This is a genomic window from bacterium (genome assembly GCA_040755755.1).
Taxonomy (GTDB): domain Bacteria; phylum SZUA-182; class SZUA-182; order DTGQ01; family DTGQ01; genus DTGQ01.
Map to the genome: position 1 here is coordinate 1 of JBFLZW010000018.1, position 115,343 is coordinate 115,343.

Annotated in this window: 94 protein-coding genes and 2 pseudogenes (1 of these 96 running past the window's edge); 37 read left to right on the forward strand and 59 right to left on the reverse strand. The window is 51.2% G+C overall.

What is annotated here, in order from left to right; translation table 11 throughout:
* Positions 1-207: 207 nt before the first annotated feature.
* Positions 208-1,242 (forward strand): hypothetical protein, encoded by a 1,035-nt coding sequence (locus AB1611_06165; GenBank protein ID MEW6379175.1) that lies wholly within the window; start codon positions 208-210, stop codon positions 1,240-1,242.
* Positions 1,243-1,305: 63 nt separating this feature from the next.
* Here AB1611_06165 and AB1611_06170 read toward each other — a convergent pair whose 3' ends face one another.
* From AB1611_06170 to AB1611_06220, 11 genes and pseudogenes are all read right to left on the reverse strand, one after another.
* A complete protein-coding gene (locus AB1611_06170; GenBank protein MEW6379176.1) occupies positions 1,306-2,349 on the reverse strand; it encodes a chemotaxis response regulator protein-glutamate methylesterase in 1,044 nt (347 codons plus the stop codon).
* Positions 2,349-2,882: a chemotaxis protein CheD gene (locus tag AB1611_06175; GenBank protein ID MEW6379177.1), complete on the reverse strand. Its 534-nt coding sequence runs from the start codon at positions 2,880-2,882 to the stop codon at positions 2,349-2,351. The genes AB1611_06170 and AB1611_06175 overlap by 1 nt, the downstream gene beginning before the upstream one ends.
* On the reverse strand, positions 2,879-3,745 hold the full coding sequence (locus AB1611_06180) for a protein-glutamate O-methyltransferase (GenBank protein ID MEW6379178.1): 867 nt from the start codon (positions 3,743-3,745) through the stop codon (positions 2,879-2,881). Before AB1611_06180 ends, AB1611_06175 begins: the two co-directional genes overlap by 4 nt.
* A gap of 23 nt (positions 3,746-3,768) precedes the next feature.
* Positions 3,769-6,861 carry a PAS domain-containing protein gene (locus AB1611_06185; GenBank protein MEW6379179.1) on the reverse strand — a complete coding sequence of 1,031 codons (3,093 nt, stop codon included), beginning with the start codon at positions 6,859-6,861 and terminating at the stop codon, positions 3,769-3,771.
* Positions 6,862-6,913: 52 nt separating this feature from the next.
* A complete protein-coding gene (locus AB1611_06190) occupies positions 6,914-9,103 on the reverse strand; it encodes a chemotaxis protein CheA (protein ID MEW6379180.1) in 2,190 nt (729 codons plus the stop codon).
* A gap of 96 nt (positions 9,104-9,199) precedes the next feature.
* Complete coding sequence (locus AB1611_06195; GenBank protein MEW6379181.1) at positions 9,200-9,562, reverse strand: response regulator; 363 nt, start codon at positions 9,560-9,562, stop codon at positions 9,200-9,202.
* Positions 9,562-9,891: an STAS domain-containing protein gene (locus AB1611_06200; protein MEW6379182.1), complete on the reverse strand. Its 330-nt coding sequence runs from the start codon at positions 9,889-9,891 to the stop codon at positions 9,562-9,564. Before AB1611_06200 ends, AB1611_06195 begins: the two co-directional genes overlap by 1 nt.
* The gene (locus AB1611_06205) at positions 9,884-10,222 is read right to left on the reverse strand and encodes a hypothetical protein (GenBank protein MEW6379183.1); all 339 of its coding nucleotides are present in this window, start codon (positions 10,220-10,222) and stop codon (positions 9,884-9,886) included. The genes AB1611_06200 and AB1611_06205 overlap by 8 nt, the downstream gene beginning before the upstream one ends.
* 8 nt (positions 10,223-10,230) lie before the next feature.
* Positions 10,231-10,362, reverse strand: a pseudogene (locus AB1611_06210) (response regulator).
* Positions 10,362-10,691: an STAS domain-containing protein gene (locus tag AB1611_06215; GenBank protein ID MEW6379184.1), complete on the reverse strand. Its 330-nt coding sequence runs from the start codon at positions 10,689-10,691 to the stop codon at positions 10,362-10,364. Before AB1611_06215 ends, AB1611_06210 begins: the two are co-directional and overlap by 1 nt.
* Entirely contained in the window at positions 10,684-12,852 is a 2,169-nt protein-coding gene (locus AB1611_06220; GenBank protein ID MEW6379185.1) for a methyl-accepting chemotaxis protein, read from the reverse strand. Before AB1611_06220 ends, AB1611_06215 begins: the two co-directional genes overlap by 8 nt.
* A gap of 242 nt (positions 12,853-13,094) precedes the next feature.
* Here AB1611_06220 and AB1611_06225 point away from each other — a divergent pair, with 242 nt between their 5' ends.
* The 6 genes from AB1611_06225 (at position 13,095) to AB1611_06250 (ending at position 17,359) form a co-directional block, all read left to right on the forward strand.
* Positions 13,095-13,808 carry a PTS sugar transporter subunit IIA gene (locus AB1611_06225; protein ID MEW6379186.1) on the forward strand — a complete coding sequence of 238 codons (714 nt, stop codon included), beginning with the start codon at positions 13,095-13,097 and terminating at the stop codon, positions 13,806-13,808.
* Between the two features lie 2 nt (positions 13,809-13,810).
* Positions 13,811-14,119 carry a hypothetical protein gene (locus AB1611_06230; protein MEW6379187.1) on the forward strand — a complete coding sequence of 103 codons (309 nt, stop codon included), beginning with the start codon at positions 13,811-13,813 and terminating at the stop codon, positions 14,117-14,119.
* A gap of 1 nt (position 14,120) precedes the next feature.
* Entirely contained in the window at positions 14,121-14,540 is a 420-nt protein-coding gene (locus AB1611_06235) for a PIN domain-containing protein (protein MEW6379188.1), read from the forward strand.
* A gap of 48 nt (positions 14,541-14,588) precedes the next feature.
* On the forward strand, positions 14,589-15,683 hold the full coding sequence (locus AB1611_06240; GenBank protein MEW6379189.1) for a rhodanese-like domain-containing protein: 1,095 nt from the start codon (positions 14,589-14,591) through the stop codon (positions 15,681-15,683).
* A 232-nt stretch (positions 15,684-15,915) separates the two neighbouring features.
* Complete coding sequence (gene cobS / locus AB1611_06245) at positions 15,916-16,674, forward strand: adenosylcobinamide-GDP ribazoletransferase (protein ID MEW6379190.1); 759 nt, start codon at positions 15,916-15,918, stop codon at positions 16,672-16,674.
* A gap of 73 nt (positions 16,675-16,747) precedes the next feature.
* Positions 16,748-17,359: a histidine phosphatase family protein gene (locus AB1611_06250; GenBank protein MEW6379191.1), complete on the forward strand. Its 612-nt coding sequence runs from the start codon at positions 16,748-16,750 to the stop codon at positions 17,357-17,359.
* Between the two features lie 93 nt (positions 17,360-17,452).
* Here AB1611_06250 and rho read toward each other — a convergent pair whose 3' ends face one another.
* A complete protein-coding gene (rho, locus tag AB1611_06255) occupies positions 17,453-18,718 on the reverse strand; it encodes a transcription termination factor Rho (protein ID MEW6379192.1) in 1,266 nt (421 codons plus the stop codon).
* Between the two features lie 343 nt (positions 18,719-19,061).
* On the opposite strand from rho, the gene AB1611_06260 reads away from it, so the two are divergent.
* Complete coding sequence (locus tag AB1611_06260; GenBank protein ID MEW6379193.1) at positions 19,062-19,634, forward strand: Mut7-C RNAse domain-containing protein; 573 nt, start codon at positions 19,062-19,064, stop codon at positions 19,632-19,634.
* Here the strand turns inward: AB1611_06260 and AB1611_06265 are convergent.
* Entirely contained in the window at positions 19,625-19,810 is a 186-nt protein-coding gene (locus tag AB1611_06265; protein MEW6379194.1) for a helix-turn-helix domain-containing protein, read from the reverse strand. The genes AB1611_06260 and AB1611_06265 overlap by 10 nt on opposite strands.
* 356 nt (positions 19,811-20,166) lie before the next feature.
* Here AB1611_06265 and AB1611_06270 point away from each other — a divergent pair, with 356 nt between their 5' ends.
* Both AB1611_06270 and AB1611_06275 read left to right on the forward strand, forming a co-directional pair.
* A complete protein-coding gene (locus AB1611_06270) occupies positions 20,167-21,339 on the forward strand; it encodes an ATP-binding protein (protein ID MEW6379195.1) in 1,173 nt (390 codons plus the stop codon).
* A 135-nt stretch (positions 21,340-21,474) separates the two neighbouring features.
* On the forward strand, positions 21,475-23,529 hold the full coding sequence (locus AB1611_06275; protein ID MEW6379196.1) for a response regulator: 2,055 nt from the start codon (positions 21,475-21,477) through the stop codon (positions 23,527-23,529).
* A gap of 10 nt (positions 23,530-23,539) precedes the next feature.
* On the opposite strand, the gene ligA is transcribed toward AB1611_06275, so the two are convergent.
* Both ligA and polX read right to left on the reverse strand, forming a co-directional pair.
* On the reverse strand, positions 23,540-25,597 hold the full coding sequence (ligA, locus tag AB1611_06280) for an NAD-dependent DNA ligase LigA (protein ID MEW6379197.1): 2,058 nt from the start codon (positions 25,595-25,597) through the stop codon (positions 23,540-23,542).
* Positions 25,598-25,624: 27 nt separating this feature from the next.
* Positions 25,625-27,346: a DNA polymerase/3'-5' exonuclease PolX gene (polX, locus tag AB1611_06285; GenBank protein MEW6379198.1), complete on the reverse strand. Its 1,722-nt coding sequence runs from the start codon at positions 27,344-27,346 to the stop codon at positions 25,625-25,627.
* 1,400 nt (positions 27,347-28,746) lie between these two features.
* On the opposite strand from polX, the gene AB1611_06290 reads away from it, so the two are divergent.
* The 3 genes and pseudogenes from AB1611_06290 to AB1611_06300 all read left to right on the forward strand — a co-directional run bounded on the left by AB1611_06290 (position 28,747) and on the right by AB1611_06300 (position 31,049).
* Positions 28,747-29,418: a DUF721 domain-containing protein gene (locus AB1611_06290; protein ID MEW6379199.1), complete on the forward strand. Its 672-nt coding sequence runs from the start codon at positions 28,747-28,749 to the stop codon at positions 29,416-29,418.
* Between the two features lie 119 nt (positions 29,419-29,537).
* A pseudogene (locus AB1611_06295) lies at positions 29,538-29,903 on the forward strand (DUF1573 domain-containing protein).
* Positions 29,904-29,921: 18 nt separating this feature from the next.
* Complete coding sequence (locus AB1611_06300) at positions 29,922-31,049, forward strand: hypothetical protein (GenBank protein MEW6379200.1); 1,128 nt, start codon at positions 29,922-29,924, stop codon at positions 31,047-31,049.
* Here AB1611_06300 and AB1611_06305 read toward each other — a convergent pair.
* From AB1611_06305 to AB1611_06330, 6 genes are all read right to left on the reverse strand, one after another.
* Positions 31,012-33,210 carry an ATP-binding protein gene (locus AB1611_06305; protein ID MEW6379201.1) on the reverse strand — a complete coding sequence of 733 codons (2,199 nt, stop codon included), beginning with the start codon at positions 33,208-33,210 and terminating at the stop codon, positions 31,012-31,014. The two genes, AB1611_06300 and AB1611_06305, sit on opposite strands and share 38 nt — an antisense overlap.
* A gap of 9 nt (positions 33,211-33,219) precedes the next feature.
* On the reverse strand, positions 33,220-34,614 hold the full coding sequence (locus AB1611_06310) for a sigma-54 dependent transcriptional regulator (protein MEW6379202.1): 1,395 nt from the start codon (positions 34,612-34,614) through the stop codon (positions 33,220-33,222).
* Between the two features lie 389 nt (positions 34,615-35,003).
* Positions 35,004-35,330: a hypothetical protein gene (locus tag AB1611_06315; GenBank protein MEW6379203.1), complete on the reverse strand. Its 327-nt coding sequence runs from the start codon at positions 35,328-35,330 to the stop codon at positions 35,004-35,006.
* Positions 35,331-35,367: 37 nt separating this feature from the next.
* The gene (locus tag AB1611_06320; GenBank protein MEW6379204.1) at positions 35,368-37,524 is read right to left on the reverse strand and encodes an astroprincin family protein; all 2,157 of its coding nucleotides are present in this window, start codon (positions 37,522-37,524) and stop codon (positions 35,368-35,370) included.
* Positions 37,525-37,527: 3 nt separating this feature from the next.
* The gene (locus AB1611_06325) at positions 37,528-37,893 is read right to left on the reverse strand and encodes a hypothetical protein (GenBank protein MEW6379205.1); all 366 of its coding nucleotides are present in this window, start codon (positions 37,891-37,893) and stop codon (positions 37,528-37,530) included.
* A 48-nt stretch (positions 37,894-37,941) separates the two neighbouring features.
* Entirely contained in the window at positions 37,942-38,700 is a 759-nt protein-coding gene (locus AB1611_06330; GenBank protein MEW6379206.1) for a hypothetical protein, read from the reverse strand.
* 619 nt (positions 38,701-39,319) lie between these two features.
* Between AB1611_06330 and AB1611_06335 the strand changes: the two genes are divergently transcribed.
* On the forward strand, positions 39,320-39,949 hold the full coding sequence (locus AB1611_06335) for a hypothetical protein (GenBank protein ID MEW6379207.1): 630 nt from the start codon (positions 39,320-39,322) through the stop codon (positions 39,947-39,949).
* Between the two features lie 10 nt (positions 39,950-39,959).
* Here the strand turns inward: AB1611_06335 and AB1611_06340 are convergent, their stop codons facing one another.
* The gene (locus AB1611_06340; protein MEW6379208.1) at positions 39,960-41,000 is read right to left on the reverse strand and encodes an Rpn family recombination-promoting nuclease/putative transposase; all 1,041 of its coding nucleotides are present in this window, start codon (positions 40,998-41,000) and stop codon (positions 39,960-39,962) included.
* A 210-nt stretch (positions 41,001-41,210) separates the two neighbouring features.
* Here AB1611_06340 and AB1611_06345 point away from each other — a divergent pair, with 210 nt between their 5' ends.
* The 7 genes from AB1611_06345 (at position 41,211) to AB1611_06375 (ending at position 54,968) form a co-directional block, all read left to right on the forward strand.
* Positions 41,211-42,773 carry a methyl-accepting chemotaxis protein gene (locus tag AB1611_06345; protein MEW6379209.1) on the forward strand — a complete coding sequence of 521 codons (1,563 nt, stop codon included), beginning with the start codon at positions 41,211-41,213 and terminating at the stop codon, positions 42,771-42,773.
* A gap of 86 nt (positions 42,774-42,859) precedes the next feature.
* Entirely contained in the window at positions 42,860-49,681 is a 6,822-nt protein-coding gene (locus AB1611_06350) for a thrombospondin type 3 repeat-containing protein (protein ID MEW6379210.1), read from the forward strand.
* A 25-nt stretch (positions 49,682-49,706) separates the two neighbouring features.
* Positions 49,707-51,584 (forward strand): FecR domain-containing protein, encoded by a 1,878-nt coding sequence (locus tag AB1611_06355; GenBank protein MEW6379211.1) that lies wholly within the window; start codon positions 49,707-49,709, stop codon positions 51,582-51,584.
* A gap of 488 nt (positions 51,585-52,072) precedes the next feature.
* Positions 52,073-53,365 (forward strand): glycosyltransferase, encoded by a 1,293-nt coding sequence (locus AB1611_06360; protein ID MEW6379212.1) that lies wholly within the window; start codon positions 52,073-52,075, stop codon positions 53,363-53,365.
* 92 nt (positions 53,366-53,457) lie between these two features.
* Positions 53,458-53,877 (forward strand): PA2779 family protein, encoded by a 420-nt coding sequence (locus AB1611_06365; protein ID MEW6379213.1) that lies wholly within the window; start codon positions 53,458-53,460, stop codon positions 53,875-53,877.
* Between the two features lie 27 nt (positions 53,878-53,904).
* Positions 53,905-54,471: a C39 family peptidase gene (locus tag AB1611_06370; protein ID MEW6379214.1), complete on the forward strand. Its 567-nt coding sequence runs from the start codon at positions 53,905-53,907 to the stop codon at positions 54,469-54,471.
* A gap of 8 nt (positions 54,472-54,479) precedes the next feature.
* Positions 54,480-54,968, forward strand: coding sequence for a tetratricopeptide repeat protein (locus AB1611_06375; GenBank protein ID MEW6379215.1), 489 nt, complete (start codon positions 54,480-54,482; stop codon positions 54,966-54,968).
* Positions 54,969-54,991: 23 nt separating this feature from the next.
* On the opposite strand, the gene AB1611_06380 is transcribed toward AB1611_06375, so the two are convergent.
* On the reverse strand, positions 54,992-55,351 hold the full coding sequence (locus AB1611_06380; GenBank protein ID MEW6379216.1) for a hypothetical protein: 360 nt from the start codon (positions 55,349-55,351) through the stop codon (positions 54,992-54,994).
* A 224-nt stretch (positions 55,352-55,575) separates the two neighbouring features.
* Positions 55,576-56,586, reverse strand: coding sequence for a hypothetical protein (locus AB1611_06385; GenBank protein MEW6379217.1), 1,011 nt, complete (start codon positions 56,584-56,586; stop codon positions 55,576-55,578).
* A gap of 740 nt (positions 56,587-57,326) precedes the next feature.
* Here AB1611_06385 and AB1611_06390 point away from each other — a divergent pair.
* Positions 57,327-58,886, forward strand: a complete 1,560-nt coding sequence (locus tag AB1611_06390; GenBank protein MEW6379218.1) for a R3H domain-containing nucleic acid-binding protein — start codon at positions 57,327-57,329, stop codon at positions 58,884-58,886.
* 91 nt (positions 58,887-58,977) lie between these two features.
* On the opposite strand, the gene AB1611_06395 is transcribed toward AB1611_06390, so the two are convergent.
* From AB1611_06395 to AB1611_06405, 3 genes are all read right to left on the reverse strand, one after another.
* Positions 58,978-59,556 carry a hypothetical protein gene (locus tag AB1611_06395; GenBank protein MEW6379219.1) on the reverse strand — a complete coding sequence of 193 codons (579 nt, stop codon included), beginning with the start codon at positions 59,554-59,556 and terminating at the stop codon, positions 58,978-58,980.
* Positions 59,557-59,938: 382 nt separating this feature from the next.
* A complete protein-coding gene (locus tag AB1611_06400) occupies positions 59,939-60,175 on the reverse strand; it encodes a type II toxin-antitoxin system VapC family toxin (protein MEW6379220.1) in 237 nt (78 codons plus the stop codon).
* Positions 60,176-60,237: 62 nt separating this feature from the next.
* Positions 60,238-60,474, reverse strand: coding sequence for an antitoxin AF2212-like protein (locus tag AB1611_06405; GenBank protein ID MEW6379221.1), 237 nt, complete (start codon positions 60,472-60,474; stop codon positions 60,238-60,240).
* A 254-nt stretch (positions 60,475-60,728) separates the two neighbouring features.
* Between AB1611_06405 and AB1611_06410 the strand changes: the two genes are divergently transcribed.
* From AB1611_06410 to AB1611_06420, 3 genes are all read left to right on the forward strand, one after another.
* Positions 60,729-61,487, forward strand: coding sequence for an ATP-binding cassette domain-containing protein (locus tag AB1611_06410; protein MEW6379222.1), 759 nt, complete (start codon positions 60,729-60,731; stop codon positions 61,485-61,487).
* The gene (locus AB1611_06415) at positions 61,475-62,686 is read left to right on the forward strand and encodes a SufD family Fe-S cluster assembly protein (GenBank protein ID MEW6379223.1); all 1,212 of its coding nucleotides are present in this window, start codon (positions 61,475-61,477) and stop codon (positions 62,684-62,686) included. Before AB1611_06410 ends, AB1611_06415 begins: the two co-directional genes overlap by 13 nt.
* Positions 62,687-63,496: 810 nt before the next feature.
* Positions 63,497-64,357 (forward strand): protease inhibitor I42 family protein, encoded by an 861-nt coding sequence (locus AB1611_06420; GenBank protein ID MEW6379224.1) that lies wholly within the window; start codon positions 63,497-63,499, stop codon positions 64,355-64,357.
* Between the two features lie 335 nt (positions 64,358-64,692).
* On the opposite strand, the gene AB1611_06425 is transcribed toward AB1611_06420, so the two are convergent.
* The 5 genes from AB1611_06425 to AB1611_06445 all read right to left on the reverse strand — a co-directional run bounded on the left by AB1611_06425 (position 64,693) and on the right by AB1611_06445 (position 67,015).
* The gene (locus AB1611_06425) at positions 64,693-64,902 is read right to left on the reverse strand and encodes a TOBE domain-containing protein (protein MEW6379225.1); all 210 of its coding nucleotides are present in this window, start codon (positions 64,900-64,902) and stop codon (positions 64,693-64,695) included.
* A 5-nt stretch (positions 64,903-64,907) separates the two neighbouring features.
* Positions 64,908-65,486: an HMA2 domain-containing protein gene (locus tag AB1611_06430; protein ID MEW6379226.1), complete on the reverse strand. Its 579-nt coding sequence runs from the start codon at positions 65,484-65,486 to the stop codon at positions 64,908-64,910.
* Between the two features lie 28 nt (positions 65,487-65,514).
* Complete coding sequence (locus tag AB1611_06435; GenBank protein ID MEW6379227.1) at positions 65,515-65,898, reverse strand: DUF5132 domain-containing protein; 384 nt, start codon at positions 65,896-65,898, stop codon at positions 65,515-65,517.
* A gap of 593 nt (positions 65,899-66,491) precedes the next feature.
* On the reverse strand, positions 66,492-66,773 hold the full coding sequence (locus AB1611_06440) for a hypothetical protein (GenBank protein ID MEW6379228.1): 282 nt from the start codon (positions 66,771-66,773) through the stop codon (positions 66,492-66,494).
* Complete coding sequence (locus AB1611_06445) at positions 66,770-67,015, reverse strand: antitoxin family protein (GenBank protein MEW6379229.1); 246 nt, start codon at positions 67,013-67,015, stop codon at positions 66,770-66,772. Before AB1611_06445 ends, AB1611_06440 begins: the two co-directional genes overlap by 4 nt.
* Positions 67,016-67,146: 131 nt before the next feature.
* Here AB1611_06445 and AB1611_06450 point away from each other — a divergent pair, with 131 nt between their 5' ends.
* Positions 67,147-67,314: a hypothetical protein gene (locus tag AB1611_06450; protein ID MEW6379230.1), complete on the forward strand. Its 168-nt coding sequence runs from the start codon at positions 67,147-67,149 to the stop codon at positions 67,312-67,314.
* A 788-nt stretch (positions 67,315-68,102) separates the two neighbouring features.
* Positions 68,103-68,831, forward strand: coding sequence for a hypothetical protein (locus tag AB1611_06455; protein ID MEW6379231.1), 729 nt, complete (start codon positions 68,103-68,105; stop codon positions 68,829-68,831).
* Positions 68,832-68,924: 93 nt separating this feature from the next.
* On the opposite strand, the gene AB1611_06460 is transcribed toward AB1611_06455, so the two are convergent.
* The gene (locus tag AB1611_06460) at positions 68,925-69,860 is read right to left on the reverse strand and encodes a DUF4382 domain-containing protein (GenBank protein ID MEW6379232.1); all 936 of its coding nucleotides are present in this window, start codon (positions 69,858-69,860) and stop codon (positions 68,925-68,927) included.
* Positions 69,861-70,356: 496 nt separating this feature from the next.
* Between AB1611_06460 and AB1611_06465 the strand changes: the two genes are divergently transcribed.
* Positions 70,357-71,346: an Lrp/AsnC family transcriptional regulator gene (locus AB1611_06465; protein ID MEW6379233.1), complete on the forward strand. Its 990-nt coding sequence runs from the start codon at positions 70,357-70,359 to the stop codon at positions 71,344-71,346.
* A 266-nt stretch (positions 71,347-71,612) separates the two neighbouring features.
* Here AB1611_06465 and AB1611_06470 read toward each other — a convergent pair whose 3' ends face one another.
* Together AB1611_06470 and AB1611_06475 are read right to left on the reverse strand one after the other, a co-directional pair.
* Positions 71,613-71,912 (reverse strand): hypothetical protein, encoded by a 300-nt coding sequence (locus AB1611_06470; protein MEW6379234.1) that lies wholly within the window; start codon positions 71,910-71,912, stop codon positions 71,613-71,615.
* Positions 71,909-72,097 (reverse strand): helix-turn-helix domain-containing protein, encoded by a 189-nt coding sequence (locus AB1611_06475; protein ID MEW6379235.1) that lies wholly within the window; start codon positions 72,095-72,097, stop codon positions 71,909-71,911. The genes AB1611_06470 and AB1611_06475 overlap by 4 nt, the downstream gene beginning before the upstream one ends.
* Before the next feature lie 335 nt (positions 72,098-72,432).
* Here AB1611_06475 and AB1611_06480 point away from each other — a divergent pair, with 335 nt between their 5' ends.
* From AB1611_06480 to AB1611_06500, 5 genes are all read left to right on the forward strand, one after another.
* Positions 72,433-73,632 carry an FprA family A-type flavoprotein gene (locus AB1611_06480; GenBank protein ID MEW6379236.1) on the forward strand — a complete coding sequence of 400 codons (1,200 nt, stop codon included), beginning with the start codon at positions 72,433-72,435 and terminating at the stop codon, positions 73,630-73,632.
* A 435-nt stretch (positions 73,633-74,067) separates the two neighbouring features.
* Positions 74,068-74,526, forward strand: coding sequence for a prepilin-type N-terminal cleavage/methylation domain-containing protein (locus tag AB1611_06485; protein ID MEW6379237.1), 459 nt, complete (start codon positions 74,068-74,070; stop codon positions 74,524-74,526).
* Between the two features lie 92 nt (positions 74,527-74,618).
* Positions 74,619-76,541, forward strand: coding sequence for an O-antigen ligase family protein (locus AB1611_06490; protein ID MEW6379238.1), 1,923 nt, complete (start codon positions 74,619-74,621; stop codon positions 76,539-76,541).
* A gap of 17 nt (positions 76,542-76,558) precedes the next feature.
* Positions 76,559-77,269, forward strand: coding sequence for a hypothetical protein (locus AB1611_06495; protein MEW6379239.1), 711 nt, complete (start codon positions 76,559-76,561; stop codon positions 77,267-77,269).
* Between the two features lie 287 nt (positions 77,270-77,556).
* Positions 77,557-79,041: a cohesin domain-containing protein gene (locus AB1611_06500; protein ID MEW6379240.1), complete on the forward strand. Its 1,485-nt coding sequence runs from the start codon at positions 77,557-77,559 to the stop codon at positions 79,039-79,041.
* A 91-nt stretch (positions 79,042-79,132) separates the two neighbouring features.
* On the opposite strand, the gene AB1611_06505 is transcribed toward AB1611_06500, so the two are convergent.
* The 15 genes from AB1611_06505 to AB1611_06575 all read right to left on the reverse strand — a co-directional run bounded on the left by AB1611_06505 (position 79,133) and on the right by AB1611_06575 (position 102,551).
* The gene (locus tag AB1611_06505) at positions 79,133-80,695 is read right to left on the reverse strand and encodes a PQQ-binding-like beta-propeller repeat protein (protein MEW6379241.1); all 1,563 of its coding nucleotides are present in this window, start codon (positions 80,693-80,695) and stop codon (positions 79,133-79,135) included.
* A gap of 87 nt (positions 80,696-80,782) precedes the next feature.
* Positions 80,783-82,375, reverse strand: a complete 1,593-nt coding sequence (locus AB1611_06510; protein ID MEW6379242.1) for a peptidyl-prolyl cis-trans isomerase — start codon at positions 82,373-82,375, stop codon at positions 80,783-80,785.
* Positions 82,376-82,463: 88 nt separating this feature from the next.
* On the reverse strand, positions 82,464-84,527 hold the full coding sequence (locus AB1611_06515; GenBank protein ID MEW6379243.1) for a hypothetical protein: 2,064 nt from the start codon (positions 84,525-84,527) through the stop codon (positions 82,464-82,466).
* 18 nt (positions 84,528-84,545) lie between these two features.
* Entirely contained in the window at positions 84,546-85,283 is a 738-nt protein-coding gene (locus tag AB1611_06520) for a 4Fe-4S dicluster domain-containing protein (protein ID MEW6379244.1), read from the reverse strand.
* A gap of 14 nt (positions 85,284-85,297) precedes the next feature.
* Positions 85,298-88,072 (reverse strand): molybdopterin-dependent oxidoreductase, encoded by a 2,775-nt coding sequence (locus tag AB1611_06525; GenBank protein ID MEW6379245.1) that lies wholly within the window; start codon positions 88,070-88,072, stop codon positions 85,298-85,300.
* Positions 88,073-88,120: 48 nt separating this feature from the next.
* On the reverse strand, positions 88,121-88,723 hold the full coding sequence (locus tag AB1611_06530) for a hypothetical protein (GenBank protein ID MEW6379246.1): 603 nt from the start codon (positions 88,721-88,723) through the stop codon (positions 88,121-88,123).
* Positions 88,724-88,904: 181 nt separating this feature from the next.
* The gene (locus AB1611_06535; protein ID MEW6379247.1) at positions 88,905-89,801 is read right to left on the reverse strand and encodes a formate dehydrogenase accessory protein FdhE; all 897 of its coding nucleotides are present in this window, start codon (positions 89,799-89,801) and stop codon (positions 88,905-88,907) included.
* A gap of 303 nt (positions 89,802-90,104) precedes the next feature.
* Positions 90,105-90,251: a hypothetical protein gene (locus tag AB1611_06540; protein MEW6379248.1), complete on the reverse strand. Its 147-nt coding sequence runs from the start codon at positions 90,249-90,251 to the stop codon at positions 90,105-90,107.
* Positions 90,252-90,432: 181 nt separating this feature from the next.
* On the reverse strand, positions 90,433-91,608 hold the full coding sequence (locus tag AB1611_06545; protein MEW6379249.1) for a hypothetical protein: 1,176 nt from the start codon (positions 91,606-91,608) through the stop codon (positions 90,433-90,435).
* Between the two features lie 516 nt (positions 91,609-92,124).
* Positions 92,125-95,607, reverse strand: a complete 3,483-nt coding sequence (locus tag AB1611_06550; GenBank protein ID MEW6379250.1) for a hypothetical protein — start codon at positions 95,605-95,607, stop codon at positions 92,125-92,127.
* A 49-nt stretch (positions 95,608-95,656) separates the two neighbouring features.
* On the reverse strand, positions 95,657-96,550 hold the full coding sequence (locus AB1611_06555) for a right-handed parallel beta-helix repeat-containing protein (protein MEW6379251.1): 894 nt from the start codon (positions 96,548-96,550) through the stop codon (positions 95,657-95,659).
* Between the two features lie 676 nt (positions 96,551-97,226).
* Positions 97,227-100,703 carry a hypothetical protein gene (locus AB1611_06560; protein MEW6379252.1) on the reverse strand — a complete coding sequence of 1,159 codons (3,477 nt, stop codon included), beginning with the start codon at positions 100,701-100,703 and terminating at the stop codon, positions 97,227-97,229.
* 92 nt (positions 100,704-100,795) lie between these two features.
* On the reverse strand, positions 100,796-101,602 hold the full coding sequence (locus AB1611_06565) for a right-handed parallel beta-helix repeat-containing protein (protein ID MEW6379253.1): 807 nt from the start codon (positions 101,600-101,602) through the stop codon (positions 100,796-100,798).
* 469 nt (positions 101,603-102,071) lie between these two features.
* Positions 102,072-102,302 (reverse strand): hypothetical protein, encoded by a 231-nt coding sequence (locus AB1611_06570; GenBank protein ID MEW6379254.1) that lies wholly within the window; start codon positions 102,300-102,302, stop codon positions 102,072-102,074.
* Between the two features lie 18 nt (positions 102,303-102,320).
* Positions 102,321-102,551, reverse strand: a complete 231-nt coding sequence (locus tag AB1611_06575) for a hypothetical protein (GenBank protein MEW6379255.1) — start codon at positions 102,549-102,551, stop codon at positions 102,321-102,323.
* Positions 102,552-102,809: 258 nt separating this feature from the next.
* On the opposite strand from AB1611_06575, the gene AB1611_06580 reads away from it, so the two are divergent.
* Both AB1611_06580 and AB1611_06585 read left to right on the forward strand, forming a co-directional pair.
* On the forward strand, positions 102,810-103,814 hold the full coding sequence (locus AB1611_06580) for a transposase (protein MEW6379256.1): 1,005 nt from the start codon (positions 102,810-102,812) through the stop codon (positions 103,812-103,814).
* A 277-nt stretch (positions 103,815-104,091) separates the two neighbouring features.
* A complete protein-coding gene (locus tag AB1611_06585; GenBank protein ID MEW6379257.1) occupies positions 104,092-104,352 on the forward strand; it encodes a DUF5647 family protein in 261 nt (86 codons plus the stop codon).
* Positions 104,353-104,774: 422 nt separating this feature from the next.
* Here the strand turns inward: AB1611_06585 and AB1611_06590 are convergent, their stop codons facing one another.
* The 9 genes from AB1611_06590 to AB1611_06630 form a co-directional block, all read right to left on the reverse strand.
* Entirely contained in the window at positions 104,775-105,986 is a 1,212-nt protein-coding gene (locus AB1611_06590) for an ABC transporter permease (GenBank protein ID MEW6379258.1), read from the reverse strand.
* Positions 105,986-106,714 (reverse strand): ABC transporter ATP-binding protein, encoded by a 729-nt coding sequence (locus AB1611_06595; GenBank protein MEW6379259.1) that lies wholly within the window; start codon positions 106,712-106,714, stop codon positions 105,986-105,988. Before AB1611_06595 ends, AB1611_06590 begins: the two co-directional genes overlap by 1 nt.
* Positions 106,711-108,051, reverse strand: coding sequence for an efflux RND transporter periplasmic adaptor subunit (locus AB1611_06600; GenBank protein ID MEW6379260.1), 1,341 nt, complete (start codon positions 108,049-108,051; stop codon positions 106,711-106,713). Before AB1611_06600 ends, AB1611_06595 begins: the two co-directional genes overlap by 4 nt.
* A gap of 20 nt (positions 108,052-108,071) precedes the next feature.
* Positions 108,072-109,484: an efflux transporter outer membrane subunit gene (locus AB1611_06605; GenBank protein MEW6379261.1), complete on the reverse strand. Its 1,413-nt coding sequence runs from the start codon at positions 109,482-109,484 to the stop codon at positions 108,072-108,074.
* Positions 109,477-109,944, reverse strand: coding sequence for a periplasmic heavy metal sensor (locus AB1611_06610; GenBank protein ID MEW6379262.1), 468 nt, complete (start codon positions 109,942-109,944; stop codon positions 109,477-109,479). Before AB1611_06610 ends, AB1611_06605 begins: the two co-directional genes overlap by 8 nt.
* Entirely contained in the window at positions 109,941-110,141 is a 201-nt protein-coding gene (locus AB1611_06615; GenBank protein MEW6379263.1) for a hypothetical protein, read from the reverse strand. Before AB1611_06615 ends, AB1611_06610 begins: the two co-directional genes overlap by 4 nt.
* Before the next feature lie 8 nt (positions 110,142-110,149).
* On the reverse strand, positions 110,150-110,638 hold the full coding sequence (locus AB1611_06620; GenBank protein MEW6379264.1) for a zf-HC2 domain-containing protein: 489 nt from the start codon (positions 110,636-110,638) through the stop codon (positions 110,150-110,152).
* Complete coding sequence (locus tag AB1611_06625; protein MEW6379265.1) at positions 110,622-111,218, reverse strand: RNA polymerase sigma factor; 597 nt, start codon at positions 111,216-111,218, stop codon at positions 110,622-110,624. Before AB1611_06625 ends, AB1611_06620 begins: the two co-directional genes overlap by 17 nt.
* Positions 111,219-111,328: 110 nt before the next feature.
* Positions 111,329-112,618, reverse strand: coding sequence for an outer membrane protein transport protein (locus AB1611_06630; protein ID MEW6379266.1), 1,290 nt, complete (start codon positions 112,616-112,618; stop codon positions 111,329-111,331).
* Between the two features lie 268 nt (positions 112,619-112,886).
* Here AB1611_06630 and AB1611_06635 point away from each other — a divergent pair, with 268 nt between their 5' ends.
* The gene (locus AB1611_06635) at positions 112,887-115,121 is read left to right on the forward strand and encodes an ATP-binding protein (protein ID MEW6379267.1); all 2,235 of its coding nucleotides are present in this window, start codon (positions 112,887-112,889) and stop codon (positions 115,119-115,121) included.
* A gap of 199 nt (positions 115,122-115,320) precedes the next feature.
* Positions 115,321-115,343, forward strand: the 5' end (the start) of a protein-coding gene (locus AB1611_06640; protein ID MEW6379268.1) for a PfkB family carbohydrate kinase. Its footprint extends 892 nt past the window's final position; 23 of the gene's 915 nt are visible here — the first part of the coding sequence; it begins with the start codon at positions 115,321-115,323; the stop codon falls past the right edge of the window.

Consider the following 115,343-nt stretch of genomic DNA (forward strand, 5'->3'; position numbering starts at 1 on the left):
CTTCGGTGAAGCCCTGATGAAAGCTGGTATTACCCGGTGTGTCAATGGCTTGAAAGAATAATATCCTCTGCGTCTCTGCGTCTCTGCGGGAGAAATACTATACAGTGTTATAGCGGGTTATTGAAAATTAATGCTTCCCCTATACGGAAGCGCTCTGGAGTTCCGCAACCGCCGGTAATCTGCAACCAGATCATAAGGAGAAAGAACATGAAAAAAAAAGTGCTGACCATGTTTTGGCTGTTCCTGCTTTCCCTGCCTTTCCTGGTGACCAGCGTTCAGGCTGGTCAGTTTTCGTTTCGGCCTTTCCGGAAAAACAGCTCCGGGGAGAGCGATTCCCAGAGCAGCAGCAGCTCTCAGCGCAAAATTCTGTCGGCCTGGCGGCAGATGCGGCCCTGGCGCAACGCAGACTCCCAACAGGATTCAGGCACCCAGGAGAATTCACCGCGGTGGATAAACTTTTTTCCCCTGTCCGACAACGAGGCATCTTTGCAGTTGATCAGGGATCAGATTACCGCTGTCTTTGACAAGCTGCGCGAAGAGGGCTTTGATCTGCCTTCTGACATGAACCAGAAGCTGGATGACTTTTTTGCTACAGCCCTTGATTACCTGATGAAAGATGAGCGGCAGATTGCCCTGCCCCTCAGTGCACTGAACAACCTTCTGGCAAAGGGGCCGGATTATAATCTGAGCTGGGATTATGACCCTGGGACCAGGGTCATGAATTTTGTGGCTGACCGCATTTTAAACCATGAGCGTGCAATTACCAGCGTCAAACTGGATGGAATTGTCGATCTCAACGGCCCCTGGTACCTCGATTTTCTGGTCGAAAATGCCAAATCAGAAAAGGAGAATGGAAACGGCGAGGATAAAGGATATTTCCAAAAAGTATTCTCCCGATGGGATGTTGCATTGAATTCCTCAACTGCCGATACCTCCGGCAAAACGGCTGCAGACAGTTCCCAGGATCATCAGGCCGATCCCTTCTGGCGGATATCGCGTAACTCAAATTTTATCCTCAAAGGTGAAATGTGCCAGGATGGCCTGATCTCTCTCTATCTGCATCCCAGCCAGGTAGTAAACCTGACTCTGGAGGATACTGCCGCCTATGCCACAATAACCGGCATCGAAGTTACCCACCAGGCAGGCTCACGAACAGGGAAAATGTATATGGACATCCTGGACAAGAGTGTTTCGGGAGCTGAAGACAAATTGCTCCACCATTGGGAGTGGCCTTTGCAGTAGAGAGGCATGATCTTTCTCCCTCTCCCCTTAAAAGGGGAGAGGGAGAAAGATCATAAGAGGCCATCAGTTGCACAGCCTCAGAATCTTTGCCGGAATGGCTTGCAGAGGCAGCACTTCATCCACTCCTCCGAGAGCTATTGCCTCGTGGGGCATGCCAAAGACAATGCAGGTGGCCTCATCCTGAGCTATATTGTAGGCTCCCTGCTGTTTCATTTCGAGCATCCCTCTGGCTCCGTCGTCACCCATACCGGTCATGATTACTCCAACGGCATTGGGACCGGCGTACCGTGCTCCCGACCGGAACAGGACATCTACCGAAGGCCGGTGGCGGCAGACCAGGGGACCATCTTTCACTTCCACATAATAGAAGGCACCGCTTCGCTTCAGCAGGGTATGGTGGTTTCCCGGCGCAATCAGAGCCCGGCCCACCATAACCTTATCTCCGTCCCGGGCTTCGCGCACCTCGATCTGGCACAGCCCATCCAGCCTTTGGGCAAAAGCTGCCGTAAAGTGCTCAGGCATATGCTGCACAATGACCATCCCCGGCGCGTTCCCCGGCATGGCTTCCAGAAAGACCCGCAAAGCCTCGGTCCCTCCGGTTGAGGCTCCGACCAGGACTACCTTTTCGGTAGTTTTGGGCAGGGACTTGCCGGTTGGTTTGGGCATAATCACGTCCGCCGTATGCTTTTCCTCCACCTTCATCGGAGGAGTTATGCTCCGGGGCCGGACCCTGGCCGCAGCCTTGATAACGTCACAGATATGAATCCTGGCCTCTTCCAGAAACTGCTTTGTTCCCAGCCTGGGTTTAACGATGATATCCACAGCCCCGTACTCGAGAGCTTTCATGGCTGTCTGCGAACCCTTTTCAGTGAGACTGGAACACATGACCACCGGCACAGGATGCTGGCTCATCAGCTTTTGCAGGAAGGTCAGCCCATCCATGCGCGGCATTTCCACATCCAGGGTGATAACATCCGGCATCTCTTTGCTCAGGTAACGGGCAGCGAAAAGCGGGTCCGCGGCCATAGCTATGACTTCAATATCGGGATCCGTACTCAGGATATCCCTGAGAGTCTGCCGAACCAGGGCAGAGTCATCAACAATCATTACCTTGATTTTCCGTTTGACCACAGTATGAACTCCTTATTCGTAATGAATTCCGAAGAAATCTCTCTGACGGTAACTTGGCCCAGAGCGCTGAGGAAAAAAATTTTCCGTCCCTTGTTTCCTCCGACATCTTCTTTTTCAATGGGGATGTGAAATTCCTGAAGAACAGCTCTGGCCGCTTCGGTATTCTGCCTCCCGATCGAGAGAAATGAAATGTCACTGACCTTGAGCAGCATATCGGCACCGCCAAAAATCTGGGAAATGATTTTATTCTGATGGATATTCATTGCTCTCATTTTTTCCAGCATATGGGTAATTGCCTGATCAACATATCGGTAAGGCTCATTCCTGTCCCTCCCGGAGGAGGAGGGAAGGAGGCAATGGCACATGGCCCCCACCTTCCACGGTGGGGCATAGAGGCAGATTGAGACGCATGACCCCAAAATGGTGCTGATGAGGGATGGCTTCCTGGCAATATGTAAATCACCGGGCAAAAGGTGGATTGTCGGCAGATCGATTTTAGCCAGTTTCATTTTGGCTTCTGATAAATGGTTGCTTGAATATAGTGAAACCGATCATTGATTCCGTACAGGGTCTCAGAGTGGCCAATAAACAGGAATCCCCCGCAAACCATGCAGTCGTAAAGCTTTTGAAAGAGGCAGACCTGGGTAGGCCGGTCGAAGTAGATAATCACATTCCGGCAGAAAATAATGTCCATCGGATTTGGCAGGTCGAACCGGTTATCCATGAGGTTAAGCCTGCTGAACTGGACGCGCTTGCGAAGTTCGGGGATCACCCGCCAGTTCCCCTCCTGAGTGCCTTTCCCCTTCATAAAATATTTAACCTTCAGATCATGGGGAATCGGCCTGACATCGATGTCCGTATAGATTGCCTGCCGGGCCTTATCAAGCATTCGCTGCGAAATGTCAGTGCTCAGAATATCGTAGTCAATCTCCGGATATTTTTCCAGAAAATTGCTTAAAACCATAGCCAGAGTGTAGGGCTCCTCACCGGAAGAGCATCCGGCGCTCCACAGGTGGATTCTCTTCCGGGGTCTCCCCCCCGCAGATCGAAGGATCTCCGGGAGGGCTACCTGACAAAGGTAATCGAAATGGGATGGTTCCCGGAAAAAATCGGTCTTATTGGTGCTGACCATATCAAGGGCGTGAACCAGCTCTTCATCCCTTCCTTTGGCACTGGTCAGATAATCGTAGTATTCCTCATACGAGTGAATGCCGAGGGACCGCAGCCTTTTCAGAAGCCTTGACTGCAGCATTACCCTTTTGACCGGAGGAAGCTTGATGCCGCATTCCGAGTAGATAAAATTGCTGTATTTCTCATAGAGCCGGTCGGACATGTCCTTGGGATTGATAGCCAGCTTCTCTTCTTCGACCATATCGCAGAATATTCCTCACTAATTTATACTATCTCAAACTCTGAGTCCAGGGAGTCTCCCTGATGACCATTATGCCCGTTTCCATCCGGATGACGGGAGGAGGAGTCCAGGCGGATGCCTGATGATTTTGCCGCAGATGCCAGGACTTCCCTGGTCTTCCGGGATGACCGTTGAGCGGAGTGTGTCTGTTGAGCGGGTTTTGATACCTTATGCAAACTGGTCCTGGTTTCTCCGGCTGCCGACGAACTGCTGCCGCCAGTCCTGAAATAAGCGATCGTGCTTTGAAGCTGCTCGGCCTGTGAGGCTATCTCCTCGGTTGTCGAGGCCATTTCCTCGGAAGAGGCGGCATTTTGCTGAATCACCTGTTCGAGCTGCTGGATCGCCTGGTTAATCTGCTCGGCGCCGGTGTTTTGTTCACCACTGGCTGCACTGATTTCCTGCACCAGCTCTGCTGTTTTCTGGATATCCGGCACCAGTGTGGCCAGCATCTTGCCTGCCCGCTCAGCCACATCGACGCTGGTAGTGGACAGCTTGCTGATATCACCTGCCGCTATCTGGCTCCGCTCGGCCAGTTTGCGGACCTCGGAAGCCACCACGGCAAACCCTTTTCCGTACTCTCCGGCCCGGGCTGCCTCGATGGCAGCATTCAGGGCCAACAGGTTGGTCTGGCGGGCTATCTCCTCGATGATGGAAATCTTGCTGGCGATCTCCTTCATGGCCGCTACGGTATCGGCTACGGCACTGCCGCCCTCTTTGGCATCGCTCGCTGATTTTTGGGCGATCCTTTCGGTCTGCTGAGCATTGTCAGCGTTCTGTTTGATATTCGCCACCATCTGTTCCATAGCCGACGACACCTGTTCTGCTGAAGCAGCCTGCTCACTGGCACCCTGGGACATCTGGGCTGAGGTGGAGCTCATGGCCTGGCTTCCGGAGGCCACCTGATCCGCAGCTATCTGGATATTGCCCACTACCTCGGTGAGCTTGACCACCATGCTGGCCAGAGCCTGCATCAGTTTGTCCTGGGCAGAGCGCTCCCTGACTCTGACGGTCAGATTTCCGCCGGCGATCTCCTCCGCAATTCGGGTAATCTCGTTCATGGCCTCGATGAGCATGTTCAGGTTATCCTTCAGCTCATTAAAGTCCCCTCGCCACTTGTCCGTAATCCTCTCCGGCAGGTCACCCCTGCTGACTCTGGCCACATACTCGGCTGCCACCTTCAAAGGACCGGTAATTGCCTCCAGGGTATCGTTGATGCCCTGGATGACATTCCTGAAACCGGCAATCCTGTAATTATCCGGATTTCCCCTGGCATCGAGTTTCCCGGCAACCGCAGCTTCAACAAGTTGCCCCACTTCGGCCACGGCCTGATGCTCTTCCGCAATATCAACTACATATTCCAAAGCACCGATAACATTCCCCCCGGCATCCTTGAGTGCTGCTCCGGTGTAGCGGATCGGAAGAGCCCCGGAGGGGAGCTTGGCGATGGTATTGCCGGTGGCTATGCAGCCCTCGCGCATGGCCTTGTCCACCTGGCAGTTGGGGGTATTGCAGTGGCCGGTATTGAAGAGAGTGTGGCACTTTTGTCCAATACAGCTTTCCGGTGTCCTGCCCACGGCTGCCGCGCCTGCCGGATTCATGAAGCGGACCTTCATCTCCTTGTCCACCACCATAACCGGCGTGGGGATGCTGTTGAGGTAGTCGATCTTCTCCTGGGCATCTTCCATGGCCTTCTTTACAGCCGTAATGTCCGTCACATATTCAAGAGCGCCAACGATATTGCCGTTTCTGTCCTTGACCGGCGCTCCGGTGTACTGAATAGGGATAGTGAGACCCTTTGGATGAGCCACCGTCTCACCGGTTACGACCGCGTTCTGCTGCATGGCCTGGGCACAGCGGCACTCGGCCGTATGACAGTGGGGTGTCTGGAACAGGTCATAGCACTTTTTCCCCTCACACTGTTTGGCAGTCAGCCCCACCAGTCTGGCACCGACCGTATTCATGTAGGTTATGGTAAAATCCTTGTCGATAGTCATAATGGGTGTGGGGATATTGGTGAGATTCATGATCTGTGCACCGACCCGGTCGATCATGGTATTGAGGTTATTCTTGATTTCGTTGAAATCACCCTTGTATTCGGCCGTGATCTCCGCCGGGATTTCACCCTGGCTGATGCGATCGATGTATTCGGCAGCCACGTTCAGCGGATTGATAATGGCATCCAGGGTATTATTGATCCCCTCGATGACCCTGCCATAATCGCCGCCGAATTTTGTTGCATCCCCGCGGTTATCGAGCCTTCCTTCGACCGCTGCCCCGGCCATCAGCTCGATTTCGTGAAGCAGGCCGGTCAGTTGATTCACCATCTTCCGAAACGAGGCGGCCAGTTCCCCGGTTTCATCCTGATTATTAACCTGAATCAATACCGAGGTATCACCCTCGGCCAGTTTCTCGGCTGCCTCCCGCAGGTGTCTGATTGGCCGGATAATCCCGCGCGCTATGATAACACTGACCAGGCTGGTGATTACCAGGGCAATGCATCCGATCAGGAGAATTCCCAAATTCACCTGGTCGATCGATTCGACAATGGTGTTCATGTTGGCATGCAGTTCTGCAGTATGCTCTTCCACCAGGGGATTGAGGGAATCCCACATGTTTTTGGCAGCTTCGTCAAACTCGCCCATCAGAGGGTTTCCTTTGGCCGAACCTCCTTCGACATAAGCTTTAGCCATTTTTTGACCTGCCGCATAGTATCCGTTAAATCGATTCTCCAGATTTTCAATGACTTCCAGCCCTTTCTGGTCATGCTCCCGGGTATACATTTCCCTGAATTTATTCAGCGCGGCCAGAAATGATTGGGCATGCTCTTGTGCCTGCTTGAAGCCATCATCCAGCCCATCCAGGCCCCGGGTGGCGGAGATATCGGTCAGCCATTGCTGTACCTGGATGACATCCGCCTTCATACCCTGGGCAATTTCCTGAAATTTCACAACTTCGTCCCTGGTATGGACAGCTTTTGATTCCGAACCAAGGTTGGCTACATAAGCCCACATGCCGATAATTAACAAAGACACTAAAGGAATAGCGAACCCGATAGCGAGCTTGGTACTGATTTTCATTTTCATTTCTTATCCCTTTCTTCTAATTGCGAGCACTGCGGAGATACTGGCCTCAAGTCTCAGCCAATACCTCCCGCTCCTGCCGATATGCGCACTCGATCAATTGCCGCACATCCACAATCAGAGCGATCGTTCCATCCCCAAGGATTGTCGCTCCGGATATTCCCTCGGTATGCTCGTAAATCCTGCCCAGTGATTTGATAACTGCCTGATAATCCCCGATAATGGTGTCGGTGACCAGACCAACCCTCTTGCCCTCGACCATGGCTACAACCACATATTCGATCGGGGGCATGCTTTCCTCCCCGCGGCAGGTGCCGAAGACTTCCCTCAGCCGGATATAGGGGATGATCTCACCCCGCAGGTGAATGACATGCCGGCCATGAGCACGGTTTACCTCCTGGCTGGTCAGTTCCACGCATTCCTGGACAAAGGTCAGGGGAACCACATAGTGGCTTGAACCGACAGCCACCAGCAGGCCCTCGATAATAGCCAGGGTCAGCGGCAGGTGAATGGATGTTTTTGTTCCCCTGCCCCTCTGGCTGTTGATATCCACCGATCCACGCAGTTTGCTGATCTCCCGTCTGACAACGTCCATGCCTACTCCCCTGCCGGAAACATCGGTGATTTTACTGGCCGTGGAAAAACCCGGCAGGAAAATGAGATTGAAAACCTGCTGATCGGTCAGATTTTCCGATTCGCTGATCAGGCCCTGCTCGATCCCCTTGGCCCGGATTCTCTCCCGGTCAAGACCCGCACCGTCATCCTCGATGGTAATGATGACCTCACCTCCGGATTGTCCGGCTGACAGGCGAATGGTTCCACAGGCGGGTTTACCGGCTTTCAGCCGCTCTTCGGGCGACTCGAGGCCATGATCGAGGCTGTTTCGGATCAGGTGGATCAGGGGATCGTGAATTCTTTCGATTACGGTCTTATCCAGCTCCGTTTCTCCCCCCTCGGTTATCAACTCGGCCTCTTTGCCCAGACTGGCCGAGAGGTCATGCACCAGTCGGCGGAACTTGCTGAACGTACCCTCGATGGGAAACATCCGGATATTGAGGGCGCAGTCGCGCAGTTCATTCGTCAGCCGCTCGATATTCTCGACCGGAGTCAAAAGGTCGGTATCCTGATACCGATTTGAAGTCTGACTGAGCTGTGCCTGGGTGATGACCATCTCGCCTACCAGATTGATGAGCCGGTCCAGCTTCTTCGTGGATACCCGGATAGTGTCGGTGTTCTGCTGCTGGCTGCCCCGCAGTTGCTGGACCATCTTCTGTTCGGCCAGGGCTGATTCGATCTTGCCCGGTGTGACCAGACCGGCCTCAACCATCAACTCTCCGGCCCGCTTCTGTTTGGCCAGGATATTCCGGACATCCTCTTTGGATATATCTCCTCTTTCTACCAGAATCTCGCCAAGCTTTTTGTGCTCGCCGTTTTCATCAAGCTCATCGGTCAGCCGGGTGATACTGATCTGGCTTTCATCCTCCACGAACAGAAACACCATTTCCAGGTCCTCACGGCTGGCCGCGGTATTGATGATAGCATCCCAGTAGAAATAACATTCTTCAGGATTTATCTCATCGAGCCAGGGAACCTGATCGGTCTGAGCGGATATGGAACACTCACCCATTGAATCCAGTTCCCTGAGCAGGCACAGGGGATCAAGGCCGCTCAGCATGACCTTCGGATCCAGCTTGATCCGTAACCGATAGGTGGACAGGGACTGCTGATTCGAAGTCGCCTTGTCCTTTTGAGGGAGGCATACAGCAGGCTCCTCAGCAGGAGACACGAGGGCAGGCGCGGTAATGGAGCCTGGATGGACCGGCTCCCCGGAAGAGGACACCGGCGGTTGGAGCGGCTGACCCTGGAGCGTTTTCAAACCGGCCAGGATCGCGCTGCCCTGTTCGGCACTGCCCTCCGGCTCGCTGCCGTGTGAGTACAGCATCACCTGAATATGATCTCTTGATTGAAGGAGCAGGCTGATAAGCGCAGGGGTGACAGTCATGCTGCCAGCCCTGACCAGGTCCAGCATGGTTTCCAGATGATGAGCAAAATCAGCGACTTTTTGAAATCCGAACATGGCCCCGGAGCCCTTGATGGTGTGCATGATCCGAAAAAGGCGATTGATAAGCTCCTGGTCTCTGGGATCAGTTTCCAGCGAAAGAATCACCTCTTCCATGTCGGAGAGCAACTCCGCAGCTTCCTCACGAAAGGCATCGGCATACTTTTCTTCTCTATCCATAAATGGTTTCCTTAAAGAAGTATCAGTTTTTAGTTTTTTTTTACTGGCCACTGACCACTGGCCACTGAGACCACTCTCTCCTGTCCCCTGCCTTATTTACGGCAGTACTTTTTTAATTACCGCCAGCAATTGTTCCGGGCGAAATGGCTTTACAATCCAGCCGGTTGCACCGGCTGCCTTACCCTCCATCTTTTTCTCATTCTGAGATTCAGTGGTAAGCATGATAATGGGGATGAACCGGGATTCCGGCCTCTTGCGGATTTCCCTGATCAATTCGATCCCATTCATGATGGGCATATTGAGGTCGGTAATCACCATATCCACACGGCCACCCATTCTGGCCAGGGCTTCCTGGCCATTACCTGCTTCGATTACCTGGTAGCCTTCCTCAGTAAGGGTGAAACGAACCATTTGTCTTATACTTGAGGAATCGTCTACGGTCATAATGGTTTTTGGCATTATTTTCCCCCTCCCTCCCAGAGACATCCTTCCAGGTAACCCTCCGGAGACTGGAAGGTGAGCCCCGCCAGTTTGACTGCCTGCAAGAATGCAGGAGAGGGGTTTTCCAGTGAAAGTTTCCTGCCCTGGTGGATGGCGGTTTGATGCGCGGTAAATAAAAGCTGGAGCCCCGAAGTATCGATCTTGGTGACTCCGTGCAGGTCAATGGATAGAGTTGTTTGTGCGGCCAGATACGAAAGCAGCGTCTCCTTTAACACGACGGCATCATTGATGGTTATTTCCCCTTCTAAATTGAGGCGGTTGCCTTGCTGGGATTGGCTTTTAATCATAGATATCTTTTCCCTCCGTACCCGACATCAGTAATTTTCTCTGTGTCTCTGTGGTTTCCTTTGTTTTTAAAGGCAAGGAATGCAGCAGCCGGCGGCCAGCCAGGCTGCCGCTGCTCCCTGCCGCCTCGATCAGGCGGGCAGGCTTCCGGTCCCCGGTCAAGCCCCTGAAGCCCCGCATGGTCATGTCTCTCCCATTTCCCCCCACAATGCCCATTAATATGGCGGCCATATGAGTAAGCTCTTCGGCCTGAGCGGAGAGCTCTTCGCCTGCTGAAGCCGACTGCTCTGCATTGGCGGTGTTCTGCTGCATCACCTTCTCGATCTGGTTCATGGCAAGCGGCCACCCATTCTGGCCAGGGCTTCCTGGCCATTACCTGCTTCGATTACCTGGTAGCCTTCCTCAGTAAGGGTGAAACGAACCATTTGTCTTATACTTGAGGAATCGTCTACGGTCATAATGGTTTTTGGCATTATTTTCCCCCTCCCTCCCAGAGACATCCTTCCAGGTAACCCTCCGGAGACTGGAAGGTGAGCCCCGCCAGTTTGACTGCCTGCAAGAATGCAGGAGAGGGGTTTTCCAGTGAAAGTTTCCTGCCCTGGTGGATGGCGGTTTGATGCGCGGTAAATAAAAGCTGGAGCCCCGAAGTATCGATCTTGGTGACTCCGTGCAGGTCAATGGATAGAGTTGTTTGTGCGGCCAGATACGAAAGCAGCGTCTCCTTTAACACGACGGCATCATTGATGGTTATTTCCCCTTCTAAATTGAGGCGGTTGCCTTGCTGGGATTGGCTTTTAATCATAGATATCTTTTCCCTCCGTACCCGACATCAGTAATTTTCTCTGTGTCTCTGTGGTTTCCTTTGTTTTTAAAGGCAAGGAATGCAGCAGCCGGCGGCCAGCCAGGCTGCCGCTGCTCCCTGCCGCCTCGATCAGGCGGGCAGGCTTCCGGTCCCCGGTCAAGCCCCTGAAGCCCCGCATGGTCATGTCTCTCCCATTTCCCCCCACAATGCCCATTAATATGGCGGCCATATGAGTAAGCTCTTCGGCCTGAGCGGAGAGCTCTTCGCCTGCTGAAGCCGACTGCTCTGCATTGGCGGTGTTCTGCTGCATCACCTTCTCGATCTGGTTCATGGCAAGAGTTACCTGCTCGATGCCCTGCGCCTGAGCATCACTGGCTGTTGAAACATCGCCGACCAGTTGACTGACTTTCTGGATCGCATCACTGACCTGGTTCAGTGCTTCTCCAACCTCTCTCGAGGCTGCAACACCATTCTGCGTGTTTTCCCGTGATTCATCGATGAGGACGGCGGTATTTTGGGCAGCTTCGGCACAGCGTTGAGCGAGGCTTCGCACCTCTTCGGCTACAACCGCAAAGCCCCTGCCTGCATCACCGGCATGTGCTGCCTCGACTGCGGCATTCAGGGCCAAAAGGTTTGTCTGAAAGGCGATTTCATTGATAGTTTTAATGATCTTATCGGTTTCGTCTGAAGAATCCTTGATTTTCAGGATAGCTTCGGACATTCTGCCCATGACTTCCCTGCTTCTTTCAGCAGCTTCGCGGGCCTGGTTTGACATCGTGGTGGCCTGCCTGGCATAATCAGCGTTCTGCCTGGTCATGGAGGATACTTCTTCAAGGCTGCTTGAAATTTCTTCGAGACTGGCGGCCTGTTCATTCGCACCTTCGGCCATTACCTGGCTTGCCTGAGCAACCTGGCTGGAAGCTGAGGATGTCTGCTCGGCATTGCCGGTCAATTGCTCGATCACCTGGGTAAGCTTGCCAGCCAGCCCGCGGGCGACAAGAATCCAGATCAGGACCGTTCCCAGGAAAGCGAGAGCGACAACCAGGATCACCAGTCCCTTGCTGCGGCGGCCTATGGCCTCAACCTTTTTCCGCGACTCGAGGATTTCATCCTCGGTCGCTCCCGCACCGATGATCCAATCCCACGGCTTGAAATACATGATTCTGGCTATCTTCCAGCCAGCCGCTGAATCGCCCGGATCTTTCCATAAATAACGGTGCTCGGCAATCTGATCCGGTGAGAGGGCAAGGGCTTTGGCACAGATCTCCTGAACCATGAGGTTATTATTCTCATCCCTGACTTCCCAGATATTTTCGCCATCACGCAGGCCGTCTTGAGAAACGAGGTAATTCCCCTGAGAGTCGAGAACATAGACATAGCCTGTCCGTCCGATTTTCAGCTTTTTAATCTCCTGTTTTAATCCGGCAATGACCCGCTCCTCCGGAATACCGACATAGAGAACACCGATGACGTTGCGGGAGGAATCGAAAATCGGCTCATAGGCGGTAATATACCAGGCATTGACCACAAAAGCCCGGCCCTGAAAGGATCTTCCCTGAAGGATGGAGTCAATAACCGGATTCGGCTTTCCATCTGGATTGGTGCGCGGAATGTAGGTGCCGATGGCCCGAGTCCCATCCGCTTTCTGAACATTGGTGCAGACACGAAGCATATCTCCGGTTTCGTTCATCCGCTGAAAGATGGTGCAGGTGATATCCAGCATTCTTTTGACTTCATCAACCACGAGTGAAGGAGTATGAACATCGGTATTCTGACCAAGCCAGACATCTCCCAGCTTCATTTTCGGCAGATCCACCCTGATCGCTTCCTGAGTATATTGATTTACCGCATTCCAGGAAGCGGTTTCATCCGGTGAAAAATTGACTTGCCCGGCATTGTCAAGGATGCGGCGGGCTACATTCAGGAAGGAGTTCATCATCTGTTGAGAAGTTTGCTCCTGATTTATACACATGCCATAAACACCGCGCACCACCGGGTCAAGCCCTGAAAGTGCCAATTTCAGACATTCTTCCGATGAGGTTTTATTCATCATCCGATTCTGGCGAAGAACAACCGTCAGAATGACCAGCAGGGGGATAACCGAAAGCAGCAAACCAATGGTCAGCAGTTTTGTCTGAAGCTTCATGTGTCCGAACATCATCACCATACCTCCATTTCACCGAACAGTTCTTGCGTGCGAAGACTATATGCCGGGGAGATCGAGAAGTGAGTGTGTATATGCTGAGCATGGTGCGTGAAAGGCCACTCTATTCTTTGTTTTGTTATCGTCAGGGAACTTGAGAAAAATCGGTACGCTCAGTGCCAGGCCATAGTGGGGTGGAGTGAGCTCAAGCCGGGAGGGGCAATTAGTAATTCATTCTCTCTTGTGCCGATGCATGGTGTATGAAACTTACTTCACTATTCGGGAGATGTCTGGTAAGTACGGAATTAAAATCCCGGACAGCCGAAGAGTCGATTTCAGAAGTCGTTGATTATCTCTCCGAATCCAGAAAGATCAGGAACAAGGACGAAATCCTGAACAAGCTTCTGGAGCGGGAAAGAATGCAATCCACTGCCCTGGGAGGAGGAGTGGCCATCCCCCATGCCCGGATCGACGGTCTGAGGGAGCCGCTTGCTTTTGTCGGCATCTCCCAGCCGGGGACAGAATTTGCAGCGCATGATGGAGCAGAGCCCGTCCATCTTGTCATTTTCTTTATCACTCCCCTGGCGGAAAGTGAGACCCATTTAAAAATCCTTTCTCAAATCAGCAGCATGGTTCAAAACAGGAGCCTGGTAAATGCGATCATCAACTCCGGCACCAGGGAGGGATTATGTCATGTGTTAGGGCTCGATGAAATGGAGAGGCAGGGGTTCATCAACCTGACCAGAGAGGAGATTTTCCGGGAGCTTGAGACCACGGAACAAGGATTACATGGTGGCCATCTTCGGCCCGGAAGAGCTGCGAAAATGGGTGGCCCGGCGATTGAGCAACCGACGGAAAGCGGGATAATAACCCGCATTGGGCACTGCCGCCCGTGGGAAAAAGGGATAAATTTGTTTATTGACATAAAGGATGAATCTTGTAGAATATTTATATATCAGGGGCAGCAAGGGTAGTGATGCCTGGTTATCCTCGTTATTTTTTCTTAAAAATTGAGGCAGCGAACATGGGACACACATTGATATTAGAGCTACCGGAAGACTTATATGAACCTCTATCAAAAAAGGCACAACAGGCAGGGTTGACTCCTGAAGAACTGGCTCTCAGGTGCTTAGTTACCCTCATTCTTGATGCCGCCAACGATCCAGTTGAGAGCTTTATCGGATCATTCAGCAGCAATATTTCAGATTGGGCGGATCAACATGACAAATATATAAGTGAGACTTTAACAGAACAGATGTGCAGCAAAGAAGAAAAAGGCAACTGACATGTCAGACCTTTTTGCCGATACCTCCGGATGGGGTCATTTAATTGACCAGACTCAATGTTACCACCCACTGGCTGCAACCACATATCGAATGGCCCGTCAGCAAGGGCGGAAGGTTATAACTGCTAACTACATCATTGCTGAATTGGCGACGCTGTTGAACCGTCCACTCCATGTTCCCCGCTCCTTAATGATTGCATTTATCGAAGGACTGAAGGCCTCACCATATGTTGAAATTGTGAATGTGGACTCTTCTCTTGATGAGGAGGCATGGCAACTCCTTAAAAGTGTTCGAGATAAGGAGTGGAGTCTTGTTGATTGTGCAAGTTTTGTGATCATGAAACACCGTGGTATTTTGGAAGCCTTGACATCCGATCATCACTTTGATCAAGCTGGCTTCATTCGCTTGCTGAAATCATAAATGTTTGGTTAAGTAAAGTCAAATTATCATATAAGGGGTTATTGGAATATGGAAAAGAAGCTTTCAGGCCCGCCGTTTGTTCTCTGTATTGTCATAGTGGCTGCATTCATCATGATCCTGTACTTAAGCCTGCACGATGTCGAGGCATTTACCCTGATCACTGCCCAGGAGGCATATACCATGCTGAGCACCGGCGAGGCGGACCTGCTCGATGTCAGAACCCTGGAGGAATACACCTTCGTGGGAAGCCCTGCCCTTGAGGCCGGAGGTGAGCCCCCTGGTTATCTCATACCCTGGAAGCTGTTTGGCGGCCTCGATGACAATGGTCAGGTAATCTACAAAGACAATCCTGATTTTGATGCCCTGGTCGAGCAAACCTTCGGCAGCAACAAAGATCGTGCCCTGATTGTCATGTGCGCGGTCGGGATCCGAAGCACCGCGGCTGCCAGACGCCTTGAGCAGAGGGGGTTTACCAGAGTTTACGAAATTGACAATAAGCTCAGGGAATTGACTGCCAATCCCGGTGGCCACGGAGGATTTCAGGGGGCAAACTATTTAGGTGAATCCGGTGCATATAACGGCTACCGGGGCTATCCGGGAAGGCTTCCTGCCGGTCCCGGCCCGGCTTCAATCAAAGTGGCCATAGCGAGCGACCTGATCGAACACGAAAACGATTCCGTGTCCTGGATGGATACCGGACTTCCGGTAACCCAAAAGATCGATCCCAAAAAGATCCCGAAGCTGAAAAAGACCGAGCCCGGCCATGAAAGCTCTGCTTCAGGGTCTGGAAACGCTTCCTCTTCTATCTCCTGCCCGGCATCTGCTTACCCGAACGGACAATCCATTGCATCCTCGCTGCCGCTGTTTGGCGGTTCACCATTTCAAGCCCTCTCGTATTCATCGGCGCAATTTCCTTCATTCCAATCTCTTTCCTGGTACCAATCTCCTTCAGTGAAATCTGACTTTTCAGGAACCGGCTATCTCCCAACCACCTCTCAACCGGACCAGAGCCGGACGGATCAATCGCTTTTCCAGAACCCGTTTCAGAATTCACCATACCAAGCCTATCTGGGGCAGTCACAATACCAGCAGCCTGTCTTCCTGGACTTGTCTTCCTTTTATCCAGTACCGAAAAGGTACTGAGGGGAGGAGTGCTGGTAAAGTTGCCCGGCGGGCAACTCGTATTATACTATAAACGGCTTAGAACTGAACTTTTCCAGAGGAGCCAGGAGTCAGGAGTCAGAATTCAGAAGAAGGTATTGGCTCCTGGCTCCTGACTTCTGACTTCTGACTTGTGGCTCCTGGCTCCTGGCTTCTGACTCCTGAGCAAAAAATTCAATATTCACCCGTTCGCAGTATAAAATGGAAGGGATTCATGAAAGGCTTTCTGGTAGCAGTCCAGTTTTTGACCAGAATACGGATACAACAAGACCTTTATCCTGAGGCGAAAACTCTGGGCAGGTCCACCCAGTGGTTTCCTGTGGTCGGTTTCCTGATCGGCCTTGCTCTGTGGGGCTGTCAAAAGCTGCTGGGTATCCTCTTCCCGCCAGTGACCGGGGATGTTGTGCTCATTCTGGCCCTTGCGGTCATTTCCGGAGGGATCCATGTCGATGGCTTTTGCGATGCTGTGGAAGGGCTCTATGCGGGCAGAAGCAGGGAGGAGATTTTGCGCATCATGCGCGATCCGCAGATCGGCAGTATCGGCGCTCTGGCCCTTTTCTCTCTCCTGGCCCTGAAGATCGCTTTTCTGGCCTCCCTGCCCAACTCGATAAAAGGAAATATCCTGCTGATCATGCCCATGCTGGGCAGATGGATCATAGTCTTTCTGGCTGCCACGGGAAATTATGCCAGGACCGACGGGGGGCTTGGGGAAGCATTTTTTGCCAATACCTCGCTGAGGCAGTTCTTCCAGGCTTCGGTTCTCCCGGTGGCTGTCATTCTCCTGCTCTTCCCCCTGTGGGGGCTTTTCCTTCTCGGCCTTCTCCTGGCTCTCAACTACGGGCTGTCCCTGTGGATAAGGTCCAGAATTGGCGGGTTGACAGGGGATATCCTGGGGGCACTCAACGAGGTTACGGAACTCACGGTGCTTCTTCTGGCCGCAGTTGCCGGCAACCTTGGGCTGATATCACGCTGAAGAGGGAGAAACTGTCTTTACTGGCCACTGGCCACTATACAAGGAGGTTGCCTATCATCATGAGAGTATCGGCATGAGGACCATCTTCCTGGTCCGCCATCCAGAAATTACTGACCATGCATCTCGCCGGTTTTACGGCTGGAGTGATATCGGCCTCAGTCATCGCGGCATCTGCCAGACGAGGATGCTGATCGAGAGGCTTGCCGGAGAGGATATCCGGTCCATTTATTCCAGTGACCTTTACCGGGCTCACTACCCTGCATCCTTAGTGGCCCGGAGCCTGAATGTCAGCCATATCAGCTCAGGCTCTTTCCGTGAAATCCATTTTGGCGACTGGGAGGGACTCACTTACGAAGAAATGGAAAAAACAGCGCCTGAGCTTTGCCGCACATGGCTGACCCTGGCCGATGACTTTCGCTTTCCCGGAGGCGAATCGATCGGAGAGTTTCACCGCCGCATCCGGCAGTGCTATGATGCTGCCGCAGGTTCATCGGTCCAGGGAAATCTGGCCATCATTACTCACGGAGGGGTAATCCGTACACTTCTGTGCTGGATACTCGGCATCGATATCAGCAGAATGTGGGAAATTCACCTTGATTTTGGATCTGTCAGCAGTATCCGCTTCGATGACGGCGCAGCACCTCCTCAGGTTATGGCTGTCAATGACGTGGATTACCTGCGCTGATTTTCTCACCTTCCGGGAAACAGACCGCGCTCCGTCCCCGTAGCGGCGCAGCTACGGCCCCCCTCTTCTGCCCTGTGAACGGTCCTCTTTGCCCTACTCAGCCCGAAGGGCTTCGAGATTGATCGAATCGAGAAACTCGCGATTGGTTTTCTTGGCTCTCAATTTATCGAGCAGCAATTCCATGCATTCCACTACTCCCAGGGAGCTGAGGAGTTTTCTCAAGTGCCAGACCCTGGTCAAGTCCTCTCTGCCGATGAGCAGCTCTTCCTTCCTGGTGCCTGAGCGCTGAATATCGATAGCCGGGAAGATACGTTTGTCTACCAGCCGCCGGTCAAGATGCAGCTCCATGTTACCTGTTCCCTTGAACTCTTCGAAGATGACATCATCCATCTTGCTGCCGGTATCGATCAGGGAGGTGGCGATAATGGTGATGCTCCCTCCTTCTTCGATGTTTCTGGCCGTACCGAAGAAACGCTTCGGAGTTTGCAGGGCATTGGCATCGATACCGCCTGACAGGACTTTTCCACTGGGTGGAATGGTGGCATTATAAGCCCTGGCCAGCCTGGTGATGCTGTCCAGCAGGATGACCACATCTTTCTTGTATTCAACCAGCCGTTTAGCCCGCTCAAGGACGATTTCCGCTACCTGGATATGCCGGGAAGGAGGCTCATCGAAGGTCGAGCTGATTACCTCGCCCTTGACCGACCGCAGCATGTCCGTCACCTCTTCCGGCCGCTCGTCGATCAGAAGGACAATCAGGATAACCTCCGGATGGTTGATGGCGATGCTTTTGGCAATTGCCTGCAGCAGCATGGTCTTGCCGGTGCGCGGCGGAGAAACGATCAAACCTCTTTGCCCTTTGCCGATAGGAATTAAAAGATCCATCACCCTGGTTGACAGACCGTCCGGAGTTGTTTCCAGTTTGAGCTGCTCCTGGGGATAGAGAGGAACCAGATTGTCAAACAGAACCTTATCCTTGGCCTGCTCAGGAGCGGTATAGTTGATTGTCTCGACCTTCAGCAGGGCGAAGTAGCGTTCGCTGTCTTTCGGGGGCCGGATCTGTCCGAAGACTGTGTCTCCGGTAGCCAGGCCAAACCGCTTTATCTGGGAAGGTGAAACATAAATATCATCCGGGCCGGGCAGGTAATTATAGTCGGTGGCGCGCAAAAAACCGAAGCCATCGGGCAGGATCTCCAGCACGCCTCCACCATAGATCATTCCATCTTTCCCTGCCTGAGTCTCCAGGATCTTGAAAATCAACTCCTGCTTTCGAAGACCGCTCGTGGATGGTACTCCGACTTCTTTGGCCAAATCGTTCAGTTCAGTGACTGTCTTTGCTTTTAAATCAAGTATATTCATTATTGCATCCCTTTCCTCGAAATGATGGAAATCTGGACATCGCCTAAGCTTATCAGAACAAAGCGATGACCGTCAGGAAGGTAAGATTTTGCGCTGACAACTGCGAGCAAAAACTCTTGTGGATATTTGACAAATTTCCCCCGACGATCCGGTATGATTGGTTGATGGTGTAATTTAACTCATATTTTCCGATAAGTCAAGGAGATAACCAGCCCTTACTCATCTTTTTGCCGGGACTTCGGGAAAAAACTGGATATGCAACTATCTCAAAAACATGGTATCATACAATGACAGGGTAAAATTGAGGCAGGAGTATCTCTCATACCAAGAGGAGCAGTCAGGAATGAAGGAAAATACCGCTCAATTTCGCGTCTATGAAGAGCTTAACGATTTTTTGCCGCTCTGCAGAAGAAAGGTCTGGTTTGAACATCGTTTCAATGGATATCCCCCGATAAAGGATATCATTGTATCCCTTGGCATACCACCCGCCCAGGTGGATCTGATTCTGATCAATGGCGAATCGGCCGATTTTTCCCATCAGGTTCAGGACGGCGACCGGATTTCCGTCTTTCCTGTTTTTGAGTCTCTTGATATCTCGACCGTGAGCCGACTGCGGCCAAAGCCGTTGCGAGATCTCAAGTTTATCCTGGACGGCGGGCTCGGACACATAGCCGAGTACCTGAGAAGGTGTGGCTTTGATGTAGTGCATCAGCATGACTGTAGCGAGGAATTCATTATCAGGACCGCCGGGAGCAGCAGCCGTATTGTCCTGACCAGAAACAAAGAACTTCTTCGGAAGGGAAAAATCACCCGTGGCTATCTGATCAGAGGAGCAAAGCCGGGCGAACAGATACAAGAGATTGTGCTTCGCTTTAACCTGTTACCGGAAGGGACCGTAAGAACTCCCTACCGGTGAGGTACCTCTCCATCTCCTCGCAAAAATTTTTCCAATTCTGACCTCAAAAACCGGTAACCACGGCCAACTTTCCTGGCCTTCAATTCCCCTTCCCGTATCATTTTAAATATCGTGGTTAAGCTGGTTTGCAGGTATTGGGCTGCCTGTTTGGTTGTAAGTACTTTATCTTCATCCATATTTTAGTCTTAGTTAATTTAATGTTCCTATTAAGTATCTTTATTTAAATATATTATAATTCTAAATTATTTCTAATATTAAGTCAAGAGAAAAGTAAAACTGGCCTAACACCGGGAAAGGGAAAATGGGGAACATCTCAAAAGTCAATAAGACTATGGCTAAGTATATAAAAATATTGTATAATTATTCTAATTAGAGAATTAGAGAGTAACCTGATAACTTAACATTTAAATCATATTTTTATTCTCTATTATCAAGATTTCAATATAGCCAAGATGAGTTGGTTATTGTCAAGGTAACATTGCCGCGATAATATGGTAACATGAAGGGTAACACTTGTATTCAAGGTGAGATCATGAATAATAAACCAGATGAAAAACAGGACAAAGAGGTTAATACATATTTTGCCTCCCCGGAAAGGACTGATAGCGCCAAGTTAACCAGGGAAATTTCCCTGGTCAGCAACAACCCGGTCATTGATGGATTGATGAAGACTGTAGCCGGTCTTCTGGCCGTATTGGATGAGCATCGGCAAATCGTGGCCTTGAACGATACGCTCCTGAAAATGCTGGGGATCGATGATCCCGATAAGGTACTCGGATTGCGGCCTGGGGAAGCTCTAGGCTGTATCCATGCACATGACATGCCGGCAGGCTGCGGAACAGGCAAATATTGTTCAACCTGCGGGGCGGCTATTGCCATTGTTGCCAGTCTTGCGAACAACAGGCCCGAAGAAAGAAAATGTGTGGCCACGATTGAAAAAAATGATAAAAAACTGGATATATGCTTAAAAGTACAATCCGCTCCGCTGACCATAGGAAACCAGCGGTTTTTACTGCTGTTTCTCCAGGATATTACCTACCCCGAACGATGGGCAGCTTTAGAGCGCGCATTCTTCCATGACATCAGTAATACGATTAGCAATGTCCTCTGGACGAGTAAACTTATTGATCTCAGGAAGGTATGCGAAGGGAGTAACTTGCCGGAAAAACTGCAAAAACAAATATCTCAATTGGCCAGGGAAGTTGAAATCCAAAAAATTCTTGCTCACGAGGATACCCATGAATACAGACTTTCAATTGAGGAAATTCCGATCTCCCGGATTGTTCAGGAAATACGGCAAACGTTCGAGAATCATCCCGCATCCGCAGGAAAGTCGTTACTCTTTTCGGAAGACGTCCCGGCCCTGAATTTGTACACTGATGTCAACCTGCTTCTCAGAGTCCTGAACAACATGATCATAAACGCTCTTGAAGCGACGGATGAAGGTGATGCAGTTAAAGTATGGGTCGAACACCAGGATAATAAAGCCATTTCTTTCTGTGTCTGGAATAAAAAAACCATAGCCGAAGATATTGCCCGCAGAATCTTCCAGCGTCATTTCAGCACCAAAGAGGGCGCAGGAAGAGGAACAGGAACCCATATCATGAAATTATTGGGTGAGCAGTTCTTAGGCGGAACTGTTGATTTTACTACCTCCGAGCCGTGTGGTACCACATTCCGGTTCACCCTTTATCTCCAGCGTTAGTTCTCAATAAGCCCCTTCAAGGCTGCCAACGGCAAGATCCCCATGCTCCTACCCTTGGACAATAATAAAGAATTATTATATAATACCACTAAGGACTAGAATGAACTTACTCTTAATTAACATTGAGGGCAGACTATGAAAATCCTCCTCGTTGATGACAACCCTGAAAATCTTGAGCTGCTGGAAAGCGTGCTGCGCCATTACGGCTATGAGGTGAGAACTGCATCCGACGGATTCCAGGCATTTGACAAGGCATTGCAGGACAAATTCGATATCATTATCAGTGATATTCTGATGCCCCGGATGGATGGGTTCCGTCTTTGCCGACAGGTGAAGACCAGCGAAAAGCTGAGGGATATTCCCTTTGTTTTTTATACAGCCACCTATACCAGCCCCGAGGATGAAAAATTCGCCCTCGGCCAGGGAGCCGATGAATTCATTCTCAAGCCGAAAGACCCCGATACGTTTATTGAAATTCTGCGGAAAGTTATAAAAAATCATGAGGCAGGGATACTCAGAAAGCCGACTCTTGCGCCCGAAGAGGAAAACGGTTATTTCAAGCATTACAGCGAGCGGCTGATTAAAAAACTTGATGACAAGCTGCGGGAACTGGAGTCTGCGCATAAGGCACTGGCTGCCGAGAAAGAGAACCTTGCCGTGATCCTTCGCAGCAAGGAGCGTCTGGCCCAGACCCTGCACTTTATGGCTGACGCGGTGATTACCATAAACCATGAGGGCAGGATCACCCTGATGAATGCCATGGCCGAGACCCTGACCGGATGGTCGCAGGCAGAAGCTTCGGGCAAATCCCTGACAGAGGTCTTTCACCTCGTCGATGAAAACCTCCTGAAAAGGCTTGACAGGACCGATCAGGTCATTGATCTGGAAAAAAATACGGTTCTGATAGCCCGGGATGGGACCAGACGGCTGCTTGCCGGTAATATCGCCTCCATCAGCAACAGAGAGGGGGAAATATCCGGTGCGGTTATTGTCTTTTACGACATTACTGAAAAACAGCAAAGGGAGGAAGAGCTGCAAAAGATGAGCAACCTCGAGTCAATAGGCCTTCTGGCCGGTGGTCTTGCTCACGAGTTCAATAACATTTTGACCGTTCTTCTGGGAAATTTGAGCCTTGCTCAGATGCTGACCGATTCGGCAGATGAAAGGTTCCAGCTCCTGAAAGAGGCAAAACAAGCCTCCGTGCGGGCCAAATCCCTGACCCGGCAGTTGCTCACCTTTTCCAAGGGCGGCACCCCCGTAAAGCGCACCGTCCCTCTGTCAGGCATGCTTCAGGATACGGCCAGGTTTGCCTTGCAGGGTTCTCAGACCGGCTGCACATTCTCGCTTCCCGAAAACCTGTGGCCGGTCGAGATTGACGAAGGGCAGATTGGGCAGGCCATCAATAACATTATCCTCAATGCTGACCAGGCCATGCCTGATGGTGGAACCATTGAGGTGCGGGCTCGAAATATAACTGCTGCCACGGAGCGGATCATCCACGGCACGATAGTGCCTGCGGGTAAATATGTGGAAATTGCTATCCAGGACCAGGGGGTCGGCATACCGAAAGAGCATCTTTCCAGGGTCTTCGACCCCTATTTCACTACCAAGCAGACCGGAAGCGGCCTTGGACTGACCGCCGCATATTATATCGTCAGAAAGCATGGCGGATACCTTGGAGTCGAATCCAGGCCGGGAGAGAGCACAACTTTCTATATCTATCTGCCTGCCTCGATCGAGAAAGCTCCGGCTCCCGCTGCCGGAGAAGAAAAGGCCAAAGGGAAGCTTCAGCCTGGCCGGGGGAGAATCCTGGTCATGGATGACGAGGAAATGATCAGAAAGAGCCTCAGCTCCATGCTGAAAAGGCTGGGCTACAAGGTCGAACTGGCCAGAGATGGTGCTGAAACCCTGGCCATCTATAAAAAAGCTCTTGAATCAGGCCATCCTTTTGATTTGGTGATCGTCGATTTGATTATCCCCAGCGGCCTGGGCGGCAAGGAAACCATGAAACGGCTGGTCGAGATCGATCCCGGCGTGAAAGCGATTGTTTCCAGTGGTTATTCAAATGATCCGATCATGGCCGATTTCCAGCAATACGGCTTTATTGGCTGCATCGCCAAACCCTATGACCTCGAAACCCTGAGCAGGGTCATCTATGAACTGACTCAGAGGAATGGAAAAGCAGAATAAAAACTCAATCTTACAGATGCCCCCGATCCTCGATCAGCCTGACCAGTTCATCCTCACTTATGATGCGGATGCCGCGCATCCGTGCCGCATCAAGCTTTGATCCGGCACCCGGTCCGGCCACGACATAGTCGGTATCCGCGCTCACGCTGGAAGCCACCCGGCCTCCCAGTGACTCGATCATCAGACTGGCCTGCCCGCGGGTCCAGCGCTCCAGTTTGCCGGTCAAAACAAATTTAAGCCCGGAAAGCGGCTGCGGAGCAGCTTCTTTCTTTCGGTAGAGAGGATTCGGCAGGGCCAGGCCAGCCTGGCGCATTTCCTCAACTACCGCCCGGTTGTCGGGGTTAGCCAGGAAGGTGGTTATAGCGTGAGCTACCGCCGGGCCGATCTCCCGGATCGTTTCCAGGTCCTCCTGCGGCGTCGCTATCAGCTCATCGGGCCCGGCAAAATGCCCGGCCAGAACCCTGGCCAGGTGCTCACCGACCAGAGGGATGCCAAGAGCATAGAGAAAGCGGTCCAGGGGCCGATCCTTGCTGGCCTCGATGGCCCGAAGGAGGTTATCGGCGGATTTTTCCCCCATTCTCTCCATGCTCAGAATGTCCTCCCGCCGCAGTCGATAGATGGAAGACAGCCGCCTGACCAGGCCGCGGTCAACAAGGTGTCCGGCCATTTTCTCGCCAAGCCCTTCGATATCCATGCCTCCCTTGGAGGCAAAGTGAACGATCCGCTTGCTGATCTGGGCCGGGCAGGTCATGCCGGTGCACAGGGCCGCCTTTTTATCTTCGCTCATGACCACCTGAGAGCCGCAGACCGGGCAGTGTTCCGGAAACTGAAACACCTTCTCCGACCCATCCCGTTCCTCCTTGACCGGCTTGACCACATAGGGGATGACATCTCCGGCCCGCTCGACCAGGACGCGGTCCCCCAGCCGGATATCTTTGCGCTCGATTTCACTCTGGTTATGGAGTGAGGCGCTTTTGACCTCCACTCCGCCGATGTGCACCGGATCGAGCTCGGCCACGGGGGTGAGTACACCGGTGCGGCCAACCTGGACCCTGATCGCTCTGACCCTGCTGGTCATCTGGCGGGGGGCGAATTTATAGGCCAGGGCCCATCGCGGATCATGGGTGCGAAAGCCAAGCCTCTCGCGGCCGGAAAGGCTATTGACCTTGATGACCACACCGTCAAGGTCATATTCGAGGTCATTGCGTACCTTCTCAAGCTGCCGGTGGTACGTAAGGGCTTCCTCAAGACTCTGGCAAAGCTGCACATGAGCCGCGTCGGTCTTGAGCCCCCAGCGGGGGAGCATGTTCAATACCTCCCAGTGAGTGGTAAAATCATGGCCCTCGGATTGAATCACCTCATAGAAAAAGATGTGCAGCGGCCTTCGGGCCGTGATCCCGGAGTCGAGCTGGCGAAGGGACCCTGCGGCTGCATTCCGGGGATTGGCAAACAGGCTCTCTCCCGCTTCTTCCCGCTGACGGTTCAGTTTTCGGAATTCATCCTTTCGCATGTACACCTCACCCCGCACAACCAGACAGTGAGGCAGGATTTCCCCTTCCCGGTGCAGCAGCACCGGCGTAACCTCTCTGATGGTTTTGATGTTGGCGGTCACGTCCTCACCCGTCTGACCATCACCCCTGGTCGAGGCTATGGCCAGGCGGCCCTGCCGGTAGATAAGTTCAATTGCCAGACCGTCGTATTTGGGCTCTGCCACATACTCGACCCGTTCCCGGCCAAGCTCCTGCCGGCAGTTTTTATCGAAGTTCCTGACATCCTCTTCCCGGTAAGCGGATTTCAGGCTGAGCATCGGAACCGGATGCCTGACCGTGCCAAGCTCGGTCCGCACCTGGCCGCTGACCCTCTGGGTTGGCGAATCCGGATTTCGAAGCTCAGGAAACCGCTCCTCGAGACTCTTGAGCCTGGCCATGAGCTGGTCATACTCCGCATCCGAAATAACCGGATTGTCAAGAACATAGTAGCGATAATCGTGATAGCGGATCTCCTCAGCCAGCTTCCTGATGGCGGCCTCGGCCTCCGCCCGGTCTTTGGGTTCACTGTCTTCAGCCATGTGAGTAACTCCTTTGGCCACTATCTTTTATCTTTTCAGCATCCTTTTCAGTTCCGGCCAACTGCGGGTATTCAGGACATCGTCCGGCTCAAGCCAGCCCCGGCGGGCCTGATTGATGCCAAAGCGCATGTAGTCGAGATCGGTCAGGCTGTGGGCATCGGTCGAGATGGCCACTTTTACTCCCATCTCTTTGGCCATTTTGCAGTGGATGTCGTTCAAGTCCAGCCGGTCCGGATAAGCGTTCAGCTCCATAAAGCATCCCCTTTGCCTGGCTGCCTCGATCAGGCGCTCCATATCGACCTCATAGGGCTTTCGCTCATTGATGAGCCTGCCGGTCGGATGGGCCAGGATAGTGAAATAGGGGTTATCCATGGCCCGGATTATCCGCTCGGTCTGCTTCTCGATGGGCAGATTGAAATTATAATGCACCGAGCAGACGGTAAGATCAAGCATCTTCAGGACTTCATCCGGAAGGTCCAGGGAGCCGTCCTCCAGAATGTCGAGCTCGACTCCCCTGAGCACCAGGATCGAGCCTTCGAGCCGCTGATTCAGGAGGTCAATGGCTTCAATGTGCTGAAGCATTCTCCTGACATCGAGGCCATGAGCCACGCCGACGTGCCGGGAGTGGTCGGTTATGGCCACGTACTGATAGCCCTTGTTCCTGGCCGCCTCCACCATCTCCTCCAGGCTGAAGCGGCCATCGGTGGCTGTGGTGTGGGTATGCAGGTCTCCCCGGATATCGGCCAGGGTGATCAGCCGGGGAAGTCTGTTGTGCAGAGCGGCTTCGATCTCTCCCCCGTCCTCCCGCAGCTCCGGCTCAATGAAGGGAAGGCCGACTGACTGGAAAACATCCTTCTCCTCTCTGCCGCCGATGCGGTCCTCGCCCCGGAAGACCCCGTATTCGTTGATTTTCAGTCCTGCCTTGACGCCAAGTTTGCGAATGGCAATATTATGGGCCTGCGAGCCGGTAAAGTAGTGCAGGGCAGCCCCGCAGCTCTCTTCGGGCACTACCCGAAGGTCCACCTGAAGCCCTGAGCGGAGCAGGATCGTGGACTTGGTTTCTCCCCTGGCCACCACGCTGGCCACATCCTCATACTCGATGAACCGCTGCATGACGGGAGAATCCTTCCGGGCCACGGCCAGAATATCAAGATCAGCCACTACTTCCTTGCGCCGTCGATAGCTTCCGGCTACCACCACTTCCTGCACCCCGGCGGCCTTGCGCAGATAATTAACTATCGAGCTGGCCACCTCTTCCGCCACTGCCAGCTTGATCCGCTCCTTTTTCTCTTTCTTCTGGAGGATCTCTTCGAGAATCTTCTCCTCGGTTTTCTGGCCAAAACCGAACAGTGCGCGGATTTTGCCCTCTCTGGCTGCCGTTTCCAATTCGTCGAGGGTGCTGACGTGCAGTTCCTCATGGATGGCCTGGACCCGCTTCGGCCCCAGGGAGGGTATTTTCATGAGCTGGCTTAAGGCCGGAGGGATGCGGCTTTCGATCTCCCGCAGTTGGGAGAGGGTTCCCGTTCTGACAATCTCGGCAATTTTTCCGGCCAGGTCTTTGCCGATCCCCGGCAGTTTGGGCAGCTCTTCATGCTCGGCCAGGATATCGGCCAAACTGAAGGGAAGGCTGGCTATGGTGCGGGCTGCATTCCGGTAAGCCCGGACCCGGAACACATTGGCCCCCTCAATTTCCAATAAATCCGCCACTCTGATGAAAACTGCGGCAATGTCCGAGTTGTGAACAGGCATAGGTTTTCCTTACACGATCTCTTGGTCGAGTCCAACTGGCCGCGAATTTACCCCGCGTCATATACTCTGTTATTATCGTACAAAAAGAGTGCGAGGCGGGACATGATGTCCCGCCTTATGGTTTCGGGGCTTTAAGAGAGGCGCTCAATCCAGACAGGAGGGTTGCTCCAGATATTTTTGGAACAGGCACAGTGCATCCCTGGGAGTAATCTCACCATACCGGTTTACATCCGCACAATCAGGGCAGGGACCCTAATTCAAGGTAGCGGGGAAGTACGACAATGTCAAGAATAAAAAAGAGATAATCATAAGATAGTGAACATATTTAAGCCAAATGGCACTTACCTAAGACAAGCAGGGGGACACGGAGCACGAAGAGAGAGAAAGAGTGGGTCCCTGCCCTGGACCCTGACCCCCTTTAAAAAGCTTGATCTCTGCGTGGTCTTCGTGCCCTTGGTGCCCTTTCTGTTCTCATAAGGAGAAGCCTGGCTTGTGTAAGTGCCATGCTGGTTAAGCCTGCATAGGAAAGAGTTTTCCCAAAGTGTATGAAAATCAATTCATAGGTGGTGCAAAAAATTTCACTACTAAAATATTGAATGGACTAAAATAATTAATATTTTTTATTAATTTTATAAATTTATTTTAATACTTTACGATATGTTAAAAAACATTTTTAGGTATATTTCTTGCAATCATATCTTTACATGAGTATCTGATTTAAGCTAGTGCTAAGTACACTGCGCATTAAATACACGGCCAGTTAAAGCCGCCTCTTCACTCCCTCACCCCCCTTTGGGGGGAGAGGGCTGGCAGGGAGCCCCTGTGGCAGGTGAGGAGGGCGTCGTTGAACCAAACCGGCACGGGTAATTCCCGTGCCGTGTACTAATAAGTACAGGCAGCGGTTATTACCCAAGGAGTCAGCCCTGCTCTTTGTTTTTCCCGGGGCTGGTTTCCATATTTGGCCTCTATAGGAGACGGATGCTATCTGGCTGCTGAAGTTATCGCGCCCGGTATTGAGCACAGTATGGGATCCCCCCCAGTTGTTGCCCGGTATCGCCGCAGCTCACCTGTGAGCTTGCCATTGGTATGCTCACAAGCCCGGCGATCCGGGCACCAACGTTTACAGAATCGAATTTTTGCCTGAGTGATGTCTCCTCCTCCGGTCTAAACGCCTACAGCCTATCAGCCCGAGTAATTACTTATCCTCTTGCCTTATCCGGCCATTTTATGGTATCAACAAGATATCAGGACAGAGTCAGGTTGAGTCTCTTACGGCAATTTTATCCTATAAACGGCTGAGAACTGAACTTTTCCAGAGGAGTCGGGAGCCAGGAGCCAGAATAAGCAATCATCTTCTCCTGACTCCTGGCTTCTGACTCCTGAGAATAGGGGTATCCGTCATGAATCAAGGCAAACCAGAACAGAACGAGAATGACTTACCCGCCGGTTCCGCAGAATCCAGGGTTTTGCCCGCCGGGCATGATGAGCTGCACCCAAAATCCGAGGCCGTTTCCGTCAAGCCCCTTCCCGGCAACTCCCCTGCGGATGCCGGTGATCCTGCCGGTGACCCGGTTAATGTTGTCAGCATCTTAAATAAACTGCCATGTCTGAACGGCAAGGGGATCATGGAAGCCGTCAATACCCGGATTCAAAGGAAGTCTTTAGCCAGAAACTGGATAAAAATCGTTGGTCAAAAGCTGGCAGAGCATACTGCACCGATAACCCTGCAGAACCAGAAACTCATCGTGGTTGTCGATGATCCAAAGTGGATGACGGCCCTGAAACAGACTGAGGGAATATTCCGGAAGAAGGTAAATGAGTTTCTCAAGTCAGACCAGCCGCTCAGCATTGAACTGCGATTGGGGAAGATATCCCCCTTACTCTCTCGTCACCCCTCCTCACCGAAAGCAAAGCCGGAGCCTGCACCGGGGCTTACTGCCAAACAGGAGGAGCGAATCGAGAGCCTGCTCAGCCCCATTAAAAATAACGAAAAGCTCAAGCAGACGCTGAAAGACATTCTCACCAGACACTGTCGTCATGACCAGCGCTTCCTCGAAAAAGACTCGACATGAAGTAACCTTTCATTTTTCACTGGACAAATTCTCCCCTGTTGATTATAATTGTTATTTGATTTATCTTGTTTATGAGAATTTATTATTAACCAACGAAAATGAAAAGGTAGGTGGTAGGTATGCCAAGACGGTCCAATCTTCTCAAATTATCCCTTTTTCTCACCCTTGCTGGTCTGTGCCTATTTCCCAGCCTGACATCAGCCAAACCCAGGATCGAGTTCCTGGAAACCAGGTACGACCTTGGAGAGATGTACCAGAATCAGGAAAAGAGTCATGTCTTCAAATTTAAAAATACGGGATCGGACACTCTGACGATCGAGAATGTCAAAGGCGGGTGAGGATGCACAGCCGTTAATCTCTCGGAGAGAGATATAGCACCGGGGAAAACCGGAGAAATCAAAGCTACCTTTCACTCGAAATCCTACCGGGGAAAGCAGAATAAAACTATATATGTAAATTCAAACGACCCCAATACTCCGGTATTTAAACTCGAAATTATCGCTATGGTCAAGGTGGAGGTCGATGTCAACCCAAGTACCGTTAACTTCAGAGAGCTTTTGCCCGGAGAAAAGAAGTCCGAGACCGTAGAAATAACCAATTTAAGTAATGATCTCCTCAAAATCAGTGCCATTACCTCCCCCCATGATTTCATCAATGTCAATCTGGCTGACCTTAAACTGCCTGTTTCCCTGAAATACAACGAGAAAATGTCCTTCAAGGTAGGTGTGGATGCAAATATCATGAAAGACAAAACCTGGGGGCAGGTGATTATCAAAACCAGCAATGTTCATACTCCCGAGGTCACTCTGAATCTGACGGGGCGTGTTCGGTCCGAAGACCAAAAGCCAATGGGCGCACCGAATTCAGCCCAGGCACCTCTGCCCCAGATCAACTATAGCGAGCGGGCAAAAAAGCTCTTTCCACTCTATAACTTCGTTGCCAATAACGTCAGCCAGAATCTGGCTGGCTGTAATACCGGGCAATGTGTGCCCATGAAGGCACTGATTCAAGTGCTGACCGCTCAAAACCTGCCGGATGAGAAGATAACCGAAGCCGTACGGCAGATTTATGGCCCGGGAGCAGTAGTGGCATCATCAGGGAATGTGCAGCCGCCCCGCCCCTCTCTGAAAGAGTCAATTCAAGGCGCGCTCAAGAATGGCCGCAGGGCCAGGCTCGATCTCTTTGTCATGAGTTATTGCCCCTTCGGCGTTCGGGCGGAAAAAGCCCTTGACAGGATCATGGCTGAATATGGCTCGAAACTTGACCTGCAGCTCTACTTTATCGCCCAATCCAGAACAGACAGCACATCTGACAAGCTGGCCGATTCGTTCACCAGTCTTCACGGCCTGCCGGAGGTTGAAGAGGACTTCAGACAGGTCCTGATTCAAAAGCATTTTCCGGAAAAACTCCTGCCTTACCTGAGACTCCGGAACGAAAACATCAAAACCACTGACTGGAAGGAATGTGCCACCAAGGCAGGGATCGACCTCCAAAAATTGGAGGAGCTGATAGCAGCCAAGGGGAGCCAGCAGCTCTTCAGGGAAAACCTGGTCAAAGCCCAGACCATGAATATCCATGCCTCCCCTACCCTGTTTATTGATAATGTTCGATATCAGGGAGGGTTTCAATAAGCGGGGAGGTAGTGCTCCTTGGCTCAAAGGGAAGGTAGATGCTCATGATGGTTCCCTTACCTGGCTCGCTTTGCAGGTAAATTTCGCCCCCATGCTGCTGAATGATACTGTGAACGATGGATAATCCCAGTCCGGTTCCTTTGGACGAGGTCGAGAAAAATGGCTCGAAGATCCTCTTCTGAACTTCCGGTAAGATCCCTGTGCCGGTATCCTGGATAACGATGCAGACTGCCTGACCGGTGATTTGAGAGCCATTGCCATCGATGAAAGCATGCTGATGAAGGGAAGTCTGAATAATCAATCTTCCTCCCGCCGGCATGGCGTTCAGAGAATTTATGACGAGGTTTAAAAACACCTGCTGCATCTTCTGAGCATCATGAATAATCGGCGGGATATCGGTCTGATAGTCAGTCTGTAATTGAATGCGGTGCTCTTTCATTCTTTCTCTGAGCAGAGCCAGGGCAAGATCCAGAGACTTATGAATATCACCTCGTTCAAAAACCAATGGTGCCGGACGGGAAAATCTGGAGAGATTGTTTATCAGATGCTCCAGCCTCCGGCACTCCCGTAAAATTCTCTCCAGATCTTCGGCTGCCGGACTGCCCGGCGGCAGGGAATCGTGAACCAACTCAGCCAGCATCCCGATGCCGACCAGAGGATTCTTGATTTCGTGGGCAATGCAGGCGGCCTGCTTTCCTAACAGGCTCAGCCGTTCCCGGTGCTGCAATTCCTGCTCCAGCATTTTTTCCTTGGTAATGATGCGGGCAAAAATCACGGCGGCTGTTGTCTCTCCCTCGCCATTGACCAGGGGATAGGCATAAAGGTTCGTAGTCTCCTGAAAGATAATCTGCTCCAGCCTCTGCGCCTGATGAGTTGACTTTGTCTTGGGAATCGGGCAGTCAGGGCAGGGGCTTTCCCGTTCGCGGATAAATTGAAAGCATTTCCTGCCTTCAATCTCCTTCTCCGGCTGACCGCAGATCTTGATAAATGCCTTGTTCACGATTTGCAGGCGATAATCGATATCGATCATATACACCAGGTCGGTAATCCCGTCGAAAGCTGATTGAAATTTCTCCTTCTGTTCCTTTTCCCAATCAATCCGCTTACGATGGATTATAATAATCACTACCTGCACAAACGACAGGGCTACCAGGATAAAGGAGATGACGAACAGCAGCCACTGCCAGGCGCTCTTCAGTACCCTGCGCTCCCAGTGGTCCATCTTGATGGCCGGAGTGGTTACCGCGATCGACCAGGTGGTCCCTGGAAGCCGGACTGGCGTGAAATTCAGGTAATATTTTTCCAGCGGCCCTTTGTGAGGACCATGATCATAATAATACTCTGTTCCTGTTTCCTTCTCCAGCATTCTCTCCCGGACAATCCGGTTCAGGCTGTGGGCGTTCCCTTCCGAAGCCTTTTCCTGATGCACCTGAAAAATCTTTTTGCCGATCCACGCTTTTTTCTCATGAGATAAGACGGTTCCCTGCTCGTCAACCAGCCAAAATGAAGAGTAATCATGGAGATGGGAATAATGATTCTGGCAGAGGTTATCAATAACGGCCAGATCGAGGAACAGGACCAGCACCCCCAGAAAAGTCTTTTCCTCTCCCGGGGTTTCGCTTCCAGTCCGGTCAGTGTAAAGCGGCAGCGAAACAGGGATACCGGTAATGCCAACCCCCTGCTCATATTGACTGCTGATATACGGTGACTGCCTCAGACCATGATGAAACTGACTTACGGCATTCTGGAAAAAGTCGGTCTTTGAGAAATCTTTCAGTTGCATTTCCTGCCAGCGGGGAATTGAAGGATAAAAATATTCGTATCTCCCCTGCTCATTCATGATCCCGATATGGGAAACCTGGTCATGCATCAATTCATAATAAATTTGCAGATTGAACAGGACTTCATCAGCTTTCAACTGACGCAGAGGATATAGTCTGGCCAGGGTAGTCAGCTTTTCCTGCAATTCGTGCATGAGGTGTTCCATGTCGGAAGCGATTTCCCTGATAATCATCACCTGACTCTCGTTAACCTGACTGATGATTTCTCTTCCGGCATTGATATGGAGCCCCTGAGCAACCAGAATGACAATCCCGATAATGAGCAGATAAATAGACAGGGCTTTAAAGTTTGATTTTCTAAAAATTTTTTTGGTGAACATGGTCAACCGCTATAAGTAATCATTGAGCTGATATTCCTTGATCTTCTTGAATAAAGTTGACCGGGCGATTCCCAGGATCGCTGCGGCATGGGCTTTATTGCCTCCCGTTTCCCTCAGTATCTCCAGAATATAGTGTCTCTCCATTTCCTCGAGCTTTAACCTGGTTCCGGTCCTGCCTTCCTCTTTTCCATCTTCCGCAGCCAACTGATGGAGAGGCTGGTCATCAGACCTCGATGTTTTAAAAAAATCCAGGGAGCTTGCGGTTATGACATTTCCCTCCTCCATGATCATAGCCCGCTCAACGATGTTTTTCAACTCCCGGATATTGCCGGGGTAGTCATAATCCATGGCGATCCTGAGTGCATCAGGATGTATTCCCTGGACATTCTTATGAAAATCCTGATTGAATTTGTCAATGAAATGCTGGATCAGAAGGGGAATATCCTCTTTTCTCCTGCGCAGGGGAGGAACCCGGATTAAAAAGACATTCAGCCGGTAATATAAATCATGCCGGAACGATCCCTCTTCGACCATCCTGCCCAATTCATTGTTCGTAGCGGCAATCACACTGATGTTCACCGATATATCCTTGATTCCTCCAATCCTGCGGAAAGATCTCTGCTCCAAAAACCGCAGCAGCTTTGCCTGCATGGCCAGATCCAGAGTCCCGATCTCGTCGAGAAAGAGGGTTCCCCCATCCGCCAGTTCCACCAGGCCGGCTTTCCTGCTTTTGGCATCCGTAAATGCACCCCGCTCAAAGCCAAAAAGCTCGCTTTCCATCAGTGAATTCGGCAGCGCAGAGCAACTGATATCAATGAAGGGGTTTCCCGCCCTGCCACTCTGCCGGTGAATGGTCCTGGCCACCAGTTCCTTGCCGGTACCGCTTTCCCCAACGATCAGGACCGTACACTGATCGATCTGGGATATTTTTTTTATCAGAAAGCTGACCTCCTGAATCTGCTGGCTGCTGCCTACCAGATTTATGGCCTCATATTGGCGGTCGATTTCCGCCCGCAGGATTTTGACCTCCCGGTGCAGCCTTTTGGTTTCCAGCGCTTTCCTGGCCACCAGCCGTAACTCTTCCATATCGGAGCTCTTGGTAAGATAATCATAGGCTCCCATTTTCATGGCCTGCACAGCCATATGGACATCCCCATAAGCGGTAAGAACGATAACCAGAACATCAGGAAATTCCTTCTTGATCCGCTCCAGTAAGGGAATCCCGCTTAAACCCGGCATAAAAAGATCCAGAAAAACCAGATGAAAGTCCTCCCGGACCAATTTTTCCAGCGCTTCTTCCCCGCTTTTAACCCAGGAGGTCTGATACCCATCCTTCACCAGCCAGCGTGATATTCCCAGTCCCACGCTCTCCTCATCATCTACAACCAGAATTTTAAAAGCCATACACTTCGATCCCTCAAAATTATGCTCTCTTGCATTTCCCTGGTCAAAATACAGACAGACTCATGCCTATACCTATAAAATTATAATTCAAAACTCTCGATAAGCCAAATCTGTAATCCAATTAAATGCAAATGTAACTACTCAAGGTTGTCAAGGTTGTAGGCGGACTCTATGGCCTGGGACTTTACGGTCTTGGATATCCCCTAGGCTTCGGCCTCTTGAGAATGGACTATTATAGCGGCCTGTTGGGATGCATTTATAGCAGCCCGTTATTAGGATGCATGCAGAGCTTGCTTGGCTGAGTCTTCCTCGGTGGTCTTCGGCGGCATGATGGGAACCTGGCGAATGACACTTTCAATCGTTCAGTAATTATGTTTTTTGAACCCTTCTTATCCGTCCCGGCTCCCGTCTCCTGAGCTTTGCACAATCAGGGTTTCAATTTCCTGGAAGCTTGCTGCTGTTCTGATCGCTTCTTTAATCTTCTCCAACTGCTCGATAGAATCTATCTGATCGATCTGCCCGGAGAGCCGCAAACCCTCCTCCCCAAACTTTAACTCCAGCCCCAGGGCAACAGCCTCGAGCAGACCCTGCCTCAATCCCCGTTGTCTGCCTATTCTTTCGGCGGTAGTCACATAAGCTATCTTCTTTTCCTCCTCATACGCTTCGATCTGCTCGTGAAATTGACAAGGGGATATCTTCTCCCTCGCCCCATTCAAGAAGGGGGCGAGGGAGAAAACAGTATATTAACACGATCTACCAGCCCCAGCATTGTGACAGAGGATACCCGGATTCATCCACCATCTCTAAGCTGCAACCATCGGTCTCCTCAATAAGACGGATATTCATTTCCCTCTGCCTCCACTCCCCTGATTCATCGTAACAATAATAGCACAAATCTGAAGAAGCGTTTCCACAGCCTTCCAGGTTAACCTCGAGTGTACTATTAAATGATTCTCCGTTCCACATTCCACATTGCCAACAGGGTATACCCTGCGACGCTACGTCAAAGGAATAGTACCCATAAGGATCGGTATAAGCGATTATATCAAAACCCTGCCGGTATATTCTCACCGGGACACCTGGCCCTGCCGGGGAGCCGTCAGGGTCAAAAACAGTTCCATAAAAAGAAACGTAACGATCTCTGCAAAGCTCTACACCGGTCCAACACTCACCTTGGGTTCCGTCACTACCTGTTGCTGCAAACCTGAGCTCGGCATAAGAAGACTCCCACCAGTCAGGAGGAGTCCACCGGGCGGTAAAAATTGTACCGGAGGGTGAAGGTCCATCCGGTGTTGTAGGTAATGGAACACCATGCGGATCATACCACTGGCCGGTTATACCATGCTGATCATCCGTTACTTCAGCATATAAGGTAACAGGTTCAAAAGCGCCATTGACATACTGTACATATGGAGGCTCGGTCCAACAGGTCACACTGGGAGGTCGATCAAAGGATTGAAGCGGGAGAATGCCGTTATTTCCCTCATTGGGGCCACCACTTCCGGTGACGGGGTCATCGCTGTCTAAAAATCTGCACAGATCAACCTGATAATTGCTGAGGCAACTTGCATTATCCACCGGGACAGTAAAGATGGTGGCACTCGCGCTGTCGGTCGAAACACGGTAAGTTCCATCACCATTTCGAACCAGATAGTAGTTTATGCCAGATATCATGGTATATACCCGTATCTGTTCCGGAGGACCTGCAGGCATGCTTTTCTTGACGGTAAGGGAAGATATGCTTTCTCCTGAACAGGGCGGCTGCGGATCATTACCATCGCAATTGCATGGCCGTTGTGGAGATACACCGGAATAGGTCACACCTTCTCCATACCAGAAAAGATCGGTAATTGGATTGCCGGTGTCATTGTCCACAAAGGTAAACTTGAAACAAGCGTGGGTATCGATCGGACGATCATAATTCCACCAGGTGAAATGGGTAACTGTGCCACAGATCCAAAGGCCTGCTGCGCCCCGGTCTTCAACTATTCCTTCACCCTCCTCCTGCCAAAGGCCGGTAGCCGGATCGTAGTACCAGAGAGGAATGTGATCGCCTTCATTCACTGACAGGCCGGCAGGGACTTTCATACCGACTGTGGCAGGTCCGGGCAGGGAGGTTATGGGATTGCCGTTCTGGTCTTTGAGGTCAAATTCCATAACACCAAAACTTTCAAGCAGTACCGGCTGTCCACCATCCGCCGGAGCCGCCAGGAAGTCCGATCCGGGAAATGAAGCAACTTCAGATGACGTGGGATCGATATGGGTAATAGTACCTGTTATCTGAGTCACGCCCGAAGGCAGCGATGTCGAAGGTATGGTCAATTCTCCAACGTTCTGCCCGTTGCTGAGGATCTCAACTCCTGATATGACCTCATCCATATCGGTGATCCGGTGCGATACCGCTACCAGCTTTATCTCCACCTGATAGCTGAATTTGCCTTCTTCATAGAGCACATTAGCGTATCCGGTAGCATACCCATCTTTTGTCACCTTGATTGGAAATACCGTATCGGCAGGACGAGTTAACAACTCGGTCTGGGCAACTCCTGCGGAGAAGCTGCCATTGACATCCGTTGATGTGGTAACAGTGCCGGTGCCGATGGATACTGTCGCGCCGACTATCGGAGTCATTCCACTGCCAGTCACAACACCCCGAATGGTAAAATCACACGGCAGATCAGCTTCATTACAGTCCTGATCGATAGTATCTCCGCAGATTTCCTGAGCACCAGGATGAATCCTGGTATCATTGTCATTGCAGTCAGTGTTGTTCTCTCCATAGCCCTCCGGAGCCGAGGGAGCATGAACAGTATCGGCAGGGTTGCCAAAGCCATCCCCGTCAGCATCTCTATAGTAGGCAGGAAGAGCCCCCTCGAACCTTTCCACCTCAACAGTATACGTCAACTGCATACGCTAAGATTGAAAATTCACCCGCACAGTTTTTGAAGCGTGCGGTGATAAGGTTTCCCCATTCCCCAAAAAATAAAAATACGGGGTTCCACCTTCATATCCGTCAGGTCCCGAAGGTGTGGCTGAAACAGGAATACTTGTACTGGTGATAAGGAAACGGGCTGGCCAGGTAATAGCTGCTCCAGAATTATTTGTTATTTTGACATAAGAAAAGAAAACATGGTTTAATCGATCATAAGATTGCCGTGTTGTCGTGACCGTAACCTGACCGGAAATATCAACCCAGGCGGCTTGAGCCGTTTTACCGTATATGAATACTTCTGAAAGCATTATGGCAGCACAGAGTAAAAATGATAATTTTTTTCTCATCGTTCCCAACTCCCTTTCTCTTTTTTGTTGACCATAAAGGATAAATACTTATTCATGTGGAAAACCCGTGAGCCTTTTCCCTTTGGCAAAGGATGCCCATATAAGAACAAGAAGGAGTAAAGCCAGAATTACCATGCTCAGAGTACCTGATATCGGGACAGGAGTTGCCGGGGCAGAAACTGTACTGAAAGCAATATTGTCGAGAACAAGATATGAGGGTGTATACAACGTGACATACCCTGGCATTACAGCAAATTCCAGGGACAAGTCACCGAGAGATAGGCCCAGAGGGTTGTTATTGACCAAGCCGGTAATATCGATTTGAGCGGTTTCCCCTAAGCTGTAACCTCCATCATCAATAAGAAGACCGGGATTTCCATCAGCCCCATAGGTGTTATTGGAGGCGTCTCTAAAATAGACTTGAAAATAGTCATCATTGGTGGTTGAGCCATTCGTTAAAAAATCAATATCGTAAAATCTCCAGGTGAAATTCAAAAAAGATAAAGAACCTGGATTCCGGCTCAATCCGAGATTATCCTGAAAAAGATAGTTCATTGGATAATGGTCACTCGGGCCATCTGTTTCAATCTCTGCTGCCTGCCCTGAAGATAGAGGGCTTGCGGTTAATTGGAACTCAGGCTCAATTGTTCCTGACCGGGAAGAAGGTGAAAAGTCTGCACTCTCACCTTCCCATCCATTCCATTCATTCTCAAAGTTCCCGTTGACTATACTCGCTGCATGTGCCGCTGCAGTTACAATACAAGCTATTGCCAGGATAAAAAAGATGCCGCAATGTTTCTTTTCCATAGTCTTCCTCCACCTTAAATAGTTAATATTTAATATTGAATCTTAAAAGAATATTGAATCTTAAAAGCTCTACTTTATTGCACTGAAGTGTTGAGAAGGGAAAAGCATTGGGAACTTATAAAAGAGCATGGCATGATTCAGCTCAGGATCATGGGATGTGAAGTTAACAAGTGAGTAATCAGCAATATCTCTTCAACGACTTGATCAGATAGAGCAGTACCCGGCAAGGTACAATGATAAATTAAATGCAAAAATCATGCTGATTTTATTTTAACTTTATTATTAGTAAATATATGTAATTATTAATGTAATAATAATTTAATACCGAAATCTATTGCATAGTATGAATAAAAATGCAGCATTCGCCTCCTATTCCATAGAGAAAGTTATAAAATATAGACACTTATATGTGTGTGATAGCCATCACGCATTTGTCACTCCCGTGAAGCCTGTCCCCGCAGGCTTTAAGCGGTAAAGTGAGGAATTCAGAGATTGCAGTCTCTGGATTCCTCCTTCGGGAGAAAAAATCCTGACAGCCCCCTGCCATAATAAGGGATTAGGCGCTTACTCTTTAAAATATCATAATCTACCGCTGCCTGATCTGGGACCTGAGGGCGAAGTGATCGGTATTGTTGAAAATTTCCAGAACATCGATGAGCGAAAACGCACCGAAGAGATGCTCCAGCGCGCAAAAATGGTTATCGAGAACAGTCCGACCGTGCTTTTTCGCTGGAAGGCTGAAAAAGGATGGCCGGTCGAGTTTGTTACCGAAAAGGTGCTGGACCTGAACGCCCTGATCAGCGATATGGAAAAGATGCTGCACCGACTTATTGGCGAGGACATTACCCTGGCAGTGACCCTTGATCCGAATATCGAGCGGATAAAAGCTGACCCCGGCCAGATCGAGCAGGTCATCATGAACCTGGCTGTAAATGCCAGGGACGCCATGCCGAGGGGAGGCAGGCTGACCATTGAGGCTGTCAGAATCTTTGACCGGGAAAAGGAGGACTTCCATTTGCTTTTCAGCGACGTAGCCCTCCCGGATAAAAATGGCCTTGAGCTCGTTGATCAGCTTCTTTCCCGCAAACCCGGCCTCAAAGTCCTTCTCTGCAGCGGCTATACCAAAAGAAACCTTATACCCTCAACGATATGCTGCAAGCCGTCAGAGATGCTCTCCGGGTGGACTGACATCCTGAACTGCTTTTGCTTTTGGAGAGATGCCTGTCATTATGCCTTCTCAACAGCCTGAGTAGTTACCATCAGGACAGGCTGCGTTCCGGAATCATGCTCTCCCATTCAGCCACAGAGGCAACTGTGACCGCCTTGCGCAGCAGATCCTCCAGAGCGGCCTGATCGCTGATACTGGCCAGCCTCTCTCTGACCGAGGATGGAATGAGGCCAAAACGAGTCTCCAGAACATTCACGATCGCCTCCCTGGCATTTTTTATTTCCCCCTGCTGCATGCCCTGCTGAATCCCCTGCTGCATGCCCTGCTGCATGCCCTGCTGGATCAGTTGTTCGGCTAGGGTCATGATTAAGTCCTCCTTATCTTTGCCTAAACCTGTTTCGACTATTTCCTTGATTTCATCTACACTTACAACGTCTGAGACACTGATGATATAGCGGAAAATGGTGGTCAGAGTATCCCTCAGTTCCTGGCTGGACAGGAAGGGATCATTGAGCAGCTCAGGCAATAGTTCCCTCAGATACCTGCCCAGCTCAGGGTCATGGATATACTTGAGCAGAATGAGGAAAAGTCTCATAACGGCTCTGCCCTTGATCTGATCAGCACCAAAGGCTGACAGATCACACAGAAGATAGGAAAAATCCGGGATAAAGGCCATCAGCCCCGGTCTGGAATTCATGAAGAGATCAGCGAACTGAACACTTACCCTCCATTTTTTCTTCCCATGATACAGCACCAGGGGGATAATCACCGGCAACCCTCTGGCTGTCTCGTTTTGCTTTAGATAGAGTTCCCAAATCCTCACCTGATACCGTAACAAATGAAAAGCGATCCACTCCTCTGGCGCACTCTTGTGCTCGAAGAGCACATACACATACCCTCCCTGCCCTTCCTGATTGCCTGATAAGTTGATCTGATAGAGCAGGTCTGAAAAGTACTCACCCAACTCAGCCTCGATGAAGGAATCCTTGCAGATCTCCAGACTGTCCAGATCAAGAATATCCCTGATGGGGGCTGGCAGGTAGTGGAAGAAAAAATCCCTGGCATTCTCCTTCCTGCTCAGTATCTCCTTGGTCAGACAATCATGTGGATGATTTAAGGTCTCATTATTCATGCTGCCTTTTTCTTCCTTGCTCGTACTGCTTTCATCATAGATGATCCTGTAAGGAATTGTCAAGAATGAGTATGCCTGCCACGTCTGCCATCTCTTGCTATATCTCTGGGTATTTATCAGGAAAAAGTGCTCGGGTACGCTAAAGTGTACTATCCAACATTCCGATGAATGTAATAAGTACCATTATGAAACACGGAGGAAAACCGAGCAATGGTTGAAAGGCTGAAACTTGGAACGAAACTGTACCTGGCCTTTGGAGTCGTCCTCTCCCTGATGATGGCCGGAGGACTTTACACCATGGTCAATCTGCACTCCATAGCGGCTAGGTACCGACTGGCCATTCAGGGAAATCTGGAAGTAGCGCTGGATGCATTTGCCCTGCGGTCATGGACAGCATCCCAGATCATGGCAGCCAGCCAGGCTGTTATCCGGTATCAGAGCCAGGGCGATTTCGGCCAGGCAGTAAAGGAATTTGAAGAGGCCAAAGCCCGTGCAGGCGACTATCGGCTACTGCTCAATGAAGCTGAGGAAAAGGGGTACCTGGATGAAGAGCATAAAGAAGCACTCGACCGCTACGATCGTGAGCAAATACAGTTTCTTGATTCCTGGCAGAAGGCCAGAGGCATCCTTCTGAGGGGAGGGTCAATGGCTGATGTGGATGCCGTCATGCGCGGCCAGGGCGATAGGGCCATAGCCGCAGCGACAGAGCTTGCCGGGAGCCTGCGGGACAAAGCCCTTGGGATAGCTGGCCAGGCTGATACTGATACTTCAAACAGTACCATCATAATTCTCCTGACCCTCGGCATCTGCCTTGTATTGGGGATCGGCGCAGCCATCTCGATCACCTCAATCACCAGCCGGCAGCTCAGGGCTGTCATTGGTGACCTCGGTGACATCTGTGAGCAGATGTCTGCTTCTTCGAAGCGGATATCATCAGCCAGTCAAAAACTGGCCAAAGGGGCCACGGAGCAGGCCGCCTCCCTGGCAGAGACATCCTCATCCCTGGCAGAAATCTCCTCCATGACCAGCCATAATTCGGGCAATGCCGGTGAGGCCAACAGTATGATGTCCGAGTCAGCCAAAGCTCTTGAGCAGGTTGAAAAGACTATGCTCTCCCTGACCTCAGCCATCCAGGATATTTCTCTGGCCAGCTATCAGACAGCCAGAATCATTAAAACCATCGATGAGGTCGCCTTCCAGACCAACCTCCTGGCCTTGAATGCTGCTGTCGAGGCAGCACGGGCAGGTGAGGCCGGGGCGGGATTTGCCGTAGTTGCCCAGGAAGTCAGGAGTCTGGCCATGAATGCCGGAGACGCAGCCAGGAATACAACCACGCTGATCAAGGATACCGTTCAGAAAGTCGTTTCCGGTTCAGAGCTGGTGAGTAAGACCAATAAGGCGTTTCAGGACATGGCCGCTTCCAGCAGGAAGGTGAGGGACCTTGTGGCCAAAATCGCGGCAGCCTCTCAGGAACAGGCTCTTGGGATCGGGCAGATCACCAGGGCAGTAGCTGAGCTGAATACACTCATGCAGACCAGTTCCTCCTCTGCCGAAGAAACCGCCTCAGCCAGTGAAGTGCTGAATGCTCAGGCCGAACGCATGAGAGAGATTGCTTATCAACTGATAACTATTGTCGGCGGATCTGCATCTGACGGTATGCTGCCGATCGACCGGAGACTGACCGGACTGAGCCCCTATGCTGGAATCCAGGGAATCAGGAGCAAGCATATTCAACATGAGAGAATGAGAAATAATCCCCATATCCTGAACTAATCAGGTTTAGTAAAGACAGTGGCCAGTGATCAGTGGTCAGTGAAAAACTGAAAACTGATAACTTCTTTTCCCAAGGAGAGCCCGCTGTGAGAATAGTACGCAGAGAGACAATATCCTGGAAGTCCACTATATCCCTGTTCGTCTCCCTCATCTCTTTGTGCATCCTGGTTCTTGCCCCATTTTTTCACCTCAGGGCAGGCATCTGCCAGGAGGCATCTTCCGACTCCTTTTTTTCCCAGGATATCGATGGCGACGGAATCGAAGATATCAATGACAACTGCATGTTCTCCTTTAACCCGGATCAGTTGGATAAAGACAGCGACAGCACCGGAGATGCCTGTGATGAGTCACCCTGCGGAGTCGATCCTGGCAGCACGATTCCTTCGATCATACCGGAAGTCGAAACCTGTGACCTGCCCGGAGGAGAAGCCGTTATCGCTATCAGGGCCAGCCGGGAGGTGGATATTTCCTCCTGGACCATGATCCTGTACTATGACCGTCCGGATATCATCTCCTTTCAGGGATTATCCAAAGGAGAGCTCACCGGCGGCGAGGCGTATTCCCTTGGAGCGGACAGTTATGCCGTTGGTGATCTTGGCAAAGTGGTCATAACCGGCCAGGCACCGCTTCTGACTGTCGGCCAGGGGATTATCTGTTATGTCCGGTTCGCTGTTCTGGCTGAATCCCCGGATGGGGCGCTCATTCACCTTGCCTTTGCCGATGGCGATAATACCCTGCGCTGTGCCTCCAGCCTGGATGCTGTCGTGATTCCCAGGGAGCCGGCCCCTGATTCCGACAGGGACGGGGTTGCGGATGAAACTGACAATTGCCCGGCCATGGCGAATCCGGATCAGGCAGACCATGACGGAGACGGTGTGGGAGATCAGTGCGACAACTGCCCCAATCTGCCCAATCCAGACCAGCTCGATCAGGATGGGGACGGCATTGGAGACTCCTGCGATAACTGTATCCTGACTTTCAACCCCGATCAGGGGGATACCGATGGCGATGGTTTTGGAAATCCCTGTGATAACTGTCCGGCACTGGCGAATCCGGCTCAGGGGGATACTGATGCGGATGGAGTGGGTGATTTCTGCGACAATTGCCCGGTGGAACCCAATCGGGACCAGGCCGATGGGAACGGGAACGGCATCGGCGATGCCTGTGAGGAGTGCCCTGATGCCGATTACGACTCGGTCTGCGACCTGGGGGACAACTGCCCGGCGGTCTCCAATCCTGACCAGATGGACTGGGACAGGGATGGCAGGGGAGATGTCTGCGATACCCCCCCTGCCCTGCTCTGCCCTGACAATCTCACGGTTGAGGCCGAGCAACCGGAGGGAGTAGCAGTTAGTCAGGGCGATATAGCCCGTTTCCTTCTCTCCGTCGAGGTTTTTGGCCAGGAAGGAACCAGGCTGACTCACGATGCCCCCGACCTGTTCGGGATCGGGACCACGACCGTAACCTTTACCGCCACCGATCCCAGCGGCGGCATGGCAACCTGCCAGGCTCAGGTTATGGTGCAGGATACCGAGCCGCCCCGAATAACCTGTCCGGGCGATATTACCGTCGAGGCCCTGTCGCCTCAAGGGGCTCTGGCCACGGACCCGGATATCCAGGTTTTTTTGCATGGGGCATCTGCTGTCGATGCCACCGGCGAACCACAGGTGGAAGCTGCTTCATCGGCCCAGGTTTTTCCTCTGGGAACAACCCCGGTAACTTTTATCGCCAGGGATGATTACGGCCATGAATCATCCTGCGAGGCGCAGGTGATTGTGCAGGACACCACCCCGCCTGTCCTCAGACTGCCGGAGGATATTACCGTAAATCAGGAACAGCCCGATGGCACTCCGGCTTCCAGCGCTCCGATTGCCGCCTTTCTGTCCGGGGCCTCGGCCATTGATCTTGCTGATCCTGCGGTCTCGATCAGCGTTATATCTGCGGTACCGCAGGTTTTTCCCCTGGGAAAGACGGCAGTTACCTTCAAGGCCATTGACCGCTCCGGCAATGCTGCCGAAGGCTGGGCCATAGTCAAGGTGGTTCCGGCTGTCCTGACCCTGACCATCACTGCCGATACCACCCTGTCGGCTGACAACCGGCTCTATGATCGTCACAATCTGATTGTTGACGGCTGCTCCCTGATTATCCAGGGAGAACATGAGCTTGCCGGTCTGACTCTTCGCCGTGGAGCCAGGGTTTCCCACCAGCCCGCAGATTCTGCAGGGCTCAATCTCTGGATCAGCGAGCTGCTCGACATCGATTCGACAAGCCGGATTGCTGCCGACGGCCTGGGCCTTCCCGGAGCAAAGGCCGCAGGCAACGAGAATAACTCGTACGGTCAGGCCATTGACCCCAATACCCTGGCTGTCAAGCAAGAGGGCAATGCTCCCCGCATTGGAGGAAGCTATGGCGGACTCGGAGGCAGGGGAACTCTCCTTCAGCCATTTACGGGCGGGTACGGGAATTTTATCAATCCCACCCTGCCGGGGAGCGGCGGAGGTGGTGACGGTGAGCGGGGAGGAGGCGGCGGCGGCGGGATTATCCGCATCCTGGCCCGGCGGATTCAGCTCGACGGACGGATCTCGGCCAATGGCGAGCCAGCCCGTCCGGAGGGCGGTGCCGGGAGCGGCGGATCGATTTACCTCGAGGCGGACTCCCTGGCTGGCTCCGGGACCGTCGAGGCCAATGGCGGCAGCAACCAGGTGGATGGGATCTCCGGCTGCGGCGGAGGGGGAAGAATAGCCCTGCATGTATCGAACCTCTCCCTGCCTGATCAGGCATATCGAGCCTGCGGAGGAAAGTGCCAGGAAAATTCAGGACTGAATGGCTCTGCCGGAACCATATATCTTGAAACCGGGCAGGCAGAGCAAAACACCAATAGTGCGGCCAGAAGCCGCACCAATAAGCGATTCCTCGATGAGCGGCCAGCCTCCGGCATCCTGATCGTGGATAATCGATCGATTATCAGTCCGAATACCACGCCGGTTCTCGCTCCCACGGGGCGGACCGGGAGCATTGCTCTTTTCAGGATCATAGTTCAAAACGGCGGTTCCCTGGAAATCCCGGCAGGGATCCAGATGACAGTGGATGAGGAAATCAGCGTGCAGGAGAATTCCGGACTGTCAGTCCAGAAAGGAAGCACTCTCTCGGCCACCCGGGTCAGGGTGGAAGGTCGATCCTGCCTTCTGGTCCAGGACGGAAGCGACGTGGCAATCGACACCATGTCAGTCAGCCGGGATTCATCCTTAAGCCCGCAAAGCCTGAAAAACATCAGACTGCCTTCCCTCTTGCCTGAGTTCACCCTCCAGCCCGCCTCCGGCGAGGCTCCCCTGACGGTGCAGTTTATTGACCGCAGTCTCGGCTATATCACAAGCTGGCAGTGGGAATTCGGGGATGGAGAATCGAGCAGCCGGCAAAATCCAGTTCACACCTATACCAGCGCCGGTAGTTTTACCGTGACCCTGACGGTCAGCGGACCTGAAGAGACAAAATCCCTGGCCCGGCCTGATGCGGTTGTAACTACGGTCCATCCTTCCCCAGCCTCTACTGTCTGGTCCGGAGAGATCACCATCGATCATGATATACTCATCCCTGAAGATGAATCTCTGGTTATTCAGCCGGGGAGCGTGGTCCGCTGCCTCGGCAACTTCGGCCTGACCGTCCGCGGTCCCCTGTGCTCAATCGGCAGGCCAGACAGCCCGATCCTGTTCACCTCTTCTGAAAATACCTGGAAGGGATTGACCATCACCTCTTCGGAAACCTCCATCCAGCACTGCCGGTTCGAAAAGGTACGGGCAGATGGTCGGTCCGCTCTGACCGTGAAAAATGCCGCCCCGTTTGTGGCCGATAATCTTTTCCGGCACAACAGCATCGGCCTGGCACTCGAAAACAGCGGCGGCAGGTACGTACACAATACCCTGGTGGAAAACAGCCTGGCCGCCATCTGGCTCGATAACTCAATATCCTCCGGCCCGCTGACCATTCGCCGGAACCTGATAGCTCAGAACGGCACCGGCATTCTCATTGTGCACACTGACCAGAATATCAGCCTGACTGAAAATAACTTCCAGGCCCAGGCAGACTACCACCTGCAAAACCTCTCGGCCACGAATATATCGGTACCGGACAACTGGTGGAGTCAGCGGCCTTTGACCTCGACCCGGGCCGCTTCGGACCAGGTTGCCGGGATCGCCGGTCTGATCTATGATTACCAGGAGAATGCCCAATGCGGACAGGTAATATATCAACCCTTCCTTCAGACACCGCACCTGGCCGCACCGATACCGTATGTTTCCGGCATTCTCTTTCTGCCTGCCGAATCAGGCGCTGCCCTGAGCTGGGAACCTCTGGCAGCGTCGGATATTCAAGGCTACCGCCTCTATATCCAGGCCAGTGGGACCGGCGATGATCCGGATTTTCGTCTGCTTCAGGAAGTCAAGGGGAAGACCTCGGCTACCCTCCCCGGATTTTTCCCTGATCGCCGATATGCCGTAACTGCCTATGACCGGGAGGGAAACGAAAGCCGCTGCGCCATACTGCCCCCAATCCCGACCGGCTTTTCGGTGCTGTCCGCCGGTGAGGGCATCCGGATCCTGTTTGATCAAGATCGGGAATCCGATCTTATCGGCTACTGGCTCTCCTATGGCACCGTGAAAGACAGGATTGGATCAAACCTGAATCCTCTGACCAGCCGGAAAGTTTTCATAACGAGCGGGGAGATGTCCTCCTTCACGCTGGCCAATGATATTACCTGGTATCTTTCCCTCGCTGCCTGTGACCGGCTGGCAAACACGAGCTTTCCTACGGCAGCCCTGAGCTTTATCCATACGCCGTCGCAGGTCAGCTTTCAAAAAACCCTGGACGGCGGGACTGATCCCGGCCACTACCGGATGATTTCCATTCCGGTGCAGACTTCGAGCAACCAGATCACTCAACTGCTTGCCCCGATTCTGGGGGAATATAATCCCCATACCTGGAGGCTGTTCCGCTATGATCCTGACCGGAGGACATACCGGGAATTTCCGGACGTTTCCACCCTCTTCCCCGGTGAATCGGTCTGGATCATCAGCCGGGAAACGAAAACTATCAATTTTTCCGGCCAGACTGCCCCGACCACCGAAAATTTCCGGATTCCGTTGAAGCCAGGCTGGAACCAGATCGGGAACCCATTTCACTTTCCCGTCAGTTGGGAGGATATCTACCGGCTGAATGACAAAACCGTCCGAAACAGGCTCTACCAGTATCAGGCCCAGCCATCTTCTCCCTATGTCCTGGCCGATGTTCTGGTTGCAGGAGAAGGCTATTGGGTCAAGAATATTCTGAATCATGAAGCGGACCTGCTCATCCCTCCAATCTCACAGAAGCTGCCCGCAGCCAGGCTCAAAAGTGCGGAGGCCGTGCTTGGGTTGTCGGAGACCGATCTGCACGACCTTCCACCCCCTCCGCCGCAGGGATTCAGCCAGCATGACCGCAGGGGGACGGAACATAAGGCAGCATGCTTTCTGGAGTTCTGCAAGGCGGGATTTGGCAGCCGATTCTCTGTCTTGCTCTATTCCTGGATCATTCCTGTCCTTGGGAGCTATCTCAGCCTTGCCTTACTCCTGGCGCTGTATTGCCTCGGCCTGTTGCTCATTTTCGGCCCGCTGCTTTTCCTGGTCAGGCGGATCCATCTATTCCATCCCCCTCATCCTGCATTGAAACCTCCGGTGGAACTCCTGGCCCGGATACCGTTCCGCCCCGGTCTCATGCTTTTCCTCTGCTTTCTCCTGGCTTTCTTCGCCCTTCCCCTGTGGGCGGGCCAGGGTGATAATGCCCTGCAGCAGGGAATTCAAAAATTCCGGGACCAGCAGTACCAGGAAGCGGCTGCGCTGTTTCGGGAGGCCATTCAAGCCGACCCATCCGGACCGAAAAACCACCTTTACCTGGGGCTGACGTATTATCAGCAGGACATGCTGGACGAGGCCCAGGAAGAGATCAACAAGGCCCTGGCATTAGGCCCTGGTTCAGAATACGCCGAGTTGGCCAGAAAGTATCAGGAGATGATCAGGCAGAAGAAAAAAAAGCTCCTGCTCTCGCTTTCGGCTTCTCTCCAGTATGACGATAATGTCATTTTGACCCCCTACTCGTCCGAGGCAGAGCCGATTGACAGAGCGGACTGGAAAAACACCCTGGTTCTCACCAGCCGCATTCGCCCTTTTTTCAGCAGGCGCATCACCCCTCTCCTGGTTGGGTACGATTTTTATCAGGGCCTGAACCATGAGTTTCACGACTACAATATCCAGGGTCATATCGGTACCATCGCCTTCGGATACCGGAAAGCCCCCTGGCGGATGGAGTTCAAGTCTGCCCTCAACTACTTTTTCCTGGATAAAAGCGATTACCTGAGAGGGCAGGATACGAATTTACTCGTTGCCCTGGAGCGGAGCAGGAGCAGGCAGTACGAGATTTCAGGCAGTTATCAGGAGAAAATCTTTTTCAGCCAGGCAATCAAGGATGCTACCAGATATCAGCTCGGAATTCAGAAGGTTTGCCTGTCCAGGGATCGTAAGAAGCAATTCAGGCCGGGTTACAGCTATGGCCGGGAGACCGCAAACCCTGATTATCTCTCCTATCAGGAGCACGAGCTGTCGGCCAACTACCGCACCCCCTTCCTGTACCAGACTCAACTGAGTCTCAAGGGCAGTTATGTTATCAGAGATTATCTCCATCCCGACCCCTCCTGTGACTGGCGGGAAAGGAAGGATAACAAGAGGACGGTCAGCGGCACGGTAGTGAAAAAGCTTGGCGGGGAATATAACCTCTCCCTGCAATACAGCAGGACTGTCAACCACTCCAATCTCAACCATGAGGGACTGGATAAACGGTACCGGCGAAATCTGTATACCGTCGGTATTTCCAGGCAGTTTTGAAAATTTTCGAAGGAGATCTTCGGCTATGGCTGAATGTCAATCCCTGAACCGGAAATCAGGAGTAAGAGAAAAGAAAAGACAAGGACACCACTTTTATCAGGAGTCAGGAGCCAGGAGCCAGCAGTCAGGAGTGAGAAGTCAGAAGTCAGAAGCAAGCCTTTCACTGGCCACTGACCACTGGCCACTGACCACTGGAGACACAGAGACCCAGAGAAAAGCATGGGGAAAAGTCCCCGCTGAAAACCGGGTATCCGGATGGTTCATTTTATTTCTGGTGGCCGGTGTTTTGAGTGCAGCTTGCTGGTGCTTTGCCCCGTCGGTCCTGCATGCCGCCTCCATGCCGGTCGGAACCGTGGACCTGGTCGAGGGCGTGGCTTTTGTGCGGCATGAGCTTCAGCAGTCAGCAGCCCGGATCCAGGCAGGGGACAAGGTCTATCCCCGTGATGAGATCACCACGCGGAGCGGGGCCAAGGTCAAGATCACCTTTGTCACCCGTTCCACTATCCATCTAGGGGGAGACTCTCATCTGATTATCAAGTCGGTTCTGTACGCACCGCAAAAATCCCTGAACAGGTCATTCTTCAAACTCCCTGTCGGCAGGATCAGGGCTATAGTGGAAAAATTCAGCAGCCCTGACTCCAAATTCGAAGTGGAAACCAAAACCGCAGTCGCCGGTGTAGTAGGCACCAGAGAAATCATCGCCGCCGGACTGGATCCTGAAACCGGCCAGGATACCACTCAGACAGTGTGCGAAGAAGGGCAGGTTGCGGTCAGAAGCAGTGATCCGAAGATTCAGGGAGAGGTTGTCCTGGACCCTCTGGAACAGTCGTTTACCAGGGAAAACGAGGCACCGGAGGATAAGGTGAAAATCACCCGGGAGCAACTGGAAGAGATGATCCAGGAAACAACGATTACACCAGGAGGGAAGTCCCCGGACAAGGCTGATGATTCCCTGAAAAAGGAGGAAAAGAAAAAGGACGACAAGGCCGAGGTGAAGAACACCGGAGAAAAAAAAGATACCGGGGAGAAGAAGGACACCGGTGAAAAGAACAATACCGATGAAAAGAAGGCCGCCGGGGAGAAGAATGATACCGGGAAAAAGGAGGAAACAGCCGGAGCCGGGGAGAATAAGAAAGGCGAGCCATCTGTCAGGGGAGTGTTTATTCCTCCGGTCGGACAGGCTGTATTAACGCCAGGCGGCAGGGATGGCTCGGCAGCGGCAGGACAGGATGGACAGATGAAGAGCAGAGAGATGGGGACAGAGACCGGCACCGAACGCCAGCCACAGTCCAGACAGATTGACAATACTCCGGCAGAGCAGCATGGCCAGGGAGGAGGAGCCGGACTCGTTCAGACCACGGGAGAAGCCGCAGATGACAGCCAGGGGAAACCTTCCCCCGAAGAGAGGCAAAGTCCCGGGCCGGCGGTGAAAGATAACCAGGAACCGGATATGAGCGGCCGTTTCCTTGGGCCAGCAGCTTCGGAAGTAAAAATCCCGGAAAACAGCTCCATCCCGGACCGGGATAAGGAACTGCCGCCCGATCAGGACAAGGGACTTCCCGGCATACAAAACCCGCTGGTGGAACCGGATAACCTGAATGATACGCCCGGCAGCCGAACGCTGGATGATACCGACAATCCCCTTCCCCGTGGCCTCATGGGAGGCGATGCCGCAGGAGTGAGTGAGGACATTGGATCAGCGGAGAGTCTCGTTGGAAAAGATGATGGCTGGATACCCGATCCTCAAGTAGATCCTGGAACCAATCTGGGAATGAGCCCTGAAGAGGAAACGGAAATTCTCCCCCAGTCTTACGATAATATTATTGAAAAAATAACTGAGATTGAAGGAGATTTTCTCCAGACGATGGAAAAGCTCCCCGGTCCCCCTCCTCCGCCGGAATGAGGGCAGGAACCTATTCAGGAGAACTCACAGTATAATAATTTATCCATAGTTACCTTGATAAGGTGCAAACCTCTACTCCCTCGCCCCCCTCAAAGCCCCTCACCCCGCCCATCTCCCCTTCAGGGGCGAGGGAGAAAAGCGATTCTCTTCGATAAGACGCAAGGGTGGGGCGCTTTTTTGCCTCACCACTATCTCGTGATAACAGCCGGCCAGCTTGAAAAACTCCCTCTTACTCAATAAAATTATTCAATTTATTGAATATAGGTGTACAAATTATGCCCAAAATCAGCATTAACGTCGTTGATTCGCAGTTGGATAGCCGAAAAAAAGGATGGTTTTCCCAAATAGTTGACGCAGGGTAGGGTAATTTATTAGGTATGAGTGGGCGATCCAAGGAGAAATCCGGCATGAATGACCGGTCTTGAGCTGAAACCAGAGGTTGAACAGTATGGCCCCCAAGACCACCCTGCAAGCGGGAAAGAGGGAGTATGCGCATTTTAATTTTGACGGTTGGCTCTCAGGGCGATGTTATGCCTTATGTTGCCCTGGGACTGGGACTCCAGGCGGCTGGCCATGATGTTTCCCTGGCCACTCATGCCGCTTATCAGGCTTTGGTCAGGTATCACGGATTATCCTCTGCGGTTGTGGGAGGTGATCCCCGGGAGGTGTTTGCCGGTGAAGGGGGGCAGGCCCGGCTGGAAACCATTCGTGACCCGCTCCTGTTCATGAGGCTCTGTGTCCGGAATTTCCGGCCCTTTATCAGTGGCCTGCGGCTGCGCATAAAGCGGCTTCTGGATGATTCCTGGAAGGTATGTCAGGGAGCAGAAGCGATTATTTTCTCTCCGACCGCTAAAGCAGGCTACCATCTTGCCGAGAAACTGGGCGTGCCATGCTTTATGGCCCCGCTTCAGCCGATAAGCCGTACCCGTGCCTTTCCCAGTCTGCTGATGCCCCCAGGTCTTCGCCTGGGCGGTACCTTCAACCTGCTGACTCATATCCTGTTCGAACAATTCTTCTGGCAGCTCTTCCGGCAGCAGTTTAATCAATGGCGACAGGAAACCTTAAATCTTCCGCCGCTTACCTTGAGCAGCCCTTACAGCAGGCAAAAAAAGCAGCCGATCCCCTTTCTGTACGGCTACAGCCCCTCTGTAGTTCCCAAGCCGCCTGACTGGCCATCCTGGCTGCATGTTACCGGATACTGGTTTCTGGATTCCGCACCTGAATGGCAGCCTTCGGAAGACCTGGCCGCTTTTCTGGCCGAAGGCCCGCCGCCGGTTTATATCGGCTTTGGCAGCATGATCGACCGGAATGCCAAGTCAGTGACCCACATGGCTCTGGAAGCTCTGGTTCAATCCGGGCAGCGGGGTATCCTGCAGGCCGGGTGGACCGGCCTGGGTGAGACCGAACTGCCGGATGGAGTATTCAGGATCGAGACAAGCCCGCATGACTGGCTCTTTCCGCAAATGGCAGCCGTCGTGCATCATGGCGGTGCCGGCACGGTAGCTGCCGGCCTTCGGGCCGGGGTCCCTTCGATCATTACTCCGGCTATGGCTGACCAGCCATTCTGGGGGAAGCGGGTGGCTGAGCTTGGCGTAGGCCCAAACCCTATTCCCTACCGCAGACTGTCGGTAGAAAGACTGCTGGCTGCTATCCGCATCGCTACCGGGAACAAAGACATGCAGGAGCGGGCCGCTGCCCTGGGCAGGCGGATCCGGTCGGAAGATGGCGTAAACCGGGCGGTTTGCGCCTTCCATAGCCACCTGCCCCGGCCTCGGCGATAGAGAATTTCCCGTGATTATTCCGATCTTGACACAAGGGAGCCGCAGGCTCGGGTTTATGGTGTCACAACAGTTAGGTGAGGAGGTAGGTTATCGTGAGGAAATCGTTGGTAAAAGATATATCATGGTGCCTGGTTGCAGCCATGCTGATGATCGGCATTACACCCAAGGTCGAGGCCGGATTTTGCCCGTCGGAACTGACCGCTTCTTCAAGGTCGGTAACTTTTCAGGCCGAAAGAGATGTCCGGACCATTGACCTGCAAAAAATCCAGAAGGTTATCGAACAAAAAATGGTCAGAGAGCGGCTTGAGCAGCTCGGTTTCAGCCAGGAGGAAATTCAGGCCCGGTTAAGTCAGGCCGACGATCAGCAGATTCACCAGCTTGCCCTGAAACTGGATGAATTGGAGGTTGGCGGCAATGGCCTGGAAACCGTGCTTCTTGTCCTCATTATCGCTATCCTGGTGGTCATTCTGCTTCATCTTACCGGCCATAAGGTCATTGTTACTCAAAGGTAGGGGCATGGTCAGGTGAAGAGAAACACGATGGATGCTTTAACTTTCCGGAGTCATCAATCAGCGGCTATCCTGATATTCTCAGTCTGGCTGCTCCTTAACTCGTGTGCCGGTATTCGGGAGGCATCCCTCACAACATCCCCCCGGTCTTCCTGCCTGATCGCAGGGGTCCCCTTTTACCGGCAAAAGGCTCATCAGTGCGGTCCGGCATCCCTGGCCGGGGTTTTGAATTACTGGGGGGTGAATGTTCTGCCCAGAGACATCGCCCGGGAAATATACAGTGAATCAGCCGGGGGGACACTGGGTATCGATATGGCTCTTTACGCCAGGAGAAGGTCGCTGCAAGCCTGCCAGTACCGCAGCAGCCCCGACGACCTGAAACAGCGCCTGGGTTCCGGCTGCCCCATGATCGTTATGGTTGATAACGGCTTTTGGGCTTTTCAGCAGAACCACTTTATGGTCATCGTCGGCTACGATGAAAACCATATCATCGCCAATTCAGGGGATGACCGGCACAAATCCGTGCCTCTTCAACAATTTATGAAAGCCTGGGAGAGAACTAACTTCTGGGCTCTGCTCATAACTCCTGAACGGTAAGGAGTCGGATGGAACCACAGAGGCATACAGATGCAGGGGAAAACACTAAATCAAACCTTGTGACTGCCTGCGGCCTCTGCCTGCTGCTGTTTCTCTATGGCTGTGCCTGCTGGCCAAGAATTATTATCCTGGAAGATCCGCTCACTCCGAAGGAGCATTTGAGCCTTGGCCTGGCTTACGAGAAAAACGGCGAGTTTGACCAGGCCATCAGAGAATACCGGCTGGCAGCCCGCAAGCTCCCCATTGCCTGTCTTTATCTTGGTAATGTATATTTTCAAAAGAATGAGTTTGCTGAATCGAAAAAATACTATCTGACGGCGATCCGCAAGGATCCGGGCCTGGCTGATGCGTACAACAACCTTGCCTGGCTGTACGCCGTCAAGGGTGAAGCCCTCGACCAGGCTGAGAGACTTGCTCTCAGAGCGCTGGAACTACGGCCTGAAAGGAGTACTGTCTACCAGGACACCCTGAACAGGATCAGAGAGCTCAGGAAATAGAAATCATCATGCCCAAGATCACTCTAATTCTTCTGTTTGAGTATTTCGACGAGCAGTTGAGTCATGTTATCAAGACGGGAAGAAATTTCCTGTCTAAATTGGCCTATTTCCTGTCTTACTTGTCCGATTTGAGTATCAATCTTCTGGTTTACTTGTCCGATTTCAGTATCAATCTTTTGCCCCAAGGTATCGATTCGCTGGTTAAGGTAGCGGAAATCTTCCTCTCTTTTTTGCTTAAGCTCCCCTACATCTGTTTTTAATTCAGCTACATCTGCCTTAATTTCCGCGCTTCGTTCTTCAAGTACCTCATAGATTACTTCCAGGGATACTTTCTTGACTGCATTCTTGACCATCTCTTTTGGTATTTTGATTTTGGGTAACATTTTGATGCCGCCTTGAGTGGTTCGGTTTCGCTCTTAATAAATCCACCAAGATATTCTCTCAAAAACATAACTACGCCCTATGCTGTCTTTCGCATATGTTGGGGGAGATTCTAGCCCGTACTTCTTTAATTTACACCTATCGTTATAACCGGTCAAGCAGACAATTCACCATCCCGAATATATCTGCAGATTTGTTCAAGGCAGTGATTCAAGTCACTCCCCTTTCAGTCCTCCCGAAACCAAAACCGTCCCTCCACAGGGTCATGATCCGAGGCACGGCGGGTAGTGCTGGCATCCTCGCTCAATTCGAAGGGGAAAGCGGCATTGAAGTGCAGGATATCCACCGCCGCGAAAAGCTTCAGCAAAGCCGGGCTGACCAGGATATGGTCGAGCATCTGGGCAACCTCATTGTGGATAAAAGTAAAGGCATGCTCCTCTTCTTTCTTTAAGGTTATCAGATCGGTGAGCGGGACCTCTCCTGCTCCACCTTCGAGAATGGCCAGGGGGAATTCAGCTCCCTCGTTCCGCTTGCCGAATTGCGTGTCGTTGAAATCTCCGGCAACCATGACCAGGGCATCAGGGTCGCGGTCGAGAATGGAATTCACAAAACTGCGGACTACTCTGGCCTGAGCTTTCCGCTGGGTCTCGGTGATCCGGACTGATAAGCCATCAAAACCGCTGAGTATGTCATCCCCCAGCATGCTCTTGAAATGGTTGCCGATGATAGTCACCTGCTTCCCCCTGATCATGAAAACGCCCACAATCGGCTCTCTGCCCGGACTGGGACTGGCCAAACCAAAGGCCGCGTTCACCTGGGGGCCGGAAAGCTGGAAGGCTTCGAGCAGCTCCACGCGGGAGGAATCCCACAAAAAGCCAACCTCAAGGCCCCGCTTGTCACTGGTTTTGAATGAAGTGGCCCGGTAGACTGTCCCTGCGGCAGCATTCACCCGATCGCCGAGGTTTTGCAGGATTCTGTCACCCCCTACCTCCTGAACGATAATAATCTCAGGCCGTCTGAGCTCCAGGCGGATGGCCAGGGCCAGCTTGTTCAATTTGATTTCGAGCCGCTCCGGGGTTAAACAACCCCAGCCATCTCCTCCACCAGCCGGATTAGTGTCCGGCAGCGAAAAAAGGTTTTCAGCATTAAAGGTAGTAATTACGGTATCTCCCTCTGGTCCTGAGCGCTTGCTGGCTGGCAGGCGGAGCAGATGATCGGATTTAAACCCATTTAACATATTCGCAGTCCTCCCTCATCGGTCAAGTAATCATACGGATACTCTCATCCCCCCTGTAAGCCATGGATAATATAACTAGAATACACCAAGATAGTTAATTTCACAACCTGTTATCGTGGTCAATACAACCTTTCGGTAAATCAATCTGTATAACTAGTTGGAATGGCACTTACATAAGCTAAGCTTATAATATAGAGAGAACACAAAGCGCACAGGGGAAAACGATCTCCCGCAGAGACGCAGAGGCGCAGAGAGCAACCAATCCGGCAAGGGCCTGATGAAAGTCGGGATATCCCGATGTGTCAACGGCATGGAAGCAAGCAAAAAGTAAAAAAGCACAAGGAGGAACTTATTTTACTTTTACTTTTCAATGATATCCTCTGCGTCTCAGCGTCTCTGCGGGAAAATTACTAATTCTTATGTAAGTGCCATTCTAACTAGTTGCAAATAAACAACGTATTACCTATTTCTCTGTTGACAGCGCAGTATCTTTGATATACAAAATAAAAAGGCGTCGAGCAATCGAATACCAGTTACCACAAGAGAGAGTACATAAGCCTTCAGGATTGAAAAGCAATATTCCCCGCAGGGCTGTCCGAAAAAGGAGATATGAATGGGCTGTGTACTGTACTGTCGTATTCAGATTCCACGAGGAGGCTGCGGGTAACAGGGAAGCGGGGGAAAGAAAAAAGGGGCCGGCGCGGGTGATCTCTCCTGCTGCGCTCCGGAGGTCAAAGAGGTTGGCTGGAAGACAAATAAGCGTCACTGATGAAGTGGATCTTTTGCTCAATGTGATGCCCCCGCGCATTCGCAAGGCAATTGAATCCAAGGAGCATGGAGACCTTTTGCTTGAAATTGTAATCGACCTGGGCAGACCTCCTGAGATGAGGTTTCTGGACCATGTGGAGGAACTGCTGGTTGAGAATATTTCCCGGGAAGACATTGACTATGTCGTTTCGGGTGTCGGAAAATTCGGAGAGGACAACCGGGCAGGCATCGAGCGGACCCTGCATCGCATCTCGGCTATCCGCAACCGGGCAGGGGTGATTATCGGCCTTACCTGCCGGGTCGGGCGGGCTGTGTTCGGCACGGTGGATATTGTACAGGATGTGATCAAGAGCGGCGAGTCCCTTTTGGTCCTTGGCCGCCCCGGTGTAGGCAAGACCACGATTTTACGGGAGGCGGCCAGAGTGCTGGCCGATGATCTGGGCAAGCGGGTGGTCATTGTCGATACCTCCAACGAAATAGCCGGTGACGGCGATATTCCTCACCCCGGCATAGGCCGGGCGCGCCGCATGCAGGTCCCCTCCCCTGAGCGCCAGCATGCGCTCATGATCGAGGCGGTGGAAAACCACATGCCCGAAGTTGTGGTGATCGACGAGATCAGCACCGAAGCGGAAGCGATGGCTGCCAGGACAATTGCCGAGCGGGGCGTACAGCTCATTGCCACTGCTCATGGGAATGCTCTGGGCAATTTGCTGCAAAACCCCACCCTCTCCGACCTGGTCGGAGGAATCCAGGCGGTCACGCTCTCCGATGAGGAGGCAAGACGCCGCCACACTCAGAAAACGGTGCTTGAGCGGAAAGCTCCGCCGACCTTCGATGTTCTGATCGAGATTCAGGATAAGGACAAACTGGCCGTATACCATGACGTAGCCGCAATGGTCGATGATTTCCTGCGGGGAGTGCCCATCCAGCCGGAACTGCGGGTGCGCAGGGAGGATGGCGAAATCGAGATTATCCAGCCCGCAATTCAGCCGGAACCCCCTGCACCGATTCCCTTTCAGCAGGGCGGAATGGCCGCCCAGCAGGCAGCGGGCATGGCCGGTTATCATCTGCCGAAAAACGTGCGGATTTATCCTTATGCCGTAAGCCGGAGCAGGCTGCTGAAGGCCATTAACAAGTTCAGGCTGCCTGCCACCGTGGTCAGCAGCCTTGACGAGGCTGACCTGGTCCTGATCCTGAAGTCGCCCAAAAGAGTCCAGCCCAAGCGCCTTCGCGAAGCCCAGGCACGCGGTTTGCCCATCCACATAATTAAAAATAATACCCTGACTCAGATTGAAAATTTCCTGCGTTCGACCTTCACGGATGGTGATGGACATCCGGGAGAGGAAGGGGATGCCCTGCAGGAGGCTGAAGCAGCCATCAATGAAGTCATGGAGCACGGGCATCCGGTAGAGCTCGCGCCGCAGAGCAGCTACGTGCGCCGGTTGCAGCACCAGCTTGCCGAGCGATCCGGCCTTCCCTCGGAGAGCAAGGGAAGAGAGCCCTATCGGCGGGTGGTAATTTATCCCTTATAATGGCATAAAAAAAGGGCCAGGTCTTGACAGGTGATATGTCCTATGAGACCTGACCCCTTCTCTGTTTATAAAAACCAGCCTTCTCAGCTACTTACAACAGAAGATCGGTGGGAGTCAATAGTGAGCTTAACGTGGGAGTGGGAAGCAATGGAGTGGCTGGGTAGCTTGAATATACGGCCAGATATTCCCAGTTGGCTGCCGGGACCTCCTGTAAGAGCCACCAGACCGGTGTAGGTGCAAGAGTGGAGTATGCAGGCGGTAGAGTAATGGTTAAGGGCAGATGAGTGATGGTACTTATTAAAATATCGGGCGGCCAAAGATCGACACCCGTATAGGGATCATAATAAGCCATGCCAAGCGAAGTATTGTACAGCAGCCAGGGATATCCCAGCGAGGGATGCCAGGTCAGTCCAGGCTGGACAGGCAGAACCGTCGAAGGAGTAAGGCTGCTGACCAGGGGTGTCGGCAGACCAGTGGCAGGATCAGTCGGAGAAAGTACCGGCGACCAGAGCGGCCACAGGGTATTGTACGGTGGCATGGCAGCCCAGTTCTGGACACTGGTTGTCGTGGGAATGATCTGAGCTTCGACTGCTGAACACAGAAGCAGTCCGCTCAAGATCACGGCAGATAATAACCAGATATGATGCTGTAAGATCCTTTTGGTAGTCATTGCTGTTCCTCCTTATTGTAAAAAATCTATAAATGTTGGTCCTTACTTTTTCCTTGAGCCTTGAACATTCGTCGCCACTTCTCATGATCCTGTGAGGGTGAATACCTTCTGGATGGTCTACTCTCAATCTATGTAAGATATAGGTGTAAAAGTTGCAATGATAGACGATGGGATTACTCAGGGTCTTACGGATTTACCTTCCGAAACCGTGGCCATAGCACATGGCCATAGCACACATTTCGCACCCCAGTGCGGTCTTTATTACAGGCTGGCTTTAGCTTTATCTATAGGAGGGAGAGAATCCTTAATCCTTCCACTGCTTGGTAGTGTTTTCTGTTGTTGGTAAGAAGCGTGAGATTATACGAAAGGCAAGTCGAGGCAATCAAAAGTCAAAATCACCAATCATCCTTTTTGCCTTCCGTAATCTTCCTCTCTCTTTGCCAAAGAGCTTACAAGTTTCATTTTCAATCCCAAGGATTGAAATATCAGCCAAAAAGTCATTTAAAGCTTTTTCATCAGTGCCTGGATCTATTGAATAACAGACGCCTTCATAAAGCTCCGCCAAAGAAATTACGCTCATTGCTAATCCTTCTTTCTTCAGCGACTTAAGTTTTTCCACAATCCCTTTATGCCCATTCAAATGATGAATAACTCAGTCAGTATCAACAAGATAAGATATTTTCATAATTTTGGTTCTTCTCGAGTGGAAAGAAGACGATCAGCATAGATATTTTTTATTAATTTTTCAGCGTCAATTGTGTCCTTCCACGCTCCGGCTGCTTTTTCAAAAGCATCCTCCTGAGATTTAGAGGGAATATCTATAATAGTGATAATGATTTCCTTTCCTTCAGCAATATCGATTTTCTCCATTGGTTCAATGACTCCTTTGGAGAATTTTGCTCTCACGGTTTTTACCACTTTTAACCCTCCTCTTGATTTTGGTTGTTGGATTACAGCCTCTCATACATTGTTTTCCAGTTTAGAACGGATAGGATGTACTGTCAAGGATCATGTTCCTGTCTCCTGACTGTCTGTTTTTCATTTTTCGTCTTGAGTGCTGCCGGGGTTTCATGATATCCTGAGGCCGGTGAATCTTACAGGTTGCTGCGCTGTAATCGGCCCCACACATGCCAGGCGCACGGCAAACATAATCAGCAAGGAGAGAAAGGGAGATGCTCCGAATTGAGGATCTGCAGGTTAAGGTAGGCGATAAAAAAATCCTGGAACACATTGACCTGGAAATTCATGCAGGTGAGACCCATATCCTGTTTGGGCCGAACGGGTCAGGCAAGACATCGCTGCTGATGACCATTATGGGGTATCCGCAGTATAAGATCATTGGCGGGAAGATTTTTTTCAAGGGAGAGGATATCACCCATATGCCGGTCAATGAGCGGGCCAGGCTGGGCATTGGCATCTCCTACCAGCGTCCGCCGACTATTCACGGCCTGAAGACCAGACAGATGGTTCAGATCTGCGGCCGGGACAGGAAGGTTGATCCGGAGGAACTGGCCAGGCGGGTGAATTTTTCCGAGTTCCTTGACCGCGATGTCAATGCCGGATTCTCCGGGGGTGAAATCAAGCGCTCGGAGCTCCTTCAACTTTTGGCTCAGGATGCCGATCTTTTACTCTTTGACGAGCCGGAGTCAGGGGTTGACCTTGAGAATATCCCCTTGATCGGCCGCACAATCAGCCAACTGCTCCAGCACGATGTAAAAGCGGCCCCCGGCAAGTCGCTGAAGGAACTGCGCCAGGAGCGAAGCAAAATGGGTTTGATCATTACTCACACCGGATTTATTCTCGACTATGTCACTGCTGACAAAGGGCAGGTTCTTTTCTCGGGGGTGCTGACCTGTGCCAGCAATCCACGGGAGATTTTCAAGTGTATCAGTGAAGTCGGATATGAGGAGTGTATCAGATGCACGATTTAGATGACAAGGCCTTGCAGGCAAAAGAGAAAAAAGCTGAGTTTGGCCAGGACATTGATCTCGATTCCTTTAGGCCGGAACCTTCTTCTGCCGGCCTCCGGATGGATTCTTCCGATCTTTCCGAGGCGGATAAAGAGCGGATGGTTCTTGCCGGAATCGATGTCAGCGGAGCTGGAGCGTCAGGTACCTTCCTCCAGAAAAACAGTTCGGTGCTGGAATCTCTCTCCCGGCAGGATGGGCTGCAAGTGATGCCGATCAGGGAAGCCCTGGAGCGCCACCCCTGGGTTCACGATTACTACTGGAAGCTGATGCCGGTCGATACCGACAAATACACTGCCCGCACCCGGCTCGACCTGCATAACGGCTATGTCATCAGGGCTCTGCCCGGCAGCAAGGTTACCTTTCCGGTTCAGGCCTGCATGTATCTGGACAGGGAAGGTGCCAGCCAGCACGTCCATAACCTGGTTATCGCCGAAGAGGGATCGGAGCTTCATATTGTCGCCGGCTGCGCTACAGCCGGTCATGTGCGCCGGGCGCTTCATATCGGCATCTCCGAATTTTATGTCAAAAAAAAGGCCAGGCTGAGCTTTACCATGATCCATACCTGGGCCGAAGAGATCGTGGTCCGGCCACGATCTGTTGGCAGAGTCGAAGAAGAGGGGCTGTTTATCAGTAACTATATTTGCCTGATGCCGGTCAGGTCCATTCAGATGAACCCCACCACCTACCTGACTGGAAAAGGGGCCGTGGCCCGCTTCTACAGCCTGCTGGTGGGCAGCCCGGGGTCGGAGATAGATGTCGGCGGCAGGGTTTTCCTGCAGGAGCCCGACACCAGGGCCGAGATTATTTCCCGGGCTATCACCAACGGCGGAACCATCATTTCCCGTGGCGACCTGATCGGTGAGGTGCCCGGCGTGAAAGCACACCTGGAGTGCCGGGGGCTCATCCTGAAGGGAGGATCCATGCGTGCCATTCCAGAGCTGGAAGGAAGGGCCGATGGCGTGGAAATGTCCCACGAGGCGGCAGTAGGCAAAATTGCCCAGGAGGAAATCCTCTACCTCATGTCCCGCGGCCTGAGCGAGGATGAAGCCACTTCCACGATTGTCCGGGGGTTCCTGAATGTTGACATCCCCGATCTGCCGCCCCAGCTCAAGACGGAGATTGACCGGGCTGTAGGGCTCAGTGATAAGGAGATGATGTAACATAACTACTCAGGTTCAAAGGGGCAAAGGCACAGAGGCACAAAGTTACTTTTGCTTCTGTGCTGCTTAACTTCCCGATTACATTGCTCAGCATTCATTGTATCCTCTCTGCCCCTGTGTGCCTTTGTGCCTCAGTAGTTACATTTGCCTTAAGGTAGCTTTGCGCCTCTGTGCCTTTGCCCCTCTCTGAACCTCACATCTAACTGCCGCTCTTTACAACCGTAATCGAAAGCCAACCATAATCGTCAATTGAATTTGGGATTGTCCCAATCTTAAGGTGTTCTTTTGATAGTCGTCCAATTGCTCCTGTGGCTGATGCTGTCAATAATTTGAAATCCATAAGTATTCCGTTTTCTAACTCCTGATTCAGCAAGATACGGGTTTAAAATCCCGGCGCGGAGGGTACTATCCGTTACACAGCGCGGGAATTACGCGGCTGGTTAAATAATAGCCCCCCTCACCTCAGCCCTCTCCCCCCAAAGGGGGGCGAGGGAGTGGAGGATGGCTATCCCCCATGAGAAAGGCAGCGACTACATGTATTCGATAGTCGCTAACGGAAGAGGGTGGGGCTGCTTTTTTGCCCCACCAAATACCGCACGAGATCCCTTTGTCGAGCCTAACTGGCCGCGGATTTATCGCGACGTGTACTTATAGCAGCGATTTTCCCCTCGCCCCTTCGAGGAGGGGGTTGGGGTGAGGGAGTGCTTTTGGTCTGCTAATTCCCCCGTCGTGTACTGAGCTCGATAGCAAAGGCGTTTGAGAGCTGACGGCTTACAATCCAAACAATTTTCATTCTGGAGGGTTTTTGAAATGTTTTCAAAGAAGGTGAGCTCGATATTCCTGATTATCATGGCTGTATTGTTTTGGTTACTGTCACTCTCCTCAGTTTGTGCCCAGGGATTTTTAGGGATTCAACCCCTGGCTCTGGGGCTGGGGCTGCCTTATGCACCAGGAGCTTATGGGGCTGGCCCATATTGGGGAGCTACCGGGCTGGTAAATCCATTTCAAAGCCCTGTCGTAAGTCCGTATTGGCCCCCTTCCTACTCCCAATATCCAGGTCAATCTTCCATAGGTTATCCGATGGGTTATTCAACCTACCCAACTTATCCAGGTTATCCGACCACTGGTTATCCAACCTACCCACCTTACACGGGTTATCCGACCTACCCAACTTATCCGAGTTATCCGACCACTGGTTATCCAACCTACCCAACCTACACGGGTTATCCGACCTACCCAACTTATCCGAGTTATCCGACCACTGGTTATCCAACCTACCCAACCTACACGGGTTATCCAGGCTATCCGGGTTCCGGCGGCTATGTGCCATCGACTCCCTATTATCAGTACGCTGATATAATGATAGACCATAATGCTGATGGGAAAGTGGTGAAAATCGACAAAGGAAAAACCTTGGGCATAACGCTGCCTTCAAACTATGCAACCGGCTATCAATGGGTACTCGATACTGCTTCCTTGAATACCACGGTAGCTCAGAAAAAAAGCTCGCAGTTTTTGACACCTGCCGGCACGATGGTGGGAACTGGCGGATCCGAGCAGTGGGTCTTCAATACTGTAGGTGTGGGAATCACGACAATCAGATTAGAATATCGCCGCTACTGGGAAACTTTTGCAACAGATACCTTTGAGATTGAGGTTGATGTCCAATAACCCACGGGGAGAAGAGGAGAGGAGGCTCTCTCTACTGCAAGATGGGAAAACATTCGCTGCTCAGCCGTAAAAAGAGCTTTGCGCACGACTGATCGGCCAGTGTCTGGGCATTGTACTCAGGTTTCCGGTGGAGGAAGGAGGCTATCCAGGCTCAGCTTGCCAGGAGAGTACGTTGTCAAGGCACTGACGATAAATCAGGGCCATGCGCATGCGGCTGAGCGTCCCCGTTTTTATCAGGATAGCGATGGCTTCCTGAGTGGTCTGTAAGCGTTCTCCAGCCCAGGGGAACCTGTCGGAGAATTGCCATACTGGATAGCGTCCAGAATTTAGCCAGCTCAATCCACAGCAACCATGACACTGGTCGATTTAATAATAGCATAAACTTCCTTGCCTTCCCGAAGATCCAGATTTTCTGCAGATGCCTTGGTGATTATAGAAACAAGATTGCTTCCTCCCGGCAATTCGATCGTAATTTCCGAATTAACCACGCCGTGAGAAATATGGCTTATTTTACCTTTCAAGACGTTACGGGCACTGATCTTCATGTACCTCACTCCTTTCCTGATGATGGGTGGATAAAGCCGTTTGAAGGTTCATTAACCATGTTTTTTATCGGATTGAGCATAAAAAAGGTACCAAAAGAAAACCAGAGGAAGTCATACCAGGCCGGCACGGGGATACTCTCAGCAACCATGAGACTTCGCACGCCAAGGCCAAAAAGGGTTATTGGCAAAATGATTTTGAGGTCTGCTCCCCCGACCTTTTTCAACCGTTCATTCAGTGCCCCTGAGCATTCCGAGATTTTACTGGCCAGCGGAACATCCGAACCGGATGAAACGCCGGGCGAGGCCAGAGAGGTTTTCAGTTGTTCAAGGTTAACCTCCGGAAAAAGACTGGTGAAAGCACTCAAAAGAGGGAACAGGGAGCCGGGAAGACGAATCTCCTGGGGATCATAGAGCAGCAGGACACTGCCGGTAACCGGATTTACCTCGACCCGCTGGATTGATTTGATGGCAGAAAGCCGATCTCGTATTCTGGCTTCAAAGGCCGGATCCTGTTTTATTCGAGGCACTTTGAAGCGTACTCTGCCGGGAATAGCATGAACAGCCCTGATTTCTCCATTACCCATTATTGTAAGCTCCTTTGATAAACGGCTCCTACTTCTGTTGCTCTGATATTCCTGCCAGGTATGCCTGCCCAGCCACTCCCGACGGAGCAGCTTCTGAAGTACCTGCTTGACCGGCAATAGCTGCGGCGGCAGCACCTGCTGCAGCCGTTTGACCAGCCACAGTTGCCGGAGCTGTAGCTGAGGCTGCCTCTGCCTTGATCTCGGCTACAAGATCGCTGAACTGCTCCCTGACTTCAGCAGTTGCTTCCTTGACTTTGTCACCGAGGACAAGACCTGTTTTAATCACCGATTTGGCCAGTGGCCGAAGCGCGGTTCCCAGCACGGGCAGAATAACAGGTGCAGCCAGTGCAGCACCCACGCCGACCAAAATACCCGGAATCCATCCTTTGGAAATGTCCTTGAACACTGCCATACGAAGCACCCTCCTTGAGGCCAGATTGCCTGGTTATAATTAGGTTGCTGTTGATGAGTTGCGGGCTGAAAATTACGTGGCTCATGGTCAGTAGCTGCAACTTCCCTGAAAAAATATGATGCATCTGCCTTTCTATCAAAGATCGGCACGATAACCTCGTCAGTTAAGGAAAAATATCGGTGTTACAATAGCAGAATCAATACCAAAAGTCAAGTCAAAATTTAATGATATTTATCCATATTGCTCAATATAGTACTCACTACCGGACACATTTTCATAATCTAGCCTCATGCGGTCGTTGGGGTCTAGAACGCCCTGGTATTAGAGGGGTAACCCTGCGGGCCATAGTAAAAGGGTAGATTGACTTTCCTCCTGGAAAGAGTGGTATTTTTTCTGCTGGAAATGGGTCTGCTATGCGCGCTCCTATTCTCGGAGCTTGTCTGGTGACTGGCAATTATTTTTCAGGCACTATAGTTACATGGTTCTTAAAGTGATATTGAGAGAAGTGGGAATCAAGAGTAAAGGCAAAGTTAATATCATGGGAATCGATCATCGCAAAACTTGTACAATCGACAAAGCTAAAGGTTTTATCCTTAATACTGCTTAAATATTTCCTTTGCCCGTTCTTCAATATCCTGGGGTACCCGAAGAAGCTTAACACGAGAAAGTTCGAATTCATCCATGAACTTGACAGCACTGGCATAACTCACTCTGAAACGTATCAGAGTATATGTTTCAGAGAGGACAAAATTGGAACTATAAAAGATAGCCTCATCATTGACCAAGAATTTCAGGACATTACTCGCTTTTTGATGCCATTGGTCTTTTTTATCAGCGATGGCGCAAAAAGCTCCGGTATCAATAAAAACTTTCATATCTCTTCGGGCTGGTTGTAAAGGTAGTCATCATGATTGACAGAAAGGTCGTCAACATCGCTTTCGAATAATCCTATCAAACGTAAGGGCGATTCCGGTTTGGTAGAAGGAGCACCATGAGAGGATGTATCTTGGATGGTTTTCTTGACTATTAATTCCAACTTTTGATGTTCTTTGAAATCCACCTTCTGAAGTGGCTTAAAAACACCATCTTCATAAATGACTTTTAAGGATTTAGACATAAAAATCTCCTCTTTTCACTATTTGTAATGAATCCGTAAATAAAAGTAACATGACCTTATGAGAATGTCAATTATTCAGAACCAATATTCAGAATCAGTTACAGAGCAACAAGATGCGAGGTTATAACTCTATGGAAAAACTCAATGTCCCGATAGCCATCATGGTCACGTTTCTCTTTGTGTTCTTATTATCAGGTTGCCAGGCGGGTCTGAAAACCGGCCTTATCACTTCGTCACTTCGTCCCCTGCCCAGCATCCTCAAAGCTCCAAAGCACAGCCAGAGCTTTTTGTGTCGTTAAATTGGAGATTTTGGATTTCGCGATCATAAAACATTTTCTTTAAAACCGGGTCCCAGGATCTCAACTTGATATTCACTACTCCCCTCCGAATGCCCTTCGATGACTTTACCACCAGACTTACGCTGGAATTACGCTGGCGGAAAATAAAGGGTTATATCTATTTGTTTTTTAGTAAGTTATAGACGGCATCCATATAATCTCAGTATCCGTCCATAGGTCATATGATAACCATAAATTGTTCACAAGAGAGGACTGGATACTGACTTTCGCTCTTTCCCTTGAGAAGTCTTCTCTGCAATCTCGTTCTTTCTATGGTCCTTTTCTAACAGCCTCATCTGCTGCCCTGGTATAGCCAACTCTTTACAAATGATGCTAAAGCTTATGAAAATAACATCTTGAGATCAGCCTTTCCCCGACAAACCGGGGATTTTTTACCAAGGGCATGGAAGTTGCTCATCAATGATGGTGGATTGTAGTTATAAGTATCTGATTTATTGTCCTATTTATTGATATTTTGCCAGGTATCGGCATGCTGCTTGTGAGGGCAGGGAACGAGAGATTCATATGGTGGGCAGGGGTATCTTCCCGACAGGGGGCTATTTTTACCGGATCATGGTCATTCCCCTGAAAATTCTCAGGAGTCCGCCGGAATCCCCTGAGTTGCCCGATATCCACTCAGTTTGTATGGCCTGTTTCCCTCTGATACCCTGCGCCTTTCGGAGAGCAGCCCCAAGAGCATGCGGTTAGGAAGATCACAATAATTTGAACGTCGAAAAGGTGGGATAGTCATGATTACGCGAAAAGGAAGCTGGTTCAAGATAAGTTTACTGACTTTTGGTTTTATGGTGTTGATAGCCTTGCCCGGTCAGGCTGATGATAATATTTGCAGCTTGTGTGATAAATCCAGTATTCAAATGGGCTTCGGAAGCAGCGGCGAGTCACATGAGAAATGGTATAACTTAAGTCCCGTTTTCAGGCTCGGCAATCAATTCATGGTGCACACGGATAATCCCTGGGACAAACCCGATAGACCTGACATAGTCATTTATGCATCCTTTGACTCTCGGCAGAACATTAAACTTTCCCCCCAGTACGGCACCTGTGCCTGCGACAATCAGGGGCATCGGGCTACCCTGTCTGTCTCTGCCTACAATCTCGGTGTCAGCAGCGAGACTGCTGATCTGGCTGCCAGACTGAAAGCTGACGGTGTTCCCCAAAAGTTGTGGTCCGAACTGATGGGACCGTATATATACCGGATCAATATCCTCGCTCCTGATTACGGCCAGTATGCCACCAGCTTACTCAGCGTGTCGAGCGCATCGAGCTATGCCATCGGCAGGGCATGGGTAGATCATTATCGAATGGATGACACCGAGCGGGCGAGGATCTGCAATTATGTAGGGAGTGTAAAGCTGCCCGGCCCGGAAATGGAAGAGGCTGATCCCAACAAACAGACAACAACACCTTTAGCCGGGGAATACGGGCGGTCATCGCCCCTCATGGCCCTGATCAAATAATAAGCTCAGGACAGAGCGATGCGGTCTTGGAGATGAACGAAAAAATTTTCAGGCGGGGCTTTCAAACCCCGCCTGTCAATTGATCAGCAGCAGCTATGGAAGGAGGAAATCACAGATGGTTTCCGCACCGGCCAGAACAGCCACATTGGCGGTTTCACCGAAAATGATGTGGTCATCTGTCTCAGGATCATCGTCCCCGGCCTGGCAGGTAAAAGCCAGGGTATAGTCGCCAGCATTAAGAAATGCAGCCCTGAAGGTGTATTCACCGCTCAGGGGATCCAGTTTAATGGAGGCTGTAGTAAGAGGCCCGGTTTCTGATCCATTGATGTTAATGTCAGCAGGAACTGCATCCCGGCCCTCAAACAGGTAAACTGCACAGACAGAGCCCTCCGCATGAGAGATGAGGTCAGGGTCAACGGTTCCGGCAATGCTGCCTGCTTCGACATTATCAACAAGACGCAGGGTCGGCCTGAGCCGGTATTCATCGCTTGATTCTGGAGAGGGTTTGTGCACTGACTTGCGTAAATCAAAATCAATGGTGAAAGATGCTGTAGCTCCGGCAGGGACTATGAATCCTCTGTTCAGTTTGAGGCCGCTCTGGTTTCCACTGGGAATCACCAGGGGATATATTGAATCGTCTGCGAGTTTAACATATGAATCGAGACTACCGGGACCAGTCTCCACTTTGAGCCGTATCCAACTATAGCGACCGGCGGGCAAAGGTTTCTGGGCCAGGAGGAAGTCACTGACTCCAGACTGGAGGTCAAGAAGGTCTATCTGTCTGGGCTCTTCAAATTCGAACTCCAGCCGATCACCGGTTTCAGGCTGTATCTCCACCCCGGTAAACTGTACAATGACCGAATCCACTTCATCTATTGGAGCATCGGTGATGCTGAGGTTTAAGAAACCCTGAGAGCTCTGTGATGAGCCTGTATCTTCATTGCCGCTATCGTCACCGCCACATCCGGCCAGAGCCACAATCAATAAGGTTGCCAGTAGTATCACCCGCATGAATCTGCTGCTCTTCATGATGTTCTCCTTTCCTTCTTATTCCGCCGCTGCTTCCTGGTTTTCAGGATCGATCCAACCTGTACAGCGACGCGAGACAGGGTGAAATAAAGAGAGTGGACTCTATCCTGTACAAAAAGGCTCCATCATCAGCATATTGCATTGTGCATAAATTATTCCTTGCCCATTCATCAGGCTCCAGCAGAACTTGCAGCGAATGTAAGATCAACTTCTGACGGCATTCCCGAACAGGGCAGCGGGTTTGAAAAGACCTGAAGCCTAGGGAAAAAATTCAAAATTAGGATCGGAGATGACAGGATTGTCTTCCCCTGGTTACGGATTTGCAATTAAAGACGAAATTATCCTCGCGGAAAATGACCACGATCCACAATACCGGCTCAAAAATCTCATGGCTACCCGCCGAGATTTGGAGTATTATATACCCCAATGACCTGAAGGAATACAAAAAAATAATTATAGGATAAAAATAGAGAAGGATAAAAGGAGCAGATAGAGCATGACCATCACGCTATCTCCAGAAGAACGAAGACTGTTGCAGCTTGTGCAGGCAGGAGTGCCTGTTGTCCCCCGGCCTTTCGATCATCTGGGCCGTGAGTCTCAGATGGAAGAGGCCAGGGTCCTCGAACTCCTCAGAACATGGAAAGAGCAAGGGCTGATTCGCTGGCTTGGGGCCATATTCTCCACCCATGCCCTGGGATACCAGAGCACTCTGGCCGCCTTCAGCCTCACTCCTGACCACATAACCGAAGCAGCCGGTATCATCAGCAGGCATCCGGGAGTATCCCATAACTATCAGCGGGACTATGAGTACAACCTCTGGTTTACCCTGGCCGTTCCGCCGCAGGAGAACCTTGAAGCCCATCTTGAGAGACTGGCTCAGGCCAGTGGAGCAAGAAAGTGGATAAACCTGCCGGTAGTGAAAACGTACAAGATCAGCCTGGTCCTGCCCGTGGCTGAAGAAGGGCAGGAAGGAAGAGCGCCGGGCGCGACGCAAGGCGGCCGGATATATTCAATTACCGACGAGGAAAAGGCCCTGATCCGGATTCTCCAGGAGGACTGGCCTCTTGTCCCTGCACCTTACCAGGTTCTGGCCGGACAATGGGGAAGCGGTGATGAGAGATACCTGATTGAAAAGATCAGGCAATGGAAGGAACAGGGCATTATCCGCAGAATTGCTGCCATTCTCCGGCATCACCATGCAGGCTTCACCGTAAACTGGATGGTTGCCTGGCAGGTGCAGGAAAAAAAAATCGACGAGGCCGGAGAGCGGGCAGCTCAGAATCCCCTGGTAAGCCACTGCTACCGAAGGGCTTTGGCCGCTGACTGGAAATATCCCCTTTTTACCATGATCCATGCCCGGAGCGAGGAGGAAGCTCAGCAGGCCGTCGATAAACTCCATCGGCTGCTTGAACCCCTGGATTATAAAATTTTACCTACAGTCAGGGAGTTTAAAAAAACACGGCTGAAGCTGTTCGCTGGTAACTAACTTGACAATGTCAAGATAATGCTGCGCGGTCAAAAGGCCCTCCCTGGCATCTTTGATATTCATTAGCTCTGAAAGCTCTGCTGTGGTCAGGTAAGCGATAATGTCAGGGATTTTACTGCCAGGAACATTTGTAAGGATAGTCCATAGAAATTCCCTCCTCTTGGAGGGTCCCTTTGTGGTAAGATATATTCAACCGCGCATGGAGGGACCGTAAAACCATGTGCGGCCAGGTCCTGGAATGGTGATAGCGCACCTTCCGGGACCGACTACTTAAACAGCGCAAACATGGTAAGAATAGCTCCTGTTTGAGCCATTAAAAGACCGACCATCCAGCCGACTACCCATTTAATCGTGCTGGATTTTACCTGTTCTATCTCTTTGGTCAGCTTCAGCTCAACCTCTTTGATTTCCTTTTTCAATTCCAGGATATCACCTTTGGTAGCAAGGTCTTGTTTCCGAGCATCGATTATTTCCTCGATATCTTTTACTATGACCTGAGCCTCTTCTTTGGTGTAAGTCTTTGAGAAAATATTGAATAGCTCCAGTACCTGTGTACTTGTGCTCATCTTGTGGCCACCTTTAGATTCTCATTTACCCTTAAATCTTCTTCCAATTCTGTCTTTTTGAATCGGTAAGCCCTACCGACTTTAAATGCTCTGATTTTGCCTTCATGAATAAGCCGAAGTAAGGTAACTTTGGTTATCCGAAAGTATTTTAAAGCCTCTTCTGTTGTTAATATTTCTTGTTCCATTGTTTCCCTCGTTCTAATTATGTGTGATATGATTGTCTTAAATATACCAAGATAAACTATACCACGTCAAGCAAATAATTAACCATGCGGGAAAAATATTAAATAGCACAGAGATTCCCACTTTCGCGGGAATGACATTTTGAAAGTCTCGTTGTAGTATTAGGCTGTAGGCTGTTAAGCTAAAAACCATTTTTGCAGTCGGGAAGCGTTGTCTTTTCCTACAGTCTAAATGCCTATAGTCCATCAACCTGAATGGTTATTCTTGATCATGCATTTCCCTCATTATCTCCGATAAGATACCTGGTTATCGGTACAACCCAAGAGGAGAAAAAAGGATGGATTCCCTGATTCCCATTCGTGAGAATCTTTTCTGGATAGGCAGCAATGACCGGACTACAGACCTCTTCGAATCGATCTGGCCCCTGCCGCACGGCATCTCGTACAATGCCTACTTTCTGGCTGATCAAAAGGTAGCCCTGATTGATACGGTCAAAAGCGATACGGTTGACCAGTACGTAGAGAAAATCAAACATTTGACCCGGAATTATGGCCAGGTGGATTACCTGATTATCAATCACATGGAACCTGACCACAGCGGTGCGGTTTCCATTCTGCGATCCATTTGGCCTCAGATACGGATTATCGGCAACACGAAAACAGCCGGATTCTTAAAAGAGTTCTATGGATTAACCGAGAATATTCAGATTGTTCACGATGGAGAGGAACTATCGTTAGGTAAATGCCGCCTCAAATTTCTCCTTACCCCTATGGTCCACTGGCCCGAAACCATGATGACCTATGAGACGGACGGGAAAGTCCTTTTTTCCGGTGACGCTTTTGGCGGCTTTGGGGCTATGGAAGCAGGACTTTTCGATGATGAAGTAGACCTCCCCTATTACGAAGATGAGATCTTACGTTACTTTTCCAATGTCATTGGAAAATACAGCTCCTCTGTCCAGAGGGCGATCGAGAAACTCCGGGGACTTGAAATTCGCCTGATTGCCTCTACTCATGGCCCGGTCTGGCGAAGCAATCCCCGGGAGATTATCAGCCGCTACAGCCAGTGGAGCAGTTACGGAGCCGAGCGCGGTGTGGTCATCATCTATGGCTCCATGTATGGTAATACCAGAAAGATGATGGAGGCAGTGGCCAGAGGGCTGTATTCAGAAAAATGTGGAAGTATCCGTATCCACGATATTTCCCGTGTTCATCTTTCATACCTTATTCAGGATGCCTGGAAATACCAGGCCGTTATCTTTGCAACTCCTGCCTACGATGCCCATCTCTTTCCACCGATGGCCCATTTGATCACTATGCTGGAGCGTAAGGGATTGAAAAACCGGATCATGGGCATTGTCGGTACCTATGGCTGGAGTGGCGGAGCGTTGAAGCCCCTTCACGAATTCAGCGAAAAAATGGGCTGGAAACTGATTGAGCCAGTGGTGGAAGCCAAGTGCTCCCCCACCGAAGAAGACCTTCGGCATTGTTACCAGTTAGGGAAAAATCTGGTGCAGTATGTATCGTCCCTGGATTGACAATGATTGACAATTTTTGTCAAACATTCTTCCCTTTTTTGTCAATTTCGGCTATCAGCATGATCTTAAAGACTGAGCAAGTATGATTCCCAGTATCCCGCCCATCCTGTCTCTCCCCCCACTTGACAAAAATTGTTGATCTTATCTGCCCGGTATGCAGAGCCCATCATCCCGATCAGGTCATAACCTGCTGAAAAATAAAATATTTTAGATAAAAGTACAGAGGTGGCATTACTCTTGCTCTTCTATAAAGCCGTAAACAGCAACGGGAAATCACCTGATCAGAAGGGGGGATATCCAAAGGAAGAGGACGAGAGAAGGTTGTTGTGGAGCTTGAGGTTCCCGTGGGAAACGTGATTGCGGAAAAAGAGAGTGCTTGATCTTTGTGTTTCTCTTTCACTCTAACTTTGCAACCTCTTGAAAGGAGGCACCACCATGGTAAGGAATCTGAAGAACCAACAAGGTTTTACCCTGATCGAGCTCATGATCGTTGTGGCCATCATCGGTATTCTGTCAGCTATCGCCATCCCCAACTTCATGACTTTCCGGCTGAAAGCAAAGACCTCGGAAGCCAAGGCCAATCTCGGATCGATCCGAACCTGCGAAGAGGCTTACAAGGCTGAACAGGAGACCTATTACGGCACTATCGCCCAGTATCCAACCTCTGTTCCCGGCACAACCTCGGCAACATGGACAAGCTCGGCTACCGCGTTTTCGGCCATCGGCTTTGCTCCTTCCGGCAAAGTATACTACAGCTATGAAGTAACTGCGGCCAGCGCCTCGGCCTTCACAGCCAAGGCCTATGGAAACCTCGATGGTACTGCCCCCAACTCGACATACTCGATCACCAACGACGGTGATGTCAGCCGGGATAGCGCGGCAGAGATATACTAAACACCTTGTGACCATAATCGAAGTCCGATCATCCAAAAACCACCTGCCGGGAAATCCCGGCAGGTGGTTTTTATTCATTATCAAGGTTCCTTATGTTCTTTCTGGTTCAAGTCGATCGATATAATCTGCCGCGATATCTGCTTCTCCTCCTGCTGGCCCTGGCACCTTTCGGCTATGGAGGCTCATCCCGCCTGCCGACCATGATCATCGAGCTTTTGATCACGGCCGCCTTTCTGGTTTTCTGGCTGGCCAACTGGTCCCGGCAGCCAAGGATCAATGCTTCACGGTTCGATGTGTTTTTGTTCCTCTTTCTCGTCATGCTCTTTATTTCCTTCACTCTTGCACCCTGCAAGCATGATGCGCTTCGATGTCTGCTGCTGATACTGGGCTGCCTGGCCACCTATTATCTGCTGCTGTTTAACTTCAGCCGCTCCACCATCCGCGGTCCGGCTATCGTCCTGATTCTGTCAGCCTGTTTGCAGGGAGGAATCGGGCTCTTCCAGTATAAGCTCCTGGGAATGGAGCGGGTTGCAGGGACTTTCCTGAATGCCAACTTCTATGCCGGGTTTTTGGTAGCTATCCTGCCTCTTTCCCTGGGAGAATTTTTGTTTCACCGGAAAAATCCGCTCTGGTATGTGGTCAATGCTGTTATCCTGACCGGTATCCTGCTCAGCGGGTCACGGGGAGCAGCCCTTGTCCTGCTCATCATCAGCCTGTTTCTGCTCTGCTTCTTCCGGAAAAAGAAGATCATCATCGGTTTTCTCCTGCTGGTAACAGCTCTTGCCGCATTACCAAACCCGTTGAGAGACAGAGTCCTGACAGCAGGAAAAAACGACATCTATGCCTATACCCGTATCTCGATCTGGAAAAGCGCCCTGGCCATAATCCGGGATCACTGGAAAACCGGAGTCGGACTGGGCCAGTACCGGTATATATCCACAGCCTACAGTTTCCCGGTCGAGAGGGCCTGGGCCCGCTACGCCAGAGTGGCCGAATATGCACATAACGAATATCTACAGTTAGGTGCAGAGATGGGTCTGTTGAGCCTGTTCCTGGTTCTGGCTGCAATCGCCTGGTTTTTCTCTGATGCCGCAGCCCAAATCCGGATCCAGCGGTTCCTGAGTCCGGAAAACAAAAGAAACCAGGTTTTACTACTGGCCGGGATTATGGCTATTCTGCTCCATGCTCTCGTTGATTTTGGTCTCCATGTTCCGGCCAATGCACTGCTCCTGACTGCCCTGGCCGCTCTTTTCCGGACACTTGATGAGCGGCCGCCGGAAAAGAGCCTCTGCTTTATCAACCGGCAGGTATACAGGGTTCCTATCGCCCTCATACTCCTCGGATATGCCATTGCCAGCATCAGGCCGTTTCTCGGCTATTATTTTTTTCAGAAAGTTGATCTCAACCGGCAAGTGACGGAAAATATCTTTTTCCTCAAAAAAGCGCTCCTCGTGGATTCATTATGCGCCTCATACCATAACTCACTGGGCGGTGCCTACTTTGCCAAGTACGGGGAATCCCGCAATATTATCTGGCTGTTCAAAGGCATTCATCAGGCAGAGATAGCAGCCTCACTCAATCCGAACGACTACCAGTTTCCCCGCAGCCTGGGCGACGGCTACTATAATCTCTACTGGTCCGTTTTCAAGGATCCCAGCTACCTGCGGTATGCACGTGAGGAATTGCTCAAGGCTATCGAGCTGGCCCCCTATGATTATCGCCTCCACAGCCGTCTGTCTTCAGTAGAATACCTCGATGGCAAGTTCGATAAAGCTCTTCAGTATATGGCCGAGGCTGTCAGACTTGAGCCGAACTATCTGAGAGGACACTACCAGTTGGCTTTGATCAGGAAAAAACTGGGAGATACGGCCGGGGCTTCCAGAGAATATGAAAAAATCAGGGAAATCCGCAAGCAGCATCTCGAAGATAAAGTAACTTCCGAATATGAAGCAGAGCTGATTGATTTTGATTATTCCTGCCTTGATATTGACTCCCCGGCCAAGGAAGCGATATGAAAGTGGAGGAGGGTTCCATGCAAAAGAATTCGTCAGCAGGTTTAAAAGTTATATTCTTCATGATGCTCATTGGAGCTGTTCTTCTTGTCTATCAGGTCCAGAAGAAGATTGAAACCATCTCTCCCTCGAATAATCCTGAATCTCTGCTCTACCTTCCCTCGGGGAAGTACCTGAAACCGCTGATGCTGGGATTTGATCAAATGGCTGCGGACATTCTCTGGCTCAAGGTGATCATTTACTTTGGCGATCATTACTTAACGGACAAGAACTATCAGTGGCTGTACCATATTCTCGATTTAACCACTACCCTGGATCCTTATTTCCGGCTTCCCTATGAGTTTGGCGGCATCATTCTCACCCTCGAAAAAGGAGATATCGATCAAAGCAACTCACTGCTCAGGAAAGGGATTCAGAACCATCCTGATTACTGGCGGCTGCCCTTTTATCTGGGATTCAACTACTTTTTCTACCTGAAGGATCCCAAGACCGCAGCCCGTTACATTTCCAGGGCTGCCTCCCTGCCTGACCATCCCCCTTATCTGCCGAAACTGGCTGCCAGCCTTTATGCCTATGCAGGAAGCAAGGAAACAGCTATCAACTTTCTCGATCAGATATACCAAAATACCGAAGATCCCTGGCTGAAAGAAAATATTGCCCAAAAGATCACCGATCTGCAAAAGGGAAAACTCCCTCAAAGTCTTGAGGGTATCCTGAAAAATAAAAGCTGATCCCTGCTGATGACCCCGCCTGCTGCCGCAACTCCAGAGGCGGGGATTTCCCTGTTTACTATTTTCTTGCGTGGAAATCAATTTTCCAGTAATATTTCATTGGCTGGCCTGTTCATCTAACCCTTCGCCGAGGAGCCTCTGTCGGATAACCCGCTGGAAATCCTTATGCAGTATTCCCTTCACAGTATCCCTTTCCCCCAGAGGGCAATATCATTAACACAAAGGGGCGGGTCAAGGCATAGGCATAGTTACCATTTTACTCTGTTAGTCAAGGAGGTCGTAATGCTATGAAGAAGAAACACTGGATAAATTTCATTCCACTTTTTATGGTTTGTGCTATTTTTAGTTCAGCTTTCCTGTTCCCGGGTTGTGCAGCAAGAACTTACCAGGACAAGGGCCTGCCGGAGATAAGCGGTAAGGATCAAGATGTGCCCCGCCCCCCTAGAGAGGGCGTAGATCGGGTCCCAGCCGAAGCAGGCGGACTGGAAGCCGATATCAGCGGCCTGCTTATGAGTGAGCAGACCTGCGCGGCAGCGGGTGATGAGGTGACTTTCACGGTTTTGATGCACAATGCTCCAAATGCCGTAAGCGCTTTGGGATTTGATATTGTTTTTGATCAGAATATCCTGGAATACAGGGGATTTGCCAGAGGAGATCTTACCCAGGGATTCGATATGTTTGACGTTGGCCAGAAAGAGGGTGACACTCTGCGGGTTGGCGGAGTAATTGCTCAGGGCGAAATTGCCAGGGGATCGAGCGGAGCGGTAGCGGAATTTACCTTTGCCGTCAGGGAGTGTGAATCCACCACACTGAAGCTGGATCATCTGACTGATGATGTAGGAGGCTGGACCGTGCAATCCGGACAATTGAGTACTGAGGAAGGCAGTGATGAAACTGAAGAGGGAGAGAATATCCAGACGCCCGAAGCTCTCGAGCAGGAGCCCGCTGGTGCGGAGACTGTCGGGGAGGAGGCCTGGGATGATCAGACTTTTGAATCTGCAGATTCCTCTGAAGAAAGGGATAACCTCTCCTCTCCTGCCGGAGACGAAAATACAGCCGTGGATAGCGACCGGACAGAAGCAGAGGTGGACCAATCAGAGCAAACCGGCGCTTCTCCCGGAGGAGATGCCGGTGCTCCTGCCGTGCATTCTGAAGGCAATGCCGCCACAGCACAGACCAGCCATGCATCGTTCTTTACGGTCCAGTCCCCGGAGAAGGTCGATAAAGCTGGAGACAAAGCAGTCCAGAACACTATGGCAGTCTTCCTTCCTCAGCAGGTTCAAGGCAATGCTCCTGCCGAGGTGTCGGGAGGCGGTTTTTCGAATGAGCCGGTGAATGCCCAGCCTGTGGATACTCCTCCCGCACAGGATCGGGGCGGCATAATATCGATTGATGATCAACCCTGCCAGGGTCCCGGCCAGGATGTGATCTTTTCGGTATCAGTAAATAATGTCCTCAATAAGGCCGATGCTCTGGGGTTTGAGATAGGTTTCGATGAGAGCATCCTTACCTATAAGGGATTCTCCCGAGGCGATTTAACTCAAGCGTATGATTTATTTTATGTCAATCAGGCGGGAGCAGGCAGACTCAGGGTTGCGGGAATCAACAGCAGCGGCACCGGCATTGTTCCGGCAGCAAACGGCACGATTCTGACATTGGCCTTCAGTGTCAATAATTGCCCATCCACCACTTCCACTTTGCATCTCGGAAGCCTGGCTGATGATCTGGCAGGGTGGTCCCTCCACAATGGGCATCTTTATTTATTGCGTTGATACAGGAAACCGGAAACTCAAAAAAACCTACCCCCTATCAGACAGGAATAGGGGGTAGGGGGGAACTTGCACAACAAATAGCTGATCACACTTACTGATTGTCCGTCGTGGAGAGCGTCCCATTGCTCTCAAGCTTTATGAGGTAAAAATCACCATCTCCGCCGATAGTCCTGGTGCCGGCAACGATATACCCTCCATCGGAGATCTGATAAATGGATCTGGCCTCTTCATCCTCAGTGCTCCCAAAGGTCTGATCCCAGACCAGCATGCCACCGGCATCAAGCTTGATGATATAGAAGTCACGGCCTCCTGTTCCAAGAGATTTCGTATATCCGGCAATGATATATCCACCACCCTGTATCTCCTGGACAGAGGCAGCTTCTTCATCACCCTGCGCTCTTCCGAAGGTCTTATGCCAATCCTCATTGCCGTTTTCATCGAGCTTCACCACGTAGCTGTCAAAATTAAAATTATCCACCCCTGAACTATATCCGGCAGCTATATATCCTCTATCAGTGGTCCGCCGGATGGATAAGATTTCCGTATAGCCATTTCCCGGCAAGATTTTCGACCAGTCCTCAAAACCGTCCTGGTCGATTTTCACCAGGTAACCATGCAGATCTCCTTCGCTATCAGTTGATCCGGCGATAATATATCCATTATCAGCGGTTTCCTGGATAGAGCAGGCATCTTCATAGCCCCCGTTATCGAAAACTTCATCCCAGATTAAAGATCCGTCACTCTGCAGCCTTACCACATAGATATCGCTTCCCTCATCACCTTCAGTATATTCAGTATATCCGGCAGCAATATAACCGCCATCAGTGGTCTGCTGGACAGATTTGGCAACTTCATTATTCATGTTGCCATACGTTTCTTCCCATTCAAGATCGCCGTCGCCATCGAGCTTTAGCACATAAAAGTCATTGCTGCCATCCTCAGCAACAATGTACCCACCCATAATATATCCGCCATCAGAGGTTTGCTGAATGGAATAAGCCTCGCCATTACCACTATCTGGAAAAGTCCTGTCCCAAACCAGGCTGCCAGCACTGTCAAGCTTTAAAATATAACAGTACGTATCATCTGCGGCAGTATAACCGGCGACAATGTATCCGCCGTCATCAGTCTGCTGGATGGATCGAGCCACATCGTCACCCAATTTATTGAAAATTTTCGCCCAGGAACCGGGAGGCTCTATGGAAGGATCATCGATAATAATTTCAAGACTTGCCGTTTTGACATTTCCGCTGCTGTCAGTTGCAGTTAACGTTATGGTATGTTTTCCGGCTGATAAAATTTTTCCATTCAGTGAAGACCCTGTTCCAATCTGCCCATCTCGTGATGATCTCCAGACAAGTGAATTTTCCGGTAAAATTCCATCTTCGGGGTCCAAAGCAGTCCCCCTGAAAGTTACCGGGGTTCCCTTCTCGATAACCTGATTGTTTGAGGGAGTATCAATAGTGACTGTCGGGTAACCCTGAACCGGATTTCCCCCGCCTCCATCATTACCGGGTGTTCCTGTACCGCTCCCCCCTCCCCCGTCTTCTCCTCCGCAACCTGGCAAGAGTACCATGCAGGTGATGAGCATCGAAAAGAAAACTGTCAGCCGTAATACTCGGGCAACCGATAAGTTTTTTGATTTTGTCTTCATAATGAACTCCCCTCTGTGCTATCTCAAAACTCCCCCCATAATAAGTATTGAGCAGGCTGCACGCTGGCAAGAGTTTTGGGATGAGCTCTACGTCCCTGAAGTGGACGATTCCACAATGGTTATTTTACCGTAACGTTGCTTTTCCTCTTCAATCCGCCGCATTGTCAGTTTCATCTTGATAGCTTGTTTTACCATATCGAATGGCCTGACATCACCACCCTTTTTGTCTACCAGTTGGATAATTTCGTAGCCTGCCTTTGTTTTAATCACTCCGCTGATTTCCCCGGTCTTCAGTGCCAAAGCTGCTTTTTCCAGGTCAGGGTCTTTTTCTCCTTTACCAAACCAGCCAATTTCCCCCGCTTTTGAAGCTGAAGGGTGAATGGATTTTTTCAGAGCCAGAGCACCGAAAGAAGCACCTTCCTTGAGCTCTTTCAGCACAGTCTCAGCCTCTGCCTGCGTCTTGACCACAATTGATTTAACCCGCAGCTTGAGCGGTATGGTAAACTCTTCGAGGTGAGACTGATAGAAGCTGTCGACATCCTGGTCGCTGATTTTTACCTTATCGATAATAGAGCTTTTCTGAAAGGCACTTGCCAGAATGTGATCTGTTTTTCTCTGTATCTCGGCCGCTACCTCCGGATCACGCTCAAGGTCTGCCTTTCCTGCCTCCCGTGAGAAGACTCTGGTCTCTACCAGATAATGAGCCCATTTCTCCCTCAGCCCGGCTTTTTCATTCTCCGAAACCTTGCTCATGATCGGGGTCAGAATTTCCTCGGATATGTTCTCCTCGCCTATTGTAGCCAGAAGATGCTCGCCGGGGGGGTAAAAAGTTACCTTCGCCTTCTGGTAAAAGTCCTGGACAAGTTTGTTTTTCTTTTGCCGGAAGAGCCCGGAGCGTATGCTGTTTTTAGCTTCTTCAAAAGGTATTTCTTTCTGGTCCCTGGTATCCAGTACTTTAATGATCTGGTACTTCTTCCCGGTTTTAATAATACCGCTGAGCTTTCCGGCCTTCAGGGAAAAGGCTGCCTTTTCAAGTTCCGGCTCCATTCTGCCCTTCATCAGCCATTCATGTTTTCCACCCTGTTTCCAGCATCGGCAGATGGATTTCTGCCTGGCCAGGTCCTCAAAGGAAGCCCCCTGATTCAATGCCCTGAGAAGACCCTGTGCCCGCTGCATGCTCTGGGTTACCAGGTGCTGAATCAGCACACTTTGAGGGATAACAAACTTATCCTTGTTTTCCTGATAATATTTCTTCAATTCCTCCTCTGAAGGCTCGGCCTGTTTATCGACATGTTTTTTGACGAAAAACCGGGCCAGGGTTTCATCGGTCATTTTCTTAATATCCTCCCTGACCTGCCGATTCTTCTCCAGACCCGCTTTCCGCGCTTCCTGAGCGAACACCTTTGTTTCTAATAAATTGTTCAGTACCCTCTCTCGAAACTCTTCCCGTCTGCGCTCCGGCAACTTATTGAGAGCAGATTCCAGCTCATCCCTGGTAATTTCCTGATCACCCATCCTGGCCACTACCTGCCCTGTACCACGTCCGCGAACCGCTGCTCCGCTCTTATCGCTGTCGCGGCAGCCAATTACCGAGGGCAGGAAAAGTGAAACAACACAGACCACAAGCGCTCCTTGTGCCGATAATGACTTCGTTGACAACGTCTTCATGGATATTCTCATCGGAAAATACCCCCCATCCCCCTTTGAAAAGGAAGAGAGGAGGGGATACTACAACAGCCCCTCCCCTCTCTCCTGTTTACATCTTACGTTACGGTAAAGGTATCAGTATCTTGATCCTCTGATAGTTACTCTTGAACCTGTCTTTTTCGACCCAGACATACTTATACTGGCCTGCCCACTCAGGAGGTGAGGCCACCCTTACCTTAATTATGGTGTTGCTCCAGCTCTTGATATCGCCCAGTACTGTGCCCCCGCCAAGATCAGGATGTTCAGCCTCCGATAGCGAGCCGATGCGCACCCGGCCGCTTCCCTGAGGATAGCCGAAGTTAAGACCGTAGATACTGAGCAGGTTATTGTGGGCAATTCTGGTAGGCGTAACCCGATAAATAACAGGACTCCTGGTAAGCTCAAAATAGAGTGGATCGCTGGATATCACCTGAAAGATGGTGTCACCGGCGCTCAGGGTTCCGCTTGCATCCTCGTCACCAAAATAGATAAACTTCACGTAGACAGCCCACTTGCCCAGAGCCATGCCCGTACCTTTGGCCAGGGTAGGTTCACTGCCACCCTGGATAAAATCACGCTGCCCTTCATCGTCCAGTCTATCTTTAAAGAAATCGTAGAATCTGACCTCGAAGCTGTCTTCGCTCCAGTTCCGGTAATCAAGGGCCGTATAACTTCCTTGTGACGAAGCAAAGTCTACCAGGCGGCATACACCGTGATAGTCATCATCAAACATCTCAGACCGGCTATTGCCGAAACTGCCGACATCAGGATCCTGCAGCGAGATGGTAATCCAGGTACCGCATGGTCCCTCTTCGGGATCAATATCCAGATGAGAAGAGGCATCGCAATCATTCTCTATGGTGAAGACCCTGATATTGCTGGCACCGGACGGAGTTACGACCTTGACATCATAGTTTCCGGGCGCAATAACAGTCCAGCAGGGAACCTCGAACTCGATAAGGGTATCGGTCCAGGCGTGGACAGGCATATCGATCCACTCGGTCCCGGTATTTAACTGGACTTTGTAGCCTTCTTCCCGTTCTTCACCGAAGTAGGCACCCCGTAAGGTTACGATCGCCCCACAACAGCCGTGACTCGGCTGAATACCGGCCGCAGAATCGTCGATAATCGGAGGTGATGGCGGTGGCGGCGGCGGTGCAGGAACATTGTCTCCGTGGCATCCAAAGCATTGCTGATCAGCCGTAAACCCAGGCTCTGCCTCAGGCAGATAAGGACCTGCAAGATCCCATGTCCTGTAGCGAACCGGATCGTAATCCGTTGGATCACTGCTGCCTGATACATGGAAGCCGACTGCTTCCCAGCCATTCGTATTCTGGACATGGGGGCCGATTCTGTGGAGGGTAGCGATGCTGTGGCAGATCTCGCAATAGCGGATAAGCTGTGGATTAAAAGGATCCCAGGAGGGGTTGGTGGGATTTTGAGAGTGGCATCGGTAACATTCAGAAGCCACGTTCCCCAAAAAGCCCATATGGTGGGTCTGAGAGTTCCCGGCGATCGGCTTTTGATATTCGAAGAAGCCCATGAACTCACCCTTGTCATTAACGTGACTATAGGTGGAAGGATGTCCAGGATTATCAGGATTTCCGGTAGCCGAGGCCACCTGTTCCCAGTGACAGTTCTCGCAGGAGAATGGAGTGGGAGTGACTACTGATGGCGGATACAGACTGAGATCACGTCTTGGGGTGATCGGTTCGATCAGCCCTGGATTATGGCAGGTAACGCAGTTTCCTGAGCTTGACATGTCAGTAGCATGGTGCCAGCCATTGGCATCGAGATCAAACTGGCTGTGGCAGCCGCCGGTTGTGCAGTCCCTGATGATGAATACACCACTGGGAGAAGCCGGGTCCACCTGGTGGCAGACGATGCACCTGCGATCTCTGACCACCGTGGGTGTGGCGTGGTGTCTGTCGGCCAGGCTGTTGCCGTGGCAACTGCGGCAGTCACTTTCGATCAGGTTCCCATAGGTTGTATCATAGATGCCGATCTCCTGAGGCACATAGTCCATGAGTGGCCGGGGGCGGTTGTAATCCATATTGACAGCCCGCAGGACCCCTAAGGTGCCGAAAATCAAGAGCACTGTCAGTCCCAAGCTCAAAATAAACTTACTCTTTATGATGCTTCTCATGATCTTCTGCCCTCCTTTCTAATACATGGCGCTCTTGAGCGGCAAAGAGTAGAAACCTGGTTTTCTGGTCAGAATCGAAATAACCCGAAGCCCTCCGAACGGGCCGGTATCTCCATAGACATTCACTTCAGGGAATTTCTCCCTGACCTTGGCTTCGGCTGCCCTTTCCTGGGCCAGCGTTATAATCGCATTTCGGTCTCCATACTTCAGTGCCCCTGAAGGACAGGTCGATACGCAGGCTGGTGCCAGATCAGGGCCGGTCAGCCAGCTCGAGGCAGGATCTTTGATGGTACCCGGATAGGTGTAGCCCCGCCTGCTGATGCAGGCATTGCATTTGCGGACAGACTGGCCATCCGACTTGGGAACGCCGAATGGGCATCCTGCCATGCAGGCATTACAGTTGGCTGGCTGGCAGATACCCTGGTTAATCTGAACAAATCCGTCAGCATCTTTATAGATTGCCCTGTGGATTGTATCGCAAACCAGCTTGCATCGAGGATTTATGCAATGCATACAGCCGTATTTCAGGAATTGCCAGTTGCCGTATGCATCCACATCCGCCCCTTTTTTGCCGCTCCAGAAAAACTTCAGCAGCGTGAAGGTAATGCTGGAGAGATCCTTCGGGTTCTGGTAACCAGGCCCTCCGAAAAAGGAGGTGTTCTCTGCCGGAAGATCGTTCCAGTTCTTGCAGGCTACCTGGCAGCCCCGGCATGCGGTACACTTGGTCGTGTCGATTAAAATTGCTTTATCTCCCATCTCAGATCACCTCCTTATACCTTCTCGATCTTGCAGAGGAAAGCCTTATATTCCGGAATCCGGGTATTGGCATCACCCACATGAGGGGTCAGCCTGTTGGCGCTGTGGCCTGTTTTGATGCCTTTGTAACCCCAATGCCACCATACCCCGATCTCATGGCGGGTTTCACCGAATATTCTGAAGGTCTTAAACCGGTTGGTTACCAGAGCGCGGGCTTTCATGTAGCCCCGCATGGTGGTAATCTTCACCCAGTCGCCGTTATTGATACCCTTACTCCTGGCCAGATCCATGCTCATTTCCACAACTACGTCAGGCACAAGCTCGCACAGCCAGGGGAGATGCCTCGTGGCTGCTCCCGCCTGCCAGTGCTCGCTGACCCGGTAGGTGGTGCCGATGATCGGGTAGTTATTCGGCGTGCCGATCTTGTCCGGCTCATAGATTTTAATGCAGGGATTGATCAGTTGAGCATGCCCCGCTCCATAGGGAACAGGATTCTGGCCTCTGCCCGCAAGTGGCGTATCGAGAGGTTCGTAATGCTCCGGATAGGGACCTTCAGCCATTCCCATGCCATGCAGCCGTGCGTGTCCTTCGTTTCTCATGATAAACGGACTTCGCTCGGTGTGACCGGCATATCCGTGAGGATTGGCCACACCATCCATGACATCGCCTGTCCATGCGGTTCCATTCCACCAGATAACCTTATGGCTTGAATCTGCTGGTGTCTCCGTGACTCCGCCAAATCCGCAGGGGACAAGGGAAGCACCGTTATAGATAATCCTCCGGTTAACCGGCCAGGCCCAGGCCCACTGGGAATAAACAGGAGCCATGCCCGGTGCCTGGGTGTTGTTCCTTCTCCTGGACAGATTATTACCGATGCTTGGATACATGCCGCAATAGACCCAGCAGCCGGATGAGGTGGTACAATCATCTTTCAAGTCGGCAAATTTGGGCACCGGTGTTACCCCATCGCTCATTAATCCATTGATTTCAAGGTCGAGGATGTGGATCGGAGGATCAGCCGTTCCTCCATACCAGGCAGAGCCCATGGTCAGATGGGTCATTCCATAGTCATTAGCCCCGGCGGCTTTGCAGGCATCAAAGATCTTGTTAATCATCAGGATCTCATGCTCGGCATCACCAGGCGGCTCAACAGCCTTGTATCTGGTCTGTGCCCATCGAGAGCTGTTGACCACAAATCCTTCTTTCTCCATATGAGCGGCAGCAGGCAGCAGGAATACCTCGGTATTGATGGCAGCCATTTCCGCACTGGTGAGCGGCTGTCCCGTTGTGCTGTACTGCCAGAAAGCCGCTGTCTCATTCTCCCATATCTCAGAGATTACCAGCCAGTCGAGATTTCGCAGAGCCTCCCTCTCTTTGACCGAATTTGGTCCGCCTACGGCAGGATTTGTACCAAAAGCAAGCAATCCCTTGATCGTGCCGGCCAGCATATCCTCAAAGAGCTGCATATGAGAGCAGTTGCCGGGTATCTTGGGTATCCAGTCATAGACCGCTTGAAGCTGATCGCGTAGTTGTACCGGATCATTCGTTGGAGGTAGGGCATTCCACCAGTAGCACTTCATGAGACTGACAATGTACTTCTTGAAGTTACTCCACCAGTTCAGCTCATTCTGGTGCACCTTGAAAGGCGTATTCCGCTTGACATAACTTGGCAACTGCAATGGATGTCCCGGCTCGCCGATGCCGGGATCAGTGCGGTCAAACCAGGCATCACCGGGGATGGTGCCGTCAGGCTGGCCAAGATATCCAGGGAGGATGTGGAACAGCAGGGCAAAATCCGTTGACCCCTGGACATTGGATTCACCCCGTTGGGCATTGATTCCGCCTCCTGACTTTCCCATGTTCCCCAGGAGAATCTGCAAGGTAGAATAAGCACGGATGTTCTGGGTGCCGACGGTGTGCTGAGTTGTTCCCATGGCATACAGGATAGTACCTGCCTTGCCCTGTTCTCCGGTAATGGAAAACAGCTCGCAGATATCGTCGTAGACCGTTGAATCCGCACCGGTGAGGTTGATGACCGTGTTCTTGTCATAGCGGGCATAGTGGAGAAGCACATGCTCCCAGACGGTCCTTTGATTGGCCACATTTGGCCCCATATCGGCGGCGTTGAGAATACCCGTATCCAGAAGGTGCTGCCTGAACTTGCCAAGGTAGGATGGACTCTCAGGATCAAGGCTCAGGGTATCCTTACTGAATCCGCATGAGGTGCCGCAGGTGCAGTTTCCCGATCCATCCCAGAAATCAGTGGCAATGTTCGGGGCCAGGAAAGCCTTGGTGGCATGGGTAGACACAAACTTGGCATAATCCCAGGATGACTTGTCATATTTCCCGATCTGGCCAAGAGCCGGAACAGGCTGGCTTGCATCCGGAATAAAACCCGAGAATCTGCCATCTCCCGTTTCAGCCGGTCCCCTGAAGTTTTCATTGATCAGGAAGCCGGCATTGCTGTAATTCAGCACATAAGGCTGATCATACTTCTTATTCTGGATAACATAATTGATCATCCCATTGACAAAGACGATGTCCGTTCCGGATCTCATCTTGCAGTACATCTGTTTGCCGTTCCAGATCGACGCCTTCGAGGCGGTTCTGGTAAAACGCGGATCAACAACAATCAGCTTTGCTCCGTTACCGTCAGGCCCGGTGTTTCCATATTTGTTTTCCAGAGCATTGGTGATGTGTCTAAAAGCCATAGGATGATTTTCCGCGGGATTTCCACCGATAACGAGAATAACGTCACTGGTGCCGATATCATTCCATGTATTGGTCATGGCCCCTCGACCGAACGACTCTCCCAGAGCCGATACTGTCGAGGAGTGTCAGAGGCGGGCCTGATGTTCTACGTACACCAGGCCAAGTCCGGTGAAGAATTTGCGCAGCAGGTGGCATTCCTCACTGTCGTGAGCTGCCCCGCCCATACCGGCGATGGCTCTGGTGCGGTTTACTGTCATGCCGTTGGCTGTCGTTTCCCAGGTAGCCGCACGGGTTTCGGCAATCTTTTGACCGATCAGGGGAAGAGCATCCTCCCAGCTCATGACCGTCCACTTGTCATCGCCGGGAGCCCGGTGCAGGACTCTGGCCAGCCGTTTATCCGCAGGCCAGGCATCAATCCGCGCCCCGATGGCGAAATCGGTATTCAATTCTTCCTCGCTCACGATCTGGGTGGAAATCTGCCTCGTAGCTACACCCTTGCTGCACAGTGCTCCCTCGTTTATCGGGTGGGTCGGATCACCTTCAACATTGATCACCGCACCACCACTTGCGGTAACAATTATCCCGCAGCCGCAACCGCAGAAGCAGCAGATGGAGGTGGTTTCAACTCCCGTTTTCAATCCCATGTCTGCCAGTGCCTGGGGGATCTTTATCCAGTTGAGCAGAGAGCTTGAAAGCAGGAAAGCTGTCGCTCCCCCGGAAAATTTCAAGAAACTTCTCCTCGTTACATTCATTACACTACTCCTTTTCTCTCCGAGAACCTCTTACCTCAGAACCTCTCAATCTCTAATGCACCCCATACAGACTGAAATCACGCTTTAAGTAAGATACGATGAACCACCTCCTTACGATCCTTTGGCTTTTCTCATGCTTACTTGCCGCCTGTTGGATCTAATTCAAAGGATTATGTTTTTCCGGGCACGGGGTCAGTTCCCGGCCACTGATATCCATTGACAGGGATGGAGGCAGGTAGCCTTTCTCCCGCGCCAGGACGTCAAAGAACAGGGTGGCTATATCCTCCATGGCCAGGTTAACCGTTCTGGTCTGATCCATCCGCCTTTCATCAACGCACTTGATATACCGTTTACAGCAATCACAAACGTAGAGCCGGTAAGGGCTTGACTCATGATAGAAGAAAAACTTCAGGCTCTTTTGGTCTTCATTGTTGCAGAAGGGGCATTTTACTCTGTCAAATTTCCACTCCACAGCGCAGAGGGAACAGCGCAGGATCCGCATTCCATCCTCTCGCCGGATCCTGGTCATAAAGGGAATGCCTCCGCAGGCTGGACAGTAATTCCGCCACCAGGGATACTCGGCCAGGAAGTCTTTCATATCACCGGCTGCCAGCTCAAAGAGGGGCCTGGCCAGGGTAAGAGCTATAAATTCCAGGGTATTGGCATCTATGTCCGCCTGGCCGCAGACGTGCAGAAGATAATCGGGATCACGGAAAATCGTCTTATGGATTAACTCTTTCAGGTCCAGATGGTTACAACTCTCAGATACGATAAACGATTCCATCCGGGCGGAGTCTGACTCTGCACATTTCTTGAGAATAGTGCTCAGTTCCATGAAATGGTCTCTGAGAGGTTCTGCCCTGATATTCATCTGGTTAAAGTTAATGAGGGGCATCCCCTGGGTAAGTATTTCCTGCACTCTGTCCTGACTCATCGGGGGGTAAATCTTATCCGCAGCCAGGCGATCTTTGGCCTGATAGTGGGCCTGGAAGATATATTCAAAGAAATCGATGTGAGTCTTCGGAATATACTCCAGAGCTCTTAAACGCTCCAAGTCGTTACGCCATTGTTGTGGTTCAGAATTATTATTCATAGATTTACCTCTTTCCTCATATGTTTTGGGGGATTATCCCTCATTTCCCGGAGTCTCTCCCTGGATTCATTCAGGGATTGCGTCATATCTTTCTGTTCAAAACAGGTACCACGATACCGACCTTGAATATCTCTCTGATTGCTTGAGCTTTCAGCTTCCAGCAGATGAAAAGATGTCATGGGCTTTATGTCTCTTATTCATATTTCTTATACCTGTCTTATGCTTACCTGTCTTATGCTTGCCCGCAATGTCAAGAAAACTGAATCAAAGATTCCTGCCAGGGCTGAAGAGAATGTCCTGCTGGGGGGTAGTCAGGAGGTTGTATGATTCCACCGGCCTTTGAGAAAACCGGAACAGAATAGCATAGCATATCCTGCTGAACGAGCGTGGCACTGCTGCCTTATTCTGCAAGCATAATTCATACCTTCATGGGGTCAATGCAAGCCAATGATATGCGCAATGAAAATATGTTTTCAAACGAAATAAATTAATCTCACTCCTGCAAATTTTTAATTAAGTAAAGAATTTATTGTTTATTTTATAGTTGCATTTTGCAACTTTCCTCAATGCTTGGCGTGATTCCAGGAGTTTTTTACCGAATCTTGACCCTCTGGCAGTTACTCTTTTCCCTCCCCTTTTCCATCCACAGGTATTTGACCTTACCTGACCAGTCAGGAGGCACATTCACCCTGATCTTGACCGCGGTGCTGCTCCAGCTCAGCACAGCATCCTGTGGCTCGCCCAGGCCCAGAGCGGTGCTTTGTGCCTCATCCGCTGAGCCGATACGAATCCGGCTGCTGCCCTGGAGGGGGTTGAACCCGGTGCCGCTGACTCTGACCAGGTTATTGTTTTTCATCGCGGTTGGGATGATAGAATAGATGACCGGTCTTGCGCTCAGCGTAAAAAGCAGAGAATCACTGCAATCTACCTGATAAATAATATCCCCGCTGCTGAGCACCGTGTTGTGATCACTATCTCCAAAATGGATGGATTTTATCGACACTGCCCACTGACCTGATGCCAGGCTTCCGGTTATTGTTGGCTCATTCCCGCTGTCCTGGACATAATCCCGTATGCCGGTGGCAGAATCAGCACTGTCTTTGAAGACACTGGAGAATTTGACCTCAAAACTCGAAGGGCTCCAGTTCCGATAGGCAAGGGCCGTGAAGGTGCCTTGTGAGGAAATAAAATCCACGATGCGGCATACACCATGATAGCCATCGTCAAAAATTTGTGTCTGGCTGCTGCCAAAGCTGCCGCCGATCTCAGGATCGTCGAGCGATATCTTGATCCAGGTGCCGGATGGCCCGCTGTCCGGATTTATGGTCAGGGAGGATAAGCGGTTTTCCTGTTTGTGGTGGCAGCCGCTGGTTGTACAGTCTCTTGTCACCGCCAGGCCGACCCCTGGGACTATTGCATGGCAGGCACTGCACCGATGTTCCTGGACCACCAGGGGAGTGGTATGATGCCGCTCAGCCAGACTGCTGCCATGACAGCCCCGGCAGCCGCTTTCCGTAAGCTCCTCGGAGGGAGGATCAGAAATACCGGTATTCTGAGCTCCATAACCCATGACAGGATAGAAGGGACAGCTATAATTTGTATTAATGGCCTCTCCCAGTCCAGGAGTGCCGAAAACAAGAAGCATGATGATTACTCCAGAGCTTACCAGGCTTCTCTCCCGGGCCATAAGCGGTTTCAGTCTGCGTAACAGGCTAAGGCCCGGTGCTTCTGCTGCCTCCATCGACATCTTCATGACTTGACATCTCATACCCACACTCTCCTCACCGGGAACCATCACAGTGCCCGGCGTATTTTCTTCTCTTATTCAAGAGCATATTACATGCCCTTATTGAGAGAAAAATATTAGATGTTTAAAATGAACTGATTATTTCTTATAATAAGGTCATTGGGGAGGGATTGTTTCAAATTGATTGAGAGGAAAAGCTTACATAGCTTAATAATTGTAAGGAAAATTGCCCAACTGAAAAATACCCAATATGAGTTCGAAATTTATCTTTATAGAAATGGCTTTAAGATCAATATGTTATGTTGGCTTTTTAATTTTAGAATTCGGCGAGGATGTTTCACCTCTGAAACATCCTCGCCGAAAGAACGGGAAGCTCTGAAAGAACGGAAAGTTATGATGACCAGAAATGCACAGTCTAAGAACGCCCCTCACCCCGACCCTCTCCCCGAAGGGGCGAGGGGGAAAAACACTGCCCTGGGCTCTGTGTTTGCTGAACAATGACCAATAACCTGCAATGGTCAGGGCGAATAATCTGCCTTACCGAGTCACCTCCAGAGATACCTGGGTTTGGTCCTGCCTGCCAGCGGCATCCTGGGCGGTTATCGTCAGTTGCTTCACGCCGGCAGATACTCCCGCCTGGATAGTCACGGTAATGCTGTAGACATGGTCGATGGCCAGGGAATCCCCGTGAGTGCCGTCATCATACATAACCTGGGATGAACTGCCCAGAATAGAGCTCAAATCAATGGTGACCGACGCCAGATTATTATCCGTATCAAAAGCATAGGCAGTGATCGTGGTGTTTTGGCCCACCATTACTGCCTGAGGGACAGCCCTGGCTTCTGAAACTGCCGGTGCGAACGATGTCTTGGGCGCAATGCTCGGATGGGCATAAAAGATATTGCTATGGCAGCCGACGCAGCTATGGTTGTAAATGATATTATCCGGCCTGGCCATATTGCCGCCGACACTCTCACTGCGGGTGGCGCTGTCATCATTTCGCAGCGACTTTCGGGCATAGTGGAAATTGTTGCCATAGTATGTTGAAATAGGTTTATCTGGCTCTGACCATAGACCTTCAAATTCAGCCTGAGAATCATCAATTATTATGGTAGATCCGTCACTCACCGACTTAAACTTGACAGCATCGGCGATAACATAACTGAGAGCATCCCTTCGCGGATTACTTAAGTTGCTGACTGTATCCTCGATATCCCCGGAAGTAAGCTCGACAGAGCCGGAAGTCCCCTGATCGAAGGAGAAGGTTCCCAGCAGGTTCCAGACGATCGGGCTTTTGCCCGCATTATTCCGCTGATTTTGGTAGATGACAGTTTCTCCGCCGGAATGTACGACCTTGTACTTGGCATGGCTGGAATTTAAACTGGGGTCGATGCCCCTGATATCAGACCAGGTTACAAAGACTTTATACTGCCCGGCACTCGGAAGATCGGGCCTCCAGGTGCAGGAGCTGCTTTCGTTTCTGATCAGCCAGCCAAAATCGAAGGAGGGCACCCAGTCCTGCGTTCCCGGCGGGCTGATCAATTCACCGTGCCTGATCATGGCCGCAGAGGGCGAGCCGTGGACATTGTGGCAGGTTGTGCAGGTCGAGGCTGCATCGCCGGTACCGTCGAAATCAGAGTCGCAGTAATTCCTGACATTCAGCTTAAGGTGCTGATAATGCTCATTCCGGCAGGTTCCGAAATTCGTGCCAAAAGGTGGATCTTTGTGCCATGGTCCCTGTCCTTCACTATGGCCCAGGAGCTCATATTTGTTATGGCATCTCAGGCAGAGGGCAAAATCCTGCCACGACGAGGCAGGATCGGGAATCGTTGGCGGAGTATTTCTGATTCTCAAGGGAGCCCCGCCATTGACATTTTTTAACCGATATCCTGCCTGATAATTCTTCAGGGAAGCCCGATAGGTTCGATGCTGATGATCGATATGCGCCATTGAGGGGTCATGGCAGTCGGTGCACAGAACCAGGTTCTGTTTTCCGTGTCCTGTCTTATAGTAACCATACGGCTTATCAATGTTCTCGTTACCGATCACCGCCGGAGCATCCACTCCTGGACCATCGGCCCGGCTCCCGGCAGGAACCTCATCATGACAGCCGGCGCACCACGTTTCTTTACCGGCTTCCAGTCTGGTATCGGTATCCTGATATACCCCGCCGCTCCAGTTATTTTTGGCCCCAATGGCCGGATCATTCACTCCGTCATAGGTCCCGTCAGGGCTGTGGCAGGGATCACAGACGCCGGTTTCAGCCAATGGTTTATTATCGGCAAAAAGAAACGTATGCGGATTACCCTCACTGCCGGCAGCATGACAGTCCCAGCATCCGATGGACGGACCACGGTCCGCTGCAAGGTGAGTGTGATGGCTTGGATGGGACTGCACATACTGACTATGGCAATCCTGGCAGGTATTGACGGGAGCACGGTGGTAGGTCATCTGGTCCGGATGGCACATGTTGCACATTTTATTTTTATTCACTGAGCCGGGGCCGGGGCCGGAGAACTGGGTGCAGCCGCCGGTGCTTTGCATGACATCCGAAAGGTCGGCATCCTGTTTTCCATCTGTATCCAGGTACTGGAAGTTGAACATGGGAGCTTTATCGGCAGTACCCGGTGTACTTGCCAGCTCTCCATGCCTGGTCATGGCCGGAGATGGGGAGCCATGAACATTGTGACAGGCCGGGCAGCTCTGGGGTGAATCTCCGGTACCATCCCAGTCAGAGTCCCAGTCCATGGTGTTACCACAGTTACCCCTTCCCTGCAAATGGCGAAGATGCTCATTTTTCACTTTGCCGTTTGCATCGGGGTGATCTTCGTTGCGAAAATTCGTGGCCGGGGGATCCTGGTAAAAATTGCCTGAAGCATAGGCATCGCTCAGGAGCTTATATTTGTCATGGCAGGAAAAGCACAGGGCAAAGTCATTGTCTGTTCTGGGGTATTCCCCGCTGTTGCACCCGGTCCGCGGAATCTCGAGAGGAGGAACCGTCTGTCCATTCACCTCCACGCTCCTGAGACGATAGCCGCTCTGATAGTTGTTCCGGCTGGCCTGGTAGGTCCTGGCCACACCATCGATGTGAGCACTGGCCAGGTCATGGCAGCCATCGCACCTGATCTTGTGGCCATTCCGGTAATAGCCGTACTGTAAATCCTTTTTGAATTCAAATTCACGCAGGCAATTGACGGTCAGCGGCCAGCCACTCACCTTGACAAGTTTGAGGTAGCGGACCGGAATAAACCTGTCCAGCCTGACTTCATTCCATCCCTCTGCCGGTCCTGTTTTCCAGGTAGGAGAGCCAAAGAGGGTGGATGACCCAAGCAAAACCCTGGTACTGCAAGATAAATCATCTCCGCCATCGATGCTCCAGTTGACCTCAAGACCCGAAGCAGTATAAAGCCTGACGTGGGTAACATCGGTAGACTGAGCAAGGTCAAAGGTAATGTATCCCCCTGCGGTACCGGTCGTTCCCGTATTGACGTTATGGTCCAGAAGATTCTCCGCACCCTGAATTCCTGATGCGGCTATGAGAGCAGGGCTCTGCCAGTCTCCAGTCAGGGATTTTCCGGCAATGTTCGGCGCAGCCACAGTCTCAATCACGCAACTTCCGTCATCATGGCAGCCGACACACCATTTTTCCCGGCCCGGCTTCAGATGATCGCCCGCATACACACCCCCGGCCTGCCAGTTGGCTTTGGCCCCGATGACCGGATCGTTCACTCCGTCAAATTGCCCGTCCGGACTATGACAGGGATCACAGACCGTAGTATTGACCAGAGGCAGTCCATCCTTGAAATACCCTGGATAGGGGTTATCGTGACAGTAGCTGCAATCGTCCGGAAGATCAGGCCCCCTCATACTGCTCTGATGGGTTTGCGCCGGACCAGCCGCCGCCTGCCCCCTCCCGGCCTCTCCGAAAATGCCCGGCAAACAAAGCACAAAGAAAATCAATAGTGCTGTCGATCCCTTACCTCTACTCCTCCACCTGTTCTTAATCCTTCTCGTATGCATCGACCCGCTCCTTAACCTTATTCCTTAATAATGAGAGAACCTCACATCCTCATTCAACCACATTGGCCTCAAGGCCACTGACAGGCAGGTAATGATTGCCTGTCTGGTAGAAATCCCCGGCAGTATTATTGCCGGCCTTATTCTTGATGGCGTAACTGTAGTCAGGATTCAAATACAGCCCATACCCGCCATTGTTCCTCATGATGTTCCCCTCGATACGACATTTACCATAAGTACAAATGCCGTGGGAGCTATTGGATTGAGCGGTGCAGCCAGTGACTGTGGATTCGCTGGCTTGCAGACCGCAGGAACTGTTGGAATTTGCCGTGCAGTTGGTTATAGTCGAGGAGTTGGCCTTAAAGCCATGAGATCCATTGGAAATGGCCTGACAATCGGTTATGAGAGAGTATCCGGCCTCGATGCCAAAGGAGCTGTTATGGCTAGATGTGATATTTCTTACTTGATGATTGCTTCCGGACAGGCTGATGCCGGACAGGAAATTCTGCACCGCTCCATTCATGATTTGGGCATTCTCCCCCTGAGAGACAAAGATACCCACACCGCTCCCTCCACTTCCGGGGCCGGTGATGGTATAGCCTGCCAGATCGAGAGTCACATTGCCAGCCCTGATCTTGATCCCGTTCACATTGAGAGTGGATACGGTGATGTTGCCGGTCAGGGTATAATTCCCCGGCTGGTCGATAACGATGGGAAAAGTGGTGGATGGTGTCTGGCTGACTTCAGCCTGTCCCTCTGCCAGGAACAGCAAGCCATTATTAGAGGCAGTAGAGGCAGTGCTGCTCGTGGCGGATGGTGTCTGGCTGGATGTATCCTGCCTCTCCTTCTCGTCAGGAGAAAACAGGCCGCAAGCAGAGAGGATAGCGGTAAGCACGATAAATAACATGGTCAGCAGGACCAATTGAATATTTTTTTTATTTTCCATACAGATTGTTCTCCTGAGGTCATTATGGGCTGAACTCACATGGGGTCCTAAAGGGAATGGCACTTACATAAGAATTAGTAATTTTCCCGCAGAGACGCTGAGACGCAGAGGATATCATTGAAAAGTAAAAGTAAAATAAGTTCCTCCTTGTGCTTTTTTACTTTTTGCTTGCTTCCATGCCGTTGACACATCGGGATATCCCGACTTTCATCAGGCCCTTGCCGGATTGGTTGCTCTCTGCGCCTCTGCGTCTCTGCGGGAGATCGTTTTCCCCTGTGCGCTTTGTGTTCTCTCTATATTATAAGCTTAGCTTATGTAAGTGCCATTCGTCCTAAAGGCCCGTATGCAATTCAGCCTGTTGGCAATAATATGCACGAGGCATGGTATCTCCCTCTGTATAAAGAGCATAAATGATGCCAATCTTCAGCGGCAGATGAACGATGATCGCTCATATTGGTAAGACAACACAATAATATTTCTCCCCTCTATAGGATTTTCACTTCGCTGAAGGCATCAGATCCAAACAGTGTGATGGTTACCATATATGAGCGACGATGATTCAATTTGAATCAAAAAAAGAGGGCATGGTGATAGTTCAGGGGCGGACAGGTCCGCCCCTGAACTCAAGGGGAAAGGAGAGTAGCGGAATCCGCGTTACAGGAAGCAATAGTCTGCCTTACTGAGTCACCTCCAGAGATACCTGCGTTTGGTCCTGCTTGCCGGTGGCATCCTGTGCGGTTATCGTCAGTTGTTTCACGCCGGCAGGTACCCCCGCCTGGATAGTCACGGTAATGCTGTAGACATGATCGCTGGCCAGGGAATCCCCGTGAGTGCCGTCATCGTACATAACCTGGGATGAATTGCCCTGGATGGAGCTCAAATCAATGGTGACCGAGGTCAGGTCATTATCCGTATCAAAAGCATAGGCAGTGATCGTGGTGCTTTGGCCCACCATTACTGCCTGAGGGACAGCCCTGGCTTCTGAGGCTGCCGGAGCGGATGATGTCTTGGGCACAATGCTCGGATGGGCATAGAAGATATTGCTATGACAGCCGACGCAGCTATGGTTGTAAATGATATTATCCGGCCTGACCATATTGCCGCCGACACTCTCACTGCGGGTGGCACTGTCATTTCTCTTCGACTTGCGGTAATAGCGGAAATTAGTACCGTAATGCGTTGAAGCAGTGCTCTTTGTCCATGTTCCCTGAAATTCGGCCTGAGGATTATCGATAACGATAACCGACCCATCAGCCACGTTTTTGAATTTAACAGCATCGGCAACAACACAACTGAGAGCGTCTCTTTCCGGAGTATTGCTGCTGCTGACCGTATCCTCGATATCCTCGGAGGTAAGCTGAAGATAGCCGGAAGTTCCCTGATTGAAGGAGAAAGTCCCAAGAAGGTTCCATACGATCGGGCTCTGGCCGGCATTTTCACGCTGATTCTTATAGATGACGGTTTCTCCGCTGGCATGCACGACCTTAAATTTGGCATGGGATGAGTTTTCACTGAAGTCAAAACCCCTGATATTAGACCAGGTTACCAAAACCTTGTATTGCCCTGCACTCGGGAGATTGGGTCTCCAGATGCAGGAGCCGTCCTCATCTCTGGTCATCCAGCCAAAATCGAAGGAGGGCACATAACTTTGCGTTCCCGGCGGGCTGATCAATTCACCATGTCTGATCATAGCCGCAGAGGGTGAGCCGTGGACATTGTGACAGGTCGTGCAGGTCGAGGCTGCATCGCCGGTGCCGTCAAAATCGGAATCGCAGTAATTCCCGACATTCAGCCTGAGGTGCTGATAGTGCTCATTCCGGTAGGTTCCGAAATTTGTACCAAAAGGCGGATCCTTATGCCATAGACCCTGGCCCTCGCTGTGGCCCAGCAGCTCATATTTATTATGGCAGCTCAGGCAAAGGGCAAAATCCTGCCACGATGTAGTCGGATCAGAAATCATGGGCGGAGTGTCTCTGATCTTCAAGGCAGGCCCGCCATTGACCGTCTTTAACCGGTATCCTGCCGTGTAGTTGTTCAGGGATTCCTGATAGGTTCGATGCTCATGGTCTATATGCATCAGGGAGGGATCGTGGCAGTCGGTGCACAGGACCAGATTCTGCTTTCCATGCCCTGTTGTATAATAGCCATAAGGCGCAGCAGCACTCTCGTCGCCGATCACCGCCGGAGCATCCACCCCTGAACCATCGGCCCGGCTCCCGGCGGGAACCTCGTCATGGCAGCCTGCACACCACTTTTCTTTACCCGCTTTCAGCCTGGTATCCTGATAGACGCCGCCGCTCCAGTTATTCTTGGCCCCAATGACCGGATCGCTTACTCCGTCATAGGTCCCTTCGGGGCTGTGGCAGGGATTACAGACTTCGGTTTCAGCCAATGGCTTATTATCGGCAAAGAGAAAGACATGCGGGCTATTCTCATCGCCGGCAGCATGGCAATCCCAGCATCCGATGGATGGCCCCCGGTCTGCCGCAAGGTGAGTGTGGTGGCTTGGATGGGACTGCACCTCCTGGCTGTGGCAATTCTGGCAGGAATTGCCAGGAACGCGATGGTAGGTCACCTGATCGTTATGGCACATGCCGCACATTTTATTTTTACCCACTGAGCCGGGGCCGGGGCTATAGAACTGGGTGCAGCCGCCGGTGCTTTGCATGACATCCGAAAGGCCGGAATCGGCTTTCCCCTCAGCGTTCAGATACTGGAAGTTGAACATGGGAGCCTTGTCAGCAGTACCGGGTGTACTGGCCAGTTCTCCATGCCTGGTCATGGCCGGAGAGGGGGAGCCATGAACATTGTGACAGGCCGGGCAGCTCTGGGGTGAATCTCCGGTACCATCCCAGTCAGAGTCCCAGTCTTTGGTGTTACCACAGTTGCCCCTTCCCTGCAGGTGGCGAAGGTGCTCATTTTTCACTTTGCCGTTTCCATCAGGATGATCTTCATTTTTAAAGTTCGTGGCCGGAGGATCCTGAAGAAAGCTGCCCGAAGCATAGGCATCGCCCAGGAGCTTATATTTGTCATGGCAGGAAAAGCACAGGGCAAAGTCATTGCCGGTTCTGGGATTTTCCCCGCTGTTGCACCCGGTCCGCGGAATCTCGAGAGGAGGAACCATCTGCCCATCCACCTCCACGCTCCTGAGACGATAGCCGCTCTGATAGTTGTTCAGGCTGGCCTGGTAGGTCCTGGCCTCGCCATCGATGTGAACACTGGCCAGGTCGTGGCAGCAATCGCACCTGATCTTATGGCCGTTACGGTAATAGCCGTACTGTAAATCCTTTTTGAATTCAAATTCACGCAGGCAATTGACGGTCAGCGGCCAGGGACTCACCCTGCCAAGTTTGAGATACCGGACCGGAATGAATCTATCCAGCCTGACCTCATTCCACCCTTCCGCAGGCCCTGTTTTCCAGGTCGGAGCGGCAAAGATGACGGATGACCCCAAGAGTGTCTTGGTGCTGCAGGCCGGATCGTTCCCCCCGTAGACATTCCAGCAGACCTCAAGATCCGACGCTGTGTAAAGCCTGATGTGGGAAACATCGGCAGTCTGAGCAAGATCAAAGGTGATGTATCCCCCTGCGGTACCGGTCGTTCCCGTATTGACGTTATGGTCCAGAAGATTCTCCGCACCCTGAATTTCGGATGCGGCTATGAGAGCAGGGCTCTGCCAGTCTCCAGTCAGGGATTTTCCGGCAATGTTCGGCGCAGCCACAGTCTCAATCACGCAACTTCCGTCATCATGGCAGCCGACACACCATCTTTCCCTGCCCGGCTTCAACTGATCGACCTCATACACACCCCCGGCCTGCCAGTTGGCCTTGGCTCCGATGACCGGATCGTTCACTCCGTCAAATTGCCCATCCTGGCCGTGGCAGTGATTGCAGACCGTGGTGCTGGCCAGAGTCAAACCATCCTTCAGATATCCAGGATAGGGATCATCATGGCAATAGGTACAGCCAATGAGTTGAGGCCCTCTCAAGCTGCTCTGGTGTATGCCGCAGAGCGGGCTGGACCATCCCCTCCCTGCTTTCCCTGCAATACCTGATAAACAAAGAATAACAAGAGCCAAAACCGCTCTTGATCCTTTCCCATTCCCTCTCTCAGTCCTTCTGTTAATCCTTCTGTTAATCCTTCTCTCAAGCATTATCCTGCTCCCTGACCTGTGAATTTTCCGGAAAAAAGCTGCAATAACCCCTGGTGTATCTTATGGTATGTTATTTATGACATATTGTAGAGTTATTCATCCACATTAGCCTCATCACCGCTGAGAGGCAGGTAATGAGTGCCTGTCTGATAGAAATTCCCGGCGGCATTATTGCCAGCCACATTCCTGATGGCGTAGCTGTAGTCAGGATCCAGATACAGCCCATATCCGCCATTGTCCCTTATGGTGGTCTCCTCAAGACAGCATTTATCGACAGCATAAATGCCATGTGAGCCATTGAAGCTGGCCGTGCAACCAGTAACCGTGCAGGAGGTGACATGCATACCGCAGGAACCGTTGGCATTCGCCGTGCAGGTGGTTATCGTCGAAGAGGTGGCCATAAGGCCATGTAAGCCGTTAGCATTGGCCTGGCAATCTGTTATGAGAGATGATCCGGCCTCGATTCCAGAGGAACTGTTCTGGCAGGCACTGACATTTTTGAGCTGATGATTATTGCCGGAAAGGTTGATGCCGGAAAAAAAACCCTGCACTGTTCCGTTGATGATTTCAGCATTCTCCCTCTGAGCAACAGAGATGCCGATGCCGGTCCCTTCACCTCCCGGACCGGTGAGAGTGTAGCCATTCAAGTCAAGAGTGACATCGTCGGCCATGATCTCAATGCCGTTTACCTGAGGGGTTGATACAGTGATATCGCCAGTCAGGATATAATTTCCCGGCTGGTCAATGACAATGGGAAAGGTGGTAGATGGCGTCTGGCTGATTTCAACCTGACTGTCCCCCTCATCAGCGGAAAGGAGCCCGCAAACCGAGGGGATAGAGATAAGCGTTATAAACAGTAAGGTCAGCAGGACCAATTGAGTATTCCTTTTACTTTTCATACAGGTCATCCTCCTGAGATTATTAATTGGGTTAGAGATATCTGCTGCAACCGTGAGTTCTGCTTCCGGCTGTTTGAGCCGGTCCGATAAGCTTCGATAGGTATCCTGGCCTTTCCCACCTCCTTGTAAGGAATTCTTTACAGCTAACCACCCTGCCAGGAATATGGAATAGGGCCTAAGATTGGATGAAATCGAGGCTACTGGTAGCAATATATTCAAGGCATAGGTATCTTTTTAAATAAAGTAGCATAAATGATGCCAATCTTCAGTGATAGATGAGAAACAATTCAATTCCTGAGGTAACTACTCAGGCACAGAGGCACAAAGGGGCAAAGGCACAAAGGGGGCAAAGAAGATAGATGAATGCTGGGCAATTTAGCTGGGAAGTTAAACAGCAAATAGACACAAATAGGCAAAGGTAACTTTGTGCCTCTGTGCCTTTGCCCCTTTGTGCCTGAGTAGTTACGATTTATGAAAATACCTTCTCTGCAGCACGTGGGACCTCAATGGGAACGAAATAATCAGCCGGATATAGATAATCCTCCCCTGATTCATCAATGACTCGAAGGTATTGATGTTCGCCAGCTTGCTTGTCGTCTATCACTTGATAGATTTTCCGCAATTCCAGAGAAGCAGAGTAATTTTCATTTTTAATGCAAACAACGAATTTTGATTCCAAAATATGTTTATCCTTCCTCATTATTTTTATAAATTAATTTTACAGAATCCTTTTTAATTTAATTTCCTTCTTGCCAATTCCATGAGCCTCGTACCAATGCACCTCGGCTTTACACATAAATCCATCGGAGAGACGAACCAAAGCTATCCCCTTTAATTTTCTCCATCTCCCAGTGCCATATATTTTCCGCAATCTTTTAACCTCATGAATTGAATTTCCCACCGATATTATTTCAATACTCGTGATTTCACTAATTATTTCAAAATTCATCGATCACTATGGGACAAATATAAGTCCATCTCCTCCGTAGCCTATTATTAGCATAGATTAAAATAGTTGAGATTGTCAACTTGCAAGGTGGTAATGTAGCTTTAGCTTATTGTACTTACCAATCCATAATCATCTCCATACCCTCGCACATTACATAAACCAACTTCATCTGGCTGGAGAGCCAGAACTGCCTCCACGAATATTGGGGTCAAATCTTTATTTTTGACAATTATGATCATTTTAAGGTAATCTTTAAGCATGAGTAGACCTTTGCGTATCCAATATCCAGGTGCAATATATCACATCACAGACCGTGGAAATGAGCAGAAAAGTATTTTTGGGGATGATGAGGATCGCCTACGTTTTCTGAACATTCTTGCTCAATCGGTTAAGACCTATCAGGTCAGAGTCCACTGTTTTGTATTGATGTCGAATCATTTCCACCTGTTGGTTGAAACTCCCTTGGGAAATCTTGGAGATTTCATGCGTCACTTTACTATTACCTATACATCTTATTTCAATCGACAACATAATCGTTGCGGTCATCTGTATCAAGGTAGATATAAAAGTCTACTCATCGAAAAAGATGCCTATTTTTCAAGTGTATCCCGTTATATTCATCTGAATCCGGTCAGGGTCAATGATATCAGGAAAAAAACAATCGGAGAACAACTTGATGTTTTGTGGAATTACCAATGGAGCAGCCTTCCCGGATATCGAGATACCAAAGGCAGATATGAGTTCGTTGAGTATGGATATATACTTGAGGAATTTGGTGGTGATACTCTTGGGGGAAGAAGAGCGTATACAAAACAGATTGAGTCAGATGTGGCGGAGGGTTTATCGATAAAGGATAAAATCATTGGACAAAGCCTGCTTGGAGGAGATGGTTTTGTTTCCTGGGTCAGTGATAAGTTTTTGAAAGGAGTAAAAGACAGAGAGCGGCCAGCGGTAGGTAAGGTTTACCGATATGTCGCCAAGGATGAAATCCTCAAAGCTGCAGCGGAGGTGCTTGAGATGAGGCCAGAGGAATTGATAAAAACCTCTGGAATAACAAGATATATTAGCATGGATCTTTTGTATCGGTTTGGCGGATTGAATAACCGGGAAATAGGAGAGCTGTTTGGAGTCGACTACTCGACCGTGAGCCAGAGCAGAAAGCGATTGCGGCAGGGTATGAAACATGATGAGGAACTTCAGGGTCTCTTTCGAAAGATTGAACGACTATTGTCGCCTGGTTGCTATCGGACGTTACAAGAATAAAGATTTGACCCCCTTGCTCTTATTACCATAAAACAGAAAAAGGTAAAATTATTTATTTTGCTGTTCAGCTTGAGGTAGAGTTAGAAGGGAAATGGAAACCAGTAATTCGATATGATTGTAGTCATAACTTTGCTCATATAGATCGATACAATAATAAAGGCAAAAAAATAAAAGAGAATATTAATCTTCCATATGAAGATAGTTTAACCTTAGCGGATGAAGATATAAACATTAACTGGGAATTGTACAAAGAGAAGTTTTTAAGAGGAGAACATCCATGAACATTTATGAAAGAAGAACCAGCGTTCTTGGAATTGAATTTGATCGATACATGAGAGAGCATCCGGAATTTTCTGAAAAGATTCCCAACAATGCCCACATAGTCCTGCTTTTGGAGGGAGATAAAGAATTCAATGAATGGAGTACTAATCTTGCAAAGAAACAAGCAGAAGAAGATCAAACAATGGTCTATATCACTATCAAAAAAATGGCACCAGCTCACTCACGGATAAAGGATTTAGAACTGGTAGCTGGATAAACCTTTCGAAAATTAACGCCTAACCAGGGCTGAGGTAAGCATAAATATCGACACGAGAAAATGGGGTTTTTTGCCCAACGCCCCGAAAAGGTAAAACGAGGACTTTTCAATTAGCCTCAACTTATTGATTAAAAATAGATTCCTTGTTAAGGAGCAACCAACGGTTTGACTATTTCTCAATCTCAATTAGAAGAAATTCCATTTCTTCCAATCCTACCGCAAAATTAAACGATCGTTTTTACTATCACTCCACAAAGATAAAAATGTCTGACAAATATCTAACTAGAATATATAATTAAATCGAAAATGATGTTTTATTCTAACTATTGCCTTTTAAGTCCCAATATAGCCCAAACCCACCATTCTTATGCAAGCACTTGACATCCACCACACTCCCCCTCCCCTCCTATTCCCTCCCTTTTCTACTCGTGCCTGAGCGCATCGATGGGGTTGAGTCTTGCGGCCTGGCGGGCAGGGAAGAAGCCGAACAGTATGCCTACGGCCCCTGAGAAGAGGAAGGCGATCAGGGTAATTCCGGGATCGAACACGAAGGGTACATGGAGAAGATTGGTGCCTGCGGCGGCCATGGCAAATCCGAGCATTATTCCGGCAACCCCGCCGAGCAGCGAGAGAACCACCGCCTCTACCAGAAACTGCATGAGCACCTCCCTCTCCCGTGCGCCGATGGCCAGACGAATGCCGATTTCCCGCGTTCGCTCGGTGACGGATACCAGCATGATGTTCATGATGCCGATCCCCCCGACCAGAAGGCTCACGGCGGCCACGGCGGCAAGCAGCGCGGTAAGCAGCCTGGTCGTGCCGGTCATGGTGCTCACCAGCTCCTGCATGTCCCTGACATGGAAATTATCATCTTCCCCCTGCGGGATGCGCCGGCGCTCCCGCATCAGGCGCTCGATATCCAGCCGGGTCTTTTCCGTGGAGATGCCATCCTTCACCGACAGAAAAATGGCACTGATCTCCTGGTTTCCGGCGATGCGGCGATGGAAAGTGCGAAGCGGCACCAGGACGACATCGTCCTGGTCCATTCCGAAACTGGACTGCCCCTTGGATTCGAGGACGCCAATGACTTTGCAGGAAAGCTTTTTCAGGCGGACCATGGCCCCCAGAGGGTCCTGGCTGCCGAAAAGCTCCTTGCACACGGTAGTTCCCAGAATGCAGACTGCCTTTCCCCCGGAAAGCTCGGTATCCGTGAATTTGCGACCGGCCTTGAGTGGCCAGTTTCGCACCTGCAAATAGGCGTTGTCGGTGCCGGTGATCGAGGTGGACCAGTTTTCATTGCCGAAAATAGCCTGGAGGTTTTGTGAGGCTGTCGGCGCTACGGCCACCAGACCGGAGATAGTATGAGCCACCGCCTCGACATCCTTGAGGTCGAACGGCGGAGCTGTTGACCGCGTGCCACCGGGGCCTCGAAAACCCTGGCCTGGCCTGACCTGAAGCATGTTGCTGCCGAGTTTGGCAATATCTGAAGTTACCTGAAGCGTTGCCCCTTTGCCCAGAGTCACCATGGTGATAACTGCGGCCACTCCGATGACAATACCCAGAATGGTCAGTGACGAGCGCAGGACATTGCGCCGGATCTCCCGCAGGGCAAGAAAAATCGTGTCCCATACCATTATCGGATACCTCCCCCGTTGTGCTTCTCGAATTCGATCAGGCCATCGCGAAAGTGAATGATGCGCTGCGCATAAGCCGCCATATCTGCTTCGTGGGTCACCATGACAATGGTGAGTCCGTGCTCCCGGTTGAGGGAGCGGAGCAGCTCCATGATTTCCCGGCTGCGGACCGTGTCCAGGTTGCCGGTAGGCTCATCAGCCAGCAGCACGGCAGGGCTGGTTACCATTGCCCGTGCTATGGCCACCCGCTGCTGCTGCCCGCCGGAAAGCTCGCCCGGCGTATGCTTTTCCCTCCCCGCCAGGCCCACTGCCTCAAGGGCCTTGCGGCTTCGCATATGCCGCTCCCTGGCTGGAACGCGGCGGTAGATCAGGGGCAGTTCTACATTCTCCAGGGCCGAGGTGCGGTTTAAGAGGTGAAATCCCTGAAACACGAATCCGAGATAATGTCGCCGCAAAAGGGCGCGCTGATCCCGGGAAAGTGCACCCACCTCGATGCCCCGGAAAAGATAGCTGCCGCTCGTGGGTACATCCAGGCATCCCAGGATGTTCATACAGGTTGATTTCCCCGATCCGCTCGGCCCCATGACAGCCACAAAATCGCCATTATAAATCTGCAGGTCTACACCGGCCAGGGCCTTCATGGCTGCATGGTCTTTGCCATAGACCTTGGTCACCCCCTGAAACTCGATAAGCGGCCGATCATGCGGTGACGAAGCGCTCCCTGTCATTGACCCGGCCTCACCATATCGACCAGCAAGGGAAGCCCCGGCTGGACATCGCCCGCCTTCACCTCGGTCATCTGGCCGTCGGTTAAGCCGATGGTCAGGGGTATGGCTGCCGGTTTCCCCTCACGAAGTATCCAGACCTTGCGCTGATGACTGTTAGCTGCTGCCTTCTTCTGCTGCCGCTGCATGGCCGAGGCAGGTCTTCTCCCCGGAGGGCGCGGCAGGAGCATGGTCACCAGGTTCCTGCTCTGTTGAGGTTTTTCGTCCTCCTCAGCTTCAGGATCAAACCGCAGGGCAGCGTTCGGCACCAGGAGCGCATTTTTAACCTCCCTGACGATAATATCGGCAGTGGCAGTCATGCCTGGCCGAAGCAGCAAGTCCTGGTTATTTACCTTCAATACAGTTTCGTAAGTCACGACTCCGTTGACTGTCTGGGCACCATAGCGCACTTCGGTAATATGTGCCGGAAACCTGCGGTCAGGGAAAGCATCTACCGTGAAGGTGGCCTCCTGCCCTTCTGTCACCTGGCCCACATCAGCCTCATCCACATCCACATGAAGCTCCATCTGGGTCAGGTCCTCGGCCAGGACAAAGAGCACCGGGGCCTGCAGAGAAGCGGCCACGGTCTGGCCCGGCTCGACACTCCGTTTCAGGACCAGGCCGTTGATGGGGGAGCGGATGACCGCTTTGGAAAGGTCTGTCTGATAGGCCTCAAGCTCCGCCCTGGCCTCGGCAACCAGGGCCCTGGCGCTGGCCTCATCAGCCTGACCGCGCTTTACGGCCGCCTCGGCCGCATCAAGATCATTCTGTGAGGGCACCTTGTGATTGCTCAATTGATAAAGCTGTTTGAGCCGGTCCAGCCTGCTGAGGGCTTCGGCCACCGTTGCCCTGGCCTGCAGGACTTTGGCCCGGGCCGATTCCAGGGCAGCCCTGGACTGGGTGACCCGCGCGTTCAGCTTTTCCGTATCGAGCCGCGCCAGAACCTGTCCGGCTGTTACCCGGTCATTGTAATCAGCCTCCACACTCTTGACGATGCCGGAAAGCTCACTTCCCACATCCACCTGGTTGGTGGGCTCAAGGGTGCCGGTGGCGGTCACGGTTACGGTCAGATCTCCCCGCTGTGCTTCCTGGGTCTTGTACTGCATCGAATTGGCCTTGTCAGCATCCCTGCGGAGGCTGACAATAATTATGGAGGCCGCAATCAGGACGGCCAGGATGAGCAGTCCGGCCTTTCTTCGCCTCCTTCGGCCTAAAGATGCCTGGTCAAGGCCGAGGTTTTCTTCCATATCGGATTGCTGATCGGATGTTCGATCAGGTTTCTGACTCATCTTTGATTTCATCGATCCTCTCCATAAAATGGTTACGAAAAAAGCGGTATCCAGCCGCCTCCGAGGGCCTTGTAGAGCCGTATCAGACTGGAGGTGACCTCGCTGTCGCTCGCTGCCAACTGGTTCTGGAGGGACAGCGTGGACCTTTGCGCATCCAGCACCGCCTGAAAATCGATCAGTCCGGCGGAATACTGGCTTTCGGCCAGGGCTTCGGCCCGCTGGGCAGCCTGCGATGCCTCCTCCAGGTGCTGCCGGCGCACCTGCTCTTTGGCATAAGCGACCAGTGCATCCTCGACATCCTTCAAGGCTGTGAGGACCGCTCTTTCATACTCGATTACGGCCTGCTCCAAAAGTGCATCCTGCACCTCGACGTTTTGCCGGATGCGGCCTGCGTCAAACAGGGGCCAGGTAATATTCGAGCCGATTCTGAGAATCTGAGTGGCTGAGGTGAACAGGTCATTCAGCGTAAGAGACTCAAGGCCGATTGATCCGGTCAGGCCGAACGTGGGATATCGCTGCGCATTGGCCGCGGCGACCCTGGCAGTCTGCGCTGCCAGCCTGCGCTCTGCCTGCCGGACAGCGGGAATGCGCCGCAGGGCCTCAGCAGGCACTCCAACCGCGATCTCGACCGGTGCGACCGGGACAGGTGCCGTCTGGGAAAGCTCTTCATGGAGCGAGCCCGGTTTTTTACCCAGCAGCAGGGCAAGCCGGTTCATGGCCTGCTCAAGCCCTGCCTGAAGCGAAGGTATGGATGAGCGGGTCTCCTCCAGATTGGATTTGGCCCGCTCGACATCGAGGGAACCCGTCAGGCCGGCTTCAGAGCGCCAGAGCGTAAGATTATAGGTTTCCTCCTGCGCTTTGCGGCTCTTTTCAGCTATGGCCAGCCTGGTCTGATAGAGCCGGACCTCGACATAATTCAGGGCCACTTCAGCCGAAAGGCTCACCAGAACGTCCCGCATATTTTCCCGGCTGGCCTCGATATCCGCTTGCGCCGCCTCGGTGGAGCGCTGCACCCTGCCAAAAAGATCCATCTCCCAGGCGGCGTCAAATCCCGCCTTGAAGAGCTTGCTCTCCCTGCCGTCGCTGCGGCTCAGGGAGGCGGAGCCGGTCGCATCCAGGGTCGGATAACGGTCGGACTCGCTGATGCCCCGGCGCGCCCGCGCCTCCCGCAGGCGGGCCCGACTGCTGCGAAGATCCAGATTGCCATTGACCGCGCGGCTGATCAGGCTTGTCAGCACCGGATCATTCAACCGGGACCACCAGGCAGCCAGGGTCTGGGCGTCCAGGGGGGATGCAGTCAAACCACCTGACAGCTCGGCGTTCCACGCTTTGGGCGCCGCCGGATCAGGCGGCACATAATCCGGCCCGACAACCACGCACCCCGCAAACAGCAGCGGCACAAGCAGCAGCAGCATGAGGATGTTTTCAATCCGCTGATTATTCACGATCCTTCCCTTTTCCTTCCGGGCCGGGATGATGCTTCCCGATGAGGTCCAGAAATTTTACCAGTTGTTGTGGAGTTAAAATTTTTCTTACTTCCAGGATTCCTTCCAGCCGGTTATCCTCTTTCTGGCCAAGTAAAGCCTTTAATTCTGCATGAAGCTGGTTGATTTTCTCCATCTGGAGATCAGGTTTTTGCAGCTCCTGTTTCAGCTCTTCCTTCTTGGCCCGAATACGACCTTTCAGTTCCTCTTGTTGTTTTTCATGCCTGTTTCGATGGGCTTTCAGTTGGCTATCCTGTTCAGGAGTCAGATTAAGCTGCTGAAAGATTTCTACAATCTGGGCCTCTCTTGTCTCCGGATTCGGTTCATCCTGCCTACCCCGGGAACTGGCTGCATACGCGGGAGTCGCACCGAGACTCATGATTACCAGAAGACAGATAAGTATCCTGCCCTGTAATTTCATCGGATATTCCTCCTTTCCTCTGTATAGCGGTTTTCACCTGGCCAAACTACAAAAATTAGCTCCAGAGGTTTTTCACTCTCCCATACTCCCACTCCTATGCTTTTCTCTGGGCTTACCTCTGTGCCTCTGTGTCTCTGTGGTATCCTTTGTCTTTGTCTTTTTGTTAGTTTATCTATCACCCCGGATGCAATAGACATATCCGGGGTTACAGGAAATATTCTTCAATGGCTGTACCATATCCATCATTTTCTTCAATCGAAGCGTGCTCCGGCTCCTCCATGACATCAGAAAGGTATTTGACCTGCCTGAGCGGCTGCACTCCGGCAAATCTTGCCCTGGCAGCTCTCTTATGGTTCAGGTGAAAGTCCGACAGGATAACCATCATGACCAGGGCCGATACCGCTACGATGAGCACGGCAAAAGCAGTTTTGGGCGTAGCGAAAATATACTGGAGCAGACTGTGTATTCTTGCCGGGAAGCTTTTCGCCCTGCTGCCTTCCTCGGTACCAATGCCCTCTTTGACCCGGTTCCATATTACCTCCGGCGGCTTGATTCTCCGGGCATATTCAAATGGCTCCCTGGCTGCATTGTGGATGCTCTGTTCGAATTGCCTGCATGCAGGGCAGACAGCCAGATGACCTTCAATTTCATTGGTCATTATCTCGTTCGTTTCGCCGTCAAGATAATCTGTCAAGAGCAACTCCTGAATTTTTTTGCATTTCATTTTTTGTAGCCTCGCTTTTCCGGTAAGCTATAAGAGCCTCCCGTGCTCTTTTGAGCCTTGAGCGTACCGTGTTAATATTAATATTCAAAACCTCGGATATTTCTTTATAATTCAGTCCCTCGATCTCTCGCAGCACGATGCAGGCTCGCTGATCAGGATTGAGCACCCCCAGTAAATCGGTGATGAGTCTTTCGGTGTCATCCTGATCAATGGCTGTTTCTGCCAGGGGAGAGATGCACTGCTCAGCAAGGGAACTGTCATCGTCCCGCCGGTTCATCTCCTCGGTTATTCCTTTGCAGGCAGTTATGGCTGCATTCACCGTAATTCTGTATACCCACGTCTTAAAGGATGAGAGAAACCGGAAGTCTTTAAGATTCTTATATATTTTTATAAATACCTCCTGAGTGACATCTTCCGCATCGTCACGGTTGTTCGTTATCCGGAAAGCTATGGTATAGACAAATTCAGAAGCAGCCCGGTAAATCATCTCGAAAGCTTCTTCATCACCCAAAGATGCCTGTAGTAAAATATCCCTGGAAATGTCCTTCACTTGTCCCTCCAGTCAATGCGCCCTTACACCACTTAGACAAGAGAATTTCGGAAAAAGTTCCCTCGATCGCGAATTGTAGCACAATTCAAAGAAGAGAAGATATCAGGATGTTAAAACGTGTAGCCAATGCTTATGGCCAGAGAATGGGCATAGCCATTTTTAAAAGTGATGGCATGTGAGCGGTCAACGGGATCACCTTCAACAACCACAATTCCCTTCCTGTCCCTCGAAAGCACAGAGGTATACGCAATATCCATGGTCCACTTGATCCAATGGAAGCCGGTTCCCAGGCTGAACATGGCAAGGTCATTATTCGGGACCATATAATCCAGGTGGTGCTCATCGATCGGTGATTCGTCAAACACGGAGCCTGCCCGCAGATCCAGCCAGTCATTCACGGCATACTCCAGGCCGAGCTGATATCGCCAGGTATTGTGCCAGTCCTTGGGGATTTTCTGATGGGATGATGCCGGGTCAGCGGGATTGGGGGGCGTGGATAGATCAATGACCAGCTTATCGAAGCTGCTCCAGCCGGTATAAATCAGAGAAAATTCAGCACTCAACTGTTCTATCGGCGATACGGCCACACCTGCGGAAATTGACGCAGGCAGCCTGATTTTACCGGATCCATTGGAGTTATGAAAAAACTTTACGGTTGGATCGAGTGGATACGGCACGCTGGAGGGGCTGTACTGAACCTCGCCTCTCAGATTCTGATTGACATTACTGCGGCAGGTCAGGCTCAAGGACAAGCGGTCGCCGGGCTGGTAATGAAGGCCAAGATTTGCACCGAGAGCAAGGTCGTCGGCAGTTATTCGGCTGTCGATTTCTCCACCGGCAAAACCGGGATCGGCAATTTTGTTTTTTGACACTATTGCAAAGTACATGGCCTCCAAACCAATGGCAGCAGATAGTTCATCGCTGATTTTAAAGGCCCAGTCGGGATTGAGAGAATAACTTTCGATGTCAGCGCAGTAGCTGCCATACCTTCCTGCCCAGTTCGCGGGGAATCGGGTTGAGAGACCGAATCGTGAATAGAGGCCCAGGCCAAACCAGGAACGGTCATTACACTGGCAGGTGAAGTAGACGTTGGACGGGAAAAGTAATAAATCCCTGGTGTCAGTTGAGGTAGTTGTATTGCCTCTGCTGACCACTGCGGTGACTTTGGGGCTGATCATGCTCGATCCGAATGAGGCCTGGACACCTTCCAGGCGGGTGATTCCAGCCGGGTTAAATGCCAGTGCGCAAGGATCGTCAGCTCTGGCTATGGCCGCCCCGCCAAGGGCGCTGCCCCGCGCCCCCCACTCGTACAGGGCAAAACCGGCGGACCAGACCAGGCTGCAGTCGCCAAGCATGGCAAATAACAGTGCACATAAACAAATGAATAGGATTTTTTTCATACCATCCTCCCCCTTGAGAGTTCCTTCGGTATTTTGGGCTGGTTGTGATGAGCTTGGCAGTGATAAATATTTATATTTTTGGTCTTAAATATAAAGATCAATTTCAAATAGTATTTATCATATAAATTTTATCCTGCTTTAAAATTTGAACAAAATATAAGATTATGGTATTATACTATAAGAAGGGGTAAGCGATACCGAAGGAACCATATTTTACTCAGTAAATTTACCAGCTCTCTCCCCTGCTGAACGGCGAAGGGGCTCGATCATGAGTTTTTTGACGGTTGTCAATATTTTGAGTTTTGTTGTTCACTCGTTCCTGGCTATTTTCGTATTGGTAAAAAGCCCCAGGTCTCCACTGAACAGGGTAGGGTCAGCTCTCATCGGCTGTTTTGCCATCTGGAGCCTTGGAGCCATGTTCATGTGTAACCACTTTATTCCCAGGGACATGGCTATGAGATTTGTTAACATAATCTTCGTTGGGGCTGCAGGATTTATGGGCCTTACCGTCTGGTTTCATCTTATCTTTACTGATAAGAAAGCCATACTGAAAAATAAAATATTCTCTGTGATTAATTTCTCCTTACCCCTGTTTTTCATTTATCTGCAGTGGAAGGATCAGGCAATTGCAGAGGACGTATTGAAGGAAAGTTATGGATGGACGCTGGTCTGGTCGAATTCAATCTGGACATATGCCTATGATCTTTATTTCATTTCCACCATTATGGCGGCACTTTACCTGCTTTTCCGTTTTCGGAGAGAAACGAAATCGCCAATTAAGAAAAAACATACCCTTGTTCTCATGACAGCCACCGGCATTGCATTCATGTTTGGAACGATAACCGATGTCATTCTTCCACAATTACATATTCATGTCATCCCGGTGTCGGGGAACGTCATTGCCCTGATATGGATAGCCGGACTGGTCTACGCAATCGCCAAGTACAAACTTTTTACGGTTTCCCTGGCCACGGCAGCCGAAAACATCATTTCCACCATGAGTGACTGCCTCATTCTTCTGGACACCGGGGGAAGGATACAACTTGCCAATGAGGCCTGTTTCGATACGCTGGGATATACGGAAAATCAGCTCAAGGAGCAGCCATTGACTATCCTTCTCCCCCCTGAACAGGTGGAGAACCATCAGCTCAGGGAAATAATGAGCGGAAAGGAACTCAGGAACTTCTACCTTACTCTCAGAGACAAAAACGGGGTGCAGGTCCCGGCCAGTCTCTCGACTTCGGTCCTGCACGACAAGGAGGGGAATACAGCCGGAATTGTCTGGATCGCCCGTGACATGACCGAGCGCTGGCGGGCGGAGGAGGAGAAAGCCAGGATCCAGACACAACTGCTTCAATCACAAAAGATGGAAGCCATCGGTATCCTGGCCGCAGGTGTGGCCCATGATTTCAATAACCTGCTGACCACCATTCAGGGCTATACCACCCTGGCCATGATGAATATATCCGATGAGGACCCTGCGTCCATGGACCTTAACCAGGTAAGAGAAGCGGCTGGCAGGGCGGCGAACCTTACCCGCCAGTTGCTCCTTTTCAGCCGCAAGCAGCCGATGGAGCATACGTTCGTCGATCTGAACGATCTGATAGATAACCTGCTCAAGATGCTCTACCGCCTCATTGGTGAGGATATTACCATTGCTACTGAGCTGGAGCCCCATATCTGGCCGATTCTGGCCGATGAGGGAACAATCGAGCAGGTAATTATGAATCTGGCGGTCAATGCCAGAGATGCCATGCCAAAGGGGGGCAGGCTTACCATCAAGACGGAAAACGTAATCCTGGATGAAAAGGATTCTGAAAATATTCCTGAAGCCCGGCCCGGCCAGTTTGTCTGTCTCCAGATTGCGGATACCGGATGCGGTATGGATGAGAGGACCGCCGAGCGGATATTTGAACCCTTTTTCACCACCAAAGAGATCGGAAGAGGAACCGGTCTTGGCCTTTCGGTAGTCTACGGCATTGTCAAACAGCATGAAGGGTGGATTAACATTTACAGCAGGTTGGGAGAAGGATCGGTATTTAAGGTGTACCTGCCGGTCCTTCTCTCTCAGGCATACTGGAAGGGAGAAGAGGTTATTCCGCTTCAGGATCTTCAGGGCAGGGGTGAGCGGATTTTAGTCGTGGAGGATGAAGAGGGGGTTCGTAAATCGACCGTCAGGGTGCTGCAAAAAAACAACTATACGGTAAATGAGGCTTCAAGCGGGCGGGAAGCCCTGGATATCTGTGAGCGGGCACAAGGAAAGTTCGCTCTGGTGTTAAGCGATGTAGTGCTCCCCGACCAGAGCGGTCTCGAACTGGTCAACCGGCTTCTTGCGCGCCAGCCTGACCTCAAGGTTCTCATGACCAGCGGCTATACTGACCAGAAGTCACTGTGGCCTGCCATCCAGCAGAGAGGATTCCGGTTTCTCCAGAAGCCCTATTCCCTGTCTGACCTGCTTCGGAATTTGCGGGAGATAATAGAGGGAGATAAAGTGAAGGTTTAAATTCCCCAAAACCCGGCCTTTTACAATTGCACTCTTCAGTTATCCCCAAAATCATGATACTATTACCTGTGGTGGGAAGGAGACAGCCCTCCAGGCTGTGGCTGTTCCCTGCCCCATTATTCAATCACTGCCTGCATACCTGATATACCCATACAGGTACAGCACATACAGATACTACCTATACAAAAGGGGGATACTTATGAGTCTTTTGGTTGTGGGGTC

What these genes read in the sequence shown, in the direction of transcription:
- AB1611_06175 (MEW6379177.1), bottom strand. Translation starts at nt 2,882, where the DNA reads ATGAAACTGGCTAAAATCGATCTGCCGACAATCCACCTTTTGCCCGGT.
- AB1611_06610 (MEW6379262.1), bottom strand. Translation starts at nt 109,944, where the DNA reads ATGAAATTACAGGGCAGGATACTTATCTGTCTTCTGGTAATCATGAGT.
- AB1611_06300 (MEW6379200.1), top strand. Translation starts at nt 29,922, where the DNA reads ATGGTCAAGGTGGAGGTCGATGTCAACCCAAGTACCGTTAACTTCAGA.
- AB1611_06385 (MEW6379217.1), bottom strand. Translation starts at nt 56,586, where the DNA reads ATGTTAAATGGGTTTAAATCCGATCATCTGCTCCGCCTGCCAGCCAGC.
- AB1611_06195 (MEW6379181.1), bottom strand. Translation starts at nt 9,562, where the DNA reads ATGCCAAAAACCATTATGACCGTAGACGATTCCTCAAGTATAAGACAA.
- AB1611_06495 (MEW6379239.1), top strand. Translation starts at nt 76,559, where the DNA reads ATGCAAAAGAATTCGTCAGCAGGTTTAAAAGTTATATTCTTCATGATG.
- AB1611_06525 (MEW6379245.1), bottom strand. Translation starts at nt 88,072, where the DNA reads ATGACCAATACATGGAATGATATCGGCACCAGTGACGTTATTCTCGTT.
- AB1611_06265 (MEW6379194.1), bottom strand. Translation starts at nt 19,810, where the DNA reads ATGGATGAAGATAAAGTACTTACAACCAAACAGGCAGCCCAATACCTG.
- AB1611_06205 (MEW6379183.1), bottom strand. Translation starts at nt 10,222, where the DNA reads ATGAACCAGATCGAGAAGGTGATGCAGCAGAACACCGCCAATGCAGAG.
- AB1611_06380 (MEW6379216.1), bottom strand. Translation starts at nt 55,351, where the DNA reads ATGTTACCCAAAATCAAAATACCAAAAGAGATGGTCAAGAATGCAGTC.
- AB1611_06425 (MEW6379225.1), bottom strand. Translation starts at nt 64,902, where the DNA reads ATGAAGATCAGTGCCCGTAACGTCTTGAAAGGTAAAATAAGCCATATT.
- AB1611_06230 (MEW6379187.1), top strand. Translation starts at nt 13,811, where the DNA reads ATGCCTGGTTATCCTCGTTATTTTTTCTTAAAAATTGAGGCAGCGAAC.
- AB1611_06270 (MEW6379195.1), top strand. Translation starts at nt 20,167, where the DNA reads ATGAATAATAAACCAGATGAAAAACAGGACAAAGAGGTTAATACATAT.
- AB1611_06190 (MEW6379180.1), bottom strand. Translation starts at nt 9,103, where the DNA reads ATGGATAGAGAAGAAAAGTATGCCGATGCCTTTCGTGAGGAAGCTGCG.
- AB1611_06485 (MEW6379237.1), top strand. Translation starts at nt 74,068, where the DNA reads ATGGTAAGGAATCTGAAGAACCAACAAGGTTTTACCCTGATCGAGCTC.
- AB1611_06515 (MEW6379243.1), bottom strand. Translation starts at nt 84,527, where the DNA reads ATGAGAAGCATCATAAAGAGTAAGTTTATTTTGAGCTTGGGACTGACA.
- AB1611_06595 (MEW6379259.1), bottom strand. Translation starts at nt 106,714, where the DNA reads ATGACAGGGAGCGCTTCGTCACCGCATGATCGGCCGCTTATCGAGTTT.
- AB1611_06570 (MEW6379254.1), bottom strand. Translation starts at nt 102,302, where the DNA reads ATGAGGAAGGATAAACATATTTTGGAATCAAAATTCGTTGTTTGCATT.
- AB1611_06185 (MEW6379179.1), bottom strand. Translation starts at nt 6,861, where the DNA reads ATGAAAATCAGTACCAAGCTCGCTATCGGGTTCGCTATTCCTTTAGTG.
- AB1611_06465 (MEW6379233.1), top strand. Translation starts at nt 70,357, where the DNA reads ATGACCATCACGCTATCTCCAGAAGAACGAAGACTGTTGCAGCTTGTG.
- AB1611_06490 (MEW6379238.1), top strand. Translation starts at nt 74,619, where the DNA reads ATGTTCTTTCTGGTTCAAGTCGATCGATATAATCTGCCGCGATATCTG.
- AB1611_06310 (MEW6379202.1), bottom strand. Translation starts at nt 34,614, where the DNA reads ATGGCTTTTAAAATTCTGGTTGTAGATGATGAGGAGAGCGTGGGACTG.
- AB1611_06505 (MEW6379241.1), bottom strand. Translation starts at nt 80,695, where the DNA reads ATGAAGACAAAATCAAAAAACTTATCGGTTGCCCGAGTATTACGGCTG.
- AB1611_06455 (MEW6379231.1), top strand. Translation starts at nt 68,103, where the DNA reads ATGATTACGCGAAAAGGAAGCTGGTTCAAGATAAGTTTACTGACTTTT.
- AB1611_06615 (MEW6379263.1), bottom strand. Translation starts at nt 110,141, where the DNA reads ATGTCTATTGCATCCGGGGTGATAGATAAACTAACAAAAAGACAAAGA.
- AB1611_06340 (MEW6379208.1), bottom strand. Translation starts at nt 41,000, where the DNA reads ATGAATAATGAGACCTTAAATCATCCACATGATTGTCTGACCAAGGAG.
- AB1611_06200 (MEW6379182.1), bottom strand. Translation starts at nt 9,891, where the DNA reads ATGATTAAAAGCCAATCCCAGCAAGGCAACCGCCTCAATTTAGAAGGG.
- AB1611_06330 (MEW6379206.1), bottom strand. Translation starts at nt 38,700, where the DNA reads ATGGAAAAGAAACATTGCGGCATCTTTTTTATCCTGGCAATAGCTTGT.
- AB1611_06260 (MEW6379193.1), top strand. Translation starts at nt 19,062, where the DNA reads ATGAAGGAAAATACCGCTCAATTTCGCGTCTATGAAGAGCTTAACGAT.
- AB1611_06520 (MEW6379244.1), bottom strand. Translation starts at nt 85,283, where the DNA reads ATGGGAGATAAAGCAATTTTAATCGACACGACCAAGTGTACCGCATGC.
- AB1611_06415 (MEW6379223.1), top strand. Translation starts at nt 61,475, where the DNA reads ATGCACGATTTAGATGACAAGGCCTTGCAGGCAAAAGAGAAAAAAGCT.
- AB1611_06445 (MEW6379229.1), bottom strand. Translation starts at nt 67,015, where the DNA reads ATGTCTAAATCCTTAAAAGTCATTTATGAAGATGGTGTTTTTAAGCCA.
- AB1611_06430 (MEW6379226.1), bottom strand. Translation starts at nt 65,486, where the DNA reads ATGGGTAATGGAGAAATCAGGGCTGTTCATGCTATTCCCGGCAGAGTA.
- AB1611_06225 (MEW6379186.1), top strand. Translation starts at nt 13,095, where the DNA reads ATGAAACTTACTTCACTATTCGGGAGATGTCTGGTAAGTACGGAATTA.
- AB1611_06320 (MEW6379204.1), bottom strand. Translation starts at nt 37,524, where the DNA reads ATGCAGTTGACGTATACTGTTGAGGTGGAAAGGTTCGAGGGGGCTCTT.
- ligA (MEW6379197.1), bottom strand. Translation starts at nt 25,597, where the DNA reads ATGGCTGAAGACAGTGAACCCAAAGACCGGGCGGAGGCCGAGGCCGCC.
- AB1611_06375 (MEW6379215.1), top strand. Translation starts at nt 54,480, where the DNA reads ATGGAACCACAGAGGCATACAGATGCAGGGGAAAACACTAAATCAAAC.
- rho (MEW6379192.1), bottom strand. Translation starts at nt 18,718, where the DNA reads ATGAATATACTTGATTTAAAAGCAAAGACAGTCACTGAACTGAACGAT.
- AB1611_06360 (MEW6379212.1), top strand. Translation starts at nt 52,073, where the DNA reads ATGCGCATTTTAATTTTGACGGTTGGCTCTCAGGGCGATGTTATGCCT.
- AB1611_06470 (MEW6379234.1), bottom strand. Translation starts at nt 71,912, where the DNA reads ATGAGCACAAGTACACAGGTACTGGAGCTATTCAATATTTTCTCAAAG.
- AB1611_06325 (MEW6379205.1), bottom strand. Translation starts at nt 37,893, where the DNA reads ATGAGAAAAAAATTATCATTTTTACTCTGTGCTGCCATAATGCTTTCA.
- AB1611_06165 (MEW6379175.1), top strand. Translation starts at nt 208, where the DNA reads ATGAAAAAAAAAGTGCTGACCATGTTTTGGCTGTTCCTGCTTTCCCTG.
- AB1611_06555 (MEW6379251.1), bottom strand. Translation starts at nt 96,550, where the DNA reads ATGGAAAATAAAAAAAATATTCAATTGGTCCTGCTGACCATGTTATTT.
- AB1611_06550 (MEW6379250.1), bottom strand. Translation starts at nt 95,607, where the DNA reads ATGCATACGAGAAGGATTAAGAACAGGTGGAGGAGTAGAGGTAAGGGA.
- AB1611_06345 (MEW6379209.1), top strand. Translation starts at nt 41,211, where the DNA reads ATGGTTGAAAGGCTGAAACTTGGAACGAAACTGTACCTGGCCTTTGGA.
- AB1611_06370 (MEW6379214.1), top strand. Translation starts at nt 53,905, where the DNA reads ATGGATGCTTTAACTTTCCGGAGTCATCAATCAGCGGCTATCCTGATA.
- AB1611_06235 (MEW6379188.1), top strand. Translation starts at nt 14,121, where the DNA reads ATGTCAGACCTTTTTGCCGATACCTCCGGATGGGGTCATTTAATTGAC.
- cobS (MEW6379190.1), top strand. Translation starts at nt 15,916, where the DNA reads ATGAAAGGCTTTCTGGTAGCAGTCCAGTTTTTGACCAGAATACGGATA.
- AB1611_06170 (MEW6379176.1), bottom strand. Translation starts at nt 2,349, where the DNA reads ATGATTGTTGATGACTCTGCCCTGGTTCGGCAGACTCTCAGGGATATC.
- AB1611_06565 (MEW6379253.1), bottom strand. Translation starts at nt 101,602, where the DNA reads ATGAAAAGTAAAAGGAATACTCAATTGGTCCTGCTGACCTTACTGTTT.
- AB1611_06545 (MEW6379249.1), bottom strand. Translation starts at nt 91,608, where the DNA reads ATGAGATGTCAAGTCATGAAGATGTCGATGGAGGCAGCAGAAGCACCG.
- AB1611_06220 (MEW6379185.1), bottom strand. Translation starts at nt 12,852, where the DNA reads ATGATGTTCGGACACATGAAGCTTCAGACAAAACTGCTGACCATTGGT.
- AB1611_06635 (MEW6379267.1), top strand. Translation starts at nt 112,887, where the DNA reads ATGAGTTTTTTGACGGTTGTCAATATTTTGAGTTTTGTTGTTCACTCG.
- AB1611_06575 (MEW6379255.1), bottom strand. Translation starts at nt 102,551, where the DNA reads ATGAATTTTGAAATAATTAGTGAAATCACGAGTATTGAAATAATATCG.
- AB1611_06290 (MEW6379199.1), top strand. Translation starts at nt 28,747, where the DNA reads ATGAATCAAGGCAAACCAGAACAGAACGAGAATGACTTACCCGCCGGT.
- AB1611_06475 (MEW6379235.1), bottom strand. Translation starts at nt 72,097, where the DNA reads ATGGAACAAGAAATATTAACAACAGAAGAGGCTTTAAAATACTTTCGG.
- AB1611_06480 (MEW6379236.1), top strand. Translation starts at nt 72,433, where the DNA reads ATGGATTCCCTGATTCCCATTCGTGAGAATCTTTTCTGGATAGGCAGC.
- AB1611_06440 (MEW6379228.1), bottom strand. Translation starts at nt 66,773, where the DNA reads ATGAAAGTTTTTATTGATACCGGAGCTTTTTGCGCCATCGCTGATAAA.
- AB1611_06585 (MEW6379257.1), top strand. Translation starts at nt 104,092, where the DNA reads ATGAACATTTATGAAAGAAGAACCAGCGTTCTTGGAATTGAATTTGAT.
- AB1611_06275 (MEW6379196.1), top strand. Translation starts at nt 21,475, where the DNA reads ATGAAAATCCTCCTCGTTGATGACAACCCTGAAAATCTTGAGCTGCTG.
- AB1611_06460 (MEW6379232.1), bottom strand. Translation starts at nt 69,860, where the DNA reads ATGAAGAGCAGCAGATTCATGCGGGTGATACTACTGGCAACCTTATTG.
- AB1611_06560 (MEW6379252.1), bottom strand. Translation starts at nt 100,703, where the DNA reads ATGCTTGAGAGAAGGATTAACAGAAGGATTAACAGAAGGACTGAGAGA.
- AB1611_06240 (MEW6379189.1), top strand. Translation starts at nt 14,589, where the DNA reads ATGGAAAAGAAGCTTTCAGGCCCGCCGTTTGTTCTCTGTATTGTCATA.
- AB1611_06630 (MEW6379266.1), bottom strand. Translation starts at nt 112,618, where the DNA reads ATGAAAAAAATCCTATTCATTTGTTTATGTGCACTGTTATTTGCCATG.
- AB1611_06580 (MEW6379256.1), top strand. Translation starts at nt 102,810, where the DNA reads ATGAGTAGACCTTTGCGTATCCAATATCCAGGTGCAATATATCACATC.
- AB1611_06435 (MEW6379227.1), bottom strand. Translation starts at nt 65,898, where the DNA reads ATGGCAGTGTTCAAGGACATTTCCAAAGGATGGATTCCGGGTATTTTG.
- AB1611_06420 (MEW6379224.1), top strand. Translation starts at nt 63,497, where the DNA reads ATGTTTTCAAAGAAGGTGAGCTCGATATTCCTGATTATCATGGCTGTA.
- AB1611_06355 (MEW6379211.1), top strand. Translation starts at nt 49,707, where the DNA reads ATGGCTGAATGTCAATCCCTGAACCGGAAATCAGGAGTAAGAGAAAAG.
- AB1611_06600 (MEW6379260.1), bottom strand. Translation starts at nt 108,051, where the DNA reads ATGAAATCAAAGATGAGTCAGAAACCTGATCGAACATCCGATCAGCAA.
- AB1611_06590 (MEW6379258.1), bottom strand. Translation starts at nt 105,986, where the DNA reads ATGGTATGGGACACGATTTTTCTTGCCCTGCGGGAGATCCGGCGCAAT.
- AB1611_06500 (MEW6379240.1), top strand. Translation starts at nt 77,557, where the DNA reads ATGAAGAAGAAACACTGGATAAATTTCATTCCACTTTTTATGGTTTGT.
- AB1611_06395 (MEW6379219.1), bottom strand. Translation starts at nt 59,556, where the DNA reads ATGACTACCAAAAGGATCTTACAGCATCATATCTGGTTATTATCTGCC.
- AB1611_06410 (MEW6379222.1), top strand. Translation starts at nt 60,729, where the DNA reads ATGCTCCGAATTGAGGATCTGCAGGTTAAGGTAGGCGATAAAAAAATC.
- polX (MEW6379198.1), bottom strand. Translation starts at nt 27,346, where the DNA reads ATGCCTGTTCACAACTCGGACATTGCCGCAGTTTTCATCAGAGTGGCG.
- AB1611_06510 (MEW6379242.1), bottom strand. Translation starts at nt 82,375, where the DNA reads ATGAGAATATCCATGAAGACGTTGTCAACGAAGTCATTATCGGCACAA.
- AB1611_06215 (MEW6379184.1), bottom strand. Translation starts at nt 10,691, where the DNA reads ATGATTAAAAGCCAATCCCAGCAAGGCAACCGCCTCAATTTAGAAGGG.
- AB1611_06180 (MEW6379178.1), bottom strand. Translation starts at nt 3,745, where the DNA reads ATGGTCGAAGAAGAGAAGCTGGCTATCAATCCCAAGGACATGTCCGAC.
- AB1611_06250 (MEW6379191.1), top strand. Translation starts at nt 16,748, where the DNA reads ATGAGGACCATCTTCCTGGTCCGCCATCCAGAAATTACTGACCATGCA.
- AB1611_06450 (MEW6379230.1), top strand. Translation starts at nt 67,147, where the DNA reads ATGGAAAAACTCAATGTCCCGATAGCCATCATGGTCACGTTTCTCTTT.
- AB1611_06305 (MEW6379201.1), bottom strand. Translation starts at nt 33,210, where the DNA reads ATGTTCACCAAAAAAATTTTTAGAAAATCAAACTTTAAAGCCCTGTCT.